Raw genomic sequence first — 115,343 nt, 5'->3', positions numbered from 1 at the left:
GAAGTGCATTCCCTTTTATCATTAAAGGGATATCTTCATTCACTTTTTCCCCAGGTTTATCTAAACGATTTTCGTTGGAAAAAACGAGGCCAGCCATAATCGCCCGCTTCGCTTTTTCCCTTGTTTCTATAAGGCCTCTTTCCACAAGAAGTATATCTAATCGCTGCTTTTTCATCTTCATCATTATGCCCTTTTTTGTTTTTTGGGAGAAATCGAGATAATTTTTTTAACGGCATTTTCTGCTGTAAACCCAATTTCCTCTAATAATTTATCTACATTTCCGTGCTCTATAAATTGATCTGGAATTCCCATTCTGTCAATAACATTGTGATAATACCCATTGTCATGTGCAAATTCTATTACAGAGCTTCCGAATCCGCCTTGAAGGACGGCTTCTTCAATTGTTAAAATCGGTATATTTTGATCTAAAATACTTCTTAGCATTTTTTCATCCAATGGTTTAATGAACCTGGCATTGACCACTTTAACAGAATATCCTTTCTTTAATAAATGATCCGCTGCCTCCATTGCCATTGGTATGGAAGTTCCAAATGTTAATATAGCTGCTTCAGTACCTTCTCGTAATATTTCCCAAGTGCCAATTGGAATTTGTCTAAGATCTTCATCCATCGGAACTCCAACCCCATTTCCGCGGGGATATCTCATGGCAATTGGTCCATTATCATATTTAATTGCGGTATTCACCATATGCTGGCCTTCGTTTTCATCTTTCGGCATCATAATCACCATATTCGGAATATGACGCAAAAAGGCAATATCGAAAACACCTTGATGTGTTTCCCCATCTGCTCCTACTAACCCTGCCCGGTCAATACCAATAAAAACATTTAAGTTCTGACGGCAAATATCATGAACAACCTGATCATATGCACGTTGCAGAAATGTTGAGTAAATGGCAAGGAAAGGCTTCATTTTTTGAGTAGCCAATCCTGCAGCTACTGTTGCAGCATGCTGCTCGGCAATTCCTACATCATACATCCGATCGGGAAGCTGTTCCGCAAATTTTTCGAGCTTGGAACCAACAGGCATTGCGGGAGTAATGGCCACAATACGTTTATCTTTTTTAGCAAGTTTTAATACAGTATCACTAACTAATTTGCTCCATGCTGGAGGCGCATTCACAGGCTTAATTAAATCGCCAGTTTCAATTTTATATTGACCTGTTCCGTGCCATGTTCCAATCGTATCATTCTCCGCAGGTTTATACCCTTTCCCCTTTTTGGTAATGACATGCAAAAGAACTGGACCTTTTGTTTTTTTGGCATATTGAAAATTCTCAAATAAAGCTTCAAAGTTATGACCATCGACAGGACCTAAATAAGTAAATCCTAATTCCTCAAAAAAGATGCCGGACACAACCAGATATTTTAGACTGTCTTTAATTCTTTCAGCGGTTGCTGCCAGTTTTCCGCCTACTGCAGGAATTTTTTTAAGGAGATTTTCTAGTTCATCCTTCGCCCAGCGGTATTTTCCTGCTGTCCGCAATCTTCCCAACACATTATGAAGAGCACCAACATTAGGTGCAATTGACATTTCATTATCATTTAATACCACAATTAAATCTTTTTGTTCATGGCCAATATGATTCAAAGCTTCAAGTGCCATTCCGCCTGTTAAAGCACCGTCACCGATAACAGGGACAATAAAAGATTTTTCCCCTTTGATATCCCTTGCTATTGCCATTCCCATTGCAGCAGATAAGGAAGTAGAACTATGTCCGGTTTCCCATACATCATGTTCACTTTCAGCCATTTTCGGAAATCCGCTGAGTCCTTTATATTGTCTTAATGTATCAAATTGATCTGCACGGCCCGTTAATATTTTATGAACATATGATTGATGCCCTACATCCCATAATATTTTGTCATTGGGACTATCAAAGCATTTATGCAAAGCAAGGGTTAATTCTACAACACCCAGGTTCGGGCCGATATGTCCGCCTGTTTTGGAAATTTTCTCAATTAAAAAATGACGGATTTCCTCACTAAGGTCTTTTAATTGCTCTATATTCATATTCTTTAAAAAGGATGGGTCCTTAATTGATAATAGATCCATGATGGATCACTCACTTTCATAATTAATTCCTTTATAAATGATTATATTATAGCTGTTTTCGTAAATTGTTTTAAATCCTAAACTAGTCTTAGTTTCGGGGGTATCTTTTCATAAAAACTACGGTTATAAGATCTTCTATTACATAAACAACAAAGTTTATGAAAAGAGCCATTAATAATTTCATTTTCTACAATAATAGCCTATATTATTTATTTTAATGGAAAAAGTGCCGCTAACACTAATGTGATAACGGCAACACATTCGACATAAATCATGATTCAGCATTAAAATATGTATAGAGCAATGTATGGATAGTATATCATAACATCCATTTTTACTCAATTGACCCAACAAGGAGTCTTAATGATCTCTAACAGCAATCAGATCTGTCATCTGGGAAAGAAGATCTGTTTGTAATCCTGTTTGTCTTAAAATTCCCTTCGCTTGCTCAATATGATATTGTAGACGTTCCTTAGCTCCTTCTAGCGAAAGAAGTGATGGGTATGTACTTTTATGGTTTGTAACATCACTTCCAATAGTTTTTCCGACAACATCTTGATTTCCTTCAATATCTAAAACATCATCTCTAATTTGAAAGGCTATCCCAATATGATTAGCATATTTTTCAAAGAGTTCCTGCTGTTTCTGGGTCGCACCACCGATCAATGCCCCTGCCATTACAGAAAAGCTAATTAGTTTTCCTGTTTTATTTGCGTGAATATATTCTAATTGATCGATGGACAATGTAGTATTTTCACCTTGCATATCTGCAACCTGTCCGCCCACCATTCCTTCCGCACCTGCGGCAATGGACAACAGTTTCATTAGTTCTAATTTAGCAGTTGGAGTAAGTTGTTGATCTTCTGCGATTAGTTGAAAGCTATACGTTAACAATCCGTCTCCGGCAAGAATTGCAATTGCCTCGCCGTAAACCTTATGATTGGTAGGCTTTCCTCTTCGCAAATCATCATTATCCATCGCAGGAAGATCATCGTGAATAAGCGAATAGGTATGGATCATCTCTACTGCACATGCGCACGCCAAGCCTTTATTAATATCTTGTTTTAAAGCATGCAAAGTGGATAAAAGTAATATGGGGCGGATTCTTTTTCCTCCTGCTTGTAAAGAATAATCCATAGCTTCTTTAATGATAGACGGAGCATTTAATACTGCAATATACTTTGATAGTTCCTTTTCAATTTGAACAATGTATTGCTTCATAAATACATTCAGCTCAGTTGCACTCAATTTACTCGTCCTCCTTGATGATAAACTCCTCTTCCCCATCATCTGTAATTACCTTTGCTAATTGCTCTTCAACATTTTTCAATTTATCGTGGCAAAGCTTGGACAGTTCCATCCCTTGCTTGTAAATATTTAATGCTTCTTCTAAAGGTACATCCCCTTCTTCTAATCGTTGTACAATGACTTCTAATTTTTCCATAGCTTCTTCAAATGTAATATTTTCACTCATCGTTTAAACTCCCTTCTATCTCCTTAACGGTACAATTTAACGTACCATCTGAAACTCTCACTAAAATGGAATCGCCTCTGTTCGCTTGAGAAATACTTTTAAGTAAAGTCTTATTCTCTGTATAGGTTACACTATACCCTCTATCCATTATTTTCAGAGGACTTAACGCTTGTAAAGTGCTTACCATTTGGGAAAAATCCTTCTGTTTATATTGTAAAATGAGATTTAAGTTTTTTTGAAGACCCTTTGTTAATCGTGTGCAGGAGTCCTTTTCCCGTTTTAATTGTTCAGAAGGCCGATTTCGATAAAGCCGTTGTTTCAAAAACTGCAGCTCCGATTTTGCCCGCTCATATAATAAATGATTTTCTCGCGTTAATTTTTCCGTTAAACGATCAATATGTTCCATTTTTTGTTGATATAGTAACTGAGGGTTTTTAAAAATATAAGAACGTTTAATAAAGTCAAGACGTTTCTTTTCATGACGATAAATATCTGATATTCCTCTTATCAAACGGGATTTTTTATTCAATAATCGTTCCATTAATTCTTCAATATGCGGAACAGCAAGTTCAGCAGCACCAGTTGGCGTCGGTGCCCTTAGATCAGCAACAAAATCAGCAATCGTAAAATCTGTCTCGTGTCCAACCGCTGAGATGACCGGAATATTCGATGAAAAAATAGCTCTGGCAACAATTTCTTCATTGAAAGCCCATAATTCTTCTATTGATCCGCCACCGCGTCCGATAATTAGCACATCTGCCTGCTTTAATTCGTTTGCTTTTTGAATTGCTTGAACAATCGATTTAGCGGCATTTTCCCCTTGAACAAGTGCAGGATGTAAATTAATGGCTCCAATCGGATACCTTCTTCTAATGGTCGTAATTATATCCCTGACAGCAGCTCCAGTCGGTGAAGTAATAACCCCGATTACTTTCGGGTATGGAGGAATTTTACGTTTTCTTTCCAAAGAAAAAAGTCCCTCATTTTCTAGTTTTTCCTTGAGCTGCTCATAAGCTAAAAAAAGCCCGCCAATTCCATCAGGCTGCATTTCTTTCACATAAATTTGATACTGACCACTTGCTTCATAAACGGAAATCGAGCCCCTGATTAATACATTCATCCCATTTTCCGGTTCAAATTTTAATTCTTTAGCTGCTGAAGAAAACATAACAGATAGAATACGTGCTTTTGCATCTTTCAATGTAAAATAGATGTGTCCGCTTGAATGCCGTTTAAGATTTGAAATTTCTCCCTTAACATAGATATCTGTTAAATAAGGGTCAGCATCAAATTTTCTTTTTATATACTTTGTTAATGCTTGAACGCTTAAATAATTTGGATTTGACATTATAACACCTTCAATTATGTAAAGCGCAGAGCTGCTTGCGCTAGACAAAGATTAACTCGTTAAATAATTTAAATTAAAAATAACAAACTTTCTTATTATTTGAAGAAAAGCTGCTTCCTGCATTTTTTTGGAAGACAGCTTTTTCTTATTATTATACACTTTTTTACCTTTGTTGGCGATGATGAAAATCGTTCTGTGCGGATTTCAATGTGTTAGAAAGCAGCATGGTTATAGTCATCGGTCCGACTCCACCTGGAACAGGTGTTATGTAAGAAGCTTTCGTTTTAACATGCTCAAAATCCACATCCCCGCATAACTTTCCATATTCATCCCTGTTCATCCCTACATCAATGACAACAGCGTCTTCTTTTACCATGTCTTCTGTCACAAATTTCGCTTTTCCAATAGCTGCAACAAGAATATCTGCCTGCTTGGTGTAGTAGGATAAGTTATTTGTTCTTGAATGACAATAGGTAACAGTTGCATTTTCATTCAAAAATAATTGACCTGCTGGTTTGCCAACGATATTACTTCTACCTATAACGACAACATGTTTTCCTTCAATAGAAATTCCTTCGTGTTTGATCATTTCCATAATGCCAAATGGTGTACATGGCAAGAATGTATCTTGCCCTGTCATCATTTTCCCAATATTAATTGGATGAAATCCATCGACATCTTTTTTCGGAATAATCGTTTCAATAACCCTCTTCTCATTAATCTGGGGCGGTAAGGGTAACTGCACTAAGATACCATGAATAGAACTGTCTGTATTTAGTTCTTTAATTTTTTCAAGTAATTCATTCTCTGTGACTTCTTCGCTTAGTTCTATTAACACCGATTTCATCCCTAATGCATGACAGCTTTTTTGCTTATTCGTTACGTACGTCCTGGAAGCAGGATTATTTCCGACTAAAATGACTGCAAGACCGGGAATAATTCCTCTTTTCGTTAATACTTCCACTTCACTCTTTATTTCCTGACGAATATCTTCAGCAATTTTTTTACCATCAATGATTTTCGCTGACAATCGATCCATCCCCTTATTTGAAATAATAATTCATTTTATGTTTTTTACCATATAAATTATTTCATGAGATTCTTTGTCTAGCGCAAGCAGCTAGGGACTTGTACGTCCTCTCCCTAGGATAAGCCAGCATCGAATCGTCCACGATCGTGTTTCCTACATCTTGCATCGAAGACGAAAATTTCCGTACGCCAGTGCTGCAGCGTTTGCATTTTTCTTCTGATGTCTTTCTTTAAGCGACTAAACAGAGAAGTAAAATACTACTTATTAATATTTTCTTTAATTTTTGATAGGACACCGTTAATAAATTTACTGGACCTTTCATCCCCAAATCGTTTAGAAATTTCCAAAGCTTCATTAATTACCACATTTGACGGGACATCTTCAACATAATTCAATTCATACACCGCTAACCGTAAAATATTTAATTCTACTTTTGCAAGACGATTAACAGACCAGTTTTCAAGATGATTGGAAATGATTTCATCAATTTCCTTTATTTTTTTTGAAGTTCCATGTACCAGCTCGGAAAGATAAGGATCTACAGGTGCACCCTGAAGGATATTTTCCATGGCTTCTTCTGGATTCGCTTCATTCATATCTATTTGAAACAATGCCTGAAGAGCTTTTTCACGAGCCGTTCTTCTTTTCATCATTATGTATTTCTCCTTTTAATTGAAATAATGTGAGGTATATCTTTTTATGCTTTAAATTTATTGTATTACATTCAAAGTGTTACCATAAAAGATAATATCATAAAAGGCTCTTTTCTTATACTGTTGCTTTTGTATTCGAAAAATTCTAGGTAACATCTTATTTAGTTAAACATGAAGAAACATGGTAAGAAAAGATACCCCAAAACAAGGACTAATTAGGATTTATAACAAATGAGGAAAAACCAAAATTAATACGAAAACTGCCTCATAAAAAGGAGAAACTCCGAATGGTTTATAAAAATCTATAAAGCAAATATAGTTTTCAGAAAAATAAAAGAGTGCCTGACACCATCATCAATAAATAGAATGTTTCATCCTACATATTGAAGTAACCATGGTGACAGACACTTAAATGATAACCTCATTTAATTATGAAAGTTCATCTATTTCACTTTCATGCTTTTGATTTTCAAATTGTATCCCTACAATATGAATATTAACTTCATCGGCAACTAAAGCTGTCATATTAATTAAAGCCTGACGAATATTATCTTGAATTTTCCCAGCAACAGTCGGAATCGATACTCCAAAATTCATAATACAGTACACGTCCACTTTAATACCATCATCAGCTAAATCGACTTTTACACCTTTGCCATGATTTTTCCGGCCTAAACGCTCTGCCACACCAGTTGCAAAATTTCCTCGCATTGAAGCAACACCTTCTACTTCAGATGCTGCAATGCCCGCAATAACCTCTATGACCTCAGGAGCAATTTCCACTTTTCCAAGATCATTATTTACTGTCTCCATCTCTAGCATTGGATTTGTTTCTACCATGATCAAACACCTCCATAGAGCATTATTTCATTACATCATATTTTTCTAAAAACTTCGTATTAAAGTCCCCGGATACGAATACCTCATTTTCCAACAATTTCAAATGAAACGGAATGGTTGTGTGAACGCCTTCAACAGCAAATTCACTCAAAGCACGTTTCATTCGGGCAATCGCTTCTTCTCTAGTAGCTCCATAAGAAATAACCTTTGCAATCATGGAATCGTAATAAGGTGGTATTGTATATCCAGGATATGCTGCGGAATCCACACGAATGCCTAAACCACCAGGCGGTAAGTACATATTAATTTTTCCTGCTGAAGGCATAAAGTTTTTCTCGGGATTTTCCGCATTAATACGGCATTCAATTGCCCATCCATTAAACGTCACATCTTCTTGTTTTAAAGATAGCGGTTTACCAGAGGCAACAAATATCATTTCTTTAATTAAATCCACTCCAGTTACAAGCTCTGTTACCGGATGTTCTACTTGAATACGAGTATTCATTTCCATAAAGTAAAACTTTTGATGATTGTAATCATATATAAATTCTACTGTACCTGCGCCGGAATAATCAACCGCTTTGGCAGCTTTAACAGCAGCTTCACCCATTTTCTCACGAATTTCACTTGTTAATGCAGGAGACGGTGTTTCTTCAAGCAATTTTTGTAATCGTCTTTGAATAGAGCAATCTCTCTCCCCTAAGTGAATAACATTCCCATGTTGGTCTGCCATAATTTGAATCTCAACATGGCGGAAATCCTCGATGTATTTTTCAATATAAACACCTGGATTACCAAATGCTGTTGCCGCTTCTTGCTGAGTAATATTGATTCCTTTAATAAGATCTTCTTCTGTTCTAGCAACACGAATTCCTTTTCCACCACCGCCTGCTGTGGCTTTGATAATAACTGGATATTCTATTTTGTTTGCTAATTCAATTGCTTCTTCAATACTCTCAATAATTCCTTGTGATCCAGGTACGATTGGTACTCCAGCAGCTTTCATTGTTTCTCTGGCAACATCCTTCGTACCCATTTTAGAGATTGCCTCTGGGCTTGGACCAATAAAGATAATGTTGCAAGCTCTGCACAGCTCTGCAAAATCTGCATTTTCAGCTAGGAACCCATAACCTGGATGTATTGCATCACAACCGGTTAATTTTGCTATGCTGATAATATTTGTAAAATTTAAATAACTATCCTTTGAAGCTTTTGGACCAATACAATAAGCTTCATCTGCCATCTGAACATGAAGAGCTTCTTTATCTGCTTCAGAATAAACAGATACTGCCTCTATTCCTAAATCACGGCATGCACGAATTATCCGGACAGCAATCTCTCCTCGATTAGCAATTAAGATTTTCTTTATCACTGATGATCGCTCCTTACTTCGTCTTTACCAAGAATAGTGGTTGTCCATATTCAACAAGTTGTCCATCTTTTACTAGGATTTCCACAATTTCTCCTTCAACCTCTGCTTCAATCTCATTGAAAAGCTTCATCGCTTCCACAATACATACAATAGAGTCGCTTTTTACTTGTGATCCTACTTTTACATAGGCATCTTTATCAGGTGATGGTGATTGATAGAAAGTACCTACCATTGGAGAAACAATTTTATGTAAGTTTGCATCTTGTGCAGGAGCTTGCTCTACCTTTCCATCAACACGATTTGTCATTGCATTTTCAACTGGTGCAGCTGCCTGAACCTGCGGTACACTTTGTACTACTTGTTGCTGAACTGGTTGAGCAACGACTTGCGTTTCAACTACAGCTACATCAGAACGTTTTTTCATTTTTATTGAAGCACCTTCGCCTTCAAATTCAAATTCATCAATGCTTGACTGATCAACAAGTTTAATAATTTCGCGTATTTCTTGAATTTTAAACATATTACACCTCTTCTAAAATTTATGGAACGATACGAATAGTATTTCCATGCTGATTTTAAGGTAGCTGTTACCCAGATTTATATAATAATAAACTTTCTTTAAAAAAAATAGGGTAACAAATATTAGGACTAACTATTAATATCATACGATAACATAGATTAAAAATTCAACCGTCTGGAAAAAGTGTAATATAAATTAATAAAAAAACAAAAAAAGGGAAATTTATTTTCCCTTATTTTTGAAACTCAACAGCTACTTGTGGAGAACTTCCAATTTGCTGTTCAACAAGTTTTATAATATCGTTTGCCGCAGCTGTGCTCTGTTCTTTGGATTTTACTGTAATATTAATATTTGTGCCGTCAGATTCAACCAAAGCATCTTTATAACCATGTGATTTTATTAATGTCTCTAATGCTTGTTCCTGCTGTGCTGTGTCTTTAAGTTTTTGCATTTCATCATATATTTTATTTTTATCATCTGCGGATAAATTTGTAGTGGCCAATTTATTTGTTAATTGTTCTTGTAATTTACTTCTTTCATCATCTCTTGAAATGCGCATTGCTTCAAATGCCTGATCCCCTGCAACTTGTGTTGAAATATTTACTTTTCCATCTTTTTTAGATGTTGTAGAATTGGCTTTATCACTAGTATTTTTTCCGTTTTTATCTACCATCGCCAAATCATTATTTGTTTTTGGATCAGAAGTAACATAGTAGACTGATAGAACTACGACTAGACTAAGCATTGTTAATAACCAAACTGTTTGTTTTTTAAGTAACATTTTAAATCCCCCTTAATTTTTTTTCGGTAAAACCGTTACCTTATAATCTGGAACATCAAATGTTCTAGCTACTGCTTCTTTCACCCATCTTTGAATAGTTATATTTTTTGCCCCTTCTGCTACGACAAGGACACCAGCGATATTTGGTTTCTTTGTTTCTGTAACAATAGGAGTCTCATTTTCTCCATTTCGGATGATTACTAGCTTTTCATCCTGAGAAAGATCTTCTACCTTTCGTTCACCGCCATTTCGGTCTGTTTCCGTTGTTGTTTGATTTTGAGTGGTGGTGTTTTTTTCATACACTTTGCTTTCCGTTGATCCAACATTCACAACTACTTTTACCTTGCCGACACCGTCTATTTGTTCCAAAGCATCTTTTAATTCACTTTCGTACTGTTCCTCGTAGTCTTTCATCGATTTAGCTTGTTTCTTCGATGAACCAGTTCCAAAAGTTGCAACATCTTTTTGATTACTTGGCTGGTTAAAGACAGGTGTGGAATTATCGTTTTGGCTTTTATTCCAGATGTTGCTGATTAGCATGATAGCAATCCCAAAGAGCAGAAGAATTAAGAAATATTGAAGCCTATTATTTTTTTTCCCGCTTCCTTGGTTCTCTTTTGATGAAAAAAGCTTTTCTTTTATCCAGTCGAAGGGCCCTTTATTTTCGCTCATGTAGCTACCTGTTCCCCCTTTCAAAATGTAGCTCTATCGATTGGTTCGTTAAGTTCCACTGTTTAGTTAAGAATGTACTAATACTTTGCGTTTCTGCGGAATTTTGATTATCAACTGGTTTTTGCGTATCAATTTTGATAGGTTCAATGGTTGCTATTGCCGTTTCATCCTTTACATCCTTCAAATAAAGGATAATTTTATCGATATTGTCTACAGATACTTTGCTATAATCTTTCATCGTAATGGAGATATCACCATCTATGCTTTTTCCAAAACGGTCTATCAACTCCTTATTTACATCTTTTTTCATTTGGACAGCCACTTGTTTTAATTTATATGCATCTTGGGAGGCTTGTATTTCTTTTTTTTTCATTTCTATTGAATTTTCTACTTGATTTTTGTTTACAAACGATTTGGCGGATACTTGTGCCATAAGACTATCAAAATCCTGCGAAAAAATTTTCAAAACTGGCGTCAGGATAATAGCGATTAATAATAATCCGGTGACTAGTTTTGTATATTTTTTCATCGAAGAGCTTGGGAGCAGCATGTCCACAATCATGGCTAAAAGGATAAACACAATAATGTTCATGATCCATTCCGTTAAAAAATGCATGGAGTTCCCTCCATTCTGTTAAATTTATTCATGTCTTATCGCATCATCATCGTTATATTTCCAGCCGTTATGATGATGGTAAGACTAAGAAAAAACATAATCGCTACAATGGCTAGTGCCGCAAATACATAGATCATATTTTTGCTGATTGTATCTAAGCATGCTATGACAGGACCATTTCCAACTGGCTGAAGGATTGCGGCTGTAAATTTAAACATAAAGGCTAACGTGAGAATTTTTATGGCAGGAAATGCCGCAATAATTAAGACAATTGCTACACCCGCTAGCCCCAATGTATTTTTCAATAGAACAGAGGCACTTATAACTGTATCCGCAGCATCGGTAAACATCCTTCCAATGACAGGGATGAAATTTCCGGTTACAAATTTTGCTGTTCGGATGGAAATACCATCCGTTACCGCCGTTGCAGTTCCTTGCACGGAAATTACCCCTAAAAAAATCGTCATAAATATTCCTAATAAACCGATAGAGCAATTTCTTAATAGTTGTGCTAATTGGGTTGCTTTATATTGTTCTGAAAGCGTGCTGACAATGCTTAACAAGGTTGATAATAAAAGAAGTGGCAGAACAACATATTGGACGAGAATGCCGCTTGTATTCATGAGGAAAATAATCACAGGATGGAAAAATGCAGCAGATGCTATCCCTCCAGAAGTAGAAATTAGAGCTAAAAGTAATGGTATTAGCGCCAGTATAAAATTTATCATCATACTAACCGCATCTTTTGTATAATTAATTGCAACATGAAAGCTATTGAGAGCAATAATTATCAATACCATAAAAACAATCGAATAAGCTACTTTGCTTATAGTCCCTTGTTCAAATGCATTGTGCAAGGATTGAAGAAATAAGCTAAATATGGTTAAAATAATCAAGGACCCCAGCAACTTCCCATTCATCACAATTTCCTGAAACATAAACTTAAGAATTCCATGAAACCATTGATTTAAGGAAAAGCTTTTGTCTCCTTTAATAAAATCAACTAGGCTGCCTTTTTGACTGTCTGGTAGAAAACCTCCGTACTCATCCACAATCTTTTGCCAATATCCTGTTAGATCGTTTATTCCTAAATCATCCATTTGTTTATTCACGAGCTCGTCTTGTAAAGCTTCTCCTTTATTTTCATCAGTAGCTGCCAATACCGTGTTTTGTCCAATAAAAAATAGGAATAATACTATTAATAACTGCATCCATTGCCGCAATTCGTTTCACCTCTTTATTGCTTGTCCGTCTTATCCGCTTGGAATAAGATTGATGACAGTCTCAATAAGTACACTTAATATTGGTATAGACATTGCTAAAATAATTATTTTTCCTGCTAATTCTACTTTCGCTGCCATTGCACCTTGACCAGCATCCTTAGAGATATGGGAGGCAAATTCTGCAATATAAGCTACTCCGATAATTTTTAAAATAGTTTCGACATAGATAGTATTTACATTTGCATTTGAAGCAATTTTTTGTACCATATGAATGATTTCTCTCAATTGGTCTACAAGGAATAGAAATATAGCACAACCTACAAATAATACTAATAGAAAAGCAAAATTAGGCTTTTGTTCCTTAATAATCAAGGCTAAAAAGGTTGTGATGAGAGATATTCCCACTATCTGTATAATTTCAATTCTTAAGCCCTCCCTTTTTCATATAAAATAAAAATCTTACGATGTTCTATTGAAATAGAAATACAGATTTTATCTTTCCGAATAAATCACCAACGATAGAGGCAACCATAAACAAGATATATATAAAGCCGAATAGCGTTACCCATTGGGCATACTCTTTTTTGCCAACTTGATCCAAAATGGTATGCAGAAATGCGACAACAATTCCGACTCCTGCGATTTTAAATATGATATCAACATCAATCCCCACTATTTCTCCTCCCTACTCACTACATCAATAAAATGACAATTAATAGACCTGATAAAAACCCCATACTCTTCACCATTTTTTCATAACGCTGCTGCCTTTCATGCGCATCCGCTTCTTCCCTTTCCAAATGCGTAATGGTAAGATTAATATTTTTTTGCTCAGTAAGGCGATCATGCTTTCCTAAGTTTTCTCCAAATTGAGTTAATATCTCGTACTCATTTTGTTTTAGGGATGTCATCTTCCAAATTTCTTGCAAGCTTGATTCCCATGCATTTTTTACAGTCGTTTCGACGGTAAGAAGTTTGGCAGAGAAGGATGAAAAAAAAATGGAAAGTGGCTTCGGAAATTGAGTTGAAAGCTTTCTTGCTGCTTCATGCAATGGAGTATGGCCGTACATAATTTCTGCTTCAAGTGATTGCAATGCTGATTTAAACCATCGTAATTGTTTAGGTCGCTCTGTTAAATGTTTAGATATTTCAAATCCTGCCCAAGTGGTTGAAAATATAATAAAAATGGCACCAATAATTTTTATCAAGTTGAAACACCTGCTTTAAATGTCAATTCTTTACCGCGGCCATCTCTAATTTTTTTTATCGTTCCAGGTCCGTTCATGCGTGATAACTCTATATACCTCTCAAAAACTTCTAACTGCAAAATTTCTTTTAAAATAGGTCTTTTTTGAATTTCTTCGAGGGAATTTCCGTGAGTGGTCATCACTAAAATGATTCCCGCATTAATAGCTTCCATAATTGCTGTGCTGTCTTCCTCTCGTCCAATTTCATCTACTATTAATACATCAGGGCTCATAGAGCGAATCATCATCATCATACCTTCAGCCTTCGGACAAGCATCCAGTATATCCACTCTAGGACCGAATTGTAATTGGGGAACACCTCGCACACAGCCCGCGATTTCCGATCTCTCATCGACAATTCCTACTTTCATTGGTGGAATGTGCTTGTCCTTTAAGCCAGTTGAAATGAGTCTGGCAATATCCCGTAAATAAGTGGTCTTCCCCGTTTGTGGAGGACCGATTATCATTGTATGATGCCATCTATTTTGATATAGGTACGGAATAAAGTTTTCCGCAACCCCTATCTTTTCCTTTGCAATCCTTATATTGAAGGAGGATAAATTTCTAATTGCTTTTACATAACCATTTTCTAGGATTACTTTACCCGCAAGGCCAACCCTGTGCCCTCCATCAACGGTAATATAGCCTTTTTTTAATTCTTCATCTAAAGTATAGAAGGAATGATTGGCAATTCGATTCATGAATTGCTCAGCATCCTCTTCCTTTACTATATAGGGGAGGAATAATGGTTCATTCCTCGCTATTACCTCTAAAGGTCGACTAATTCGGATGCGAATTTCTTCTAACGAATCTTGGATGGGAGTCGGTAATTCTTGTATTTTTCCGGAAATTGTTTTTGGCAATAAGGCTAATATGTTTTCCATCACTGATTCCTCCTTTTGTACAGCCCTCCCGATACTAAATGTATTCGATTCTATCAAAATTATGACTTGGAAAAATAGGCATAAAAAAAGAAATCGAAATTGCTTTCGATTTCTTCGACTTTCATTTTTCATTTATTTAGGCTCTTGAAACGTAAGAACCATCACTAGTATTGATAATTAGCCTGTCGCCTTCATTTACAAAGAAAGGAACTTGAACAACTAAACCAGTTTCCACTGTAGCTGGCTTAGAACCGCCAGAAGCAGTATCTCCTTTAATACCTGGTTCCGTTTCTGTAACAGTTAACTCAACTGTATTAGGAAGCTCTACTCCTAGTGTTTCTGTTTGGAACATCATAATGTTTACTTCCATATTTTCTTTTAAAAATTTTAATTCATATTCAATAGAAGATGTAGGCAATTCAATTTGTTCATAAGTTTCATTATCCATAAACACATGAGAATCACCGTTTGCATATAAGTATTGCATTCTGCGGTTATCAATTTGAGCCTTTTCTACCTTTTCGCCGGCGCGAAAAGTTTTCTCTTGAATTGCGCCAGTTCTTAGGTTACGTAGTTTTGAACGGACAAAAGCTGCACCTTTTCCTGGTTTTACGTGTTGGAAATCCATTACACGCCAAATTCCTCCGTCCACTTCGATTGTTAGACCTGTACGAAAATCATTTACAGAAATCATGCTTTTCTTTTCCTCCTCGTTTATATGACAATCCTATGGTGCTGAAATTTCACCCGTGCATCCATTCTACAGTATTATTAAATCCTTTGTGGAATGTGTGATGGTTTCGTTTGAGTTATCTGTGATTAATGTATCATCTTCTATTCTTACGCCGCCCAGTCCCGGAACATAAATTCCCGGCTCCACTGTAACAACCATTCCTGGTTTCAGAACGATATCCGAACGGACGGATAAGGATGGTCCTTCATGAACCTCAAGACCAATTCCATGCCCTAAGGAATGGCCGAAATATTCCCCATAACCATGGTTTGCTATATAATCACGAGCAATAGAATCGGCTTCAATTCCTGTCATTCCAGGTTTGATTTTTTCAATGGAAAGTAATTGAGATTCTAATACAATATTATAAATTTCTTTTAGCTTTGCAGGTGGTTCACCAACCGCTACTGTTCGCGTAATATCGGACACATAGCCTTTATAAAGAGCTCCGTAATCTAAAGTAACAAAGTCGCCTTTTTCGATAACTTTGTCACTTGCCACTCCATGTGGAAGAGCGGAACGAGTTCCAGATGCTACGATAGTGTTGAAAGAAGAAGAGGTCGCTCCACATTTTCTCATAAAAAACTCAAGCTCATTCGAAACTTCAAGCTCTGTCAATCCCGGTTTAATATAATCTATAATATGTTTGAATGCCGCATCCGCTATGTCGGCAGCTTCCTTTAATATCTTAATCTCTGATTCAGTCTTTATCAAGCGTAAATTTTCAATAAGGTTTGTGACTGGCACTAATTCTGCTTGGATTTCCTTTTGATATGTTTGGAAAGAAGAATATGTTACATAGTCTTGTTCAAATCCTAGTTTTTTTATGCCAAGCTGTTTAACCTGACTCGCTATTTCCTCATGGATAAGGCCTTTGTGTTGAACAATTGTAAAGCCTTCAGCCTGTTTAGAAGCTTGTTCTACATAACGGAAATCAGTAATAAACAATGCTTTATCTTCGCTTATAAGGACTACTCCCGCTGTTCCGGTAAAATTGGAAATATATCGGCGATTATAATCACTAGTAATTAAAATTCCATCTATTCCATTTCCCCGAAATGCCTCACGTAATTTATCCAGTTTTTTCATTTCATTCTCCCCTTTTTATGTATTCAAGCAATGCTTTTAAAGCTAATTCATAACCAAAAAAACCAAAACCAACAATTTGGCCAACTGTAACTGGCGCAGTGACAGATTCTCTTCTAAAAGATTCCCTTGCATGTACATTTGAAATATGCACTTCAACAACAGGAACATTGACTGAAGCTATCGCATCACGAATAGCATAACTATAATGTGTAAAAGCCCCTGGGTTTAAAATAATCCCTGTATAGTTTTCCTCTTCTGCATGATGTATTTGGTCAATTAAGTCGCCTTCGTGGTTGGACTGAAAGGCTTCCGTGACAGCACCATAGGAAGCAGCTGTTTTTTTTAGATCTTCAATTAAATAATCGAGTGTATTGTTGCCATAAATTGTAGGTTCTCTTTTCCCAAGCAAATTTAAATTTGGACCATTTAGAACTAAGATTTTTTTCATTTTTTTACACCTTTTTATGTAAGAATGTTCAACATATTCATTCTATCATAAAAAATGAAAACGAAACTAGCCATGCGATAAAAAGCAAATTAACTTTTCATATCCTTATTTTTTTCTTTATTTTTATCCTGATAATGTGTTCTTTCATTTTGTTCATAAGATATAGAGTACCCTATGAAAACTCCGTACAGAATATATAAACACGCACATGTGATAATCGTATTTAAATCCAGTTTTAGAAACGGCTTCATACCTGGAAAAATCGGATTTAATATGATAAACACTATTAAAAATAATACAATGCCGTAAATGGCCCCAACCCATATTGTTTTAAATTTTTTTAAAATTGCGTAATATATAAATGAAACGGGAATGGAAATAATGCCATATGCGATAATGGAACTGACTATCCCAATCCAGCTTTCTCTCCAAGAACCAACAGTAAACGGCTCTAAAATAATGTTAGGTTCCACTTTAATAAAGTTTAAATAATAAGTAAAATATCCTACTGCACTCCACAAAAGTCCTCCGAAGAATCCGGTGATAAAAACCATCTTAGCAAAAGAACCCGCTTCATTGAATCCAGCTTCTTCATGTTTCGAATCCATGTAATTCACCTCCAAAAATTAAGGAGCTTTTGACACAATTGTTTCAAAGTCCTTATTAGTAGAATAACCATATCTATTCCAGCTAGTCGTATAACGTTTTTTTTAGTAAAATGAATATAACTCTATACGAGAGGGAGATATCGAAAATTCGATTCTTTATTAGAAAATAGGCTGGTGACTTTCATGGATAATCAAAAAGCCCCTTCTTACGGTGGGCAAGCAGTTATAGAGGGAGTAATGTTTGGTGGAAAATATCAAACCGTTACGGCGGTACGACGAAAGGATTCTTCCATCGAATATTTTTATTTACCTCGTAAAACAAGGCCTGTGTTACAAATGCTAAAAAAGATACCATTTCTTAGAGGGATTATTGCGATAATAGAAGCAAGCGCGAACGGATCCCAGCATTTAAGCTTTTCAAGCGAGAAATTTGAAGTAGATCCTAATGACGATGAAAAAATAAAGGATGAAAAGGTTTCCAAAACAACCATGGTCATAGGTGTTGCAACCCTTGGCGTACTTTCTTTTTTATTTGGTAAGTTTGTTTTTACACTTGTCCCTATATTTCTTGCAGCTTTGTTTAAACCCATCCTATCAAATGATGTCGCACAAGTATTACTTGAGGGATTTTTTAAGCTTCTTCTATTGTTGGGATATATTTATTTTGTATCCTTAACACCTCTTATTAAGCGTGTTTTTCAATATCATGGGGCAGAACACAAGGTAATCAATACCTTTGAAAATAATTTAGAGCTTACAGTAGAAAATGTGCAATCACAGTCACGATTGCATTATCGTTGCGGAAGCAGTTTTATTCTATTTACAGTTTTCATCGGCGTCATCATATATTTATTCGTTCCGACAAGTCCATTATGGTTAAGGATTGTGGATCGAATTGCTCTTATTCCTGTTGTACTTGGAGTCTCATTTGAGGTTTTGCAATTTACAAATAAATTACGGGAAATCCCTGTTCTAAGATACCTTGGATATCCCGGATTATGGCTACAACTCCTAACAACAAAGGAACCAACAGATGATCAGGTAGAAGTTGCAATTGCATCATTTAAAGAATTGCTACGGGTGGAAAACGAGAAAAAAGACATTTCCGCGGAAACACCGAATATGTCCCTATAAAATAGATTGTTTACCAAACTGATAAATGGGTCTGCGGTCCGAATTGCTTTCTCTGAGAAAGTTATATTCCTTTTAAAAACTTATTATAGGCAATATCGGCCGCATACCGATTTGTTTTTTTCAGAACGAAAAAAGAATGGAGATTTATACTTGAAATGAAACTCATTCCAAATTGAATTGAAAATTGGTATAAAAGGTTGATTTTGAGGAAACAATGCTTATGATGCTCAAATGGAGGTGGCTTTTTTGCACATAAGAAATAGTCTAATTGGTGTTATCTTTCTCCTAGCAGTCATTGGCTTTGGTACAAAATTATTTATAAATCCAGCTTCCCTTTTTAGGCAAATATTGTTTTCTGTTCTTGTAATAGCGGCTATCTTTTTCATTTATCGAATATGGATTGGCAAAAAATCTAATGCAAAAGAACAAAGAAATTTTATCAAAGCAGCCCGAAAATCAAAAAGGCGTCTAAAAAAACGGCAATCATCCGGTAAGCAAACCTTACAAGCCCGTAAAAAACCGATTCGAAAAAAATCAGACGTTCAGCTTACCGTAATCGAAGGAAAAAAAGGAAAAAAGAAAAATCGTGCAATCTTCTAAATCTTAATATGACCATTTTTTTAAAAATTCTTTGGTTCGCAAACGTCCTAAATCAATGAGGGCGTCTTTTTTTTCCTTTATTAAATCAAATTCAATCGATGTAAAGTTATCTGTCGGAATAAAGATAATATCCTTTTCCATTTGCCGCGAAATATATTTCATATCATGAGCGTCCTTCATTGTGTCAAACAATGCTCCAAATAATTGAAAGCCATTTTTTATTACATGTTTTCGATGATCCTTTAGCTTGGTGCTTAAAGAAATACCAATTACTGGCCGTATTTTTTTTGTGCCTTCTTCTACAAATAGCCACATTGGGAAATTACTTAATACTGCACCATCTACGATAAAGTTTGTACCATCTAAGGATTTTAGTTTGACTGGTTCAAAAAAATAAGGGATGCTACAGCTCATTCTTATCGCTTTTGCAACCGGAAAACTGTCGATTGGAACGCCAAGGTCCACTAAATTATCAGGTAGAACTAATAATCTCCCATTTGTTAAATCAGAAGCTACAACTCTTAGTTTTTCTTTCGGCATATCTGCAAAGGTATATACTCCCTTTTCCGCTAATTTCATTGATAGCCATTCTTCGAAAGCCTTGCCTCGATATAAACCTAATCTCCAGTATAAAAATAGCCATTTTGTGAATGGCAAAGGAAGCAACGTCTTTCGTGTATCCAGAAATTGAGAAAGATCCACTTCCGCAGCTAACTGCCTTAATTCTTGACTAGTATATCCGGCTGCAACAAGTGCTGCAATAATGGATCCGGCACTTGTCCCGGCAATCCGTTTAAATGTATATCCTCTTGATTCAAGCTCCTCATATGCACCAATTAATGCTAATCCTTTTATCCCACCTCCAGAAAACACACCATCAATCTCCATAATCTCCATCCCCTTCAGGTAGTATTTATATATTTTTAAGAATGGGGAAAGGAAAATAGAACTTATTAGCTTAAACAAAAATTATGTTTTAAATAGAAAAGGAGCTAAGCCCAATGCTTAACTCCTCTTTTTTTTGCTTTACAATCCACATTTTAATTGGGCATTGCAATTGTCACAAGTATTGCATCCACCAATTTCTTTTACCGTTCCTTTACGACATACTGGACATGTATTACCTATTTCTGATCCAATTGTCACACTTGTGGAACGTAAATCCTGGATGGTATCCACTAATACGACCGCTGGTTTTTCCGGTTGATTTGCATTAACATCTTCATCAAATTGATTTTCTTCCGCCTTCAATGTTAAAACTTGCGAATCACGGCTGCCGTCAACATAAACTGTGCCGCCCTTTGCTCCGCCTTTATAAAGTCGCTCATAAACCTTTTGAACTTGTTCCACGGAATATCCGCGCGGTGCATTTACCGTTTTGGAAATAGAGCTATCAATCCATCTTTGAATGACACATTGTACATCTGCATGTGCTTCCGGCGCAAGCTCCATCGCTGTTGTGAACCAAAATGGAAGTTGATTTGGGTCTGCTTCTGGATGTTTGTCTAGATATTCTTGAACGATTTCCGCTTTTACTTCAATAAATTTACCTAAACGTCCGCTGCGGTAATAAGTAAAGGAGAAATATGGTTCTAAGCCTGTTGAACAGCCAATCATTGTTCCGGTTGATCCTGTCGGAGCAACTGTAAGAAGATGCGAATTGCGAATTCCATCCGCAAGAATGGATTGTCTTATGTCTTCAGGCATTTTGCTCATATATCCCGTTTCGATGAATGCTTTGTGTAATCTGTTAGTTTCCTCGTCTGTTTCTCCTACTAAGAATGGGAAGCTTCCTTTTTCTTTCGCAAGCTCAATAGAAGCACGATATGCTGTAGTTGCAATCGTTTCAAACACTTTATCTACAAGAATATTTCCTTCTTCAGAGCCATATTCTTTTTCACAGTAAATCAATAAATCGGCAAGTCCCATCACACCTAAACCTACACGACGTTCACCAAGTGCTTGCTTTTTGTTTTCTTCAAGGAAATATGGAGTAGCATCAATAACGTTATCTTGCATTCTAACGCCAATTTCAACCGTTTGTTTTAGCTTTTCGAAATTAACCGTTTTATTTTCTTTATCTGCCATTTGTGCTAAATTCACCGCTGCTAAGTTGCAGACACTGAATGGTGCGAGGGGTTGTTCACCACATGGGTTTGTCGCAACGACTTTTTGTCCATATGCCTTTGCATTAGTCATGTCGTTTGCATTATCAATAAAGAAAATACCAGGTTCTGCAGAATAAGTTGCACAAATATTAATTAAATTCCACAATTCTTTTGCTTTTATTTTGCGGTATGTTTTGACTTTATGTCCGAGCTTTTCCCATTCACGAACGTCTCCGACTTTATGCCATTCTTCATTATAAATCTTCATTTCTTCCTCGCTATAATTTTCAACATCTGGGAAACGAAGTTCATATACAGCATCTTGTTCAACTGCATCCATGAAATCTTTTGTTAAACATACAGAAATATTGGCACCTGTTAAGAATTCTGGATTATGAACGGTATAGGTACCACCAGCAGTCAACTTTTCCTGAGCATCATTTAAAATACCTTCGCTAAAACCACCTTGGCCAGGAATCGATTTATAATTTAATATTCCCTGATACATCGCTTTTTCTTGTTCAGTCAGCGGTGTAAATTTGAGCTTTTCTTTCGCGTGCTTTTTAATTGTCTCGTCTTCTGTCGTCTCAAGTAAAAATCTTAATATACGAGGATTTTGCATTTTTGAAATAATAAATTCCACTATATCCGGGTGCCATGAAGAAAGCATTATCATTTGTGCCCCACGTCTTGATCCACCTTGTTCTACAAGATGTGTGAGTTTCGCAATATCATCCAACCATGAAACTGATCCGGATGATTTTCCGTTTACCCCTTTTGCTAATGTATTTCTTGGACGAAGTGTTGAACCGTTAGTTCCGACTCCGCCGCCTCGGCTCATGATTTCCATTACTTGCTTCCTGTGTTCGGAAATACCTTCGCGGGAATCAGGAACAAACGGCATCACATAGCAATTAAAATACGTTACATCTGTATCAGCTCCAGCGCCGTATAATACCCTACCGGCTGGAACAAAATTTAGGTTTACTAATTCTTGATAGAATTTTTCAAACCATTCTTTACGTTTTTCCTCTGTTTTTTCAACTGCAGCAAGGCCTGTTGCGTTGCGTTTCGCAATTTGCTCATAATAAACTTCTAAAGGCTTTTCAATTATGTCAATAGATCGAACAATTAAGCCTGTTTCTATTTCGTTTTGATCATCAAGTGCACTTCTGTACTCCTCCTCAATCAAAACCTTTGCAACATTTCTTTCCCAATCTATCTCTTGTATAAATCCTAATCCGCGAGCAGGAAATTTAGGGTCTTCTTTGATGGTTAAAACGACAAAGTCACCAGCTGTAAGAGTAATCTTTTCTGTATCCTTGAATGCATAGCGGTCAATCATGACAAGACGGGATACCCCTTTATGCGTGATGTGCATGTCAGAAGAAATAGGGTGAACTTGAGGAAAAAGACTAATATCCTTGTTTAACCTCTCCTTATCAATATTCATTTTTGTGGTAAACGCAACAGACATTTTGACAACTCCTTTATATATCTATCAATTTCTAACTCTAGCAAGTTAAACTCTGAGATGTATTTACTTATAATAAATTATCATAAATCCCACCTCAATATCAACATATAGTATTTAAAAAACAGAATTATATACTATATATAGTTTTTAGGTGACTTTTGTCTGTTTTTGTCAAATGTTGAATAAAGCAAAATTAGGAGATTAGAAGAGATATTCTAAGATTCAATAGGAATTATCCTTAAAAACAGATGAATTCCCACGTTGCAATAGAAACAATTAAAAATTAAACCCCGCATTAAAAGGGAATTCTACGCAATAGCAATTTATAAAAAAAATAAATATTTTTGTTGAAATTTTTATTTTTTTATATTAGAAGGTGATTTTTTTAATCTTATACAGTTTTGTTAAAATGTTTTGATTCATGAAGCTTTGACGAATATAATAGATATAGTGTTACTCGCAGAAAGGAGCAAAAAAAATTGTCACAATGGTATTTTTTTATCATCGTAGTTGTAGCGATTCTTGCTTATACTCTTTATAATTATTTTGCGCAAAAAAGAATCGTTAAAACATTAACAGAAGAAGAATTCAAAGCCGGATATCGAAAGGCTCAGCTTATTGATGTTCGTGAGGTAAATGAATTTGAGAACGGTCACATCCTTGGAGCCCGGAATATTCCTCTATCTCAAATGAAAATGAGAATGAAAGAAATTCGCCCGGATAAACCTGTTTATCTATATTGCCAAAGCGGGATGAGAAGTGCACGTGTCGCTCAGATGTTATACCGAAAAGGCTATAAGGACTTATATCAGCTACAAGGCGGCTTTAAGAAGTGGACTGGCCGTATTAAAGCAAAATAATGAAAACCGCAGATTGACTGCGGTTTTTTATATAGGCTCTATTATTTTTCGTTCACGTATGAGAATTCATAGGCGGAGCATTTCCGGCTAATGTATATAATGGAGGCATAAGTAGTAGATATAAGCGGAGATATTCCGATTAACTGCTCTAAATAGGACAAAATCTAAGGATTTGGATAAGATAACCGGAAAACCTCCCCTTATTTTTAGGGAAATAGGAGTATTTCCAAATTTAAACGGAAATTTTCCGTTTATTTTTCAAACAGGTAAAATCAATATTCAGTTATTACAGGGCCTTTATATAAAAAAAGAAAGATAGGTGAAAAAGTTATGTTTTTACAGTCGATACAATGGAAGGATATAACCTCCAACCGTAATTATCCTTTTTCTTTGCCGATCTTTGAAGATTTTCAGTCCATTCACTTACTTCATCCAATTACTATTTTCATAGGGGAAAACGGGAGTGGAAAATCAACGTTTCTGGAAGGTTTAGCAGCAGCCTGTCAGCTTCCGACTGCGGGTGGTGCAGAAGTAAATGATGACCCTGATTTACGGCACGCAAAGGCGCTAGCTGATTCTTTCTTTATAAAATGGCGGGAAAAGACAAGAACAGGTTTCTTTCTTAGAGCGGAGGATTTTATATCATTCACAAAACGAGTCAAACAGATGAGATTAGAAGCGGAACATCAATTGAATTTAATAGAAGAAGAATACAGACATAAGTCAGCTCATGCAAAATCCCTAGCATCTTTGCCACACAAACGAACATTATATGAACTAAATCACCTCTATCAAAATGGTTTGGAAACTAGATCCCACGGTGAAAGCTTTTTAGATTTCTTTCAAGCAAGAATCAAGCCAAATGGGCTATATTTACTCGATGAGCCAGAAGCTCCTTTATCTCCTATGCGGCAACTTACATTAATCAGTATTATTCTCGAAGCAGTTCAAAGCGGATCCCAATTTATCATTGTCACTCATTCTCCAATATTAATGGGGATTCCTGATGCAGATTTATATACTTTTGATTCTCATCCTCCTGCAAAAATAGACTTTGAGGAGACGGAGCATGTTCAGATTACAAAACAATTTTTAGAAGCACCGCAGCGCTTTCTAAAATATCTATAGAAAAAGACCTCTTCCCAAAAAGAGGCCTTAATTATTATACTTGATATCTTAAAATCGGTTTTCGTGCCGCTTGTGTTTCATCAAGACGTTTAATGACAGTGTTATGCGGAGCTTCTTGCACAATCTCAGGATTCTCTTCCGTTTCTTTTGCAATTTGAATCATTGCATCGATAAAGGCATCAAGCGTTTCCTTTGATTCTGTTTCCGTAGGCTCAATCATCATACACTCTTCCACATTAAGCGGGAAGTAAATAGTAGGCGGATGGTATCCAAAGTCTAACAGTCGTTTTGCGATATCCAATGTACGTACACCAAGTTTCTTTTGACGTTTGCCGCTTAATACAAATTCATGCTTACAATGACGATCATACGGAAGATCATAATATTCTGCTAATCTTCTCATCATATAATTCGCATTTAATACTGCATTTTCTGTTACCGCTTGTAATCCGTCAGGACCCATTGTCCGGATATACGTATAGGCTCTGACATTAATACCAAAGTTTCCGTAATATGGTTTTACACGGCCAATGGATTGTGGACGATCATAATCAAAGGCAAATTCGTCCCCTTTTTTCACGATAACTGGTTTCGGTAAGAAAGGAATTAATTCTTTTTTCACTCCAACAGGTCCAGAGCCAGGTCCACCACCACCATGAGGTCCAGTAAATGTTTTATGAAGGTTTAAATGCACGACATCAAATCCCATATCTCCTGGGCGTGCTTTCGATAATACAGCATTAAGGTTTGCACCATCATAATACAATTTACCACCGGCGCTATGAACAATCTCCGCCATTTCAAGAATATTTTCTTCAAAAAGACCAAGAGTATTTGGGTTAGTCAGCATTAAAGCAGCCGTATCAGGTCCAACTAAGCTTCTTAAATCATCTAAATCTACCAAGCCATTTTCATTTGACTTAACCGTAATCGTTTCAAGACCAGCTACAGTAGCAGATGCAGGATTCGTACCGTGAGCAGAATCAGGAACAATTACTTTTGTTCTCTGTGTGTCCCCGTTTGCTTCATGATATGCACGAATCATCATTAATCCAGTCCACTCTCCATGGGCTCCAGCTGCAGGTTGAAGGGTTACTTCGTCCATTCCAGTAATTTCAATTAAATGCTCTTGTAAATCGTACAATAATCCTAAAGCACCTTGGACAGAGCTTTCATCTTGTAATGGATGAATATGGGCAAAACCAGGGTAACGAGCAACAACCTCATTAATTTTTGGATTATATTTCATCGTACAGGAACCTAGTGGATAAAATCCGGAATCAACACCGTGGTTGCGCTTTGACAACGCGGTATAGTGACGCATAATATCTAGCTCGGCTACCTCTGGAAGATTTGGTTCCTCTACTCGAAGATAATCTGTAGGAAGATATTCTCCAAGATTTGTTTCGGGTACATCTAATTCAGGTAAGCTATATCCAACACGACCTTGTTTCGTTATCTCAAAAATGAGTGGTTGATTTGCATTATTCATGGCTATCCCCCAATTCCTCTACGAAGTTATCAATTTCTTCTTTCGTGCGAAGTTCCGTTACAGCTATAAGCATATGATTCTCTAATCCTGGATAATCTCTGCCTAAATCATAGCCGCCAATGATGCCACTCTCTAATAATTTCTGATTAACTTCTTTAACAGGTTTAGCGAGCTTAACAACAAATTCATTAAAGCTTGGTCCTGTAAAAGCAATGTCAAACCCATTATCTTTGAAAACACGCTGAGCATATTGGGTCTTATGAATATTTTGTGAAGCCATTTCCTTTACGCCTTTTTTCCCTAAAGCTGTCATGGCTACAGATGCTGCAAGTGCATTTAATGCTTGGTTTGAACATATATTAGATGTAGCTTTGTCACGTCTAATATGTTGTTCACGTGCTTGTAGGGTTAATACAAATCCCCTTAGACCATTCTCATCTGTCGTTTGTCCCACTAATCGACCAGGAACTTTTCTCATTAATTTATTTGTTACAGCGAAATATCCGCAATGGGGGCCACCAAATGCAGATGGGATTCCAAAAGTTTGCGCATCCCCGACAACAATATCAGCTCCAAATGAACCAGGAGGGGTTAAAACTCCCAATGCTAGCGGATTACTTGAAACAACAAACAGCCCTTTAAATTGATGAGCAATAGGTTCAATCTCCTTTAGAGGTTCAATTTGTCCAAAAAAGTTTGGATATTGAACAATTACTGCGGCAACCTGATCATCTATTTCCGCTTTTAATGCGTCAAGGTTTGTAACACCATTTTCATGAGGAATTTCCACCACTTCAATGTATTGGCCTTTTGCATAAGTTTTTAATACTTCACGGGATTCAGGATGGACCGCTTCCGAAATAAGAACTTTTTTCCGTTTTGTTTGACCGCAAGAAAGCATTGCAGCTTCTGCAAGAGCAGTTCCCCCATCATACATAGATGAATTTGCTACATCCATACCTGTTAATTCACAAATCATCGTTTGAAATTCAAAGATTGCCTGTAATTCACCTTGAGAAATTTCAGGCTGATATGGTGTATATGCAGTATAGAATTCTGATCTTGAAATGACATGATCGACAATTGTCGGAATGTAATGGTCATATACTCCCGCTCCTAAGAAGGAAACATATTGTTTTAAGTCTGCATTCTTGGAAGCTAATCTTGATAATTCTTTTAATAAAGCTGTTTCCGATTTTGCTTTTTTAATATTATATTGACCTTTAAAACGAACTTTTTCCGGAATGTCTTGGAACAATTCATCAACTGAGTCTACCCCTATTGCTGCCAGCATCTCTTTTTGATCTTGTTCTGTCATCGGCAAATAACGATGCGTTGTCATGTTTCGGTTCTCTCCCATCCTATTTTTTTACCCTTTTATAAAATGGTGTTGGCACAACTTTAGCCTTTAATAATTTCCCACGTATTTCTACGTTTACTTCTTGGCCAATTTCACTATTTTCGATATTGACTAGTGCAAGTCCAATGTTCGTTTTGAATGTTGGAGATTGTGTACCTGAAGTTACTTCACCAATTTCAACATCACTTGCGAATACTTTGTAGCCATGTCTTGGAATGCCTCGATCAATCATTTCAATTCCAACTAACTTACGCTTTAAGCCATTTTCTTTTTGAGAGGCTAAAGCATTTTTACCGATAAAATCAGCTTCTTTCCCTACTTTCACGGCAAAGCCAATTCCCGCTTCCAATGGGGAAATATCTGCAGAAAGCTCTTGTCCGTATAAAGGAAGGGTAGCTTCAAAACGAAGTGTATCCCTTGCACCTAGTCCACAAGGTAATACTCCATCTTCTTTGCCGGTCTCTAATATAGCTTTCCATAAGCTTGCTGCATCTTCTTTTTTGCAATAAATTTCAAAACCATCTTCCCCAGTATATCCAGTTCTTGAAACCAGTGCAGAAGCTACAGATAAGTCAACGTTGGAAGAAAATTTAAAAAACTTAATCTCCGACAATTCCTTGTTTGTTGCTAGTTTTTGTAGAATTTCTTGCGCTTTCGGTCCTTGAATGGCAAGCTGTGCAATGCTATCAGAAATATTTTCAAGCTCCACATCACCGAATACATGCTTCTCTAACCATGCAAAATCCTTTTCAATATTTGCTGCGTTTACAACGAGTAAGAAATCTTCCTCTGAATTTCTATAGACCAATAAGTCATCAACGGTGCCGCCATTTTCATAACACATTGCAGTGTACTGGGCACCGTTATCTGCAATTTTCGCAATATCATTTGTCATCATTTTTTGTAAAAACGCTAAACTGTCTTTACCTTTTACCGTGAATTCTCCCATATGAGAAACATCAAATAATCCAGCTTTTGTTCTCACGGCCTCATGCTCTTCCTTAATGCTAGAGAATTGCACCGGAAGCTCCCATCCGCCAAAATCAATTGTTTTCCCACCATATTCTTTATAAACATCAAACAATGGTGTTCTTTTTAATGACATTCTTTTTCCCCCTCATTTGATAGTAGAATTCTTACTATGCTCTTTTTTAGGCAGAAAGGCATAAAAAAGGACAGAAAAACTCTGCATATTAAAGCCTGAGTTTCTCTGTCCTGTAACCTGAAAGTTTACCGTCATAATGGTTTTCCTCTTGGGTGGCTTATAATAAGCACTCTCCAGAGCTGCGTCAAACAAGAGTCTTTTTGCCTGAGAGATTCACAACTTTCGCTATTTGCTCCTTCGGCGCTGCCAACTACGCGGCAGTCTCTCCCCCTGTTCTCATTCGCCTATATTAAATTAAAAAGTGGGCATACTAAGAAATAACGAAAATGTCATGCTTTACTTTATGTTCAAGCTATTTTCATCCTAACATTAAACACATTTTTCAGCAATCATTTTTAGTACAGAATTAGGACATATTTTATTCTATTTTACAGTCCTTGGATCACAGAATAAGGAGTGGCATAAATGACGATCCATATTGAATTTGATCAAGTTTGGGGAGAGGAATTATCAGAGCGTTTCGGGAAGGATGGTCCATGGGGAAATTGGGAGCTTTATAAGCTAGCAATTGAAATGGAAAAACATTTCATTATCCCTGAATTTGAAGGATTACAAGCTCCAAAGCATTTAGCAAATCTTAAACCTTTGCCACATCAATTAGAGGTTGCGAGACAAGTAGTCGAAAAGATGAACGGAAAAGCGATTCTTGCAGATGAAGTAGGGCTCGGGAAAACAATTGAAGCCGGCTTAATCTTAAAAGAATATATGATTCGAAAACTGGTGAAAAAAGTTTTGATTTTAGTACCTGCCTCATTAGTTTCTCAATGGGCTTTCGAGTTAAATACGAAATTTCATATTCCTGCTGTTGCACAAAAGAAAAGCTATGTATGGGATCAATGCGATTGTGTTGTTTCATCTATCGATACAGCGAAAAGAAGTCCGCACAGAGAAAAAATATACGAACAAAATTATGATTTAGTGATAATCGATGAAGCGCACAAACTAAAAAATCATAAAACCAAAAACTATGAATTTGTTCAAAATCTTAAAAAGAAATTTTGTTTATTATTGACGGCGACCCCTATCCAAAACCGGATTGACGAAATCTTTCATCTCGTGTCTTTATTAAAGCCCGGACATCTAGGCAACCAAACAGGGTTTCTTGAGAAATATAAAAATGGGGATCGTAATATAAAAGATGATAAACATCTTAATGATTTAGTTAATAAGGTTATGATCCGCAATCGCCGTGTAGATACAGGAATTGAATGGACGAAACGCCATGTAAAAACTGTATTAATAGAATTTAATAACGAAGAAAGAGAACTTTATAATGCAATTGATGTTTTAAAAGGAAATCATGATTATGTCGCAAATGCCGGATTTACCATTATGACACTGCAAAGAGAAGCATGCAGCAGCAGAGAGGCTGTATATTATACATTAAAAAATATGCTTAAAAAAAGAGAAAATCCAACACCTGAATTTGAGGAAAAAATACACTTCCTCATAAAAAAAATTGAAGCGGTTAAACAAAATTCAAAAGCGGAAAAAACACTGGAGCTTATAAAGCAAATAAATGATAAAGTTATCATTTTTACAGAATACCGTGCAACCCAACTTTATTTGCAATGGTTTTTAAAACAGCATGGAATCACTTCTGTTCCGTTTCGCGGCGGATTTAAACGAGGAAAAAAAGACTGGATGAAAGAACTGTTCCAAAAACATATCCAAGTTCTGATTGCAACTGAAGCTGGCGGGGAGGGAATTAATCTACAATTTTGTCACCATATGATTAACTTTGATTTGCCATGGAATCCGATGAGATTGGAGCAAAGGATTGGACGTGTACATCGTCTTGGTCAGGAAGAGGATGTGCATATTTATAATTTTGCTACAAAAAACACAGTAGAAGATCATATTTTAAAGCTGCTGTACGAAAAAATTAATTTATTTGAGCGGGTTATTGGAGAGCTGGATGACATATTGACAAGACTGGAATTCGGTAAATTGGAGAACCATTTAAAAGATATCTTTCAGAATTCTAAATCTGAAGGGGAAATGAAAATAAAAATGGAGAACCTAACAGAAATGATTCAATTTGCAGAAACGATGAAAAATCGAGAGGAGGAAACGCTGCATGCAGCAGGAGGAAATTCATCAATATCTTGAACGTTACTTCTTGGCTAATGAATGCGAAATTTTGGAGAACCAAAATGGTTATTTAACCGTACAACTTACTATTGATATGGATAAAGAACTTATGAATCGCCCTTTTTATTGGCATTATTTAGAGAAAACAGGTGGTATTCCTAATCCTGCAAAGCTAACTATTATTACAGATAAAAGTAAAACTCCTGATGAAGTCAAAGGCGAAATGATTCATTTCGGAGCACCTCGGCTTCATCAAATATTTCAATCGACGAAAAAACTCGCTGGGTTTATTCGATTATTTGAAGAGACAAAGGTTTTACATAATCAACAACGACCTTTGTATCCTTGGTTAGGTGTAAATATAAAAATCTCCTATCAATGTGATCGCAAGCGGGATATTTTTCGATCTTTTGGTCTTAACATGATTAATGGCGGATTAGTGGAAAATTTTCAAGACTATTTACAAACAAAAAAGCTTACACCAAAGATACCCGATTTATGTTTTACGCTATCCCCTATCATTATGCCAAAAAGCGGAATAAATAGGATCGAAGCATTTTTAAAGCAAGAAATATTAATGGAAGATCATGAATGGGCCGTACAAGCTAGACAAAGATGGGATGAGGATTTAGCATTATTAGATCATTTTTATGAAGACATGGAGGAAAAACCGGAAAGCTATCAAATAGAAAAGGAAGCTTTACGTGAGCAATACGAACCGAGCATTAGAATAGAAATTATTAATGGGGGACTTTTCTATTTAACACAGCCAACGGTAAATTAAGAAAATCGCAAGCTCCTTGCACATTAGCAGGCCAATAGGCAATATAAGAATACAGCATATGATGATTCACATATTTTTTAACTTTAAAAAAAGAAAGAAAATAGAAGAGACTTTTTAAAATTGACTCTTCTATTTCCTTTTAAAAATCATCAAAATGGCAAATGGTATCATCCCAAACCATCTGTATAAAAATGGAGATTTTTCTAATTTTCTTTGCAGCCGAATTTCTTTTCTAGCTGTTTTCGGTGTATCGAAATGTTTAACAAAGGTTTGAGTTATATACTTAATATAATCATTTGTTGACACTACAGGCACTCCTCCTTTATTTATTGCAGTGTGCCCATTAAGTGTCTATTTTATTCTTTTTATTATTTCATATGATGTTTCATCGATACTTAAATGAGTTGAATCGATAATAAATTTTGCCGTATTTTCATAGAAACATAGTCTTGATTCATATAACGCTTGCACTTCGTCCAAGGTTTTATTTACGAAGAGAGGCCTGGAAGTATCATACTCGATTCTTTCCATAATTTTTTCTATTCTACATTTAAGAAAAACAGATGATCCAGTTGTTTGGATAAAATCTCTATTTTCTTTACGCAGAATAATCCCGCCGCCTGTCGTAATAATACCATTGATGTTTTTGGTACTTAGGAGTATTTCCGATTCTTTGTCCCGGAAATAAGGTTCTCCTTTTTCAGCAAATATTTGAGATATTTTTTTCCCTTCTGTTTGTTCTACTAAATGATCCGTATCAAACACAGGTATATGAAGATCCTGAGATAATTTTTGTCCAATTGTTGTTTTTCCTGCACCCATAAAGCCGATAATATAAAGTGGCAGCATTTGTTAGAGCTTCTCCTCTCAAATTTCGATCCATTTAGAAATTCGCTTATCTTCCTGATCATAAATTAGTTCATTTTTCGTTACCTGTCCATATGATAGATATGTTACAAGGATGATTCGATATCTACCATCATCCATTAATTCAATTTGATAACTTACCTTTCCTTCATCATATGATATCACTCCTTGCATCTTCATTTTTTGATTTTCGATACGTTCTATTAAGGTTTTCATTGTTAAGGAAATCATACTGTTCCTTATATAGTAACTTTTTGTTTCATGAAGATAGCGTGATTCCGATAAATAAATTTGGACGGAGGAAAGAATAACAAAGAAAACAACAAAGGTGACCATCAGAGTATATGGCAACATAAATCCTTTCTCACTTTTCAATTATCTCTCCCCCTACCTCGTGTTCTTCCTTCATAACCGGTTTAAAAATTGTAAATCCAGCAATTTCTTGACGATTGTTTGTAAATTGAATCACAAGATTAATATGATTTGCTTTCATCGTAAACTCCGCATTTCTTACTTTTTGCAATACTACCTCATGTCCAGTATCATGTACACGTCTGCGCAGCAATAAACCAAATGACTCATAGGTAACCTTCTCTCCATTTACTTGTAAAATTAGTTTGTTTCCCGTAATATCTACCGAACTGCTATTCCTTATTTCCCTTCTTAACTGTATCAGAAAGATGTTCCATTCATACGCGTCCTCTGTGGATAATGAATGATTGATATGATTAAATCCTTTTATTACTAAGGGAATAAGACTTAATATTGTCACTGCGATCATTAAAGAGATAATACTTTCTGCTAATGTAAAACCTTTTTCACTTTTCCAATTCTGTAACACATTTTTGCCCGTTTTCATAGAAAACACATGCTTTCCACATCCCGTTGTTAGACGTTAATTGAACCTCATACATCTTCCCTTCAATGGATTGGCTGCTTACCGGTACTGTATCGTTAATCGTAAAATGTTCTATTGATTCATATAAAACTCGATACGCCATTAATTGTTCCTTTTCATCATTTAATTTCATGATCATCTGAAACATAAGGGGAAATAGAACAGTTGCAACAAAAAGGATTGCACCAAATGAAACTAATCCTTCTGCTATGGTAAAACCTTTTTCATTCCTGCACACGGAATCTTCCCCTTCCAATATTAAAAATCAATTTAAACGTCTGTCCGTTTATTTCAAATGCAAGTGTTCCAAATCTGCTAATATTGCCATCCCGCAGAATATTGAAGGAGTTGAAAGAACCATTTAATAGTTTTACAGACGAAGTCATAGACCTATTCACAATTACTGTTCCTTTAGCAGTCTTCATCATATAGCGGTTATAAGCCGGGTAAAATTGAACTGTTACTAACTCTTGCCTGCTGATCGTATAGGTTTGGGCATAGTACAGGTCTGCTTCTAATTGCGAAATAACCATCTTCTTTTCTAGTGTGCTTTTTAGAGGCTTGAGACTTGCAATACTTAGAGAGAGGAAAATGGTGAGAATCAATAATACGATTAAGACTTCGATTAGTGTAAAGCCTTTGTTTCCAAGATAAGCTTTCAAGAGTTGCTCCCTTTTGACTCTGTAACTTTTCCATCCGAGTCAATGCGTACAGAATTTCCGTTAGGGCAAGTCTTCCTATCTTCCTTCAGGTACTTTTCTTTGATAAGTTCAGATACATCCGTAGGATATTTATTAAATTCCATTTCATAAGCTTCCACTTGTCCTTGCACCATATTGACAAAAGCTTCGCATCCTTTATTATTAATGTTTTTACTATGCTTTGTGATATTAGGAATAGCAACAAAAATTAAAATGGTTATGATCAATAAAACGACCAACATTTCAATCAATGTGAACCCTTTTTCACTTTTCACTAATTTCAAATGTAAAACCTCCTTAAATAGAATCCATCATGTCAAACATCGGCAGCATTATGGACAAATAGACGGCGAGTACTAATAATCCAATAATGAAAAACATGACAGGTTGAATTATTTTAAATACCTTTTCCATCTTTTCTTCGATTTGTCCAAGACAAAAACGGCTATAAAACTGTAACTCTTGATCCAATCTTCCATTTTTTTCACCATGTTGGATTACCATAATTAACTGAGGATCATAGAAGGAAAACTTAGAAAGGGAATTGGAAAAGGAATAACCTAATGTCAGATCTTTACGAATCAACTCTGCTGTGTTTTTAACTAATGGTCGGTAATGTTGTGATGCTATGCAGGCTAAAACCTCATTAATAGAAAAACCGCTCTGCAGTAAAAATGAGCATTCTCGAGCCAAAAATTGACTATTAAACAATCGAAAATAGAAACGGACTGCAGGAATCCGTGCTATCCATTCCGCGTTTTTAACTGGTGTATTTTTTGAAAAATACAAACAGGAGAAAAGGAATACCAAAAATACAATTACACAAAATATAGAAAGTAATAAGGGTCCTTTTTCCATTAGCTGGGTAAAAAATCGAATCAGTGGTGAAGGATGATAGTCCATTGAGGAATAGAGGTCTGTAAATTGTGAAAGTAATAGGTTTTTCAGCAGAAACAGAATAAGGATGAGAATCCCTATCAAAACCAGCGGATACTGTAATAATTTCATCATCATTTTTCGCTCATTATCTCTTTTAATTAAATACATTCCAGCCTCCTTTAATGCTATTGCTATGTTACCGTGTTTATCAGCAAAAAATATTTGTGCACAGGCTTTTTTATCAAATTGTTCTTCACTGAGAATCTCATGAATTGGTATTCCTTCTTGTAATTTCTTTAACATCGCCTGTGTAAAACTGCTGCCCCTTTGATCCATTCTTCCTAAAAAACCGATGGCATCTCCCATGGAAAAACCATTTTGCAGCATATCGCCGAGTCTATTTAAAAACATACCCTGCTCTTTCAAGGTTTGCTTCTTCCGTTTCAAAAACCCAGCGATCATATTCTTTTTTAGAAATATATCCAAGTGCAATCCCCTTTCGTAACGATTCTTTTAATGTGAAATATTGATATGGAACATTTTCACCACTAGCTTCATTTAATACATGCTGCAATGATTTCCCATACAAAAGCTCATAAACGGCCGCTCTTCTTTTTTCATGATAATGCGGACAATATTTGGAACATTGATCTCCGCAAAACGGACAAATGAGCGTAACAAGACGTTGAGCTGTAATCCCGATTATTGTTTGTTCAATTTCATTTAGTTTTATCCCAAATTCTAATAAGCGATAGATCGCTCCCTTTGCATCTCTTGTATGCAATGTGCTAAGTACTAAATGACCTGTTAAAGCTGCTCGAACAGCTATTTCTGCAGTTTCATGATCCCGAATCTCTCCCACGATAATAATATCGGGGTCATGACGTAAAATCGCCTTTAAGCCTGTGCTATATGTTATCCCCGCTTTTTCATTTACCTGTACCTGTAAAAAATGTTCATTTTTTATCTCGACAGGATCTTCTAAAGTAATAACATTTCGTATATCTTTATTTGCGCATTTCTCGACTAATGTGTACATGGTTGTAGATTTCCCACTGCCAGTCGGACCTGTAAACAGCAAAAGCCCATGTGAGTGCATTAATAAAGACATGAGTTTTTTAGCACTGTTAGGAAAAAGTGATATTTGATCAACGGAAAATGTTTTTTTATCTGAGAGGATTCGAATAACTAGGCTTTCTCTGGAATTTGCAGTTGGGAGAGTGGAAATTCTTAAAGACGTATTATGATGTGGAATACTCAGTTGAAAGGAACCACTTTGAGGTTTTCTTTTTTCACCAATGTCTAACGAGGCCATAAACTTGAAATGGGATACAAGTCTTTCCCCTATTGTAACGGGTAGGGGCCGATGCGGAGTTAATCTGCCGTAAAGTCGAAATTGTGTAAGATAATCATCTTGTCTAGGGATAATATGAATGTCAGTCGCATTCAATTTTATCGCCTGTTCTAATAGCAAATCTGCTACTTTTTCAATGGACATATAGAATAATACACCACCTTTTATTTTCGTAAAGACTTATTTCGACAAAAAGATGGATTTTCCTGCAAGATTTTAAAATTTTTCATAAAAAATTTCCATGTGGTACGATTAAAAAAATATATGCCTGAGCAGTTACTTACACTGTTTTTTTCTAATTTCTAGCTTAAATTAAATAAAAAAGAACCAAAGCAGGGAGTCAAATGGAAAACTCCATACTTTGGCTATTAACACCTTTTTAATAGGTACTTAACTATTTGATGATAAAAATTCATCTAAAGCTTTTTTGTTTTGAGCTAAATCGATACTTAATACCTCCCCTAAATGGTCATATCGTTCATTTGTAAAGGATCCATTAACAGGAATTCGCATGGTCTGTATTTTGCTGGACTTGCTTGTGAGCAAGTCTTTTCCCAATGACAAAAGGGTAGGTGTATCTATGTTCGTATCCACATATGGTTCAATTACCCCCATTATTTTAGGAAGTTTCAAAAGGCTTGTCATACTGTAAGCTTGATCCTTCAGTTTGCCAATCACTTCCTGCTGCCTTTGAACTCTACCGAAATCACTTAGATTATCATGTCTAAAACGGACATAACCTAATAATTTCTTTCCATGGAGCACTTGCTTCCCCGGTTGTAGCGTCATCCCGATTCCATAAGACATTTTAGACGGAACATCCACTTCAATCCCTTCAGGGGCAATGACATCCACTACTTTTTCAAATCCTTTGAAATCAACAACCGCGTAGTAATTAATATCGATTCCAAAGTTTTCTTGAATCGTTTGTCTTAAGAGCTCTGTTCCACCGATAGCATACGCTGCATTAATTTTTTGTCTTCCATGTCCAGGAATATCAACAAAACTATCCCTCATTATCGAAATTAATTTTGCTTGATGAGTATTCTGATCATAATGTGCAACCATTATAGAATCCGTTCGAGCAGGTCCTTCTCCACGTGAGTCACTACCTAATAAAAGAACATTTATTTTTCCAAATTTAACTTCTTGACCTTTAAATGATATTACATTTTTGTTATCGTCTTTAAAATTTCCTGCCTTTGCTATTTGGACACCTTGTATATATTCAATAATTGCATAAATACCTACACCAAAAGTAATAAAAACTAATAAAACGAATATTACACGTCCCCATCTTACACGACTTCTTCTCTTTTTTTTCTTCATTTTTCTCTCCTTGTAAAGTATGTACGCGAATCTTTTTTCATTTTTTGTCGAATAAACAAGCTATTAATAATATGACATAACTTTATTTCACTCAGATTACAATGCTTTAAAAATAATATGAACTTACATTTCACAAGACTTTTTACACATCATTTTTGAAAGAAGAAAATAAAAAAAACATTCCTAGTTCAAGGAATGTCGCTGCTTGGTTAATATTGATTTTAAAAAATAATTTTGATGTTGCATTTTCCCATTACATAATTATTTCATTGAATATGATTTGATAATTCAATCGGATTACTCTCCCTTTATAAAAAATTAAAAATTACTTCTTCAAAAGTTCCGACAATGCCTTTTTTGCAATCTCTTTATCATCAAATTGAATCGTTTTGTTTTCTAGAATTTGATACTTTTCATGTCCTTTTCCCGCAATTAATATAATGTCATCCTTAGTAGCAATATTAATCGCTTTTACGATAGCCTCATCACGGTTTACAATGGACAGACAATTATTTGGATTTACCATTCCGTTACGAATATCTTCTATAATGCTAACTGGATCTTCGGTTCGGGGATTATCCGAAGTGATGATAACAGTATCGCTATATTGGTTTGCTATTTTCCCCATAACTGGTCTTTTTGTTTTGTCTCTGTTTCCCCCACAACCAAATACCGTAATAATTTTTCCTTTTGCAAATTCTTTAATCGTAGATAAAGCATTTTCCAATGCATCTGGAGTATGGGCGTAATCTACTATCACGAGGAATTCCTGACCAACGTTTACAATTTCCATCCTGCCATCCACACTACTTAATTCACTTAAACTTTTTTTAATATCCGATAAGGAAACTCCTTCAAGTAAAGTAGCTGTGATTCCAGCCAAAGCATTATAAACATTAAACCTTCCTACTAAGTTAAGATCAATATCTATTTCTCCAGCAAAACATTTAAGAATAAACCTAGTCCCTTTAGAAGTTAGCAATATATTATGTGCTGTAACATCTGCTTTTTTGCTTATGCCATATGTAATTACTTCTGCTGGTGTTATTCTTCGAAAGAATTCATATGAGGGATCATCTGCATTCAAGACAGCATATTTATTATTTTTTGGTGTGAAAGCATTTCCTAACCTTGAAAAAAAGGAAGCTTTCGCATCCCTATACGCCTCAAAAGTACCATGATAATCTAAATGATCTTGGGTTAAATTTGTAAAGATAGCAGTCTGAAAATGACACCCGAGCACCCTTCGCATATCCAGCCCCTGAGATGACACTTCCATTACACAGTATTCGGTATTAACTTCTGCCATTTTCCGCAAGTGTCGCTGAAGGATTGGAGGTTCTTGCGTATTGATATCGGTAGGGTAAACATTGTGATTAATTTTAACCCCGTTATTCCCCATTAGGCCTGTTTTATATCCGTAGTCTGAAAGAATCTTATCGATTATGTATGAGGTTGTTGTTTTCCCGTTTGTTCCTGTAATTCCAATTAATTTCATGTCTAATGACGGATAACCATAAAAATGGGTTGAAATAATTGCCATTGCATATCTTGCATCATTCACAATGATTGTTGGAACGTCTATTCCTAAATCTTTTTCCGTAACTAATGCAATAGCTCCATTTTTTATTGCATCATTTGCATAATGATGTCTGTCCTCTAAAAATCCTGTGATCCCAGGAGTACAAATGAATAAATTGCCTTTTTCGATTTTACGTGAGTCCATTTGAATGCCTGTAATTTCAACATTCATGTTACCTATTGTTCGTTTTATCGTTAGGAGTTTTGAAATTTCTATCAATTTCATCTAAACGGCACCTTCTCTGAATGTATTTTCAACAATTATTTGATCCTAGCAGAACGTAAAGCCATAAATACAATGGTCCCAATCATTATGATTATAAAAATGAGCAATTCCCAAATGCCAAACCCTACCCTGGTACCTAAAATTGAATAAATCCAACTCCAACTATTATATGCAAGGAAAATAGTGATCTCAGCCTTAATAATATGAACCATTAGTCTTGCATTTTTATATTGGCCCTCTATATTTCTTTCCGTTAAGTTAGAATAATTATATAAATGAGGAAATTTCTCCAGAATAGTCATGCCACCCCATATAATAAGTGTAATTAATGGAAGGATCCAAACAAAAGCTTTATTTCCCCATCCATCTGCAACATCATTTCCATTAAAATGAATTGGGATCCTATTTGGTAAACTTGGGTACATTTTTATGATATATATCACGTTTCCAATTATTATTAGCAAACAAATGATATCTAGTAAGGTTTCCATCTTTGACCTAGGGATGTTTAACTTAGGACGCTTTTGCAATTGCATAAACCATCTCACCTCTCTTATTTATTTACGTACAGTTGAAGAGATGGTTTCATAAGCTAGAAAAGATTAAGTCTGGACATAGAAAAACTTATCATTCGATTCCAAAACACTTACCTTTTATAAACAACATCATGCCATCTCTTTATAATATGAGATATTTGCACCCTAGATTCTTGTCCTCTGTCCATAAATCCCAATCGAAATATAATGATTTTAGGAAATTCATTATATTCGTTCTTGTTCTATAAAAATGAAATGAATAACGTTCCACCTTAAATATTTCGTCCAAAGAACTACTGATTGTTTGGAGCCAATCTCCTAACAACTCATCGCTCAATCCTTTATCCAGAAGTGCATCGATTGCAAATAACAATCTTTCATCCTCATCATCTATATAACTCCCATTCTTAAATAAACAAGAACGAATAGTTTCTAATGCATCCGGTATTTGTGATGGATAAAAAACGGGATGGGAAATAGCTGTCGTTAACAGGTCTGCTCCATGCGCAATACTGTGTGCCCATCCTTTTTCCTCCACAAATCCGCGAACATCATTTTCTTTCTGTAAATAAAGAAAACTGCTTTGAATACTTTTTTCTACAAGCTCTTTGGAAAGAAATCTTTCTTCAATATCTTGATTTAAAATCAACTGAGCAGCAAGAGCAGAAAAAGTACGTTTAAATACCGAATCTGAATTTACTTCCCCGATCTGGAAGAATAAATAATTTGCTCCTATGCTGGTTTCCAATATTCTTTCCATTAGACTAAAACCAATTAAGCTATTTTCTACTAACCGGCAAAAAGTTAAATGAATCAGGTCATCCCTTAATACAGAATCCGTATCTCCAATATATTTCAACATCATATCGATTAGTTTGTCTTGATTTAATAAAGAAATCTCTTCATCTTTCATGTTTTTTATTATTAGTAGTTGTTCTTTTAAATTCATTCCATACCCTCATTACCATTTTTTATTTTTCCAGTATATTCTTTTCTTATCTTCACAACTGGAAATATCATGATGGATTATCGACACAATTTCTTGGAATATCTTTAGATACATACGAACCTTTGAATAATATCTATTACTTCTCTCGGTCTAATATCAATAAAAGCGCATTCCTCGATAAACACCCATACCGGCTCATATGTCCCTCTATTCCGTTTTAGATCAGTGAATTCTTCTCCTGCCCCTGTTCCAAATTCACCTTCTATCATCTCCGCAAGATAAAAATATTGTGTTCCATTGTACTCAAGTTTTCCGATTAACTCCCTGATAGCAACTTTAACTCCTAGCTCTTCATAAGCTTCTCTAATTGTGGCTTCTTCCGGTGTTTCCCCTTCCTTAATCCCTCCGCCAGGAAACACATAATATACAGTTCCTTCCCTTGTTCGTTTTATTAGTCCGATTTTCTGATTCTCCTTATCTACTAGCACAACAGATCCTCTATTTCTAATAAGAATACCCCCAAAAAAGTTTCTTCAAATCTAAATCTATTAAACTATTTTATTATTTTGCAAAAACAAATCTAGAATGTTTGTATAGACTTCCGGCTGTGCATCATGGACAAGATGAGATGCAAATGGAACAACGGCAATATGTATATCCGAAATCATTTTCTTGTAAGTTCCCACTCCACAGACTTCATGATCTTTTTCTTCTCCTACGATATACAAAACGGGAATCCTTAGATTCTCTACCTTCCCTGTTTCGTGAAACGGATACCAATCCTCTTTTTTGGCTAGTGAAAGAAATTTAGTCCAGTTATTATTCTCATGTAAAGCATCATAATATGCCCTTGCATTATTATCATTCAGAAGCTGATCCTGTTGCTCTATATCTGCCTTCTGTAATTCTTCCCAGTTGTCCGGTTTTAATGGGATAACTCCCGATATCGACAATGTGTAAACACGATTAGGATATTTTTTGGCAAACATTAATCCCACTATTGCCCCCAAGGAGCAACCAACTATATGGCACTTTTGAATATTTAAAAAATCTATGGTTTCATATAAATCCTCTACGGAATCATAAAAGAAGTTGTCTATTTTGGAACAGGTAGACTTTCCATGACCACGTAAATCAGGCAAAACAATTTTGTAATGTTTGCTAAAAAACTCCGCCTGATATTGAAAATCAGTTTCTCCTGTTTGCAATCCTGTATGAAGAAAAAGTATAGCTTCTCCTTCCCCCAAAATCTTTGTATGTAATATCAATCATTTCCCTCCTAAAGTTTACAGCTTTTATACAAATTCACTAATGTTAGCATCTTTTCCCAAAAATTCATTTTACTTTTATTGTAAACGGACATACTAATATTGCCAAGCTTTCAGACAAACGTTTTCTGATTTTTCCACTACTTGAAGTAAAGAAATATGGAGGAGAAGTAATAGTGAAAAAGGCAGTACTGATGAAGAAAGTAAAATTTGTTCTAAGTCCCATGAAGAAATATGTTCTCGACGGAGGTTTCAGGGGTAGAGTTTTATATACGAAGTATTTAGAGAAAAAGCCATTAAGGGAAAAAACTATTTTATATGAATCCTATCATGGGCAAAGTATGACTGGAAATCCATATGCAGTATTTAAATATTTGATACATCATCCAAATTATAAAGACTTCCAGCATGTTTGGGTTGTTCAAGATTATTCAGTCATCCATGACGAATATAAACAATTGCGTAATGTAAGGTTTGTTCAAAAGGAAAGCAGCAAATATATTAGTTACCTTGCTACTGCAAAATATTTAATAAACGATACTACTTTCCCTTACTACTTTCAAAAAAGAAAAGATCAAATTTATGCAAATATTTGGCATGGTACCCCTCTTAAAACAATGGGAATCGATATTAAAAATCGGGGGAAAACAGATCATAAAAATATTCAGCGAAATTTTCTTTTTACCGATTATATGGTGAGTCCAAATAAATTTACTGCCGAAAAGCTTCTGCATTCTCATGACGCATACAGTATATTTAACGGGAAAGTATTAGATTCCGGTTATCCCCGTGTTGATCTAATGTTTCAAGCGAATAAAGAAGATATAAAGAAAAAATTATCCGTTCCACCCGATAAGAAGGTAATTCTATATGCTCCAACATGGAGAGGAACGTTAGGCAACGAAAAAGATGAAAGTGAAAAGCTATTAAAGGATATACAATACCTAAAAGAACAAATCAGCAGTGAATACACTGTACTATTAAAGTCCCATTATTATGCTCATAAATTTTTCGAAGAACAAGGTTTAGCCCATTTATGTGTTCCAAACATGATAGACACGAATGAAGTGTTGTCGATTGTCGATATTTTAATTACGGACTACTCCAGTATTTTTTTTGATTTTTTACCCTCGAAAAATCCGGTTATCTTTTATGCACATGATGAAGAGGAATATCAAAAAGAACGAGGCACTTATATTCCAATGGACCAATTGCCTGGCCCATTATGTCACCTTTTAGACGAGGTGATAAGTGCAATCAACAATTCTATGACTATAATGGATAATTATCGAGACAGATATAAGAAATTTTTAGACGAGTTTTGCTACCATGACGATGGAAATGCAACCTCTCGCTTTGTCGAGACGGTTTTCGAAGGAAAAGTATCGGATAAACTCTTTCAAACACTCTCTAATAAAACAAAAATCCTTATTTATTGCGGAGGATTTTTAAATAATGGGATTACTACTTCTGTAACAAACTTACTTAACGCCATTGATTATGACAAATATGACGTAACTGTTCTCGATTATGGTGATAACGATAAACAAGAAAAATGGAATAACGTCGAAAAATTAAATAAAAATGTTCGATTTATCCATAGAGTTGGAACATGGAATGCCACTCTATCCGAATGGTACCGTCACGCCTTACTGTTACAAAGAGGTGCCTACTCTTCCTCTATGAAAAAACTACTTCCTAAAAAAATGTACAGAAGAGAGCTTGAGCGAATAATCGGTAATACTCCATACGATATTGGTATTGACTTTAGCGGGTACAGTCCGTTCTGGGCTTCTCTAATTGCTTTTGGGGATTTTAAAAAGAAAAGCATCTATTTACATAATGATATGGGCCAGGAAATGAATAAAAAAGTAAATAATAAATATCCTCATCGTCAAAACCTTAAAGTTATTTTTTCGTTATATAACTATTTTGATAATGTTGTGTCTGTATCCAAGCTGACAAATGAACAAAATAAAAAAAGCTTGAATAAAGTAGTAAAAAATATGGACAGGCGTATGAAATATGTCATCAATAATATTGATTATGAAAAAATCCTTGCAGGGCGAGAGGAATTTTCCGAAGAATTGGTTATAAACTTCAAGAACAAACATTATATGCTGTCAATATCTAATGATCATCACAATCATCTGGAATTAACAGGGTACCGGATACCTGATGAAAAGGATATTAATTTTATCAATATTGGCAGGCTCAGCCCGGAAAAAGATCATGAAAAATTAATTGCAGCCTTTTCCCATATTGCAGCAAGACATCCCAATACGAAGTTATTTATCGTAGGAGATGGAGATTTAAAAAAATCTTTACTGGAGTTGGTAAAAAAACTAAAGTTGGAGGAAAAAGTCATCTTTACAGGACAAATCAGCAATCCATATGCCCTATTAAACAAATGTGATTGCTTTATCCTTTCCTCTAATCATGAGGGGCAGCCCATGGTGCTCCTAGAAGCCCTAACCCTTGGAAAACCTGTAATTGTTACGGATATTCCTGGTTCGAGAAGTGTTGTTGAAGGCGGTCATGGTTTAATTGTTGAAAATTCCATTAAAGGATTAATAGATGGAATGGAACATTTTATAAACGGAGAAGAGCTTTTTGAGAAACAATTCGATTATGTAAACTATCGAGAAGAAGCGATGAAAATGTTCTATGAAACAATTTGCTTGATGGAAAACCAAATCGGTTAATCCATTTTAATAAATTTTGTGTATGAAACACCTCATTCATTATTCAGAGGTGTTTCGTTTTTTAATAGTTCTACAAACTGTTTAATAATACCCGCTGTTAATCCCCATATCACATAATCTTCGTAGTAGTAAAAATACTCATCCAAATGTCTTGTCTGCCATTTATATTTTTGCCCTCCGCGAATATGCTCGTAAGGAAACCCATCTTCAGGTGCTGCTTTGAAATGAACTTTAAAACAATCAGGTGGATTGGAAATAAAATGGGTCAAGGGAACCGTAAACACTTTATCTACTTCTGATGGATTAGGATTCAAGATCTCGTGTTTTGATATATATCCAACAAAAGGGTATATGATAGTGCCGAACGGTGAAATTGTATAATCCAATGGAGCAATAATAGAGATGCATTCATTTGGAATCCCTAGTTCCTCTGAGGTTTCTCGAATGGCTGTATATTGTTCATTTTTATCTCCCTTATCCATCTTTCCTCCAGGGAAACAAATTTCGCCAGGCTGTCTTCTAAGACTTAGTGCGCGTACTTCTAGCAATAAATGAATTTCATCATCCACTTTTAATAATGGCAGCAGAACAGCATATTTAGTAAAATGTTGTGCCCCCATAATAGACGGTATTCGATTTTCTAAGTTTGTCTTTATTTTTTCGATATCCATCTCAAAACACCTCCATTTTGAACACACTCTTATTTTAGCATGTTAATTTTACATATGTTATTCGCCTTAAAATGGGAAATTCCTTCGTAGGAAAGTTCTATTCCTTCACTAGGTACTGTCACAGCTTCTTCATGATTATCATCATTATGGAAAAATATATATGGTATAATTTTCATGCGGAAAATTCTAATAATTAACCAAAATTTTTCATATTGGAGATGGTGATGCGTATTGGTACAAACGGAAAAAAGCCTAATTGGGAGTTGGAAGCTTCCCATATTACTTTTGTTTGGGATAGGAATTTCAGGTTTAGGTGATTATGTTTATCTTATTGCCATTAATTTGCTTATTTTAAAGATGACCCATTCTGCTGCAGCTGTAGCCGGGCTATGGATTATCGGTCCAATCATTGCGATACTGACAAATTTTTGGTCAGGCGGCTTTATTGATCGAGGGAATAAACGAAAAATATTAATCATTACAGATTTTGTCCGGGCCATTTCAGTATCCATCATTCCATTACTATCTTCTATTTGGTCCATTTATCTCATGCTTATTATCATAAGTCTTGCAAAAGCATTCTTTACCCCAGCCTCAACTACCTATATTACGAAATTGATTCCTTCTCAGCAACGGAAACGGTTTAATTCCATTAATAGCCTTGTAAGATCTGGTGCATTTATTGTTGGTCCTTCAATCGCAGGTGCCTTATTTCTATTTAGCTCCGTTGACATTGCCATTTATATAAATGCATTTAGTTTTGCTTTTTCAGCATGTATTTTATTCTTAATGCCTAATCTGGATGAAAAGTTGAAAATTTCTGATTCCCAAAAAACTAGGACATATAAAATACTTCTGAATGATTGGAAGGATGTAATCGGGGCATATAAGAAACAAGCTTTTGTTTTTCTAGTCTACAGTTTATATCTTGGCACGATTATCTTTACTTTTGCTATGGACGCGCAAGAGGTTGTCTTCACCCAAAAGGTTATTGGACTTAGTGAAACGGAATTTAGCTTGCTTGTTAGTATTACAGGAATAGGATACTTACTCGGATCCATATTTGTTTCATTTATGTCACATCATCTTAGCATTAAACAATTAATTGGAATAGGAATAATGCTTATGTCCGCTGGATATATTATCTATTCTCTTTCCCACCATTTCACAACCGCAGTAATTGGTTTTACCATACTGGGGATATTTAACGCCTTTTCCAGCACAGGGTTTACTACGTTTTATCAAAATAATATCCCAATTGAAATGATGGGGAGGATTTCCAGTATTTTAGGTGTATTCCAGAATGCTGCTCAAGTTATTTTCCTATTATTTATCGGCTTTCTTGGAGACATATTTTCACTACGGAGCATCATTGTAATTTTATCTATTTTTAACTTTTTCATCGCATTAATAATAACCTTTCTTATTTTTAAACCGGAAAAAAATTTGTATTTTATGGAGCCCTCAGAAAAAAAGGAAAGTTTGTAAAAAATACACGTATAAAACGGTTGTATCAACACAAATTAATAATAAAATTGGACCCGCAAATAAATATTAAAAAATGAGTATTATCACGCAAATGTCACAAACTACAGTATTGGTGTATTTACAATATGCACATTTTTCCTTTATAATTATAAATTGATGGATACACATGGTACAAAGGAGGGATACATATGGATCGCATGTACAGAGTATTAGGATTTTGGACTGCTATGTTTACTGTAATGTTTTATCTATTGGGATTAGATAAAACGGCTTTATTATTCCTTGGACAAACAGGATTTTTTGTATTACTAAGTTATTTAAAATTATCAGAACGTATGTATATGTATATTTTTGGTGCATATTTAACCGTGTTTTTCGCAGGATTTACATACTATACAACTTTCTTAATGGTACCAGGTGCAGAATAATGAACAAATGCGAAAGCGCCGCAGCTCTGGCGTATGGATTTCGTAGTCTTCGACTGAGATAAAGGAAACACAGTGAGGTAGTTCACGAACTGATGTTGACTTATCGTAGGGAGGAGACGGAGAAATCCACTAGCCGATAGGCGCTGTAGCTAGACGTAGATAACTTTTATAAAGAGGTTTTCTACAGTGTGAATCGAGTAGGAGGAGGTGACTAACCCCCGACCTCTCACACCACCGTACGTACGGTTCCGTATACGGCGGTTCCATTTATGTCTGACGTAGTTGAGAATATCTCACATAAAGACTCTTCAGCCCTCGCATCTCCCAATAGGAGTTTGTGAGGGTTTTCTGTAGGATTGGGCTTCTGGCTATTCTCCAATATTTCTTTCTAGAGTTTCCCCATTCGTATGCCTTCTCTTTTGGAATCCCTAATCCAATGAGTTTTCTTACTTTGGTTTTTGGTTTCTTCCATTCTTTCCATTGGCACATTCTGAGACGCCTTCTAATCCATTCGTCTAATTCTTTGAAAATAGTGGGTGTATCTGCTAATGCATAATATCCGCACCAGCCAATCAAATATTGATTCAGCTTCTCTATTCTATAATCCATTGGAATTGGTTTTGACCTTGAAGTTAATTCTCGTATCCGTTTCTTGACACGTTGAATACTTTGGTTTGACATCCGCACCTTCGGTTTCTTATGAAATGTGAAGCTAAAACCTAAAAACTTTCTTTTCCAAGGTCTGTCTACAGCTGACTTTTCTCGATTCACCTTTAGTTTTAGAGTAAATTCAATGAAAGTAGTAATCGAGTCCATTACTCGCTCTCCGGCTCTTCTCGATTTTACGTAGATATTACAATCATCTGCGTATCGGACAAACTTGTGCCCTCTCTTTTCTAACTCTTTGTCTAGTTCATCTAGAACGATATTGGAGAGTAAAGGACTTAATGGTCCACCTTGGGGCGTACCCTCCTCGGATTTCGTTATGACTCCATTAATCATAATGCCAGACTGTAGATACTTCCGAATTAGTGATAGGAGCGTTCTGTCTTGAATCCTTTTGGATAGAGTCCGCATTAATCTATCATGATTGACTTTATCAAAGAATTTCTCCAAGTCCATGTCGACTACCCATCGGTATCCCTCTTCGATATATTTCTTCGCTTGTCTAACACCGTCATGACCTCGTTTGTTTGGTCGAAAACCATAGCTCTGTGTTGAAAAAGTCGGGTCGAAGATAGGGGTTAAAATCTGAGTAATCGCCTGTTGGATGAAACGGTCTGTCACGGTTGGGATACCTAATAACCTTACTCCACCGTTCGGTTTTGGGATTTCAACCCGACGGACAGGAGAAGGTTGATAAGTACCCTCCATTAAGGATGTTTTAAGTGTATCCCACGTTTCGAGAATATGTCTTCGTAGGTCTTTTACGGACATATTGTCTACTCCATGACTTCCTTTGTTCTTTTCTACTCGCTTTAATGCCAATAAAAGATTTTCCCGTGACAACATTCGTTCCATTAACATTGAGATTTATCCTTTCTACGTGAACAATACATTCTCATTAAGTGGGTTCTTTACTAAGCCCTCCCGAAGTCCCCCATGGAATTCACCATTTCTTCCTTTCAGGTAGGTTCCGTAAGAATTTTCTGCTTTCATACATAAAGAACCGTTTGCCGAGTGTTTGTTCTCCTAAAATGGTTCAGTCCTTCCTTGATTCTCTCGAGCAAACCAAGTACTACGACTTCGGCTGACTTCTGATTGTTCAGCTATCCATTACTAGATAGGTTACCAAGTGTACTTGGCGTATCAACCAGACCTCCCCGGGTAAGAGTGCAATCTTTCCTTCCATCTATCTGCTTCATTTACTTTGTATCACCTTCGGCAGAAAGGACTTTGTTTTGTATTGCAAACTCATCCAATGATACCTAGCCTTGTATGAAGTTCGTGTTCCTCAGACCGGAAGTTTGCCGCTCGCTTCCTTCAGATTCCGCGTCACCACGGACACCCTTGCGTTAAGCTAACTGCTACTTCTGCCTTCACAGTTCGGGACTTTCACCCTAGAGACTACACCCATGCCGGGCGCACAATTATAAAAAAAGACTCTTTTATGGAGTCTTTTTTTAATATCCGTTTAAAAACGGATTCAAGTTAATTTCTTTTTCAATGGTTGTAGTCGGGCCATGTCCTGGAAGAACCTTTGTTTCTGCCGGCAATATCAATAATTTTTCTTCGATGCTATTTAGTAATTGCTCATGACTTCCCCCAGGTAAATCAGTTCTGCCAATGCTTCCTTGAAATAAGGTATCACCCGCAAAAACAGTATTTATGTCTTTTACATAAAAAGACACGCTACCTGGTGAATGACCTGGTGTCTCAAATATTTCAAAAGTAAATTCGTCGATAGTCAATTTACCTTCCACTTTTAACAATTTATCTGCAGGTGAAGCAATAATGGATCTTCCATTTAAAAATAATTGGGACCCATTTAGAGAAGGATCAGTTAACCAACTTGCTTCTTTTTCATGGACATAAACAGGAATCTTGAAAGCCTTTCGAATCACCTCTACTGCCCCAATATGATCAAAATGAGCATGTGTTAATAATATCGCCTTTGGCTGTAGCTCTTCCTTTGCTAAGTATGTGATTAATTTGTCTCCTTCCGAACCTGGATCAATAATAATACAATCCTTTTGTTGATTGTAAAGCACATAACAATTTGTTTGTAAAAGACCAAGAGGAATTTGCTTCCATTCCATTTCAAATCAACCTCCACTTCTTCATCCATTCTATCATGAGAGGATGAGAAATAAAAAAGACTGAAAAATTTATTCATGAAATTTACATGTAAGGGTAAACTATGACAAACAACTTTCACTTTTTCAACTCGACAAAATTTATGAGAAAATGTAATATAATATAGAGTGCCATTATTTACATAAGATTCATACAAAGGAAAGGGGTTTGTGAGACATGGGTACTGTAATTATCTTTGCTCTTGTAACACTACTAGCTTTATTCGCAGTATTTAAAACGATCAAAAATAGAAATCCGCTTGGATTTATTTGGGCAATTCTTTCAGTGTTGGTTTTTGGATTCTTTACAGTCATGACCGTTATTAATTCTGGATATCCGGCAACTGTATAAAAAAAGGGCCAATTTTAAGGAGGGCACTGAAAAAGTCCCCCTAATTAATGGAGAAAGGTATAATACCTCATAATCTGAGGGAATTATACCTTTTTTTGCTGTATAATTATAAGTATCAATTTCAAGTGGGTGGGTACTATGATACAAAATCAACAATCCATGATTCTAAGTCCTTATATGGGTATTTATGATTTAGTTGTTCCAAAGGATAATATGTTACGTAGACTAAATGACTTGGTCGATTTTTCTTTTGTTTATGATGAACTTAAGGAAAAATATTGCCATAATAATGGTCGAAACGCTATCGACCCTATTCGTATGTTCAAATATTTATTATTAAAGACCATCTATGACTTATCTGATGTTGACGTTGTCGAACGTTCAAAATACGACATGTCCTTTAAATATTTTCTTCATATGGCCCCGGAAGAGCCAGTAATGGAGCCAAGTTCTTTAACGAAGTTTCGAAAACTTCGTTTAAAAGATATAAACCTATTAGACATGCTTATTAATAAATCTGTAGAAATTGCCATCGAGAAAGAAATCATCAAAAGTAAATCCATTATCGTGGATGCCACCCATACAAAAGCTCGCTACAATCAGAAATCACCTAGAGAAATCCTAATGGATCGCTCTAAAAAGCTAAGAAAAGCTATTTATTCCATCGACGAAACGATGAAAGATAAATTTCCCGTTAAAAATACAACGGACGTCTTAGAAAATGAAATCGACTATTGTCAAAAACTCATGGATGTAATTGAAAAAGAGGACACCCTAACCCAGTATCCAAAGGTGAAAGAGCAGTTAAACCTTTTAAAAGAAACCGTTACCGACGATATTGAACACTTACAGATTTCCGAAGATAAAGATGCAAAAGTAGGTCATAAAACCGCTGATTCATCCTTTTTTGGTTATAAAACACACATTGCCATGTGCGAAGAAAGAATTATAACCTCCGCAACCGTTACGACTGGAGAAAAGAATGATGGAAAGCAATTAGAAACACTGATTGAAAAAAGTATCAAAGCTGGAATGAAAGTTGAAACGGTTATTGGTGATACAGCCTATTCAGAAAAAGGTAATATCGAATACACAAAAGAAAAGGAAATAAAATTAGTAGCCAAGTTAAACCCTTCTGTAACACAAGGTTTTCGAAAAAAAGAAGATGAATTTGAATTCAATAAAGATGCAGGGATGTATGTTTGTAAAGCTGGACATATGGCTATAAGGAAAGCGCGAGGAGGAAAAAAAGGAGTCGCTACTAATCAAGTGGACACATACTTCTTTGACATTGAAAAGTGTAAACGATGCCCTTTCAAAGAAGGGTGTTATAAAGAAGGGGCGAAAAGTAAGACTTACTCTGTAAGTATCAAATCAAATGATCATACCGAACAAGCAAAATTCCAAGAAAGTGATTATTTTAAGGAAAAATCAAAAGAACGATATAAAATAGAAGCTAAAAATAGCGAATTAAAACACAGACACGGGTACGATGTTGCGGAATCCTCGGGTCTAATTGGCATGGAATTACAAGGTGCCGTGACTATATTTACTGTGAATCTAAAAAGAATACTAAAACTAATGGATGCAAAATAATGGGGCAAAGACCCCTAAAATAATCAAAAAAGACGACACAACATTCGCTTTTTGAATGTTCATGTCGTCTTTTTCTATATTACAATTTAATTCTTTTGAAAAAATGAAGGATTTTCAGTGCCCTCATTTTAAGGGCCCTTTTTTTCATATTCAACAATTGATTTTATTTTTCCATTATTCAAGTTGATAAGTTGATTCAATTGATTACCGTATAAACACATTGTTCCATCTGGAGAAAGGGAGATAGGTTGATTTTTCAGCTCATCCGTTATCATTTTTTTCTCCTTCCTCTGAATATCAAATTGGATCAACTGGAACTTCCCGCTATACTCATCGATAGAACCACCCTCACTAGGAACAAAGGTCAAAAATTGATTTCGAAGGAAATCATAATTTGGCACAAGCCAATTATCATACTGATTAAGATGTGGAACCTCAAAAGTAAACAATTCATTTAATTCCTGATTATAAAAATGATACACAGCCTGGTCCTTATGATTTTCTGGTATAGTGATCGTCATTAAGTACGGTGAATATGCTGCAAACTTATAAATTCTTGGAAATAATGTTTTTGCCAAATCGGAACCGGATAAGGAAACAGAACGTAATGGAGCAAAAAAATGCATCTCATTATCTTTCCAGTCTTGAAATAGAATTCCGTCTCCATTAAACCATTTCACAAATGGATCTGCTGCCGGATATTTTTTAAACGTGCGATTTTTAACATCCAATACATGTACTTGATAACTCCAATCTTCAAAAAAGACCGTTGTTAAGATCAAATCGGGATTATTATTATTCCAATCAAAGCTTAAATCATAGGAAGGTACTTTTCTTGTAAAAAGAACTTTTCCATTAAGATTTATCACATTAATCTCTGCCATGTAAGTTAATGATGCAGAATGGATTAACAGCTTCTTTTTATCTGGAGCAATTACTACATTTTTGACTGGGTTATCTGAAGTATATAAAATATGCTTTTGTCCATCCAACAAATTATAACGATAAATATTCGTATTGTTTTTATCTTCCGCTACATATACCACTGTATTATTATTCAACCATCCGACGATTTTTTGAAAGGAATCCTCTTCTATAATAAGTGGTTTTACTTTATCGTAGGGTGATTTCGTGGATTGTTTGTGTGTTGTTGTTATTTTATTTTCACGATGATGACATGCGGAAAGTGAAAACATGAACATAACAAGGAGGATGAATTGTAGAATCTTCCAATAAAGACTTTTATCTTTTCTCACTATTTCTCCATCCCCCTACGCTAACATGTTTTTCGAATTTCTATTTTCATTATATTATAAGCAAAGTAAAATATTAAAATTGTTTCATAAACATTATAATACTATGACAATTATTCAAACCCCCCTTATAAAAACGAGGACCCGCTTTATTTGCGGGCTTTGTAAAATCTCAGGAGATCGCCATATATAATTTTATCTGAATACATGAATACTCTTGATTCTTCTCCAATAAAAGGTTTGCATCGCCTTACGTCTACTTCTGTTCCAGTCTTCCGCAAATAACATCTATTTGCTGTCCAAAGATATTGATCCGTGACAAATCTGCCGTCTCTAAAAATGACGTGTTGTTTATATGACGGTGAAAGCAAGTCATGGCCAAATTGTACATCATTTCTTGTATTTATCCCCATTAGATGTAGTAAAGTAGGTCTTATATCAATCTGACCTCCGACTTTAGAAAAAGTTATACCTCTACCATGGTCTGTTATTCCTGGAATATGAATGATAAGCGGTATCTTTTGCAAATTAAACGTATCGTAAGGGGTGATTTCCTTTTCGAAATATTGACTCATAGCAGCTTGATGATTTTCTGATATTCCATGATGATCGCCATACAAAACAATAATGGATTTATCATAAAGTTTTTCATCCTTCAGCTTTTGAATAAATTTCTTTATCGCTTCATCTTCATATCTTACCGTCGTAAAATAGCGATTTACCACGGAGTCATTGGAATCATATTCTTCTATGAGCCTATCCTCTACGTTTAATCTAAAAGGATGGTGATTGGTAAGTGTAATCATTTTCACATAAAACGGCTTCGGAAGTTTCTTTATTATATCTATAGACTGTTCAAAAAATGGAATATCCTTCAATCCCCATCCGACCGAATTATCCGTTGTTATAGTATAAGAAGTGGAAGAAAAGAATTTCTGATATCCAATTGCCTTGTACATGATATTACGATTCCAAAAGCTTTTGTTATTAGCATGCATTGCAGCGGTATAATACCCATGATCTTGCAGGCTTTTAGCCAAGGAATGATACGTGTTGCTGCTATGTGTAAAAAATACTGCTCCTCGATTTAATGGATATAGGGAATTTTCCACTAAAAATTCAGCATCAGAGGTTTTTCCTTGTCCTGTTTGATGATACAGGTTAGAAAAATAATAACTTTCTTTCATAAATTGGTTTAAAAACGGTGTAATTTCCTTTCCATTCATTTTCGAATGAATGACAAAGTCTTGTGTAGATTCCAAGGAAACAAGGATTAAGTTCCGCCCTTTTGCTAATCCAAAAAATTCTTTATTCGGAGGTGCATAATTTGCTCGAATATAATTTTGCGTATCTATCAATTTCGTACCATCTGCAAATGCCTTCTGAGCAGATGATTTTGACTGGAGGATTAAATCATATAATTGATAGTTATAAGTACCTAGGTTTTTGACAAGCAGCTTTCGGTCAAAAGTTCTTGTTAAAAGCTGCGGTCTTACTAGTTCCGAAAAAATAAGGTTTAAAAACAATACAATACAGGCAATCGAAAAATATAAGCGTCGGTGTATTATTGTTCTTAAGGGAGAAATGCTTTCAAATAATAAGCTTTTTTTTGAAAATAGTAATAACATTAAAGTGTCTGCGAAAAAAAGAATATCCCACCATTTAATTTCTGCAAAAACACTATCCCCGAGTTCCCCAAAATTACTCGTTTGAAAAAGAATGGGAATCGTAATAAAGTCATTAAAAAAACGGTAAAAAACAATATTTGCATACAAAATAACAGACAAAAATAAACTCGATAAAATGATAAAACGAAACTGGCTTTTTACTGTTTTTAAAAAAAGACATGCTCCAAAAAGTAACATTAAAAAACCGATGGGATTAATAAGTAATATGATCCCCTGTATGATATTGGCAGGCTTGAAATGAAAGCATGTCAAGTAAACTATATATGTTTTTACCCAAAGCAAAAAGGTTGCAATGACCGGTAAGAAAATGCCTGCCCTGCTATTACGAAACATTAATATCGAAACCTCCATCTTACAATGGAATTTATTTCTGGTTGTAATATTAATATAGTGGGCATTTATATACATTTCATACCAGTCTTGCAACCATTTTATTTAAATGCTTAACTGCTTTAATGTTTATTTTTTGCTAACCATGCTGCTCCTAGAATGCCTGCATCATTTCCAAGTGTTGCAATCGCAAGTTCTGTTGACGCAGAAACAGCGGAATAAGCAAACTGATTGAAGTATTTTTGTAATGGATTTAATAATAAATCTCCCGCTTTTGATACTCCACCACCGATGACAATTTTTTCAGGATTGAGCACATTTCCGATGTTTGCGAGAACTAGTCCTAAGTGAAGCATAATCTGTTCAATGATGGATGCGGATAAGGTATCCCCTTGATTCATACAATCAAAAACATCTTTCGCTTCAATTGAACCCTTACTTATGTAAAGATCCTTCAAAGAAGATTCCCCTTCATATTGGATGATAGTATCTTTTGCAACCCTGACAATACCTGTAGCAGAAGCAACCGTTTCAAGACAACCCGTTTTTCCGCAGTTACAAGGAGCTCCGCCTTCTGGAATAATCGTAATATGGCCAATTTCACCCGCTGCCCCTTTTACTCCTTGGACAATGTCGCCATTAACGATTATTCCTCCCCCTACACCTGTTCCTAAAGTTACGCAGGCGATGTTTTTTGCTCCATTCCCTGCCCCTTTCCACATTTCCCCTAATGCTGCACAATTTGCATCATTATCAATTTCAACTGGCAAACCACTTAAATCACTAAGCAATTTTACAATTGGATAATTCTTCGGCCAACCGAGGTTTACCGCTTCATAAATAATTCCTTTTTCTTTATCCACGGCTCCCGGTGCTCCCATGCCAATCCCTATTAATCTTTCTTTCGTTCCTCCAAGCTCAACCATTTTTCTTTGAATGGACTCCGCAATATCAGGTAAAATATTTTTCCCTTGCTCCGACTTATCCGTTGGTATTTCCCATTTATGAAGAATCTCTCCATCCTCTTGAATAAATGCTAGCTTAACACTCGTTCCCCCTAAATCTACTCCTACAATCCATTTGCCTTCCAACCATCTCACCCTTTCCCATGATTTTTTTCTTTCTCTATTTCCATTCTTAATATCAATAGAGCATTTTGAAATTCATCCTTTTGAATAAGCCCCATTTTATATAATTCTTTTATCTCTGTTGCCATTAGTTCAAGGTCCAAAACCCTTTCCCCAACGTAGATAATAATTCCAAATCGTTTCAATAGTTGTTGAACATCGTATACTGTTTTCACCTAGAACACCGGCTTTCTTGCTTATCACTTAAACTCTTTACGGAATTTGGTTGATTCGATTAAGTAAATCCTTATATTTTTTATCATCTGTAAGTTTTACAGCTTTCTCTGCTTCTTTTTTTGCCGCCGATTTATTTCCTTCATATAAATAAACTAAAGCTAAATTAAAATGTGCGTTAGGTAAGTTCGGCTCCATTTTTATTGTTTGAATTAGATGCTCCTTCGCTTCGGAATATTTCTTTAATTGAATTTCCACATAGGAAAGCTGAAAATATGTATCAGCATTCCCTTTTCTTTTTGACACATATTCGTTAAGCAGCTCGTATGCTGCATCATAATTGCCTTCATTTATTTGTTTTTGTGCCACTGAATTCACTACATCCGGAGGTGAATAATTGCCGCCGTGATATCCAATGAATAATCCTCCAATAGAAATGGCTAATGTTAATATGAATGCCCCCACTTGAATAGTAAGTCTTTTTTTCTTAGGAAAGTGTACAATTGCAGCCGCCAAAAAGCCTCCTACCAATCCTCCGATATGGCCAAAATTATCGATACCGGAGACGGAGTATCCAAAAACTAAATTTATGATAATGACCACGATTACATTTGTACCCATTGTCCTGAAAAAAAGTTTCGGATAGATGGCTCCTAAATACAGCAATGCTCCAAAGCATCCAAAAATAGCTCCGCTTGCACCGGCAGAAACACTGCTACTAAAAAGAAAACTCGCAAGCGTTCCAGTAAACCCAGCAATTAAATATATAATCAAAAAACGTATTCGTCCATAAATCCGCTCTATAGTAGGGCCTAAATAATAGAGGGCTAATGAATTCATTAATAGATGGATAATGCCAATATGAAGAAAAATTGGGGTAATAAAACGCCACCACTGTCCTTCGATAATGAATGGATTATACTTGGCACCAAAGCGAATTAAGTTTTGTATATTGGAGCTTCCACCCGTTATTTCCAGCAATAAAAAGACAATTATTTGAATACCGAGGAGTATGTATGTAAAAAGCGGTTTCCCATTATCAAATAGCCGTTGTTCTTCCTGTGTTCGTGAAACTGCATTTGTTAAGACAGTATCCCTAAGATACTGCACATCCTCTTCTTCATAATGATCTTTAAGTGAAATAGAAATATGCTGTTGGACAAAGTTGCTGATTTGTTGAATCCCATTTTCCACATCAGTGCTTTCAATTAACCTATTATATACAATCGTCTTTCCTTTATTGATCGCCAATGGAGATTTCAGGACTGATTGATAGTCATCCACCGGTGGATATGTACTTACATAAATGTTTAAAACGTTCAGACTTCTTTTCATGAAGTGTTTACGTAGCTTTTCTGCTTGGATACATGTATGCTCAGCATCCCTTTTTAACCAATTTCCCCAATCAAGATCATACCTAAGCATTCTTATTATTTGGGCATTTTTATTGGATGTGTCCTCCAACCAAATTTCTCGGTAATCTTCACTAATTTGAATGAGACGATACTTTTTTTCTACAATAAAAAAATAAGCTAGCCTCCAAAACAAAAAGTCCTGCGTACCGCTCAATCTTTTCCCCGCCTTTAAGTATAGAAATTTATTTATATTATTTGATTAATATTTACTATAACGAAAAAATAGACCACCTGTAAAGCAATACATATGCGCTTCAACAGGTGATCTTATTTTTTCATATATTTTTACCGAAACGTATTTTCCATGAACTTGTTGCGAATTCCTGGAATGCTCATTACTGCTCGAATGGCTACTTTCCGAATCCAGTAGCTTCCAAATACAATATTTAATATTTTATATCTGTATTTTATAATACCAGCTATTAAGACAAAAGGAACAATCCATTTCATGATAGTACCCAATCATTTTCCCTCCATTGCTTTTTATTTTAGTATGTGGAGTGGATCTGGATTTATCCAATGATTTAATACTAGAAACTAAAATAATCCTTCTCTGTCATAATAGCTTTCACTGGGATATCATGTTTTTCCACCGGAAGCACTTGACATAATTGTAAAGAAAATGCTAAGGACATTGTTTCTCCATTAAAATGCTGTAAATAACGATCGTAGTAGCCGCCACCAAAACCTATTCTGTAACCATAAAAATTAAAAGCTACCCCCGGCACGATGATTAAGTCCAGTTCTTGTTGTCTTACTTCATCTGTTTCATCTTCTTTTGGTTCATATAACCCAAAATAGACGGATTCTAACTGTGTAAAGGAAGTAATTTGTCTGAACGCCATTTGTTTTGTTTCAGGATGGCATTTTGGAACAACCATTCTCTTTCCTTCCAGCCATCCACTTCGAATGATTTGCCATGTATCAACCTCAGGCGGACGTGATATCGTTAAGGCGACGGTATTTGCCTTTTTCCAAACAGGTAATTGATAAAGCTTTTTGGCAATTTCAAAAGAATGTTGTTCATATGTGCTTTTATCTAACTTTTTTAGCTCACTTACTATTTTCTTCCGAATCTCTTTCTTTTCCATCCCATCCCCCGCCTTTTTGCTTATATGAAAAAAGCAGCAGGAAATATCCTACTGCTTACTTTGTTTCACGGTGTGTTGTTGTACGTTTTTCTCTTGGACAGTATTTTTTAAGTTCAATACGGTCTGGATTATTACGTTTATTTTTTGTTGAAATATAGTTACGCTCACCGCACTCAGTGCAAGCTAATGTTATATTTACACGCATGTTTTTCCCTCCAAACTTCATTGCATTCTCAACTATTCATACGACTTTTCTATAATATCATTTTTTTTAAGGAAATGCTAGTCCGTTTTTCACCTTCATTATGCATATGTTCTACTAATTATGCTAGATATGAAAATTTGTTTATGATATAACTTTAAATAGTACATGAGGAGGAGTGGGATTTTGAACTCTTTAATCTTTTTATTATTAATACTGTCCATCCTTTTATTCATTATTTCCTTTTTTCAAAAAGACCGAACATCTAGCGTTGAAAAAGAGGTGGAAGAGCTTTCTTTGAATCTTTATCAGGAAACATATCAATTAAAAAAACGAATGAAGGTTTTGGAGGAAGAACTTTTAATGGACGGGAATGGATCTCAGAATCAATCTTTTTCACCGCCGCGAAATGAAATAAATGCGATTTTAAAAAATCAGGTTATTGCATTACATAAACAAGGTTTAAATGTAGAACAAATTTCCAAGCAGTCTGCTTTACCCATAACGGATGTGCAAAAAATTATTTTACAGCTAAGCTAATGCAAGGAATGTGAGAGGAGATAATAATGGATAGAAGAACTACGAGAGCATTTGCTTCTGGCCTTTTATTAACATCCTTATTATTAATGGGATATCAGCATTTTTACAGTAGTAAGGACTCAAATTCTATAAAAGAAGGGTATAAATCGGTTAAAATTAGCGAGCTCAACAGTCTCCAAAGTGAAGTAACTACTTGGAAACAAAAATATAACCAGCTCAAAAAAGAAGAGGCAAAGGAAGTACAGTCAAAGGAAAATCCAAAACAAACAATTGTTAAATATCATTTATCTATAACAAGCGGAATGACACCTGATAAGATTGGGGCAAGACTTAAAACAGGTGGAATTGTAAAGGATGGCAAGAAATTTGTACAGTATTTAATCGATCATCAATATCATAGTAAAATTCAAATTGGAGAATACGAACTGAATAATAATATGAGTTTTGCAGAAATTGCAAAAACCATTACAAAAGGAAGATAATCGGCAACAAAGCATGTTGCCGATTATCTTCCTTTTTATTCATTCTCATTAGTATCTGTATTAGCCTCTACCTTCTTGGCGTCCTCAATATTTTCAACCTTTTGGGTTGATTCTGCATTACTTAACCCTTCTTTTGCCCTTTTCTCCTTTAAATCGAAATATGCTTTAAACACTGCATCCGCAATTTCAAGGTTGACATGTGTTTTATCCGTAAGGGAATAAGGAACAACTACAGATAACGCAATTTCAGGGTTGTCATAAGGAGCGTATCCAGCAAATGTTACATTCCATGTCCAAATCAATTCATTTGGCTTTCGATTAGGGCCGTCATAAACGGCTTGGGCAGTACCAGTTTTCCCTGCAATTTTGTACTGTTTATTATAGATATAAGAATAACCCGTTCCTCCAGGTTCATTAACTACCATCTTTAACCCTTGTTGTACATGTTTCACCCAATCACTTTTCATATCGATTTTATTTAAGATTTTAGGTTGAACGTCTTGGACAATGGGTCCAAGCTCATCGGATTTAACATTTGGCTCACGTATTTCTTTTACAATATGGGGTTGTATTCGATAACCGCCATTTGCAATTGTAGAGATATATTGTACAAGCTGCAGTGGAGTATACGTATCGAATTGCCCTATTGCAAAGTCCAACACTTTACCACTTTCTTGCGGTACCCCTCCACCATACCCTGCTGATTCACCAGGCAAATCTATCCCTGTTTTCACCCCAAGACCAAATTGGGCAAAGTTATTGCGGAACTTTCTAATTGCCTCCATTTTATCAATGGTTAATGGACCATTAGGAATATATGTTTGTTGCCCACCAACTTTCATAGCTGTTTTGAACATATACACGTTGGAAGATATCTTTAAAGCGGTTAGATCATTAATATCCCCAAAACCCCTGCCATTCCAAGATTTCTTTACATTTGTTCCTTTTAAATAAATTGGCTCATCCCTAATAATATCATATGGTTTAATAGCTCCTGTTTGATACCCTGTCAATACTGTTGCCCCTTTTACAGCGGACCCCATCGAATAGGATGAATTTATATTTCCAAGTGCATAATCATTAATCTCTGTTTTTCCTGATTCTTTATCTTTCACATATTGTTTACCAGCCATCGCTAAAACCTCACCCGTTTTTGGGTTCATAATGGATACAAACGTTCGGTCCAAGTATGGCTGACCAATATGTGCTTTTCCAAGTTTATCCTGGATAATTTTCTCTACAGCTTTTTGAAGATCAATATCAATGGATAAAACGAGATCATCGCCTCTTTTTCCTTTTCGAATCATTTTTAATTCTAAAACATTTCCCTCTTTATCCGTTTTATTTTGGACTTTCTCTTTTTCCCCTTTAAGTACGTCCTCATACTGATATTCAAGATAGCTTTTTCCGACACGGTCATTCCGACTGTACCCGAGTGCTGTATAATACTGTGCTTTTTCTTTAGGCAATCCTTCTTTTGAAGAGGTAACTTTCCCAAGGACTGAACCAAGAACGGTATCTCCGGATTCATTTTTAAAGACAGTAAATCGGTCCCAATCAATCGTTGTGTCCACACCTGGAAGCTTATCTAAATTTTCACTTACTACGGCAAACTCTCTTGGTGTAACATCTCTTTTAATGATTTGGGTAGTTAAGGCGTATCCATTCATTTCACGATAAATGGCTAATACTTCTAATTCCTGTTTTGTAAAAGACTGAATATCTTTATTGGTAATTCGATTAAGTTGAATCTGGTAACTTTTTGCATTAATTTCTTTTTGATCAAGATTAGCCTTTTTAAATGCTGCTAAATCTTGATCGGTAATTAGAGCTTTTGCTTCATCAGGATGAGTAAGAATCCAGAAATCTTTCCGATCCCTTTCTGTTATCGCTTTAAAATCATCTTTAGAGTCTTTATTTATTAGTTTTGCCAGCTTGCGAGCCACTTCCAGCTTCAATTCAGGTTTTGCCGATTGAGGAATCGTATATGTAATGGCATTTAGCGGTTTATTTCCTACAATCAGCTTTCCATTGCGGTCAAAAATTAGCCCTCTTGGTACAGGATTATAGACTGCCACATCATTTGTTTTATTTATTTCCTTTTTGTAATCTTCACCATGAACGATTTGAACAATCCCTAATCGCAAAATAAGAACGGAAAACAGTAAAAAGACAATTAAAAATAACAGGTTCATTCTTAATAATACAAATTGATTTTTTTTCTTTTTCACCGTTTCCATTTCCCCACGTCCTTTGCATATTTTTTCCTTTCTATTATTGTATATGATAAATTATTAATATTATATAATAATATCCAAAATTATTAAAATTTTTATAAATCCATTTTCCGGGTAACTTCTTGTGTGCAATTTGTTATAATCTTCAGAATTCAATATAAACCGTGTCTTTAGTTTTATATCCAATTAACTATTTTATCTAAAATTTCATAAAAATTCACATTTTCCCATTGATATCCAACCACTAGTTTGTTATTGTTTATTTTGAAAATAAAAGAGAGGAGTTTAAAATATGAGGAAATCTATCAAGTTATTTTTCGGATTTTTATTAGTTATTTCAGGTGGATTAATTGCTTTTTCTAATGAAAAAGCCGAAGCCGCTACATCTGGATGGCAATCTGTATATGGGGTTTCAGGTTGCAAAGTAAGAGTATGGACAGATTATTCCGCATATACTTCAAGTGCTACAACAATTGATGCGTATGCGGAAACAAATGGTCAATGTGGCCGTTTAGAATATAAAGCATTTAGAGCTCAACAATCTGAATCTTTTTCTAGTTATAGTAGTGAGAGTTATAGTGGGTATTTTTCAGAGCGGACACCGATTAAATCATTTAATTTAAATAAGTGGAATACTCCTATAGATATGACTTTGGATTCAGTCTATGTATCTTTATTAGTTTATAAAGCCAGCGATCCATCAAAAACTACATTAATTTCTTCATTACCTGTTATTGTCTATAAAAGATAAATTTTGTTAGTACTAGTTGATTATTTTTATTCTTTAAATTAGAAATTAAAAATGGCTAACTCAAAGAAATCTTATAATTTACCTTTGAGGATTAGTCACTTTTTTTGATATTTTTGTAGAAATAAAGTTAACCTTACATCAATTCAATTAAATACATACCGATTATTTTCAATAGGCTAAACTCTTTTTATTTCAAAAAAAATTATTCCTTATCTGTAATTCACTAGCCATCTTTCAAAAATCATCAATTTTAAATCTATTATGTTTCGTTTATCTCTATTTTTTAGAATTAGTTATGGATAATGTGTCATATATTTTCTATAATTCGCAATAATATTATTAATTACTATAAAAAAAGATTCGGTTCATATTCTTAGGAGATATCTATTTACACCGGGAATACCGTCAATGGCTCGATGATCCTTTGTTTAAAGACAATATACCTTTATTTAATTTAACCTCAACTTTATAAGTAATAAAATAAGCACTAGCCATTGGTTATACTCAATTCATGTCATCTATCAATGGCTTGCCATTCTTAGTACTTACCGCATCCTGTCAGAATAGGAAATTATCCGAATTTGCGGATTGCGCTGTGATATTGAGGCCTTCTTCAAAACTACCAAATCCCTTATTTAACTCGAAAAAGTGTTTCAATGTCGTTCATATGATGCACTTATTATAAACACACGACAATTCTGTTTGCGAGCTTTATCGTTCTATCGTGGCAAAATAGTTGTAATACTAATTAGCGTACAATATGCGGTCTATTTTACGAATTATGTGATGAAGTAAAAAATATTTCTTTGAATTTCTAAAAAATCGTTTCCATGGTTTTGATATTTATATTTGATTCTAGATATTCAATTCTTTGTATTGAACAGTATAAACTTAAAAAATAAATATCTCATCCACTTTTAATACACCGTTTTCCATTTCATAGCAAAAAATTGTATGGAATTTCAAATAGGGAAAATTAAAAAAGCTTTAGTCCGATATAAATCAAACTAAAGCTAGAATAACAATTTCTTAAGGTTCTATATTATCTTTTATTAACAGTTAAAGGAAGTGATTGAACTGAAGTTGCGGTAGTTGATTTTTTACCATCCGCCCAAACAAGAGCATAAACATAGATATCTTTAACAGTTTCGTCGAATTTACCAGTAAATTGATCTAAATTAAAAGTTTTTACGGGAGTCTTATTTGAAAAATATCCTGAGTACATTGTTTTACTGTGAAAGTTTTCAGTTCCATTTTGTTGAGCTACCATACCTTCATAATCGAGTTTTCCACATTGACCATTGCTTTCAAGATATGAATCGATTGTAGTAGCATTTGAAGTATATGTAGTATAGTCAGTCCATACTCTAACTTGACATCCAGAAACACCTTTAATCGACTGCCATGAGGATGTTGCCGCCTCCGACTTGTTTTGCGGTGCGATAAGAAAAATGCTAGAAATAAAAACGGTGAAAATTGGAATCAATAGAAATATTTTTTTCATCTTCCATAATCTCCTTTAATAATATTTAACAATTAAATACTAACATAACAAAAAACCTTATTTCAATAAATTTTTCAATTAAAGAATTTTAATTTAATTCTCTTACCAGCTTCATTCAACTACTAATTGATACTTCTTTAAAAGTTTTCATTTTGTTATCTTGAAAGTATATGAAATTTAATATTATTTTTATATATCAAAAAAATATATAAACTTAGTGCTCAACATCAAAATCAATGGTTTACATTATGTGGATAAATATGGTTAACAATGCTAATTAATTGAAACCATCGCCGCTAACCTGTTATGCTATGACTTCCAACATAAAAAGCAAATGAGGTTAGACAGATGTCCTTTAAATATATTTCAGCGTTTGCATCTACTAAGAATTTTACTTTTGGTATGACACATTAGTTAACAATCGGTACTTAATTATGACTAAAGATAAAGCTACTGATACTGTTAACATGACACATTGAGGAGGAGATAACTTCCTTGCTATCCGTGTTTATGAACAAAATTTGTTTCCCTTACCTTATGTTGGTAGAATGGAATTTAGCAAATCCTCGGCAGGTTCACAATATAAAGATTTTATATTTTTAACTAAGGATCAATATAACTTTGAAATTTAAAAAAACAATAAGAATACGAGTTTCTGGATGTATAGAATATTAATATTTAATAATTGGAGATAAGTATGTTAAATAGGTTATTACCTAGTTTAATCATTATTTTATTTTTAATAATTTTATTTTTAATAATTTTATTTTGTTATAGATTCACTAACGTTTTCATAAATGTAGTTCAATTTTCTGTAATTATCTTTCTCCAATTGTGAGCCAAAAGTAAAAACCTAAAGAAAGATGGCACTGTTCATTTGGTGAAAATATAGAGTTAAACCTAAGTAACAAGGACAATAAGCTTATTTACTAACTTGAATGCCCATCAAGCTTTCTTATCCAAACATAGGGTTTATAAAAAGCTCCTTTTAACCAGCGGGTGATTCGCAGTTGTGATAATTTGCTTTTCATCTCTAATTGAACGAGTAGATTAAAGTGATAAGTGCTAGGAAAATTTGATTTTGTATAACTGTTTCGCTCATTCCATAATAATGCTTAATTTAAACGAGTTGTTTTGCCAATTGAAACATATTTTTATAGCCCAGTGAGATCGCAAAATTCCACTGATTTTTTCGGCTTCAAATCAAAACGATTCGTAATAAATCGAAGCAGATTTCCCTTTGTATCCATGACTTCTAGAAGACGAAAGACATTTTCAGTCCGATTTTGTGTGGTGCTAATGTAAACCATTTTGTCAGATTGAATGGTACTACCATAGTGAAGTGAAAAAGAATCACCTTCACGAATGAGTGCATATTTCTTCAATCTTGAAACGAAGAGGTAGCCACATCTGATATCTAATCAAAACGTTCGTAGTCTACATAAGAACGATCAAAAACATACGTGGCTATTTTATCATCCACTAGAAATTCTAGTTGGTTTCGGTCATGTTTTCTTTCGCAGTTGAAATGACAGCTTTTTTGGGAAAAACGGTATCATGCGATGCTAACATGCAGATGATTTTATTATATTCCTTTTGCAGCTTGATTTGATAATGCATTCCCTAGGTTATACCTTTCTTATTGATGTACCTCAATGGTATCACAATCGAAACAGAACTTCCTCTTTCTTCTAAATTACGGTGTACAGCAGTTAATTTATCTTATTAAGTAGATGTAACAAAAAAATGCCCCCTTATTGTGTATAACAATTTTCAGGAGGCGTTAATCATTTAACATTGCGGTTTAAAGTCTGTTAATATGCAGAACCTGAATTCTTTAACATATCTTTGTTTGTAATTTTTGCATCATTAGCATTTTCAACCTTTTGAGTTGAGTCAGATTGATCAAGTCCTTCTTTTGATCGTTTTTCTTTTAAGTCGAAATAGGCTTTAAATACTTGGTTTGCAATTTCTAAATTGATATGTGGATCCTTTTGTATTCCTTCATATGCCCAAGGTACAACAACAGAAATTGCAACTTCCGGGTGATCATATGGTGCATAACCGACAAAGGTTAGATTCCACGTCATCGGTGGTAATTCATTCTTTTTCCAATATTCATTAGCTTTTGGACCATCATATAACCCTTGAGCAGTTCCTGTTTTCGCTGCTACCTTATACTTACTATCGATATAACCATGAGCTGTACCGCCTTGCTCATTCACTACTTCCCATAATCCTTTTTTGACATGATCAATCCATGATGTTTTCATGGATAAAGTATTTAGTACATTGGGTTTAATCTCATCGATAATTGGGCCTAATTCATCTGATTTATCACTTGGTTCACGAATTTCCTTGACAATGTGAGGTTGAATTCGATACCCACCATTAGCAATAGTCGAAATATATTGTACAAGCTGTAATGGAGTATAAGTATCATATTGTCCGAACGCAAAGTCTAATACATTACCAGATTCTTTTGGAATTCCGCCTCCGAACCCAGATGATTCACCTGGTAAATCAATTCCAGTTTTGACTCCTAAACCAAATTGATTAAAATTATATCGAAGTTTTTTTATTGCATCTAATTTATCTATACTTAATGGGCCATTCGGTACATAATGATATTGTCCGCCAATTTTCATGGCGATTAACATCATGTAAACATTGGATGACCGTTTTAAAGCAGTTAAGTCACTTATTGGCCCCATCGGATATGGTGTCCAGGATTTCTTTACCTTTGTACCTGCAAATTGTAAAGGTTGATCAACTTGCACCTCACCAGGATGAATAACTCCCGTTTGATAGCCAGTTAATACGGTTGCTGCTTTTACAACAGATCCCGGTGAATAAGAAGTAGTCATATTTCCTAATGCATAATCAGCTAACACGGTCTTGCCTGTTTTTGGATCAGTGACATATTGTTTTCCCGCCATTGTTAAAAGGTCACCCGTATTTGGATCCATAACAGAGACAAAGGCCCTATCTGAAAATCGATGCCCTGGCCTATTTTTAGCCAACTCTTTTTCGATAATTTTCTCCACTTGCTGCTGAAGGTCAATATCAATAGATAAGACTAAATCGTCTCCTCTTTTTCCCTTGCTGACAACCTCAGATTCAAGAACATTCCCTGATTTATCCGTTTTATTTTTAACTTTTTCTTTTTGTCCCTGAAGAACATCTTCATATTGATACTCCAGATAACTTTTACCAACGCGGTCATTACGACTGTAGCCGCGTGATAGATAATAATCGACTAGCTCTTTTGGTAAACCTTCCTTGGACGAAGACACATTTCCAAGAACGGAACCAAGAACAGCATCACCCGTATCAGTTTTAAATACGTTGTAGCGTTCCCAATCGGTAGTAGTATCTACCCCTGGCAGTGAGCTCAAGTTTTCATTAACCACCGCAAATTCCTTTGGAGTAACACTCTTATTTTTAATAATTTGCGGAGAAAGTGCATAACCACTGGACATTTCCCGATAAATAGCTAGAACTGCAAGCTGTTGTTTAGAAAATGAATTGATTTCTTTATCTGTAATTCGATCTAATTGCATTTGATAAATATCGCTGTCACTTAATTTACCGTCTTTTAACTTCTTCCATTCTGCATCTGTAATTTTAGCTTTCGCTTTATCTGGATTAAGCATAATCCAATAATCTTTACGATCTCTTACCGTAATGGATTTTAAATCATCAGGTGAGTCTTTCTTTATTAATGTTGCTAATTTTCTTGCCTCATTGAGCATTTCTTCTTGTGATGTTGTTTTTGATCTAGTGTACGTTATTGCATTCAACGGTTTGTTTCCAACAATCAATTTATGATTTCGATCATAAATTTTCCCTCTCGGAACGGATGTATCTACTGTTACATCTTCCGTGCGTGCAATCTCTCGTTTATAATCTTGACCATGTACAATTTGAACAATTCCCAGCCGAAGAATTAAACAGGAAAATAGCACAAAAACAACAAAAAACAACATATTCAGCCTTAATGGAACATGTGTCCTTTTCTTTTTTTTCGTTTTCTTCAATGTTCTCGGGTCCTTCCTGCATTTAATTATTCATTCTTATATTGTAAAGGAACAAGCCTTATTATTCTACAGGTAGAATCAAGAAAAGTACGAATGGATTACCTATTGTCAAAAAATATTCAAAGACAATCGACTAAAGTCGACTGTCTTGTTATTAACCCGATGATTGAATTTTTACTCGTCTGATAAAAAGGGATATGCATAAATGACCAGCACCGATAATCATTAGTAAAATTGGAATGCTTTTTTGCTCATTAAAGAAGGAGATAGCAAAAATAAAACATAGGATGGAGACGACACGACCACAATTAAGAAAAAGCTCCCTGACAACAATATATTCTATCCTTGCTTCAGCTGCTTTCCAACCTTTACCGATTACATCATATGTCATCGAAATATATGGAACTAATATCATTGGGTACGCAAGAGCAATAATGGCTCCATAAATTAATAACCGCGGAAATGTGACTTCGAACACGATGACATAAATAGCTAAATATAGAAACAAGCCTCCTAATAATATCGACTTTTTGCGGTATTTGGTTTTAATCAACCTTGAAGCAAGAGAATAGCCAATAAAGGATATTCCAGAGTTAATAAGGCCAAACGTTCCAAGTGCAAATTCGCTTCCTGTTGATATAAAAACAAATACCGAAATAACAAATACAAAGGTTCCATCTCGTAATCCTTGAACAAAATGGGCATTTGTGATTAAACGCCAATTTTGATTATTTTTTCTTTCTTGCAAAATCCTTTTAAATAAATAACTGCCGTGGGCTGGTCTGCGCTTTAAAAAAAAGCTCGTTACTACTGCTACACCGAACAGTAATAAAGAAAGACCGAATACAATGGTATAACCAATGTTGGAGGTAAGTCTAGAAATGATGAATCCAGCTAATATTGGTCCAATCATCCCCCCCGCCGAATTTAATGTCCCTAAAAATCCATTAAAAAAATCTCTTGTTTCCGGTTCCGTTATCTCAAACGTTAAAACATTAAACGCCAACCAATAAAAGCCATAGCCTATTCCTAATAAACCGCCTAAAATGATAATAAAATGGGATGCGTTACTCCCAAAAAAGAGAACAGATAAATAAAAAAGTGCTAAAAAAGTAACACCAATCCTTAGCACAATCACCCTGTCAATTTTTTTCGCCCATCTGCCTGCCAATATAAATGTAAGCGGCTGTAAAACAACAACAGATAAATTATAAATTGCCAAATCCAAAAATTTTCCGGATTGCTTCCATAAATAAATATTGACGAACGTATTGGATAAAGAAATACTGATCGAATACAAGCCACCAATAAGCAGTAACAAGGTCAAATCCCTTGTTAATTCAACCTCACCTAACAGCTTTTGTAATTTACTCATTTAAAACTCCCCTTTTTCATCCTTTATATTTTTTAGAAAAAGGGGTGACATTATACATAAGAATGTTAGAAGTTATAAGTTGGCTATAAAAGAAGTAATGTATAAATACAAAAAAGCATCGAACCAATGGTCCGATGCTTTTTTTCATTATTTTCCTGCTTCGTAAAGCTTAGAAACTTCGTCCCAGTTCACTACATTCCAGAATGCTTTAATGTAGTCAGGACGACGGTTTTGATAATTCAAGTAATATGCATGTTCCCAAACATCTAATCCTAATAATGGAGTTTTTCCTTCCATTAACGGATTATCTTGATTTGGTGTACTAGTAACTTCTAATTCACCATTGTTTAGAACTAGCCAAGCCCAGCCTGAACCGAAACGTCCAGCTGCAGCAGCAGCAAAATCTTCTTTGAATTTATCAAAGCTGCCAAACTTGCTATTGATTGCGTCTGCTAATGCTCCTGTTGGCTCACCGCCTCCATTTGGAGAAAGAAGCTTCCAGAATAGAGAGTGGTTTGCATGTCCGCCACCATTATTGCGTACAGCAGTACGAGCTGCTTCTGGAACAGCGTCTAAATTAGAAATTAAATCCTCTACAGATTTGTTTAATAATTCATCTTGACCTTGAAGTGCATTGTTCAAGTTAGTTACATAAGTATTGTGATGCTTTGTGTGGTGAATATTCATTGTTTCCTTGTCAATATGAGGCTCAAGAGCATCATATGCGTATGGTAATTGCGGTAATTCAAATGCCATTTTAATACTCCTCCTTATGTATCAATTTTGAACCTAAATGATTCAAATTTTCTTCCACTTAAGATTAACAAATTTATGCAAAGCAATCAAATATGTTGCACTATATTTTTGATAAAAATTTTAGAATTTTTACAGCACAACAAATAGAAAATATCCAACCATTAAAATCTGAATAAAACCTTTTGTAATAACACTGCTTATAAATCCAAGAAGTGAACCAATCCCTATCTTAATGGCTGATTTAATCGGTTTACGGTTCACAAGTAACTCTCCTAAAACCGCTCCAAGAAACGGTCCAATAAGTATTCCGACAACCGGAATAATAAATGGGCCTGCAATTAATCCGATTGTACTTCCCCACACTCCCGCTTTGGAGCCGCCAAACTTTTTTACTCCAATTAAATTAGATACATAGTCGGCACTAAATAACAAAATAATGAATAATACCTCGATGCTCCAAAATAACCAATTTAATGGGCTGAATGTAAAGAATAAGCCATAAAGCAGGAATCCTCCAAGCATAAATATCGCACTAGGAATAATAGGATAAACCAAACCTATAAAAGCAATAACAAAAACTACGGTGATAATGATCCAGTATAGAACTTCCATTTTTCATCATCCTTTTTCACGGAAAGTAGAAAACAATACTTAACATAATGAACTTTTATTATTACAATGGAAAATAGCGGAGTTTAAAACTACTCTTGAATAATATTGCTGATGTTCTTACCGCTTTAAGCGTCCACATTTACGATAGTTTTCGTTCTAAAGTTACTAAACCCGTTAACGTGAACGCATAAGGCTATAAATCAACAATATACATAATCAGCTTAAAATATAAAGGAAGTGAAATGTGTGAACATATTTACCAGATTCGTTAAGAGTCTATATTCCCCAAAAGAAGTTGCAAAGTATCGATTTCTTGGTATCGGTAAAACGATTTTTTATGTATTTATAATCATGTTTATATCCATTTTACCAGGCATCTATCATTTTTCAAAAATGGCAGCAACTGCTTTAGAAGAAGGGAAACAAGTTTTCTTAGAGGACCTTCCGTCTTTTACCATATCAAACGGAGACCTAATTTCTAAACAAAGCAGTCCGATAATTATCCCCAAAAATAATGTTACTATCGTATTTGATCCGACTGGTGACTTAAGTACCAATGATGTCCAAGAAAAAGGTAATTCTGTTGGGCTATTAAAACACGAGTTTGTCATTGTAGCTAATGGACAAGTCCAAACCTTCCCTTATACTGCTCTCGAGAATATGAAGGTGACGAATAAAGATATTGACAGCTTTATCAATTCATTAAAGGGTGTTATGTGGATTGCCATACCAATCATTTTTCTTTTCTACTATTTGTTTGTCTCAGCATTAGGGTTTATCAAAATTTCTATATTTGCAGGCATTGGAGCATTATTCGCCCAGACACTCGGAAGAAAACTAAGTTATCGTCAAGGATGGCGGCTATCTGCACACAGTATTACATTATCAACCATCTTTTTTATGCTAATGGACTTATTAAATACTGGCGTACCAGGTGGCATGTTCATTGATTGGTTCGTTTCTCTTCTATTCCTTTATTTAACTATTCGTGAAATACCGAAACCAAAGATAGATGCATAAGAAAAGCGCAAGTGCCTTGCTCATCGGTGTACGGATTTCGTAGTCGCAGGCTCGAGATAAAGGAAACACAGTGAGGTAGTTCACGAACAAGTGAAAATAGCACTTCCATTTTCAATTGATGTTGACTTATCGTAGGGAGGAGACGGAGAAATCCGCTAGCCGATAGGCGCTGTAGCTAGACAAGATTAAACTTGTTAAATTATTTAGATGTTGAAAAATTTTATACTTTCTTATCCCTTAAAAAAACTGGCAGACGCCAGTTTTTTTCATTTTGAAAATGATTTTCGGTAATTTTTTTGTAAAATATTCTATTTTTAACGCTTATATGCTAGCGGATTTATTCATCATTAGAAAATTTTTTTCGTTTTACAGTCATATCTCCCCTTGGACAAGCATATATACATGATATATCCAATCCATAGGGGGCATTCACTTTGAAAAAATTCGTAGCCTTAATTGTAGCAATCATTGTCCTATATAGTGTCTATTATGATTTAAAAATTGGAACGATTCCCGCCGCAACACATGCTTCAGAGGTAAAAACTCCCCAAGAAACAACCGCTAAACCGACCGTTCCATTTCAACTAAAAGAAGTCGAGCCTGGTGAGACTGTTCTAACAATAGTCGAGCAATTAGAAAAAGGACCGCTTTCTGTACCAATTAATAAAGTTATCCATGATTTTCAAAAATTAAATAATGGTATTAAACCCGAGGAGATTCAGATTGGGCAGGAATATAAATTTCCCGTTTACAAAAAAAGGTGAGTGGGTATTTCTTGTCAATTTGAATAGAAGTGATAAAATACTTATGTGTATATTAATTTAATTATCATATGAGTTGTTAAATATAAAGGAGAGAAAACCCTTGGGTGAACTTATACATCGTTCAAAAACACGCCCCGTAAAAGTCGGAAATTTGACGATCGGCGGCAGTAATGAACTTTTTATTCAAAGTATGACAACAACCAAAACACATGATGTGGATGCAACTGTACGTCAAATTGAACGCTTAGAAGAAGCAGGATGTCAAATTGTTAGGGTTGCATGCCCGGATGAACGTGCAGCAAATGCAATTCCAGAAATAAAAAAACGAATCAATATTCCTTTAGTTGCGGATATTCATTTTGACTATCGTTTAGCTTTAAAAGCAATTGAAGGCGGAGTAGATAAAATCAGAATAAATCCTGGTAATATTGGAAAAAGGGAAAAAGTTGAAGAAGTTGTAAAAGCTGCGAAGGAACGCGGTATTCCGATTCGTATTGGAGTTAATGCAGGAAGCTTAGAGAGACATATCTTACAAAAATATGGATACCCTACTGCTGATGGCATGGTAGAGAGTGCCTTACATCATATTAAAATCCTGGAAGATCTCGACTTCCACGATATTATTGTATCTATGAAAGCTTCAGATGTTAATCTTGCAATTGAAGCATATGATAAAGCTGCAAGAGCATTTGACTACCCACTTCATCTTGGTATTACTGAATCAGGAACGTTATTCTCCGGAACAGTAAAAAGTGCAGCGGGACTTGGTGCAATCTTAAATAAAGGCATCGGTAATACACTGCGTATTTCCTTAAGTGCCGACCCTGTTGAAGAGGTAAAAGTTGCCAGAGAGTTATTAAAGGTATTTGGACTTTCCTCAAATGCGGCAACATTAATTTCCTGTCCAACATGCGGAAGAATTGAAATCGACCTAATAAGTATTGCAAATGAAGTAGAGGAATATATTTCAAAAATAAAAGCTCCAATTAAAGTATCCGTGCTTGGTTGTGCGGTAAACGGACCTGGTGAAGCAAGAGAAGCAGACATTGGAATTGCCGGGGCAAGAGGAGAAGGATTATTGTTCCGTAAAGGGCAAATTGTTCGAAAGGTTCCTGAAGAAACAATGGTAGAGGAATTGAAGAAAGAAATCGATATTGTAGCTGAAGAGTACTTTAAAAAACAAGCAGCAGAACTAAATCAGTAAGAAAAGAGCGTGGCCAATTGGCACGCTCTTTTTTTTAGCTCCTACGATACAAATGGAACTCCATTTAAAAAAATGGAAGAACAAATATCCCTATGATGATGGAAACGACCCCAATACCAATACTCCATGCCCCTAAGGTTCCAGCACCCTTATGACGGGCTACAAAACCAAGAACAACTGCTGCTGCACCTAATATTACCGGTAACACAAATAATGATATGATCGATAATGCTAAAGCGGCCCAGCCAATTGCCCGACCACCAGTATCCACATCATTCCTGTCATTATCTTCCCTATCCTCATATCGTTCATACCGATTCATTTGAACAGGTGTTGCAATTTCTGCAGCTGCTTCTTCATCAAAATCATGATGATTATCGTCGACTTTTCGAGCTCCATACATGTTATCTAAATCTTCTGCATCATGTATATCGTGATCATCTTCGACATCAAGTACTTCATTATCAAGCTTGTCATAACGTGTATCTTCTTTCAATGCTATCCCCTCACTTTCTAGAGTAAGAGCAGGAGCATTTATAATATGTGCTTTTCAAAGCCTATTTATACCGTTGAGTTATTACGCAACTATTTAAAGGAAAAATACAATATTTTTCGCAGGTTTATACATTATATGTTAAACTTTGTTAGTAGCATTTTTAGCTTATTTAAAAATTACGCTTAAGGAGTATCATCTTTATGAAAAAGAGATTTGGCATTGACATAGACGGCACGGTTACAAGTCCAGATGCACTATTGCCATTCATCAACAAAGAATATCAATTAAATTTAACGTTGGATGATATCACAGAGTATGAACTAACAAATGTTATTGATATCCCTGCTGATGAATTTTATGAATGGTTCATTAAAACAGAACCGGTCATTTACGCACAGTCACCGCTTGCAGTGGGAGCAAAAGAGGTTTTAAATAAATGGAAAGAAGAATTTGAATTATATTTTATCAGTGCAAGGAGTTCGAATCTTCTTGAAGTAACAAATACTTGGTTTAATCAAAATGATATTAAATATCACCATATTGAATTAATTGGATCCCATCATAAAGTGGAAACGGCAAAAAAATATAATGTAGATGTATTCTTCGAGGATAAACATGATAATGCTGTCATGATTCATGAAGAATTAGGCATTCCAGTTATTTTGTTTGATACCCCATATAACCGAGATCCCATTCCTGAAGGTGTTATTAGAGTAAAAAATTGGAGCGAGGCAGATGCTTGGATAAATAATTGGGTTAAAATAAAATCATAAGGAAACATACTCCTTATGATTTTTTACATTTGATGATGGGTTATACAATCAGGGCATTTGCCATAAATTTCAAATTTATGTCCTGATACTTCATATCCTTTCATATCTTCCTCAATATGATTCATCGGACAAATTTCAATTTCTTTCGTTTTTCCGCAATCCAAACAAATAAAATGATGATGGTGATTATTCGTCGAACAACTGAATCGAAAGTGCTTTTCCCCAGATAACTCCGTGGCTTCTAGGATTTCTAACTCAGCGAATAAGGACAGATTGCGATATATTGTATCAAAGCTTAAACCCGGATAATCCTCTTTCATATATTCTAGAACATCTTTTGCAGTTAAATACTTATTATTGGAAGCAAATAGCTCTAGCATTTGTTCTCGTTTCCCCGTATGCTTATACCCTTTTTCCTTAAGTGTTTGCATAGCTTCTGCTAAGTGCATGCCACATTACACCTCTTCTTCCCTTGTCGTTAATAAATGGTTTCCAGTGCGTTTTATGAGAAAAGAAATTAGTAATAATATAATGGAAATCATCACAATGGTTCCACTTGTGAGCCAAATTAAATAAAATCCGTTTATTAATCCATTGATAACAGATATCTCTCAAAGAATAATGGAATTTAAATCGTTTGTTTAAACCCCTTCACAAAAATCTCATACTTGCGGCTACTTAACAAAGTGGAATTACCTGATCCATTTGGACCAACAAGCGTTAAAAAAAGCTCCACATAGTACAGATAGGTTTATATTTTCAATAATATTTTCACGTTCGTATCGAAAGCTGATATTTTTTACATTAATAATCGGATTTTCCAAAGAATGTTCTCCCTTTCGATAATAATCATTCCGATTTAGAACATTTATGAGTATACCTCAAATCAAGCAGTCTGTAAAATTTTTTCCTTGCAAAATATTGTTTTCGTTTGGGAAATTGCCTATAAAAATAGGAACATTTTTTGTGTCCCCTTCATATGTTTCAAGGAGGGAGTGATGTGCGATGAAATTATTACAAAATGTGATTAATTACAAAATCAACATAATCACAGGTGATGAATTACTTAAGTATGCAAAACAATTTAATGTTAAATTAACGAAAGCGGATGCCAGTAAAATTGCAGCCTACTTACGAGGTAAAAATCTCAATATTTTTAGTGACAGTGACAGAGCAAAGGCTGTTAAAGATGTAGCAAAGCTTACGAGTCCTGAAATAGCTAAAGAAATAAATAAGGTTCTAGTGCAATTTACCAAGTAATAAAAATAAGAAGATCGGAGGCTAATCCGATCTTCTTATTAATCATTCATGATGGTTTCTAATAAATTTTCCTCAAATTTTTTATTCCTTAACATCGCAATTTCATGCTTATAAGGCGCTTTTTTATTGTTTTTGTCTTCCCCTACATATGGCGTTTCAAGTATTTTCGGAATGTCCTTCAACTGATCGTGGTGAACAATATAACTTAAAGCATCAAAGCCAATATGACCAAAACCAATATTTTCATGACGATCCTTACTTGCTCCGCATATGTTCTTGCTGTCATTGATGTGCAGTACTTTCATTTTATCAATCCCAAGAATTTTATCAAATTCATCTAATACGCCATCGAAATTATGGACAACATCATATCCAGCATCATGAGTATGACATGTATCAAAACAAACTGATAATCGATCATTATGTTTTACACCATCAAAAATCTGAGCAAGCTCTTCAAAGGAACGTCCGCATTCAGATCCTTTACCTGCCATAGTCTCTAAGGCGATTTGGACTTTTTCATTACCAGTTAAAACTTCATTTAAACCTTCAATAATTTTCTTAATTCCTATTTCTGTGCCTTCGCCTACATGTGCTCCAGGATGTAAAACGATTTGTTTTGCACCGATGGCTTCTGTCCGTTCGATTTCGGATCGAAGAAAATTTACTCCAAGTTCAAAAGTATTCGGATTTACTGCATTTCCAATATTAATAATATATGGTGCATGAACAATAATTTCATCAATACCATGCTCTTTCATGTGTGCCTGTCCAGCCTCAATATTCAAGTCTTCAATTTTTTTCCGTCTTGTATTTTGAGGTGCACCAGTATAGATCATGAATGTATTAGCACCATACGATACCGCTTCTTCACTAGCTGCAAGTAGCATCTTTTTTCCACTCATGGAAACATGTGATCCCAATTTAACCATTTCTCACAACTCCCTTTCAAAGGCTCTTTTCTTAAATTTTATTTCTTTTGTATATGAAATCTAGATAACAACCTTAAATGGTTAAAAAATGAATAAACTTGGCAAGAAAAGATTCCCCAAAGCCAAGCATACTTCGGATTTACTTCTAAAGACTGCAAGCGACAATAGCGAAAACACTCTCTTCAAATTTCTATTTGCGTTTTTGAAGTCTTCGTTCCCTTTTCTTGATTTGTTCTACTTGTCTATTTATTTTCTTCTTATAACCCGGTTTTACCTTTTTCGGCTTTTTCACCAAGTTTCTCGCTTTTTCTTCGATTTCATCTTGCGTTTTCTTTCTCTTACTTCGTTTGTTTCGATCTTCAAGCTGAATCCATTCTCCCTTGTTAATATCCTGATATAGAAAATGAATTCCCATTTTCTCCAAACGATTTAATGCATCTTCATCAGATGTCTCGTATATGGTTAAGGCGATTCCGGAAGCACCAGCCCGAGCTGTTCTTCCTGCGCGATGGATATAAAAGTCCAAATCTTGTGGAAGCTCATAATTAATTACATGACTGACGCCTTCTATATCAATTCCACGTGCAGCAAGATCAGTAGCAATAATATATTGAAAATCAAGGTTGCGAATTTGCTTCATTACCTTTGTACGCTCCCGTGGGGTTAAATCTCCATGGAGTTTCCCAACCTTTATCCCTTTATCAATAAGTTGATCCGCTACTTGATCTGCCATTGCTTTTGTATTCGTAAAGACAATGGCAAGATATGGATTAATCATCCCTAGAATTTCATATAGTAGTCCAATCTTTTCACGACTTTTTAACGGAACGAGAATATGTTCAATATTTTCGGCGGATATATGTTTTGGCTGTACATGCTCGTATGTTGGATTTTCCATATATTTCTTTAAGAAAGGCTTCATTTTTTCCGGAATCGTTGCTGAAAACACCAACATTTGCAATTCCTCTGGCATTCGTCCAGCAATTTGATCCACGTCAAATAAAAAGCCCATATCCAGCATTAAGTCAGCTTCATCCACCACAAGTGTTTTAGCTGTATAAACAAATAAAGCATGTTCCCTTATTAAATCATTAATTCTTCCCGGAGTTCCAACAACAATGTGCGGTTGTTTCTTCAGCTTTTCGATCGTTCGCTGTTTATCCGTGCCTCCAATAAATAAGCGCGAATGAATGATACTTTGGGAATCTTCATTTGCTTTCGTTATCTTTTGGATTTCCTGGTAAATTTGGCTGGCTAATTCCCGAGTCGGAGCTGTAATTACAGCTTGTACCTCATCTTTGCCTGGATCAATGGAGTGAATAATTGGTAATAAATAGGCATGAGTTTTTCCCGTACCAGTTTGGGATTGTCCAATTGCACTCTCTCCACGCATAATATTTGGAATCATTTTCTTTTGAATTTCTGTTGGTTCATAAAAACCAAGATCATTTATTGCTTTTTCAATGAATGGTTTAAAGTGGAAAATAGAAAAACGATTTTCACTCAAAATATCACTCTCCTTGTGAAGGAATTTCTTTTATTTACAATGAAAAATAGGCGTGTTAAATGAAAAGTCCATTTTGTTATTATAATCGACATTCAAGAAAACTTCCACCCTGACCGAGGTTTTATAGAAAAGAAGGAAGGTCATTTATATTGCGAATAATAATTCAATGGAAATACAAGACGTTTTTTTCTTTTATGCATATTGTAATATAGAGCATTTCGTTTTCTAGAAAGGAGGCGTGAGGTATGAATATGCCACCAGGAGGTTTTCCACCATTCCTTGGAAATATGGCGAGGGTCCATATGCAGATGGGTGGAATGACGAGAGCGCCATTTAACCTATTAGGCGGTCTTGGAAGATCACCGGGAAATATGTTAGGTGGAGGTATGGCCCAGAATCCAATGCAAATGATGGGCAGAATGGCTGGTCTCGGAGGTCGAATGCCAATGGGTGCCGGCGGAATGAATGCAGGAGGCGGAGGTGGAGGTCTTCTTTCCAGACTTTTTTCACGTGCAGGGGCCGGTTTAGGCGGTGCAGGCGGTGGAGGGGCTGGTAATGTTGCAAATGCAGCAGCGGGTTTCAGCAGGGCAGCAACCGGTGGTGGAGGAGGTCTTTTACGAAGTTTAGCAAATCCCGGTTCCATTAGTACATTCCTAAATAATACACAAGGAGTTTTACGAGCTGCTGGTCAAGTTGGACCAATGGTTAGGCAATATGGACCGTTAGTTAGAAATCTGCCTGGGATGATTAAAATGTATAGAAGCTTAAATAGTTCAAATACCGATGAATCGTCTGATGATAATAACGAAAATGAAAAAGAATCTTCAGCAATTGAAGAGAAAAGCACCTCGAGAAAGAAACAAGTAAAAAGAACCTCCTCTAGCAATAAAGGAAAAAAGAAGACAACTAGGAAAACGACAAAAAGATCTTCTACTGCTAAAAAGGAAGACAATGAGAAAATCACGGGAAAGGATTTCCGAAAAGGAGTTACCCTAAATTCAAATAAGAAGGGTGCATCCGTTCCAAAATTATATATTTAAAATGTATAGGCGTTATGTGTTTTTTTCGCATAGCGTTTTTTAAATGGAGGAGTTTTACAATATCTCACTTTTTTAGCATTACTATCGATAATCAGGCAATTACACATTTGATCTTTTCTTTGTAATATATGCACTTTTTTTATATAATATTTTTGATGTGTAATAGATTAAAGAGGATATTTTTATTCTCAAGGAGGATTTTTCATGGAGGTTATTAAAATATCCCCACGCGGTTATTGCTATGGCGTCGTTGATGCGATGGTCGTTGCACGTAATGCAGCTTTAGATAAATCATTACCTCGTCCAATCTATATATTGGGCATGATTGTTCATAATAAGCATGTTACAGATGCATTTGCTGAAGAAGGTATTATTACTCTTGACGGAAAAAACCGGAAAGAGATACTTGAAAAAGTACATGAGGGAACCGTTATCTTTACTGCACATGGTGTTTCACCGGAAGTGCGGGAACTAGCAAAGCAAAAAGGTCTTGTTACAATTGATGCAACCTGCCCTGATGTTACAAAAACACATAATCTTATTTTAGAAAAAAAAGATCAGGGATTTGATGTTATTTATATAGGAAAAAAAGGACATCCAGAGCCAGAGGGTGCTGTTGGAGTAGCACCTGACATTGTTCATTTAGTTGAAACATTGGAGGATGTTAATCAATTGAACATCCAAAATGAAAAGATTATCGTAACAAACCAAACGACGATGAGCCAATGGGATGTTCAACACATTATGGAAAAAGTAAAAGAAAAATACCCTAATGTGGAGATTCATAAAGAAATTTGTTTAGCTACGCAAGTAAGACAAGAAGCAGTAGCAAATCAGGCAGGTCAAGCTGACGTTCTAATAGTAGTTGGCGACCCGAAAAGCAACAACTCCAACAGACTTGCACAAGTGTCGGAGGAAATTGCAAGTACAAAGGCTTATAGAATAGCGGATATTTCAGAAATTCAACTTGATTGGATAAAAGATGCGAAGAAAGTAGCTGTTACAGCTGGTGCTTCTACCCCAACTCCAATTGTTCGGGAAGTCATTCAATTTCTAGAACAATATGATCCAATGGACGAGACGACTTGGGCGAGAAAGAAGGAAGTACCTTTAAATAAAATACTTCCGAAAGTTAAAAAACTGAGTGAACAAACTTTAAAATAAAAAATCGGCTTTGGCCGATTTTTTTTATAGGAAGGTAAATGGATCAGTATGAATGTCTGAAGCGATAAACGAGACTTCAAACCCTTTTTCTTCACACATTTTTGTTAACATTTGCGCTACTCCGTTTTTCATTACCTTTTCGACATTATGTCCTGGGTCTACTACATTTAAGCCGGCATTCATCATATCGTGAGCAGTATGGTAATATACATCACCTGTTACGTACACATCTGCCCCTTTAAATTTTGCATGTTGATAATATTTGTTTCCGTCTCCCCCTAGAACAGCTACTTTTTTGATTATATCGTTCAGGTTACCTACTACACGAACTGTTTTTACATCTAAGGTAGTTTTCACATGCTGCGCAAATTGTTCTAAGGTCATGGATTCTGGCAGCACTCCAATCCTGCCAAGCCCTAAACTAGGACCTTTGTTTTCAAGCGGATATATATCATATGCCACTTCTTCATATGGATGTGCTTTTATCATTGCGGATAAAACTTTTTTCTCTAAATAATCCGGAAAGATAGTTTCAATTTTCACTTCTTTTGTTGCCTCTAATTTTCCTACTTCCCCTATAAAAGGATTGGTATTTTCACCTGGTAGAAATCTTCCTGTTCCCTCAGAAGTAAAAGAACAATGGCTATATTGCCCAATTGCTCCGGCTCCGACCTTGCCTAATGCTGACCTTACATCGTTTTCACTCTCGATCGGCACATAGACAGCAAGTTTCTTTAGTTTTTGTTCGAATGTTGGAACAAGTATATCGACATTTTCTAATTGTAATGCGCTTGCTAGTAAATCGTTAACTCCACCAGTTGCCACATCTAAATTTGTATGGGCAGCATAAACAGCTATATCATGTTTTATTAGTTTTTCTATCAGTCTGCCAGAAGGGGTGTCCGTTGTTATTTTTTTTAAGGGGCGAAAAATTGGTGGATGATGGGCAATAATCAACTGAACATTATTTTCGATTGCTTCATCCACTACTTCTTCTAAAACATCAAGTGCAACCAGCACTTTTGTTACGGGCTGATTCAGCTTACCAACCTGTAATCCAATAGGGTCTCCATCCATAGCATATTGCTTTGGCGAAAAGCTTTCAAATAGCTGAATGATCTCATGTCCATTCGCTTTTTTCAAGAGATTACCTCCTCTACCATCCTAATATTTTTTTGAAGCTGATTTTTCTTTTCCGTTGTCTCCACTGTTTCTACTGCTTGGTCTAAGGATTTTATAATGCGTTTCCATTGTTCCACTTCTTGATGCCATTTTTTTTGGAAAACGTTATTTTTTTCTTTTATTAACATTGGCCCCATCAAAAGCTCTTCATCTGATAACGTATAAGGTCCATTATCATTTATAGGTTCTAATACGAGAATCTCGTAAATTTTTTGATCTTCTTCAAGTATCTGTTCTGCAATAATCTTCCAACCGTGTTCTATACACCAAGTACGTATCGAAATAGCTGCGATATTAGGTTGAAGGATCAATCTTTGAACACCGCTTAGTTTCTCTATTCCCTGATTTAAAATCGACGTAATCAGCGCTCCACCCATTCCTGCAATTGTTATACAATCGACTTCCCCTTTTTCAATTACTTCGAGACCGTCACCTTTTCTGACTGAAATAGCATGGCTTAAACTCGAATTATTTACTTGCTGTAACGCAGATTGATATGGTCCCTCTACAACTTCCCCAGCTATGGCAAATTCCGCTATACCATTTTTCACGGCATAACAAGGCAAATAGGCATGGTCTGAACCAATATCCGCGACTTTTGATCCTATAGGTATGTATTCACTAACTGCCTCTAATCTTTTTGATAATTTTTCTATGTTCATTTTTTCACCACTTTTTTAGTCTTCTTTTTTATTTTAGACGTTTTTAAAAGCAAAAAAAAGTTCTTCGCACATTTGCGAGAACTTTTTTGACCTAAATTTTACTTCAACTTCGAAAGCCAATCAGCCATTGCATCAATATTTTCGGCAGGAACTAAACCTGCAGGCATTCCGCCATTTTTACCATTTTTCAAGACATTTTTAATTTCATCTTTTGAAATCTTTTTACCAATTCCGTGTAAATTAGGCCCAACATTTCCCTCTAAATTGTTACCGTGACATGATATACATGTTGTTTTTGCAAAGCTTTCCGGATCAAATTTTCCTCCAGTTTGACCGGCTGGAGCTTCTGTTTTCGCATCTCCCTTTTTATTATCTTTGGCAATCTCTTTTGCATCGCCAAGCCCCTTAACAGAGAGAAAGAATACAAGTACAATTCCTAGCAACATAATAAAAATGTAAGGTATAGCAGGATTACGTTTCACAAAATAACCTCCCTTATGTAAGAAACAAAAAAATACCTATTGGTGCAAACAATTTTATTTTACTCGAAAAACAATGGAAGGAAAACCCCTAATTAGCAAGATTCATCATATTTTCGGAATTTAGACAAAAACTTCATCCATAAATAGATGAAGTTTTCGGCTTTCGATATTTAGTTTGTACCATTTTTATAAATTAATTACATCCAACTTCTCTGGAAATCACCATACGTTGAACTTCTGATGTGCCTTCACCAATTTCAAGCAATTTAGCATCTCGCATAAATCTTTCTACATGGTAATCCCTCATATAGCCATTTCCACCATGAATTTGAACGGCTTGATTCGTAATCTCCATACAAATTTCTGAAGCGTATAATTTACACATTGCCGCTTCCTTTGTAAATGGTCGACCTTGATCTTTTAACCATGCCGCTTTATACACCATATTTCTTGCCAACTCAATTTTCATCGCCATATCGGCAATTTTAAATTGGGTAACTTGAAATTCAGATAAAGAACGGCCAAATTGCTTTCTTTCTTTTGCATATTCTAAAGCTTTCTCAAATGCAGCCTGGGCAATCCCTACTGCCATCGCACCAATACCAATTCTTCCCCCATCTAACGTGACAAGAAACTGCTTAAACCCCTTGCCACGTTCACCCAGCAAATTCTCTTGTGGGACTCTTACGTCCTCTAACACTAATTCCGTAGTATTTGAGGAATGCAGACCTAGCTTTTCGTAATTATCAATGACACTAAAGCCCTTTGTATTCGTTGGGACAATGATTGCACTTATCTCCTTGTTGCCCTCTAATTCACCCGAAATCGCTGTCAGTGCTAAATGTTTTGCGTAACTAGCATTTGTTATGAAACATTTATTGCCGTTAATTACAAAGTCATTTCCGTCAACAACTGCGGTCGTTTTCGTCCCGCCTGCATCTGAGCCTGCATTAGGTTCAGTTAAGCCAAATGCCCCTAAAGATTCACCCGTACAAATCGGAGTCAGAAATTTTTCTTTTTGTTCCTTTGTTCCAAACATATTAATTGGTGCCCCGCCAAGGGAAATATGGGCAGAATATGTAATCCCAGTTGATCCGCAAGCGCGACTTAATTCTTCCACAACAATCGCAAAACTAATTGTATCGGCACCAGCCCCTCCATATTCCTCCGGAAATGGAAGCCCCATCATCCCTAGTTCACTTAATTTCTTGAAAATTTCTGTTGGAAACTGTTTATTCCGGTCACGTTCCAATGCACCAGGAGCCACCTCTGCATCAGAAAATTCACGTATAGTGCGCAAGATCATTTTTTGTTCTTCCGTAAGCTCAAAGTTCATTTCCATCCCCCTCACATCTTGTATCCGCTTACATTAAATATTATAATAGAGGTGGACTAATTTTCTCAACTTTTAAAAGTTTTTCATTATTTAATCATTATACTAAAATATAAATTAAAAGCACAGAAATCCCAATTATTCCGGAAATAATAAAATAATACAATTTTAATTTCCATCCCGTAAATATCCAGAGCAGGCAGTTCACAATGATAATAATACTTAATGATAAAGCTCCATTATGAAATAATTTATCATTCAATAAAACGGACAGAAAAAGTAAATGCAAGCTGGCACCAATATAAAAAAATGTATACCAATATTTTTTTTTAGAATAATAAATTCCGAATAATAGCAATAAAACGACAAAACTTGTCAAAATCATCGTTTGCAAAACAAAATTGAATTCAGTAAAATAAATGACAAATACTGATAAACCTAAAGTGGCTAATATAAGAAAAATAATAAAACTATTTTTCCAAAATGCTTTATCCCGACTTTTTTTAGCCGACGATGTTTCCCCTTCTGTATATAAAGCGAGTAAAAAATCACAATAATGTTCGGGTAACATTTGATGCTGTTTCCAATATGTAATTTCGTTAATAATTATTTCTTTTCTTGAAGAATTCATTTGCAACACATCCTGTCATTCAATGATTCGAGATTAAGTGGCAAAATTCCTTTTTTATATGTAAAATTAAACAAAAAAATTAGTTTACCCGGTAAAGGTAAACTAATAACTAAATATTATTCAAGAAAATCTTTTAGCCTTTTGCTTCGGCTTGGATGGCGCAGCTTTCTAAGTGCTTTCGCTTCTATTTGGCGAATACGTTCACGGGTAACGCCAAATACTTTTCCAACTTCTTCTAAGGTTCTTGTTCTGCCATCGTCCAAGCCGAAACGTAATCTTAGAACATTTTCTTCACGATCTGTTAATGTATCCAATACGTCTTCTAATTGTTCTTTCAACAATTCATAGGCGGCATGTTCAGATGGTGATGTAGCATCCTGGTCTTCAATGAAATCACCTAAATGGGAATCATCTTCTTCCCCAATTGGTGTTTCTAATGAAACTGGTTCTTGAGCAATTTTTAAAATTTCCCGAACCTTTTCAGGTGTTAAGTCCATTTCCTCTGCAATTTCTTCAGGTGAAGGTTCACGGCCTAAATCTTGCAGTAATTGACGTTGCACTCGAATCAGTTTATTTATTGTCTCTACCATATGGACAGGAATTCGAATGGTTCTGGCCTGATCGGCAATTGCACGTGTGATGGCTTGTCGAATCCACCATGTAGCATAGGTACTGAATTTAAAGCCTTTGTCATAGTCAAACTTTTCTACCGCTTTAATAAGTCCCATATTGCCTTCTTGAATTAAATCCAAGAAAAGCATGCCACGGCCAACGTAACGCTTTGCAATACTTACAACCAAACGTAAATTTGCTTCTGCCAATCTTCTTTTCGCTTCTTCGTCGCCTTGCTCAATTCGTTTTGCAAGTTCAATTTCTTCATCAGCGGAAAGGAGATCAACACGCCCAATCTCTTTTAAATACATTCTAACTGGGTCATTGATTTTTACACCTGGAGGGACACTTAGATCATTTAAATCAAATTCATCCTCTTCATCTTTTTCTAACTCATGGATATCTGGAGATTCTTCGTCATCATCTTCATTATCTTCCAGAATCTCGATTCCTTGTTCACCTAAAGTTTCATAAAATTCATCCATTTGTTCGGAATCTAATTCAAAATGGCTAAGCTTTCCTGAAATCATTTCATATGTTAAAAATCTGCGTTTTTTACCGCGTTCAATTAATTGTTCTTTTGCTTGATCAAGAGTCAATTCAGGTTCTAATTCTTTGGAACGAGCTGATTTTTCAGCCATTTGTTCCCCTCCTTCCAACTATTTAAACAAAACGAATATAATGGTTATGTTATTCATTTTGATATTATCCATTAAATTATCATAATGACTTGCGAAGCTGTATAATTTCATTTGCAATGGATAAAGCCTTTTGCAGATCATTTTCTAATTCAGCTTTTTTTTGTTCTTTTACTTTTTCATTTATTTTTAACATCTTTTGATGTTTCAACACTTGAATTATATAATCTTCAATTTCCTGATTAGATACTTCACTATTCAATGGCATCATTTCGATATCCGCAACAACCCTGCGGAGCTGTTGATCCGGTAAATAAAGCAAAAACGAACTTGTATCCGGTTCATTCCCTTCTTCATAAAAGCCAAGAAGATAGGTGAGAATAGCCTGATGCTCATCTATATTAAAGGTATGATTAGCTAATAAATCTCTGACTTTATATGCTATTTCCACATCCCTTAACATATGACTAAGAAGTCGTCTTTCTGCTGTTTGATGTGCGGGTAATATTTTTTTTTCTTGCTTTACTAATACTTTATGATTAGTGCTTTGCCCCATGAATGAATTTTTTTTCTTATTTGCATAAAATGCATGAAGTTGTTGCTGCTTTAACGCATCCATTGAAATCGAAAATTCTTCCGCTAATTGGCGTAAATAATGATCTCTTTCAACCGCGTTTTCAAGCTTTGAAATCTCATTTATTATTATTTCTATATACTTGAGCTTTTCTCCTTCATTTTGAAGCTTTTTTCCGATGCGATGATATTGCATTTTGAACGCCATAAACGTCATGCTTGCCCCTATTACATCTTGACGAAATTTTTCCGCACTGTTTTTTTGGATGTAGTCATCAGGGTCTAAACCGTCTGGCATTCTTGCAATACGAATATTAAAATGATGTTCAACGAGCATTTGCCCTGCTTTGTATGCAGCCTCCGTTCCAGCGGAATCGGAATCGTAGCAAATAATAATATTATCTGTTAATCTCCGTATTTGCTGAACATGCTGCTCTGTTAAAGCAGTTCCCATTGTGGCTATCCCATTATAAATAGATGCCCTATCCGCTGAAATGCAATCGGCAAATCCCTCAAATAAAATAGCTTGTTGCTGCTTCTTTATAAAGCTTCTCGCTTGATGAAGATTATATAAAACAGAGCTTTTATTAAAGAGTTCCGTTTCAGGGCTGTTTAAATACTTCGGCTGCTCTTCTTTATCTAAAACCCTGCCTGAAAATGCGATCGTTTGACCTTTAGAATTCATTATCGGAAACATAATTCTGTTTCGAAATCGGTCAAAATAAGTATCGTCACTTTCTTTTTTTATGATCAAACCAGCTTTTTCCATAAGGGGTAATGGGAAACCCCTTTTTTGAAATAGTTTTACGGTGAAATCCCAGCTTGGCAAAGCATAGCCTATTTGAAATTTCTCCATACTTTCCCTTGTAAAGCCTCTTTGAATAAGATATTCAAATGCTTCTTGACCCTCTTTTGTATTTACCAATAAATGATGATAAAATTTTTGTAACAAAGCATGAGCTTCCAGCATTTTCTGATGGTCGCTAGTGTGGTTCCCTTCAGAACGCTGATCAATTTTCGGGTCAATACTTAATTCAATGTTCGCTTTTTGAGCTAATTTAATAACTGCCTCTTGGAAACCTATCCCATCAATATCCATGATAAAAGTGAAAACATTACCACCAGCCCCACACCCAAAACAATGAAATATTTGTTTGTCAGATGAGACAGAGAAAGATGGAGTATTCTCGCCATGAAAAGGACATAAACCGAAGTAGTTTCTCCCTTGCTTTTTCAAATGAACATATTCACCAATCACATCTACTATGTCTATGGACCCGCGAATTTCATTAATTTTTTCCTCAGGAATTATTCCCGTCACGAAAACATCCCCAATTGCCTTTATTTTTTTATCTCTTCATTTACATTTTTCGACAAAATTCGCACAAATGTAGAAGTAAAGAGCAGTCAGTTTAGAGACTTAAACACTTAGGAGTAGACTTTGAACGCTTAAATACCAAATCATCGGATTACTTTCTTCGTTATTAGTATCTATTCTACATCGCTCCACAGAATCCTTCTTTCTTTAACTAATCATTTTTAAGAATTTTACGGACCTTGTCGAATAACTTTAAGAAAATAATCTTGACATATCTCAATAGTTAGTTTATTCCTTATTTCGTGACTCTAAACCTATTTTAAATACATTTTTATCACAATTTTTTATTATAGTATATTTTTATGCATTTGACCATATATTTTTATTTTCATGGTGGTAAAAAAATAAAAAAAATGAAAAACACATCATCCTTAAGATCATGTGTTATTCCGTACCTCGAATGTAATTCATGATGATATTGGCGGTTTCTTCGACCGCTTTATTTGTAACATCAATAACTTTACAACCGATTTTTGAAGCTATTTGATCAAAATAATCAATTTCTGATTTAATTCGATCAATATTTGCATAGCTTGCTTGATCATTGAGACCAAGGGATATTAACCGTTCTTTTCGAATATGATTTAATTTATCCGGACTAATTTTTAAACCGATACATTTTTCCGGTGGCACTTGAAATAATTCCTCAGGCGGATCCACTTCTGGTACCAAAGGAACGTTTGCTACTTTAAACCTTTTATGTGCCAAATACTGAGATAGTGGTGTTTTAGAGGTGCGGGAAACACCAATAAGTACGATGTCAGCGCGAAGAATTCCCCTAGGATCACGGCCATCATCATATTTTACTGCGAACTCGATTGCTTCCACTTTTTTGAAATACTGTTCATCTAATTTTCGTACCAGCCCTGGTTCGCATAATGGTTTTTTTCCGTAAAGGTCTTCTAGTTTATCAAGTAATGGACCAATGATATCTATGGTATAAATCCGATCCTGTTCGGATTTTTCTTTTATATATTGTCGCATTTCCGGTTTAACTAATGTATATACAATAATGCCATGATTCATTTTTGCAAGTGAAAGTACTTCCTCTATATGCTGAAAATCTTCCACGTAAGGAAACCTTTTTATTTCTGCATCATTTCCATTAAATTGACTTATAGCTGCTTTCGTTACTAATTCTGCCGTTTCTCCCACCGAATCAGATATAATATAAATGGTTGGTTTTATCATTTATTTCACCAAACTCCTTTTTAATAATAAAGCTTTTTCCGAATTAATTGTTGTTTTTCGTACAAAAAAACTTCTTTTCGTACTTACAATTGATAATTATAAATTTTACTTATAGTAAATAACAACAAATTTACGAAAATGCCTTACTTATAAATCTCCATCTACGAGAGCTACAAATGCTTTCGTTATATTGGTTTTGGTTATACGGCCAGTAACTTCTAAGCCTTGGTCGGTTACTTTTACAACCGGCAAAGAATCAATTTGCTTATCTATCAACTTTTTTGCTACATCGATCAGCATATCATCTTTTTCACAGTATGTTATATTTGGCATTCGGGTCATTATAATATTCACTGGCAATGCGGAAAGTTCTTGTTTTCCTATACTCGCTCTAAGCAAATCTTTCCTGGAAAGGACCCCAACTAAATGAGAATTTTCATCTACCACATATAAAGTACCTACATCCTCCAAAAATACGGAAACGATAGCATCGTAAACAGAAATATTTTCATTTACCACTACAGGCAAGGATTGATAATCTCGGACAAAAATTTTATTTAAATTTTCAGTCAAAAGCTGCGCCCCTGTTTTTCCTGTATAAAAATATCCCACTCTGGGACGAGCATCCAAATAGCCAGCCATGGTCAAAATAGCTAAATCAGGTCTTAATGTCGCTCTTGTTAACTTTAGCCGATCTGCTATATGCTCCCCTGTTATCGGGCCATTGTCCTTTACAATTTGTAATATTTGTTGTTGCCTTTTATTAAGTTCTATTGTTTACACCCCCAATTCAAAAAAGCATTTAGATGTGTTATACTTTTATAACAATTATTATATACTAATTTTAAAATATGAAAAGAAAATTGCAAGGGCAAATACGTAAGCAGAAAGACGAACATTTTTTTTAAAATTTATTTATACTGTTAAATGCGCCAGACAAAAATAAAGGCTCTCTATTTCAAAACGAAATAAAGAACCATTATTTTTGCTTGCATCATTAAAGAATGTCTTTAAATTTATCGATTTGATCTAAAAATTTTTTTGATTTTAACTGCAAACCGGAGTATTCATCGTAATACATCGTTATCGTTCTCCGAAGCTCCTTTTTTGTTTCTGGCTTCACAGAAATGGAACCTAATCTGTTAATATCAATATAATAAAAAAGTCTTAAAAGTCTAATACTGCTTTGTGAAACAGGCAAGAGATATGGATCCTTTTCAAAACATCGATGACAAATGAGACCGTTTTCCCGAATAGAAAAAGCAAAATTACCATTTTTACTGCCGCAAATCGCACACTGATTCATCACAGGATATAATCCTAAGACATTTAGCATTTTCATTTCGAATATATTTGTAATAATATCTATGTCCACATCTTCGTTTATGTAATTTAATGTTTGATATAAAAGCTCAAACAAAAATGGATTTTTCTGTCTTTCTTCAACACTTTTGTCTAAAAGATCGACAATATACGAAGCATATGCGGTTTGAAAAATATCTTCTCGTATTGACCTCATCGAAGAAATCATTTCTCCTTGTTGAAGCGTCCCAAGTCCATTACCTGTTTGAACGAGAAAATATCCATAAGTAAAAAGTTGGGAAACAGCAGAGAGGCGACTGTTCGGCTTTTTTGCACCTCTTGCCATCATCCCAAGTTTCCCAAATTCACGTGTATATACATTTATAATTTTATTCGATTCACCATAATCATGTGTTCTTATTACTATACCTTCACATTTTTGAAGCATTATATCCACCTTCCAAAGCAATCTTTTTGCTTCATTCAGGTGATAACAGAAAAGAAATATTTTCAGGAGATTGGATTATAATCAATTCCTGAGATTTCATGATCTGTTTTCATAGGTTCATCTTGTCCTTCTTTTTCCAGTTCCTTAAAAAGCAAATAGGTATCAATACTACCAGTTTCGGTAAAAAATTTCCATGTAAACTCTAGCATATAACCCCCGCCTTTCATGTTGTGAAAACTCATGAAATCATTTTTGTAAAGCATATATTTAGCTTCACCGAGATTTCCTGAAATCATGTGACGTAAAAATTGCTAACAAATTTGGATGCATAATTCATCACTCTAACACAACTTAAGGCTAACCTTAATATTCATCTTCCCTAAAGCCAAAATCCCGCAGTTGATTAATTTTATTTCTCCAATCTTTTTGAACCTTTACCCATAGTTCGAGAAAAACCTTCGATCCAAGTAAATGTTCAATATCAACTCGAGCTCGTTTTCCCACTTCTTTCAGCATACTGCCCTGTTTCCCTATAATAATCCCTTTTTGAGAAGATCGTTCTACTACAATGGTAGCCATAATATGAACAACATCGGAATCTGATTTTTTTTCCATTTTATCCATAACAACTGCAATGGAATGCGGAACCTCTTCTCTAGTTAAATGCAATACCTTTTCCCGTATTAACTCAGAAACAATAAATCTTTCTGGGTGGTCTGTAATCTGGTCTGCTGGATAATATTGCGGGCCTGCAGGTAAGTACTTTTTTATTTCCGCCAGTAATTTTTCCGTATTATTACCTTGCAATGCAGAAATCGGTATTACTTCCTTAAAATCAAAAAGGTCCTTATACTGTTCAATAATTGATAATAATTCTTCAGGATGAATCTGGTCAATTTTATTAATGACAAGGAATACCGGTGTCTTAACTTCTTTTAATTTTTCTATGATAAATTCATCACCACGTCCTAAGCCTTCGACTGCATTTATCATAAATAATATAAGGTCGACTTCTCTTAATGTATTGGTCGCAACCTTCATCATAAAATCGCCAAGTTTATGTTTCGGTTTATGAATGCCTGGAGTATCTATAAAGATCATTTGAGAATCATCTGTAGTATAAACACCTTGGACTTTATTTCTAGTTGTTTGAGGCTTATCACTCATAATGGCAATTTTCTGCCCAATTACCCTATTTAAAAACGTAGACTTTCCAACATTAGGGCGTCCAATTATGGAGATAAAGCCTGATTTGAATTCGTTTTCTGCAATTTGTTTATTACTCATTTAAATCCTCCGGAGAAAATGCACCAGGCAATAATTCTTCTACTGTCAACTCTTTCCTATCACCTTTTAAATTGGTAAGGATAACCTTCATGTCTTTAGGACAAAGCTCTGAGATAACTTGGCGACAAGCTCCACATGGTGGTACTGGCCGGTTAGTATCTGCTGTTACAACTAATGCAGCAAAGGATGTATCGCCTTCTGAATAGGCTTTAAACAGGGCTGTTCTTTCAGCACAATTGGCAACACTATACGCTGCATTCTCAATATTGCATCCTTGATAAACCTTTCCGTCGTTCGTGAGCAACGCTGCACCCACAGCAAACTTTGAATATGGCACATATGCTTTATCCCTTGCTTGCTTTGCTTCCTCAATTAAATGCTCTAAATTCATATTACTTCCCCTTCAAATCTTATTTTACCACAAAAATGTCATGAATTATAGAATATTTTTGATTTGATTGAAAATATCAAAAAATCTGACTAAAATAAGTTTACCCACCAAAATGTTGGATAAACTTATTTTAACTCAAATAAAAATCGGATTCAAATTCTGCTATGGTAAAAACTGTTACATTCACCTGTTATTATTACTGTATGAGCATTTTATATAAATGTGCAAGTTTCGGTATGAAAATGATGCACGCAATAATAACAGACATAATGGAATAGACTAAAACTGCTCCTGCCGCTAAATCCTTTGCCTGTTTTGCCAAAGGGTGATATTCCGATGTTGTTAAATCCACTACCCTTTCTATTGCCGAATTAATTAACTCTAATGTAAAAACACCGAAAATAGAAAGAATAACAAATAGCCATTCCACCGAGGAAATTCGCATTAGGATACTTAATACTGTTACTAAAATCGCCGCTACCGTATGTATCCTAAAGTTTCTTTCTTGTCCCAAACCATGGACAATTCCACTGAAAGCATAGGAAAATGTTTTTGACAAAGGAGACTTATTTTTATCGTTTAAGTCCATATTCATCTAATATGTCCTTTTGAAGTCCAAACATTTCTTTCTCATCTTCTGGTGTCATATGATCATATCCAAGCAGATGCAAAAATCCATGAAGGGCCAAAAATCCTAATTCACGCGTAAAAGCATGACCATAGTCATTTGCTTGTTCATGTGCTTTAGAAACAGAAATAATAATATCCCCAAGTACCCTAGGCATTTCGACACCACTAATTTCTATTTCCCCTTCTCCCAACTCTTCCATCGCAAAAGAAATAACATCAGTGGGCAGATCCTTTTCCCGATACTCCCTATTTATTTCTTGGATTCTCTCGTTCGATACAAAGGTAATCGAAACTTCACTTTCATTTTCAATTTCTAATTTATTTGCTGCAAAGTTTAAAAGGCTTTCTACTAAATCAAAATCTTCTTTTTTTAATTCATTTGTTTCATCCATAAAGTCAATGGATAAAGACATAATATCCACCTCTAAATATTCAATTTTATTAATTAAAAATACCACCCAAAAAGGGCTCCCTTTTATTTATTATGTAAAAAAATTAACAAATAAGTTATTTTACAAGTTTAAACTTTATATAGTACAAGGCACTTTCAGCTAATGGATTTCTACCGCTGCTCCTTGCGAAAGTATCGACTCGTCTCTCGCCGTGTTTCATTTATCTCGCCTGTGAATTCTCTATATCCTACACTGCCTAAGCAAGAGTTTTCAGCTTTTCTTATTCGGGATACTCAATTCGGGAGTGAAATATACCATTTAATGTTTCACAAAATGTTTTCTTTATTACTTCAAGCTCTTTTAAGGTAATATCACATTCATTAAGCTGACCATCTTGTAAGCGGTCCTGAACAATGTTATGAATTAACTCTTTTATTTGTTCTGGTGATGGGTGTGCCATGGAACGAACGGCAGCTTCTACACTATCCGCTATGCTGATGATAGCAATTTCTTTCGTCTGAGGCTTCGGCCCAGGATATCGAAACGATTCTTTATCCACATTTTGATTTTCTTCTTTTGCCTTTACATAAAAATATTTCAGCAAAGTTGTACCATGATGTTGTTCCGCAATATCAATAATTTCCTTAGGAAATTTATGCTTTCTTAGCATTTTTCCTCCGTCAATTGCGTGCGCAATAATGATATCCCTGCTCACTTCCGGAGACAAGTGATTGTGGGGATTTTCCATGTTAATTTGATTTTCAATAAAAAATTGCGGGCGTTTGGTTTTGCCAATATCATGATAATAGCATCCGACTCTTGCCAGCAAGCCATTTGCCCCGACAGCTTCACATGCTGCTTCCGCTAAATTCGCCACCATCACACTATGATGATATGTACCAGGTGCCTCCGTTAAAATTTTCTTTAATAAAGGGTGGTTCGGATTTGATAGTTCAATTAATTTAATCGTCGACAGTATGCCAAAACCTGCCTCGAAAAATGGCACGAGCCCAATGGTAAATACTGCAGACAGTAATCCTGAAGCAATAGAAAACACCACAAAATAAATGTATTCCATTTTTGAATACTGTCCATTTCCTAATAGGATTAATGCAAATATCATCATCAGGTTGATAACGGAAACAAATAATCCAGCTTGTAAAATATTGGAGCGGCGGTTTCGATTGGATAAAAATAAAATACCTGCAGTACCACTAAACAAAATATAAACAGCTATTTCAATATTAATCGTCCCTGCCAGTTCGTCTCTAAATATAATACTTCCACATGCAGCTAACAAAATCGTTACAATAAATGCAAACCGTTCATTTAACATGATTCGAATTAACATTGGTGCCAAGGCTGCCGGATAAATATAACCTAAATTAGGTAAATCTGTACTATCAATAAACCCCACAATTCTCATTAATAATAGGGATATAAAAAAAACGAAACTTACAAGGATTAAATATATCTGTTTCTTATCTTCAGGATACGAAGTATTGTGTATATAAAGATAAATTGGCGCAATCATTAATAAGACAAACAGTGCTAATCCGTAAAAGGGCTTAACTGTTGGATTACTTTTCAATAAACCAAGTATTTGTAGCTGATGGTAGATATCCCTGTCGATAAGATGTCCTTCTTGAACAATAATTTGCCCCTGTAAAATTTTTACTGGCTCAACATTTTCCATCGCCTGTTTTTGTCTTGCCTCGGTTAACTGAGGATCATAAATATCATTCGGAACAATAGCATATTTGCCAAGCTCCACAGCTGCTTCACGCAAATCTCTGTTTAAATTGGATTGGTTAATTTTATCTGCTATTTTTAACCTTACTTGGGATACCTGATCATCTCTTATTTTTTCATCCATCATTGTTTCTACTTGTTGGATAACAATATCTCTAGCCTGCTCCAAATCAAAGTGATTTGTTTTAAGTAAAGTGTAAAAAATATCATCTGGAATTCTCTTTGTTACGTCTTCATTCACATTTTTCGATAAATCCGATTTTAATATTTGTAATTTTTCTGCATCGGATTTTTTTGCGGGTTTATCCTTTGATTTGTCTTGAAGTTCCGGTTGATAATTTACATCATTAACAAAGTCAAAAATGGAGTTTATCAGTGATACCCTGTTTTGTAAAGTTTCTTTTTTAAATGTATAAACCCTTCCAACCTCGTCTGCAGCCTTTTGCCGTTCTTCATTGGTTTTCGCTTCATCTTCTATCGTTTTAGGAGAACGAACTGTTTTATCGGCAATGGAAAATAACTCCATATTATACGTTTGAGGCTTCACATTGTAGTAAAGGACTCCATAAATCAATATAGATAAAATCAGTAAAGTAATGATTGTAAATACTTTATAACTTAGTAGAGTACGAATTTTTCCAATGTAGTCTTGAATATTCACCTAGTTCTCCCACCACCTTCAAATAGCATAAAACATGACAATAACGACAGATTAAAGTCTTCCTAAAGAAATATCTTTTTTAAAGAGATAACTTCCCTAATTATGTAAAATGATATCAGTTTTTGTACGGAAATGCACTTTATTTTATAAAAAAACCTGAACAGATTGTTCAGGTTAAGAAGAATGTTGATCGTATGCTTCAATGATCTTTGCCACAAGCGGGTGGCGAACAATATCACTTTGTTCAAGATAAACAAACGAGATTTTTGGAATGCTTTTTAAAATTTTTTCCGCCTCCACTAATCCTGATTGTGCACCTTTCGGTAAATCAACTTGAGTTCTATCGCCGGTTATGACCATTTTAGAATTAAATCCGAGTCTGGTTAGGAACATTTTCATTTGAGCGTGTGTCGTATTTTGCGCTTCGTCTAATATAACAAATGCATCATCTAAGGTTCTGCCTCTCATGTACGCAAGAGGGGCAATTTCAATTGTCTCCCTTTCTATTAGACGTCCCGTATGCTCACTCCCTAAAACGTCGTGTAAAGCATCGTATAAGGGGCGTAAATAAGGGTCTACTTTTTCTTTTAAATCACCTGGTAAAAAACCTAGGCTTTCCCCAGCTTCAACTGCAGGTCTAGTTAAAATAATTTTTTTCACCATTCCATTCTTCAATGCATGAACAGCCATTACAACTGCTAAGTATGTTTTTCCTGTTCCTGCTGGTCCAATCCCGAAAACTAAATCATGTTTTTTAATTGCAGTAATATATTGTTTTTGTCCTAAGGTTTTAATACGGATTGATTTACCCCTAGCATTTTTCGTTATTTCTTCATCATATATTTCTTCAAAAAATTCTAATGTTCCCTGGTTTTCCATTTGAATAGCATATAAAACATCTCTGGAACTAATATTTATCCCTTTTCTAATGATATATAGTAAACGTTCTAATATTTTATTTACCCGTTCAACATCCTCTGTATTACCAGAGATATGGACAGATTCACCTCTTGTAATAATAGATACCTTATAGGAATCCTCCAATAATTTTAAATGTTTATCAGATATTCCAAATAAAGAAATGGCTTCATTTGGGTTTTGTAATTGTATCTTCGCTGTAATGATTTCTATTGACATTCTCAGTCTCCTTGAACGATTGGTTTTGCCTCCGCTATGTCTTCAATAACTTGGAAATAGATTGATAATTTTACTTTACCATTCTCCACTTGTTCATGCAAAACATATTCATCCACGATTTTTGCATCATTTGGAATTTTTGTTTTTAAATCATTTACCGCAAGTTCCTTTGCTGCACTTATTGCTTGCGCTTTTGTATAATCTCTTTGTGCCAATTCCTTTTCACGTACTGTTTTTTGTACATAATCAATAGGAAGCCGCCATTTCAAAAACTTAATAGGATGTACATTCTTTTCTGTTTCATATGCTTTATATTTTATCTTGCCAAATCCCCAAAAAGGAATACTAAAAGAGCCAATTTTTAAAGAATATTTTTTTTGCTCAAGACCTGTAAATACTTGAAATTCCGATTGTAACGGAAGCTCGACATCCGTTTTGTACCATGTTTTTCCATAAACCTTGCCTATAGCTGCTACAGGTTTCTGATCTTCCTCTCTCCCGATTAAACCAGATACAAGCAATTGCCCTTTATTGACAAACTGATTTACTTTCACAACGGGAATACCTGCTTCAACAAACATATCCACAATAACAGCTTTTTGATTAGCTACCAAATGTCTTGGACTCAAAGGTTTTTTTGTCTTAGGTGTGTTTTTTTCCACTACTTGCAGATGGAAGGTTGTCCCATGTAAATCCACGCCAACCCATGTAATGTTTGGAACTTTATTCGTCAACTCATGTTGGATGGATTCAAGGCTATCCATATTAAATTGTAATTTCCCAACCTGAATTCCCATTTTATTTAACTCTTTTTTGATTTGGTGCTCGGTTTGCGGGCTAGCGCCTTTTATTTGTATTCCCCAGACAACATTCGAAAGCAGCGTGATAACGATAAAAAACAAAATAAGTCCTATTAAGAAACCAGCATTTTTTAATGTTCGTTTCCAGAGAAAAGGCATACCTTGTCCACTTAAAAAAGATATACGGCAATCATTTTTTCTTGCCTGATGTCTGAGCTTATGAAGATCCTGCAGCCGAATATAAAAAGTAATCGCATTTGTTCCTTGTCGCTTTACATTCCATATCATTAGACGGGCGCGGGTGAGCTGATTAATAAACCGCTCTACCCCTTTCCCCTCCACCTTTACATGAATTGTCCCACCTAGAAATGTAACCCAATGATTTTTCAACTTTGTCACTCCTATTCTTTCAAATAACTGACAGCATCTATTTTTCCTTCCAGCAAAATTTCTTCCGGTAAAATGGTCTTAATAACAAACGATTTTCCCTTAATAAGCAATTGACCTTGTTTGAGAAGCAGCCTTACTTCCTGATCAGAGAAGGTAAGAAGTCCGCGGTGATTTTCTATGTAAATATGAATTTGGCCAATCATGGTAATTCGCGGCAGGTCCATCATGACATCTTGCGGAAGCTGCATGGTGTTAGTCATCAGATTTTGCAGAAGTCGGCTCCATTTTTTTGCCATAGAAAAGAACCCCCTTTCATATCATATTTATGAAAATAAATAAGGATTCAGCACCTTTTTTCGTATTTATTTAGAAAAGCGGAGGCACCGCAGTACTTGGATACAGATTTAGTAGTCAGAGGTGAGAAAAAGGGAATACAGCGAGGTAATTTACGAGCTATTGCACTTATCCGCAATGTACTTTCTTTGCAAAAAAATCCGTACCATCATACAATGGCACGGATTTTTTTCAGTTTCTTTTATATGGTTTTTTTGCACGCGGTGGACCGAGTATCTCTGCTAAAATGATTCCTTTTACTAAATCATCACCGTCACTTATCAATGACAGGTGCTCCCTTTTTTTAATATTGTCGACTTGATGATTTATTTGTTCAAGCTTTTTTTCATAATACTCTTCCTGAATCTTCAAACGGTCGGCTTGAATTTCAGCATCCAGTTCTTCATCCCGATATACGAAATCATCGTTATTCATTTTTGGAGCAGGATCAGAAACCATTTCGGGTGAAAGTTTTTTTATATTTTCTTCAATTGTTTTTTGCATCTCTCCAAAAAGAGATCTTGGGTTCGGAATTGGTTTATTGCTTTTAGATTTTTCAAGCTTCTTTTTATTGGCCATTGCTCCAATAATACCAACGATTATGGCTATAATAATCGCTTCCAAAGGAAATACCACCTTCCTGCGATCCTTTATTCAGGCTTATTTGGATCTTTCTTTTCACCAGTCATTTTTCCAATGGATCCTCTCATATCTGTATCTGACTCGATATTTTTAAAGTTCATATAGTCCATTACACCAATATTCCCTGATCTTAATGCCTCGGCCATCGCTAATGGAACCTCGGCTTCCGCTTCTACCACTTTAGCCCGCATTTCTTGCACTTTAGCTTTCATTTCTTGTTCGGATGCGACAGCCATTGCACGGCGTTCTTCCGCTTTTGCTTGTGCGATCTTTTTATCAGCCTCTGCTTGTTCTGTTTGAAGCTCAGCACCGATGTTTTTACCGATATCCACATCCGCTATATCAATGGAAAGAATTTCAAATGCTGTCCCAGCATCAAGCCCCTTAGTTAAGACAGTTTGTGAAATTAAGTCCGGATTTTCGAGTACCTTTTTATGATCTTCAGAAGAACCAATTGTACTTACAATACCTTCTCCAACACGGGCGATAACCGTTTCTTCTCCCGCTCCCCCGACTAGCCTTTCAATATTTGCACGAACCGTTATTCTGGCTTTCGCTTTCACTTCAATACCATTCATAGCAACACCAGCAATAAATGGAGTTTCAATAACTTTGGGATTAACACTCATTTGTACTGCTTCTAATACATTACGTCCAGCTAAATCAATAGCGGCACAACGTTCAAAAGATAATTCTATATTTGCCCTATGAGCTGCAATTAATGCGTTTACGACCCTATCAACATTACCTCCAGCAAGATAATGGCTTTCTAATTGATTTATGCCAACTTCAATACCTGCTTTTCTTGCTTTGATAAGCGGATTAATAACCCTGCTGGGAATAACTCTTCGCAGCCTCATTCCAACTAAGGTGAAGATACCAATTCGAACTCCTGCTGCAAGTGCCGAAATCCAAAGCATTACAGGCACAAATGTTAATAAAATTCCGATAATAATTACCGCTGCAATAATTCCAACTATTAATAAAACTGTTCCAGCTTCTAATACCAATCTAATTCCTCCTCTTCTATTCTATCATTTCATTCTGATTTAATCTGACAATAATTCTAACACCCTCAACCTTTATTACCTTGACATCAGTGCCTGAGGAAATAAAGCCTCCTTCTGTCACCACATCTAATCGCTCTCCATTAATTTCAATAGTCCCAGCAGGTCTTAGTGGAGTGATCGTTTTACCAATTTTACCGAGTAAATCGGTTCTATTAATATTGGATACATATCCTTTCTCTGTGCTGACAGCATCTGACAAAACAATTTTTTTAAATAATTTCATTCTTCGTCCAAACACCTTTATCATAATTATCATGGCAATAATGGTGATAAGCAGTGCAATCATAATCGAAATCCCTGTATAAAGAAGATTTCCACCTGCCATTAACAAGGAACCTATAATTGCTAAAACTCCTAAAAATCCCGCAATTGCCCCTGGTAAAAATAGTTCTGCAATAATTAATACAACTCCCAAGACAAATAAAATGAGAGAATTAAAACTAGCATCACCTGTTACAATATGGCTAAAATAAAATAGAACAAGTGCTATAATTCCAACAATTCCATACAATCCAAATTTAGGTGTATACAATTCCATTACGAATCCTAAACTTGCCAAGCATAATAAAATAGTTACCACAATTGGATTGGTTAAGAAGTTGGCGAAATTTTCTATTGGACTATTTGGAGCAGCAATTATTCCTTGATTCATTGCAGCATGAACAGGAAAATTCAAAATCAACATTATGCTCCAAAAACCGATAAACACCAAAAATTTTTTTCCCAAGTAATCACCCCCCCATTTTATTTAATTTACGAATAAATGACTAAGAAGGTTTCAAGAAAAATTAAATTTTTGTTACTGCAGAACTATGAAGAAAAGCGCAAGCAGCTTATCCGCTAGCCGGTAATCCGCATGCGCTTTCTAGAGACTACATTAGTTAAATCCATTATTTAAAAACATTTTTATACCTTCTTTTTATCCCTAAATAAAAAAGGCCGAAAAGTATCCTTCTCGACCTTTTTTATCATTTAAGATAATTGCTGCTGTACTTTTTTGTTTACGGCTGATCCATCTGCCTTACCTTTTACTTTAGGCATAATGGCACTCATGACTTTACCAATGTCAGCTTTTGAAGTTGCATTTACTTCTCGAATTGTTTCTTCCACAATGGAAGTTAATTCCTCATCCGTTAGCTGTTTTGGCATATATATATTCACAAAAGTCAATTCCGTTTGAATTTTTTCAACTAGATCTTCACGACCTGCATCTTTAAATTCCTGGAGGGAGTCTTTACGTTGTTTTACTTCGCGAGAAAGGATTGTCAACTCTTCTTCTTCGGTTAAATTTTCCTTTTTAAGCTTAATTGCTTCGTTTTGTAATGAAGCTTTAAGCATACGAATGACAGAGAGTTTTTCTTTTTCTTTGTTTTTCATAGCTTGTTTCATATCTTCATTTAAACGCTCGAGAAGACCCATATTTTCACCCTCTATTAGAACTTACGTTTTCTAGCAGCTTCAGACTTTTTCTTACGTCTTACGCTTGGTTTTTCATAAAATTCGCGCTTTCTATATTCTTGCAAAGTTCCCGTTTTAGAAACTGAGCGTTTGAAGCGGCGAAGAGCATCTTCAAGCGATTCGTTTTTACGAACAACTGTTTTTGACATCTCTCTTTCCCTCCCTCCGAACACACTACGGTTACATGTTAACGCATGTAAAAAACCATGTACCTTGCAATTATAATATAACCTTCCTATTAGGTCAACATTCTTCATGCAAACTATAAGAGATACCATGGAAAAATTAAAAAGTTTTTCTATTCTTTTCAACTTGTAATCATCTCTTTTTTTTGCCTGCATATCATTATTTAGAGGTGAGTGGACATGTTATATCTTATCTTATTTATATGTCTGGTTGGTGTCTTCATCCTTGGCATTACTTGGCTACGGATAGGGTTATTTAACTTATCAGGCAAAGCGATGGAGCAATGGCTGAAAAAAGTAACAAATACTCCTTTTAAAGGTATGCTTGTTGGAATCATTATGACACCAATTCTTCAAAGCAGCGGGGCTGTGATGGTTATTACAGTAGGATTAGTTTCTGCCCGAGTACTGGCATTTCCACAAACGATTGGAATTATTTTAGGGACAAACATTGGTACCACCTTTACATTAGAATTTCTATCATTTAATCTATCCGTTCTAGTTATTCCATTTTTCATTCTTGGAATTATGTGTTTGTTTTTCAGGAGAACAAAATGGAAAAGCTTAAGTTATGTATTCATTGGTTTCGCGTTCATATTTTCCGCAATGAGGGCTTTTGAACGATTGGCTATCCCATTTACTCAATTACCTTCTACACAAAAATTATTGATGTTATTAAGCGATCATTTCCTTTATGCCTTTATAGTAGGAATAATCCTGACAGCATGTATCCAATCCAGCACTGTTATGACGGGGATTGCGATGAGCTTTTTAAGTGCCCATATTTTCACACTCGAAACGGGAATTGCGATTATGCTTGGAGCAAATATTGGCACGTGTATTACCGGTCTTCTAGCAAGTGTCGGAGCTGGTGAAGAAGCTAGATTGACGGCTTACGCACATATTTGGCTTAATGTTGGCGGTGCATTTCTCTGCTTGCCATTTTTAAGTCAACTATCGTTTATTTGTAAAGAACTTTCTTCCAATCCGGAAACACAGCTTGCCCATGCGAGTGTTATTTTTAATTTATTTTCATCGATTCTTGTATTGCCGATTGCTACTAAATTCGGACAGTTTATCGTGAAAGTACACGGAAAAAAAACGATATGGAATTAAAAATCGAGGCGAAAAGCCTCGTTTTTTAATTAATAGTCAGATTCACTCGATAAACCTTTTACAATTTTCACTCCCGAACTAGCACCTATTCTAGTCGCTCCCGCTTTAATCAATGCTTCCGCATCTTGTGCACTTCTTACGCCGCCTGAAGCCTTTACTCCGATATCTGGTCCAACTGTTTTTCTCATTAATGCAATATCTTCCGGAGTCGCTCCTCCCGTAGAAAATCCGGTTGAGGTTTTTACAAAATCTGCTCCCGCTTTAACGGCAATTTCGCAAGCATGAACTTTTTCATCATTTGTTAATAAGCATGTTTCGATAATTACCTTTGTTAAGGCTTTTCCTTTTGCAGCATCTGTCACCGCTTTAATATCCTTTTCTACTAACTCATAATCACCGCTTTTTAACGCACTAATATTAATGACCATGTCTACTTCACCTGCGCCATTTTCAATGGCATTCTTTGTTTCAAATGCTTTAGTCTCAGGTGTATTGGAACCCAGCGGAAAGCCAATTACGGTACAAACCAACACATTCGAGTCTTTCAGTATTTCCGCACAATACTTTACCCATGTCGGGTTAACACAAACGGAAGCAAAGGAATATTCTTTTGCTTCAAGACATAGAGTATGTATTTGTTCTTTTGTTGCATCTGCCTTTAATAATGTATGATCAATCATTTTTGCAATATTATTCATTAAAGTTTCCTCCAAACCGTTTTGTTCATTACAAATTTTACTATACCATTATCTTTTCATGTATTCGAGCACTATAAGTTTTGCCCAAAAAGCAAATAAATTCATATCTAAAAAATTTCCAAAAAAAAAAAACCGCAGAAATCTGCAGTTTATATTGCTTTGAGTTCTTCCTTTTCAACTGTATCCTCTAATACACGAACAAATTGTCCTTCATTATATGGATATCCTGCTTTCGTTATTTTTACTCTTACAAGCTTTCCAACCATATCTTCTGTTGCAGGAAATACTACTTTCAAATAATTGTCCGTATATCCTTCATACAATCCGCTATCTGGGTCTTCCTTATATTTTTCTTCAGGAATTACTTCTAATACTTCGTTTTCAAATTTTGATGAATATTCTTTTGCAAGTTGGTCAGAAAGTGCGATTAATCGATGTACGCGTTCATTTTTTATCTCTTCATCAATTTGATCCGTCATCCTAGCCGCAGGTGTACCAGTGCGTTTGGAATATGGGAATACATGAAGTTCTGAAAACTGATGATCTTTTATGAAGTTGTATGTTTCCATGAATTCTTCTTCCGTTTCGCCTGGAAAACCAACAATAACATCAGATGTAACTGCAAGACCTGGTAAAGCTTTCTTTAATTTTACAAGTCTTTCGGCATACTCAGCCATCGTATATTTACGTCTCATTCTCTTTAATACTGTATCCGATCCGGACTGCAAAGGAATATGCATATGTCGAACGATAATTTTAGACTTCTCAATTACTTCAATAACCTCATCTGTTAATTGGCTAGCCTCGATAGATGAGATTCGAATTCGTTTTAAACCATTTACTTCCGCTTCTAAATCACGAAGAAGCATTGCTAAGTTATAATCTTTCAAATCTTGACCGTATCCGCCAGTATGAATACCTGTTAAAACGATTTCTTTATATCCGGCATCGACTAATTGCTGAGCTTGGCGAATAACTTCTTTTGGATCTCTTGACCGCATTAAGCCTCTTGCCCAAGGAATAATACAGAAAGTACAGAAGTTATTACATCCTTCTTGAATTTTTAAAGACGCACGTGTACGGTCAGTAAAGGCAGGTACGTCTAATTCTTCATAAACACGATTTTTCATGATATTTTTAACACCATTAATCGGTTGGCGTTCATTTTTAAATTGTTCAATATACTCAAGCATTTTCGTACGATCTTGTGTACCTACAACAATATCCACACCAGGGATTGCCATGATTTCCGCTGGGGATGTTTGCGCATAACATCCAGTTACACAGATAACTGCGTCGGGATTTTTGCGCACAGCTCGTCTAATCACTTGACGGCTTTTTTTATCACCAGTATTAGTTACTGTACAAGTATTAATGACATATACATCGGATGTTGATTCAAAATCAACTCGTTCATAGCCTTCGCTTTTAAATAATTGCCATATCGCTTCTGTTTCATAGTGGTTTACTTTACAACCTAATGTATGAAATGCTACAGAGGACATGTTGATCACCTCATTAATTCTAAATGATAGGAAATTGCTGATAATGCGTATAATGGAGCAGTTTCTGTCCGAAGAATTCTCGGTCCGAAACCACATGGTACAAACCCATTATTCTCTAGCTGTTCAATTTCCGTATTGGATATTCCGCCTTCAGGTCCAAATACAATTAATACCGTATCATCCTGCTTAAAGTTTTTCAACATTTTAGGAAAATTCGTGCTCTCACCTTGTTTGGCGTTTTCTTCATAAGCGACAATTTTATGTGTATAATTGGAGCTTATATGAAGTAATTCTTTAAAAGTAATTGGAGGTAAAATGTTCGGTTTATGTTGACGATGTGATTGCTCTGCAGCCTCCTCTGCAATTTTCAACCACCTTGTATGCTTTTTCTGTTCCTTTTTTACATCCCATTTCACAATCGAGCGATCCGCAATAAAAGGGATAAATTCATATGCACCTAATTCTGTTCCCTTTTGGATAATCCATTCCAACTTATCCCCTTTAGGCAGTCCGCTCGCAATGGTAATAGGAACAGGCATTTCTTTATTCATTTCTTCCCATTTTACAATAGAAGCCATAACTGCTTCATTGGTAATATCCGTTATTTTGGCAATACATGCCTTTTTATCTTGAAAAACAACATAAAACTCATCTTCCGGAGACATTCTCATCACTCGCGCAATATGATGAAAATGATCATCTTTTAATATTACCTCTTTTTCTCCGGAAAAAGGCTTATCTAGAAAATAACGTTGCAATTCCTTCACCTGCGCTTCGCAATAAATGCTATCCAATCTTCCATTACTATGGTTTCTTCAATGATAAATCCTGATTGAATAATCGCTTCTTTTACCTCATTCTTCTTTGGTTGAATAATACCAGAAGCAATAAAGTATCCGTCTTTTTTAACAGCTGTTGCTACATCATCCGTAAAACGCATGATTACTTCTGCTAAAATGTTAGCAACCACTACATCAGCCTGACTGTCAACACCATTTAAAAGATCATTCTTTGAAACAGAAACAATATCCTGAACTTTGTTTAATTTTATATTTAGCTTGGCAGATTGAACGGCAACTTCATCAAGATCTAATGCCGTCACTTTACCGGCACCGAGTAATGCAGCAGCAATACTCAAAACTCCAGAACCCGTACCTACATCGATGACATGATCATTTTGTTGTACTGTACGTTCCAATGCTTGAATACACATTACAGTTGTTGGATGTGTACCTGTTCCAAATGCCATACCTGGGTCTAATTCAATAATTAACTCATCACTATTAACAGGTTCATATTGTTCCCACGTAGGTACTATCGTAAACTTTGATGATATTTTAACTGGATTATAATATTTCTTCCAAGCAGTTGCCCATTCTTCTTCGTTGACTTCACTAATGGAGACATCATTCTTACCAATATCGATATTAAATAAGGTTAAGTTTGTTATGGATTGCTTTATTTCTTCCACCGTTTCTCCTAAAAAACTATTAACAGGCAAATATGCCTTTACAATAACACCTTCTTCAGGATAATCCTCTGGATCTAGCTGATAGATCTCTCCAAATTGATCTTCCCGATCTTTAATAAGCTCAAAAGGATCCTCGATGACAACACCACTCGCACCCGCTTCATGCAAAATATTGGAGATTGGTTCAACAGCTTCGTTTGTTGTGTGAATCATAATCTCAGACCATTTCAATACCTGACAACTCCATTCATCCATTATTCCCCTTTAAAAGCTTTCTTCATCTTATCGAAAAAAGACTCGTTGTGCTCGTCAGGAATACTTCCGCTAATTTCACCGAATTCCCGAAGTAATTGCTTTTGTTTATCCGTTAATTTTGTTGGAGTAACTACTTTCACGTGAATATTTTGATCGCCGACCCCATAGCCTCTAACATTTGGCACACCTTTTCCTCGTAAGCGGAATTTCGTACCTGTTTGAGTTCCAGCCGGTACTTTTAGTTTCACTTTTCCATGTAAAGTTGGAACTTCTATTTCATCTCCAAGAGCTGCCTGTGTAAACGTAATCGGAACTTCACAGTAAATATCATCTCCGTCACGTTCGAAAAACTCATGATCTCTTACATGGAAAACTACGTATAGATCCCCTGAAGGACCTCCATTTATACCTGGTTCTCCTTGACCAGATACACGTAATTGCTGTCCATCATCAATCCCTGCAGGTATTTTAACATTGATTTTTCTGCGTTTTTTAACCTTTCCGCTTCCTCCACAGGTTCTACATTTATCCTTTATCAATTGCCCAGTACCATTACAATAATTACATACACGTCTATTCACTATTTTACCAAATGGTGTATTTTGTTCTGTATTTAATTGACCGCTTCCATGGCAATGCGGACAAGTTTCCGGTATTGTTCCGGGTTTGGCTCCAGATCCATGACAAGTATCACATTCTTCTTCTCTTGGTATTTCAATTTCTGTTTCTTTTCCAAAAACGGCATCTTCAAAAGATAATGTCATTGTATATTGAAGATCTGCCCCTTGTCTTGGCGCATTAGGGTCACGTCGTCTGCCTCCGCCGCCAAAAAAGGTACTAAAAATATCCTCAAAACCACCAAAGCCACCAAAATCACTTGCACCACCGAAGCCACCAAAACCTTGATTCGGATCCGTATGTCCAAATTGGTCATAATGTGCACGTTTATTATCATCACTTAAAACTTCATATGCTTCTTTAACTTCTTTGAATTTATCAGCTGCATCTGGGGCTTTATTTATATCAGGATGATATTGCTTTGATAGTTTTCTATAGGCCTTCTTAATTTCATCTTTAGAAGCATTTTTCTCTAGTCCTAAAACTTCATAATAATCCCTTTTACTCATAACAAACACACTCCCGAAACAATCAGCATAAAGGTAATTTTAACATTGACAGTTATAACAATCAATAAAAGAATAAGTTGGTGGTTATATCATAAGAAAAGTCAAAGCCAAGATGGACCTGACTTTGACTTTTATTCTTTCTAACCGTGATATACTTCCATTTTATTGTCTAGCTACGGCTCCTATCGACTAGCAAACTTTCGGCCTCCTCCTACGATAAGATAACATCAGGTGGAAATGGTAGTTCAATTTTCAATAGCTCCTGAAAAACCTCACTGTGTTTCCTTTATCTCAGTCGAAGCCCGAAAGGAGTACGTCGATGAACAGTCGCCTTCGCTTTTCTATTTATCGTCTTTTACTTCTTCAAATTCAGCATCTACAACATTATCGTCTTTTTTAGCCCCATCTTGGCCGCCGGCATCTTGAGAAGCCTGTGCTTGTTTAGCTGCTTCTTCATATAGCTTCACAGATAGGTTTTGAACAATTTCTTGAAGAGCATCTTTAGCAGAACGAATTTCATCTAAATCATTTTTCTCAATTGCTGCTTTTAAAGCATCTTTTGCTTCTTCCGCTTTTTTCACTTCTGCTTGATCTACTTTGCCTTCCAGCTCTTTTAATGTTTTTTCAGTTGTAAAGACGAGCTGGTCAGCCTCATTACGTAATTCAACTTCCTCTTTACGTTTTTTATCTGCTTCAGCATTTTCTTCTGCTTCCTTAACCATACGTTCAATTTCATCATCAGAAAGTCCTGTAGATGATTTAATCGTGATGTTTTGTTGTTTACCAGTTCCTAAATCTTTCGCACTTACATTTACTATACCGTTTTTATCGATATCAAATGTAACTTCGATTTGCGGGATACCTCTTGGTGCTGGCGGAATATCAGATAATTGGAAGCGACCAAGTGTTTTGTTATCAGCTGCCATCGGACGCTCACCTTGCAATACGTGAATGTCCACAGCTGTTTGGTTATCCGCAGCTGTTGAGAATACTTGTGATTTAGAAGTTGGGATTGTAGTATTTCGATCAATTAGTTTCGTAAATACTCCACCCATTGTTTCAATTCCTAAAGAAAGTGGTGTTACATCTAGTAGAACAACATCCTTAACATCACCTGTTAAGACACCACCTTGAATCGCAGCACCCATTGCCACAACTTCATCTGGATTTACCCCTTTATGAGGATCTTTTCCAATTTCTTTACGGATTGCTTCTTGTACCGCTGGAATACGTGTAGATCCACCTACAAGAATAACTTTATCAATATCAGATGGTGTTAAGCCAGCATCCTTAAGTGCTTGACGAGTTGGTCCCATTGTGCGCTCTACTAATCCAGCAGATATTTCATCGAATTTTGCACGAGTTAATGTAAGCTCTAAATGCAATGGACCAGCTTCCCCAGCTGTAATGAACGGTAATGAGATTTGTGTTGATGCAACTCCGGATAAGTCTTTTTTCGCTTTTTCAGCCGCATCTTTTAAACGTTGTAATGCCATTTTATCTTTAGAAAGATCAATTCCATTCTCTTTCTTAAATTCAGCTACTAAATAATCGATAATTACTTGGTCAAAATCGTCTCCACCAAGTCTATTATCACCAGCTGTAGCACGAACCTCGAAAACGCCATCTCCTAATTCAAGGATGGAAACGTCAAATGTACCACCGCCTAGGTCATAGACTAAAATAGTTTGGTCTTCATCCATTTTGTCCAATCCATATGCTAATGCCGCTGCAGTAGGCTCGTTTATAATACGCTCTACTTCTAAGCCGGCAATTTTTCCAGCATCTTTAGTTGCTTGACGTTCTGCATCATTGAAATATGCAGGAACTGTAATAACCGCCTTGTCTACTTTTTCACCTAAATACTCTTCAGCATAGGATTTCAAATATTGTAAAATCATTGCTGAGATTTCTTGCGGAGAGTATTCTTTTCCTTCGATTGTTTCTTTATGGCTTGTTCCCATGTGTCGTTTAATCGAAATAATCGTATTAGGATTCGTTATAGCTTGACGTTTAGCTACCTCACCTACTTGACGTTCACCATTTTTGAATGCAACAACTGAAGGTGTTGTACGATTGCCTTCTGGATTTGGAATTACTTTTGGTTCCCCGCCCTCAAGGACTGAAACACATGAGTTTGTAGTTCCTAAGTCAATACCAATAATTTTGCTCATGTTAATTCCTCCTACTCTTTTTATATGTATCGATTACTGATTTACTTTCACCATAGATGGGCGAATGACGCGATCATTTAAGATATAGCCTTTTTGAAATTCTTCGACTACGATATTTGATCCGTAGTTTTCATCTTCTGCTTGCATAATTGCTTGATGATATTGCGGATCAAATTCCTTTCCTACGGATTCGATTGGCACCGCACCCTCTTGTTTTAATGCTTCTAAAATGCTTCTATATACCATTTCCATGCCTTGCATAAGCTGAGCAGCTTGCTCATTATCAGGCGTCATTTGCATTGCACGTTCGAAATTATCGATTGCTGGCAATAAATTAGTGATAATGTTTTGCGCTCTATATTTTTCACTTGACTCACGGTCAAGTTGAACACGTCTGCGAAAATTATCAAAATCTGCACGCAACCTCAGGTAACGGTTTTCTGATTCCGCTAATTTTTCTTCCAGTTCTTGAATTTTATCCTGAAGCAATGCTGCTTCATCATTCACATTATTATTATCAGAAGAAGGATCTGCTGCTGACTCTTCATCAAAAACAGCTTCAACATTTTCATTTTGTTCTACTTCTGATTGTTCGATTTCTTCTGCAATCTTTTTTTCATCTGCCACCTGCATTCACCTCCCTCAAAAAATAAACAGAAATATGTCTTTTAGGTTCAATAAACAATGAAAATAACTAGAAATTAGCGTAATATGCTAATCTCCAGCTATACTCAATATATCCAGCTACATTATGATTGATACAATTTTGTAAGTGCCCTAGACATATCGTTGCTTAAAAAATCTAACAAACTAATGACTCTTGAATATTCCATTCTTGTCGGACCTAAAATAGCAATGGTTCCAACTGGTTCATTTCCAACAGAATAGGTTGCAGTTATCAGGCTGCAATTCTCCATTTCCGTTAACTTATTTTCTTTCCCGATTTTCACATGAATACCCTCTGGAATATGCCTAAATAAATCATAAAATCCTTGCTCACGTTCAATCATATCCATTAAAGAACGGATCTTTTGAATATCATGAAACTCAGGCTGGTTAAGCATATTTGCTTTCCCGCCAAAGAAGATTTTCTCGTGATCAGGTATTTTCAATGTTTCGGAAATGGTATATAACATGGAATCATAATTATGAATATGCTGCTTTAAAATATTGGCAACTTCCTTGTAAATCTTATCTGTTAGATGATGTATAGGAACATTAACCAATCGCTCATTAAGTATATTCACCATTCGTTCCAGTTCACCGACATTAAATCCTTTCGGAAACGTAAACAATCTGTTTTCTACATGACCTGTATCCTTAATAATAATCGCAACTGCAGTATCATTATTTAAAGGAACAATTTGCAGATGTTTCAATTTTGTTTCCTTTACAGCCGGTCCCAAGAGGATGGCCGTATAGTTCGTTAATTCAGATAGGATTTTCGCCGATTTTTGTACAATATTTTCAAGCTCGTAGATTCTTTCGGCAAATATTGAATGTATCAATGAAATATCCTTTGAATTAAGCTTTTGCGGTGACAGAATATGATCTACATAATAGCGATACCCTTTTTCGGAAGGAATTCTCCCTGAAGAGGTATGGGTTTTTTCAATAAAACCCAATTCTTCCAGATCAGCCATCTCATTACGAATCGTCGCCGAACTAAATGAAATCTCTTCTTTTTTTGAAAGAGTTCTTGAGCCAACTGGTTGTGCAGACCGAATAAAATCATCAATAATAACTTGTAATATAAGGAGTTGACGATCTGTTAACAACTTCTATCACCTCTGTTAGCACTCTTAAAGGATGAGTGCTAATTCTAATAATAAATTATCAAAACAGGTGGATAATGTCAACATATTTGCGTACCGAGAACCCTTCTTACATAAGAAAAGCCTGAAATACTTCATTCCCGATGAATCTACCTTCCTTGGTCAATTGAATCCTATTATCAGTAACCTCCAGAAGCTTTCTCTCCACCATTTCAGAAATAGCATTTCCAAAAACATTTAAAACATTTTCATTATATTTTTCCTTAAAATGCACTAAACTTACCCCTTCATTTTTTCGTAACCCTAAAAACATTTCCTCTTCCATCATTTCTTGCTTGGTTAGTTTATGCTGGTCGAAAATAGGCAACTCACCTTTTTCTAATCGTGTAAGATATTTTTTCACGGGTCCACTGTTGGATCTTCTAACTTGTTCGACATAGCTATGCGCCCCTGCGCCGAAGCCAAAATATTCTTCATTATTCCAATAAACAAGATTGTGCTTACTTTCAAAGCCTGGTTTGGCAAAATTACTAATTTCGTACTGATGTAATCCATGCTTTTCCATTTCCGTCATGAGGATTTCATACATCCTTGCTTCAGCATCTTCTGATGGAAGATGCAACTTGCCTTTTCTCATTAAGTTATAAAAAACGGTCTTTGGTTCAACAATTAAGGAATAGCTTGAATAATGTGGAAGATTAAGTTCCAATGCCGTCCTTAAACTCGAACGAAAGTCATCCTCTGTTTGCCCAGGAAGTGCATACATTAAATCAATGCTGATATTTTCAAATCCTGCTTTTTTCGCTTTCGTTAATGTTTCAAATACATCATCAGAAGTATGAGTTCTGCCTATCTTTTTTAATAATTCATTATTAAAGGATTGAACCCCGAAGCTTAACCGATTTACTCCATATTCATGCAGAATTCTTAATTTTTCTTCCGATAAGTCTCCCGGATTTGCTTCAAATGTAAACTCCCCATTATGAAACGGAAGAATAGCGCGTACTCCATTACAAAGCCTATCTAATTGGGTTTCATTTAAGACTGTTGGAGTTCCTCCGCCGACAAAGATAGTTTCCAATTGGTTAACAGGAGTCATTTCCAATTGCAGTCTCATTTCTTTTAATAATGCATCAATATATTCGTCCACTGGCTGACCCTTTAAAAACACTTTATTAAAGTCACAGTAATAACATATATGCTCACAAAAAGGAATATGAATATATGCTGCTTTCATTTCATCACAACCTAATTAGTAAAATAGAAAAGAGGGAGCACTAGTTGCTGCTAGATTTCTCCCCCATAAATTTTTATTTCGGATTATTATCATCCATCTTAAGAATAGCCATAAATGCTTCTTGAGGTACCTCAACAGAACCTACTTGCTTCATGCGCTTTTTCCCTTCTTTTTGTTTTTCAAGAAGTTTTCTTTTACGTGAAATGTCCCCACCGTAGCATTTTGCAAGTACGTTTTTACGCATTGCTT

General features: G+C 35.4%; 119 protein-coding genes, 2 pseudogenes and 1 riboswitch (2 of these 122 running past the window's edge). Of the genes and pseudogenes, 23 read left to right on the top strand and 98 right to left on the bottom strand.

The window, feature by feature from the left end; all coding sequences use genetic code 11:
• The 22 genes from NSQ59_RS10620 to NSQ59_RS10515 form a co-directional block, all read right to left on the bottom strand.
• On the bottom strand, positions 1–181 hold the start of the coding sequence (locus tag NSQ59_RS10620) for a TlyA family RNA methyltransferase (RefSeq protein WP_055739324.1). 659 nt of this gene lie to the left of the window's left edge; 181 of the gene's 840 nt are visible here — the first part of the coding sequence; the start codon lies at positions 179–181; its stop codon lies off the left edge, out of view.
• Positions 182–183: 2 nt separating this feature from the next.
• On the bottom strand, positions 184–2,076 hold the full coding sequence (dxs, locus tag NSQ59_RS10615; protein WP_055739323.1) for a 1-deoxy-D-xylulose-5-phosphate synthase: 1,893 nt from the start codon (positions 2,074–2,076) through the stop codon (positions 184–186).
• Positions 2,077–2,436: 360 nt separating this feature from the next.
• Positions 2,437–3,297 carry a polyprenyl synthetase family protein gene (locus NSQ59_RS10610; RefSeq protein ID WP_055741190.1) on the bottom strand — a complete coding sequence of 287 codons (861 nt, stop codon included), beginning with the start codon at positions 3,295–3,297 and terminating at the stop codon, positions 2,437–2,439.
• A gap of 28 nt (positions 3,298–3,325) precedes the next feature.
• A complete protein-coding gene (gene xseB / locus NSQ59_RS10605) occupies positions 3,326–3,550 on the bottom strand; it encodes an exodeoxyribonuclease VII small subunit (protein WP_055739322.1) in 225 nt (74 codons plus the stop codon).
• Complete coding sequence (gene xseA, locus NSQ59_RS10600; RefSeq protein WP_055739321.1) at positions 3,543–4,898, bottom strand: exodeoxyribonuclease VII large subunit; 1,356 nt, start codon at positions 4,896–4,898, stop codon at positions 3,543–3,545. The genes xseB and xseA overlap by 8 nt, the downstream gene beginning before the upstream one ends.
• 163 nt (positions 4,899–5,061) lie before the next feature.
• On the bottom strand, positions 5,062–5,928 hold the full coding sequence (folD, locus tag NSQ59_RS10595) for a bifunctional methylenetetrahydrofolate dehydrogenase/methenyltetrahydrofolate cyclohydrolase FolD (protein ID WP_055739320.1): 867 nt from the start codon (positions 5,926–5,928) through the stop codon (positions 5,062–5,064).
• 257 nt (positions 5,929–6,185) lie between these two features.
• Positions 6,186–6,578 carry a transcription antitermination factor NusB gene (nusB, locus tag NSQ59_RS10590; RefSeq protein ID WP_055741189.1) on the bottom strand — a complete coding sequence of 131 codons (393 nt, stop codon included), beginning with the start codon at positions 6,576–6,578 and terminating at the stop codon, positions 6,186–6,188.
• A gap of 432 nt (positions 6,579–7,010) precedes the next feature.
• The gene (locus tag NSQ59_RS10585) at positions 7,011–7,421 is read right to left on the bottom strand and encodes an Asp23/Gls24 family envelope stress response protein (RefSeq protein ID WP_055739319.1); all 411 of its coding nucleotides are present in this window, start codon (positions 7,419–7,421) and stop codon (positions 7,011–7,013) included.
• Between the two features lie 22 nt (positions 7,422–7,443).
• Positions 7,444–8,793, bottom strand: a complete 1,350-nt coding sequence (gene accC / locus NSQ59_RS10580) for an acetyl-CoA carboxylase biotin carboxylase subunit (protein ID WP_055739318.1) — start codon at positions 8,791–8,793, stop codon at positions 7,444–7,446.
• A gap of 13 nt (positions 8,794–8,806) precedes the next feature.
• Complete coding sequence (accB, locus tag NSQ59_RS10575) at positions 8,807–9,313, bottom strand: acetyl-CoA carboxylase biotin carboxyl carrier protein (protein WP_055739317.1); 507 nt, start codon at positions 9,311–9,313, stop codon at positions 8,807–8,809.
• Positions 9,314–9,545: 232 nt separating this feature from the next.
• On the bottom strand, positions 9,546–10,094 hold the full coding sequence (locus NSQ59_RS10570) for a SpoIIIAH-like family protein (protein ID WP_055739316.1): 549 nt from the start codon (positions 10,092–10,094) through the stop codon (positions 9,546–9,548).
• A gap of 12 nt (positions 10,095–10,106) precedes the next feature.
• Positions 10,107–10,766 carry a stage III sporulation protein AG gene (gene spoIIIAG / locus NSQ59_RS10565; RefSeq protein WP_055739315.1) on the bottom strand — a complete coding sequence of 220 codons (660 nt, stop codon included), beginning with the start codon at positions 10,764–10,766 and terminating at the stop codon, positions 10,107–10,109.
• A 4-nt stretch (positions 10,767–10,770) separates the two neighbouring features.
• Positions 10,771–11,382, bottom strand: a complete 612-nt coding sequence (gene spoIIIAF / locus NSQ59_RS10560) for a stage III sporulation protein AF (RefSeq protein ID WP_055739314.1) — start codon at positions 11,380–11,382, stop codon at positions 10,771–10,773.
• Positions 11,383–11,417: 35 nt separating this feature from the next.
• On the bottom strand, positions 11,418–12,605 hold the full coding sequence (spoIIIAE, locus tag NSQ59_RS10555) for a stage III sporulation protein AE (RefSeq protein WP_235950591.1): 1,188 nt from the start codon (positions 12,603–12,605) through the stop codon (positions 11,418–11,420).
• Between the two features lie 30 nt (positions 12,606–12,635).
• On the bottom strand, positions 12,636–13,019 hold the full coding sequence (gene spoIIIAD / locus NSQ59_RS10550) for a stage III sporulation protein AD (protein ID WP_055739313.1): 384 nt from the start codon (positions 13,017–13,019) through the stop codon (positions 12,636–12,638).
• Between the two features lie 55 nt (positions 13,020–13,074).
• Complete coding sequence (spoIIIAC, locus tag NSQ59_RS10545) at positions 13,075–13,278, bottom strand: stage III sporulation protein AC (protein ID WP_055739312.1); 204 nt, start codon at positions 13,276–13,278, stop codon at positions 13,075–13,077.
• A gap of 19 nt (positions 13,279–13,297) precedes the next feature.
• Entirely contained in the window at positions 13,298–13,813 is a 516-nt protein-coding gene (gene spoIIIAB / locus NSQ59_RS10540; protein WP_055739311.1) for a stage III sporulation protein SpoIIIAB, read from the bottom strand.
• Positions 13,810–14,736, bottom strand: coding sequence for a stage III sporulation protein AA (gene spoIIIAA, locus NSQ59_RS10535; protein ID WP_055739310.1), 927 nt, complete (start codon positions 14,734–14,736; stop codon positions 13,810–13,812). Before spoIIIAA ends, spoIIIAB begins: the two co-directional genes overlap by 4 nt.
• A gap of 136 nt (positions 14,737–14,872) precedes the next feature.
• Positions 14,873–15,430, bottom strand: a complete 558-nt coding sequence (efp, locus tag NSQ59_RS10530; protein WP_055739309.1) for an elongation factor P — start codon at positions 15,428–15,430, stop codon at positions 14,873–14,875.
• Between the two features lie 66 nt (positions 15,431–15,496).
• Entirely contained in the window at positions 15,497–16,558 is a 1,062-nt protein-coding gene (locus tag NSQ59_RS10525) for a M24 family metallopeptidase (RefSeq protein WP_340831104.1), read from the bottom strand.
• A 1-nt stretch (position 16,559) separates the two neighbouring features.
• Positions 16,560–17,006 (bottom strand): type II 3-dehydroquinate dehydratase, encoded by a 447-nt coding sequence (aroQ, locus tag NSQ59_RS10520; RefSeq protein WP_055739307.1) that lies wholly within the window; start codon positions 17,004–17,006, stop codon positions 16,560–16,562.
• Positions 17,007–17,095: 89 nt separating this feature from the next.
• Entirely contained in the window at positions 17,096–17,614 is a 519-nt protein-coding gene (locus NSQ59_RS10515) for a YqhR family membrane protein (RefSeq protein WP_055739306.1), read from the bottom strand.
• A gap of 183 nt (positions 17,615–17,797) precedes the next feature.
• Here NSQ59_RS10515 and NSQ59_RS10510 point away from each other — a divergent pair, with 183 nt between their 5' ends.
• Both NSQ59_RS10510 and NSQ59_RS10505 read left to right on the top strand, forming a co-directional pair.
• On the top strand, positions 17,798–18,748 hold the full coding sequence (locus NSQ59_RS10510) for a DUF1385 domain-containing protein (RefSeq protein WP_055739305.1): 951 nt from the start codon (positions 17,798–17,800) through the stop codon (positions 18,746–18,748).
• 246 nt (positions 18,749–18,994) lie between these two features.
• A complete protein-coding gene (locus NSQ59_RS10505; RefSeq protein ID WP_055739304.1) occupies positions 18,995–19,348 on the top strand; it encodes an SA1362 family protein in 354 nt (117 codons plus the stop codon).
• 3 nt (positions 19,349–19,351) lie between these two features.
• Here the strand turns inward: NSQ59_RS10505 and NSQ59_RS10500 are convergent, their stop codons facing one another.
• Together NSQ59_RS10500 and NSQ59_RS10495 are read right to left on the bottom strand one after the other, a co-directional pair.
• Entirely contained in the window at positions 19,352–20,236 is an 885-nt protein-coding gene (locus NSQ59_RS10500) for a patatin-like phospholipase family protein (RefSeq protein ID WP_055739303.1), read from the bottom strand.
• 138 nt (positions 20,237–20,374) lie between these two features.
• A complete protein-coding gene (locus NSQ59_RS10495) occupies positions 20,375–22,933 on the bottom strand; it encodes a vitamin B12-dependent ribonucleotide reductase (protein WP_340831099.1) in 2,559 nt (852 codons plus the stop codon).
• A gap of 479 nt (positions 22,934–23,412) precedes the next feature.
• Between NSQ59_RS10495 and NSQ59_RS10490 the strand changes: the two genes are divergently transcribed.
• Complete coding sequence (locus NSQ59_RS10490; protein ID WP_055739301.1) at positions 23,413–23,793, top strand: rhodanese-like domain-containing protein; 381 nt, start codon at positions 23,413–23,415, stop codon at positions 23,791–23,793.
• A gap of 330 nt (positions 23,794–24,123) precedes the next feature.
• Positions 24,124–24,921, top strand: a complete 798-nt coding sequence (locus NSQ59_RS10485) for an AAA family ATPase (protein ID WP_340831096.1) — start codon at positions 24,124–24,126, stop codon at positions 24,919–24,921.
• Between the two features lie 34 nt (positions 24,922–24,955).
• On the opposite strand, the gene gcvPB is transcribed toward NSQ59_RS10485, so the two are convergent.
• The 3 genes from gcvPB to gcvT are packed head-to-tail and all read right to left on the bottom strand — an operon-like array spanning position 24,956 to position 28,878.
• Complete coding sequence (gene gcvPB / locus NSQ59_RS10480) at positions 24,956–26,413, bottom strand: aminomethyl-transferring glycine dehydrogenase subunit GcvPB (RefSeq protein ID WP_055739299.1); 1,458 nt, start codon at positions 26,411–26,413, stop codon at positions 24,956–24,958.
• On the bottom strand, positions 26,406–27,755 hold the full coding sequence (gcvPA, locus tag NSQ59_RS10475) for an aminomethyl-transferring glycine dehydrogenase subunit GcvPA (protein ID WP_055739298.1): 1,350 nt from the start codon (positions 27,753–27,755) through the stop codon (positions 26,406–26,408). The genes gcvPB and gcvPA overlap by 8 nt, the downstream gene beginning before the upstream one ends.
• Before the next feature lie 19 nt (positions 27,756–27,774).
• Complete coding sequence (gcvT, locus tag NSQ59_RS10470; protein ID WP_340831093.1) at positions 27,775–28,878, bottom strand: glycine cleavage system aminomethyltransferase GcvT; 1,104 nt, start codon at positions 28,876–28,878, stop codon at positions 27,775–27,777.
• Positions 28,879–29,060: 182 nt separating this feature from the next.
• Positions 29,061–29,158: riboswitch (glycine riboswitch) on the bottom strand.
• Between the two features lie 185 nt (positions 29,159–29,343).
• Here gcvT and NSQ59_RS10465 point away from each other — a divergent pair.
• Positions 29,344–31,050, top strand: a complete 1,707-nt coding sequence (locus NSQ59_RS10465; RefSeq protein WP_340831092.1) for a DEAD/DEAH box helicase — start codon at positions 29,344–29,346, stop codon at positions 31,048–31,050.
• Positions 31,019–31,816 carry a YqhG family protein gene (locus NSQ59_RS10460; protein WP_055739295.1) on the top strand — a complete coding sequence of 266 codons (798 nt, stop codon included), beginning with the start codon at positions 31,019–31,021 and terminating at the stop codon, positions 31,814–31,816. The genes NSQ59_RS10465 and NSQ59_RS10460 overlap by 32 nt, the downstream gene beginning before the upstream one ends.
• Before the next feature lie 129 nt (positions 31,817–31,945).
• Here the strand turns inward: NSQ59_RS10460 and NSQ59_RS10455 are convergent, their stop codons facing one another.
• From NSQ59_RS10455 to NSQ59_RS10385, 15 genes are all read right to left on the bottom strand, one after another.
• Positions 31,946–32,122, bottom strand: coding sequence for a YqzE family protein (locus tag NSQ59_RS10455; protein WP_083489266.1), 177 nt, complete (start codon positions 32,120–32,122; stop codon positions 31,946–31,948).
• 45 nt (positions 32,123–32,167) lie between these two features.
• Positions 32,168–32,665, bottom strand: coding sequence for a shikimate kinase (locus NSQ59_RS10450; protein WP_340831089.1), 498 nt, complete (start codon positions 32,663–32,665; stop codon positions 32,168–32,170).
• Positions 32,666–32,683: 18 nt separating this feature from the next.
• A complete protein-coding gene (gene comGG, locus NSQ59_RS10445; RefSeq protein ID WP_055739293.1) occupies positions 32,684–33,058 on the bottom strand; it encodes a competence type IV pilus minor pilin ComGG in 375 nt (124 codons plus the stop codon).
• Positions 33,048–33,542, bottom strand: coding sequence for a competence type IV pilus minor pilin ComGF (comGF, locus tag NSQ59_RS10440; protein ID WP_340831086.1), 495 nt, complete (start codon positions 33,540–33,542; stop codon positions 33,048–33,050). Before comGF ends, comGG begins: the two co-directional genes overlap by 11 nt.
• Complete coding sequence (locus tag NSQ59_RS10435) at positions 33,502–33,819, bottom strand: type II secretion system protein (RefSeq protein WP_055739291.1); 318 nt, start codon at positions 33,817–33,819, stop codon at positions 33,502–33,504. The genes comGF and NSQ59_RS10435 overlap by 41 nt, the downstream gene beginning before the upstream one ends.
• Positions 33,806–34,243, bottom strand: a complete 438-nt coding sequence (gene comGD / locus NSQ59_RS10430) for a competence type IV pilus minor pilin ComGD (RefSeq protein ID WP_055739290.1) — start codon at positions 34,241–34,243, stop codon at positions 33,806–33,808. The genes NSQ59_RS10435 and comGD overlap by 14 nt, the downstream gene beginning before the upstream one ends.
• Positions 34,240–34,566, bottom strand: coding sequence for a competence type IV pilus major pilin ComGC (comGC, locus tag NSQ59_RS10425; RefSeq protein ID WP_083489265.1), 327 nt, complete (start codon positions 34,564–34,566; stop codon positions 34,240–34,242). The genes comGD and comGC overlap by 4 nt, the downstream gene beginning before the upstream one ends.
• Before the next feature lie 13 nt (positions 34,567–34,579).
• Positions 34,580–35,587, bottom strand: coding sequence for a competence type IV pilus assembly protein ComGB (comGB, locus tag NSQ59_RS10420; protein ID WP_340831081.1), 1,008 nt, complete (start codon positions 35,585–35,587; stop codon positions 34,580–34,582).
• Positions 35,559–36,659 (bottom strand): competence type IV pilus ATPase ComGA, encoded by a 1,101-nt coding sequence (comGA, locus tag NSQ59_RS10415; RefSeq protein ID WP_055739288.1) that lies wholly within the window; start codon positions 36,657–36,659, stop codon positions 35,559–35,561. Before comGA ends, comGB begins: the two co-directional genes overlap by 29 nt.
• Positions 36,660–36,905: 246 nt before the next feature.
• Positions 36,906–37,844 (bottom strand): LCP family protein, encoded by a 939-nt coding sequence (locus NSQ59_RS10410; protein ID WP_340831079.1) that lies wholly within the window; start codon positions 37,842–37,844, stop codon positions 36,906–36,908.
• 325 nt (positions 37,845–38,169) lie between these two features.
• Positions 38,170–39,651 carry a UDP-N-acetylmuramoyl-L-alanyl-D-glutamate--2,6-diaminopimelate ligase gene (locus tag NSQ59_RS10405; protein WP_340831077.1) on the bottom strand — a complete coding sequence of 494 codons (1,482 nt, stop codon included), beginning with the start codon at positions 39,649–39,651 and terminating at the stop codon, positions 38,170–38,172.
• Between the two features lie 35 nt (positions 39,652–39,686).
• Positions 39,687–40,187, bottom strand: coding sequence for an SdpI family protein (locus tag NSQ59_RS10400; RefSeq protein ID WP_340831075.1), 501 nt, complete (start codon positions 40,185–40,187; stop codon positions 39,687–39,689).
• 142 nt (positions 40,188–40,329) lie between these two features.
• Positions 40,330–41,136 (bottom strand): DUF2785 domain-containing protein, encoded by an 807-nt coding sequence (locus NSQ59_RS10395; RefSeq protein WP_340831074.1) that lies wholly within the window; start codon positions 41,134–41,136, stop codon positions 40,330–40,332.
• Between the two features lie 104 nt (positions 41,137–41,240).
• Entirely contained in the window at positions 41,241–41,624 is a 384-nt protein-coding gene (locus tag NSQ59_RS10390; RefSeq protein ID WP_340831072.1) for an NUDIX hydrolase, read from the bottom strand.
• Between the two features lie 60 nt (positions 41,625–41,684).
• Entirely contained in the window at positions 41,685–42,404 is a 720-nt protein-coding gene (locus NSQ59_RS10385) for an alpha/beta fold hydrolase (RefSeq protein WP_340831070.1), read from the bottom strand.
• Positions 42,405–42,580: 176 nt separating this feature from the next.
• On the opposite strand from NSQ59_RS10385, the gene NSQ59_RS10380 reads away from it, so the two are divergent.
• A complete protein-coding gene (locus tag NSQ59_RS10380; protein ID WP_055739280.1) occupies positions 42,581–45,109 on the top strand; it encodes a glycosyltransferase in 2,529 nt (842 codons plus the stop codon).
• 32 nt (positions 45,110–45,141) lie between these two features.
• Here the strand turns inward: NSQ59_RS10380 and NSQ59_RS10375 are convergent, their stop codons facing one another.
• Positions 45,142–45,780 carry an NUDIX hydrolase gene (locus NSQ59_RS10375; protein WP_055739279.1) on the bottom strand — a complete coding sequence of 213 codons (639 nt, stop codon included), beginning with the start codon at positions 45,778–45,780 and terminating at the stop codon, positions 45,142–45,144.
• 231 nt (positions 45,781–46,011) lie between these two features.
• Between NSQ59_RS10375 and NSQ59_RS10370 the strand changes: the two genes are divergently transcribed.
• Both NSQ59_RS10370 and NSQ59_RS10365 read left to right on the top strand, forming a co-directional pair.
• The gene (locus NSQ59_RS10370; RefSeq protein WP_340831068.1) at positions 46,012–47,268 is read left to right on the top strand and encodes an MFS transporter; all 1,257 of its coding nucleotides are present in this window, start codon (positions 46,012–46,014) and stop codon (positions 47,266–47,268) included.
• 188 nt (positions 47,269–47,456) lie between these two features.
• Entirely contained in the window at positions 47,457–47,696 is a 240-nt protein-coding gene (locus NSQ59_RS10365) for a DUF2626 domain-containing protein (RefSeq protein WP_055739278.1), read from the top strand.
• A gap of 267 nt (positions 47,697–47,963) precedes the next feature.
• On the opposite strand, the gene ltrA is transcribed toward NSQ59_RS10365, so the two are convergent.
• Entirely contained in the window at positions 47,964–49,223 is a 1,260-nt protein-coding gene (ltrA, locus tag NSQ59_RS10360; protein ID WP_055737770.1) for a group II intron reverse transcriptase/maturase, read from the bottom strand.
• Positions 49,224–49,819: 596 nt separating this feature from the next.
• Positions 49,820–50,455 carry an MBL fold metallo-hydrolase gene (locus tag NSQ59_RS10355; protein ID WP_055739277.1) on the bottom strand — a complete coding sequence of 212 codons (636 nt, stop codon included), beginning with the start codon at positions 50,453–50,455 and terminating at the stop codon, positions 49,820–49,822.
• Between the two features lie 214 nt (positions 50,456–50,669).
• Here NSQ59_RS10355 and NSQ59_RS10350 point away from each other — a divergent pair, with 214 nt between their 5' ends.
• Together NSQ59_RS10350 and NSQ59_RS10345 are read left to right on the top strand one after the other, a co-directional pair.
• Positions 50,670–50,843, top strand: a complete 174-nt coding sequence (locus NSQ59_RS10350; RefSeq protein ID WP_083489263.1) for a DUF2759 domain-containing protein — start codon at positions 50,670–50,672, stop codon at positions 50,841–50,843.
• A 138-nt stretch (positions 50,844–50,981) separates the two neighbouring features.
• Positions 50,982–52,439, top strand: a complete 1,458-nt coding sequence (locus NSQ59_RS10345) for an IS1182 family transposase (RefSeq protein ID WP_340830316.1) — start codon at positions 50,982–50,984, stop codon at positions 52,437–52,439.
• Positions 52,440–52,567: 128 nt separating this feature from the next.
• Here the strand turns inward: NSQ59_RS10345 and NSQ59_RS10340 are convergent, their stop codons facing one another.
• The 8 genes from NSQ59_RS10340 to rpmG form a co-directional block, all read right to left on the bottom strand.
• Positions 52,568–53,695 carry a YqgU-like beta propeller domain-containing protein gene (locus NSQ59_RS10340; protein WP_055739276.1) on the bottom strand — a complete coding sequence of 376 codons (1,128 nt, stop codon included), beginning with the start codon at positions 53,693–53,695 and terminating at the stop codon, positions 52,568–52,570.
• 146 nt (positions 53,696–53,841) lie between these two features.
• Complete coding sequence (locus NSQ59_RS10335; RefSeq protein ID WP_340831063.1) at positions 53,842–55,713, bottom strand: LTA synthase family protein; 1,872 nt, start codon at positions 55,711–55,713, stop codon at positions 53,842–53,844.
• 119 nt (positions 55,714–55,832) lie between these two features.
• Entirely contained in the window at positions 55,833–56,801 is a 969-nt protein-coding gene (locus NSQ59_RS10330; RefSeq protein ID WP_340831061.1) for an ROK family glucokinase, read from the bottom strand.
• Positions 56,802–56,806: 5 nt separating this feature from the next.
• On the bottom strand, positions 56,807–57,013 hold the full coding sequence (locus NSQ59_RS10325; RefSeq protein ID WP_055739273.1) for a YqgQ family protein: 207 nt from the start codon (positions 57,011–57,013) through the stop codon (positions 56,807–56,809).
• Between the two features lie 37 nt (positions 57,014–57,050).
• On the bottom strand, positions 57,051–58,580 hold the full coding sequence (locus tag NSQ59_RS10320) for a rhomboid family intramembrane serine protease (RefSeq protein WP_340831059.1): 1,530 nt from the start codon (positions 58,578–58,580) through the stop codon (positions 57,051–57,053).
• A gap of 131 nt (positions 58,581–58,711) precedes the next feature.
• On the bottom strand, positions 58,712–58,888 hold the full coding sequence (locus tag NSQ59_RS10315) for a hypothetical protein (RefSeq protein WP_161809224.1): 177 nt from the start codon (positions 58,886–58,888) through the stop codon (positions 58,712–58,714).
• Between the two features lie 68 nt (positions 58,889–58,956).
• A complete protein-coding gene (locus NSQ59_RS10310) occupies positions 58,957–59,517 on the bottom strand; it encodes a 5-formyltetrahydrofolate cyclo-ligase (protein WP_340831056.1) in 561 nt (186 codons plus the stop codon).
• A gap of 55 nt (positions 59,518–59,572) precedes the next feature.
• Positions 59,573–59,722, bottom strand: coding sequence for a 50S ribosomal protein L33 (rpmG, locus tag NSQ59_RS10305; RefSeq protein WP_055739270.1), 150 nt, complete (start codon positions 59,720–59,722; stop codon positions 59,573–59,575).
• Positions 59,723–59,905: 183 nt separating this feature from the next.
• Here rpmG and NSQ59_RS10300 point away from each other — a divergent pair, with 183 nt between their 5' ends.
• Together NSQ59_RS10300 and NSQ59_RS10295 are read left to right on the top strand one after the other, a co-directional pair.
• On the top strand, positions 59,906–60,259 hold the full coding sequence (locus NSQ59_RS10300; protein ID WP_126647720.1) for a hypothetical protein: 354 nt from the start codon (positions 59,906–59,908) through the stop codon (positions 60,257–60,259).
• Positions 60,260–60,285: 26 nt separating this feature from the next.
• Positions 60,286–60,741, top strand: a complete 456-nt coding sequence (locus NSQ59_RS10295) for an endolytic transglycosylase MltG (protein WP_340831052.1) — start codon at positions 60,286–60,288, stop codon at positions 60,739–60,741.
• 35 nt (positions 60,742–60,776) lie between these two features.
• Here NSQ59_RS10295 and NSQ59_RS10290 read toward each other — a convergent pair whose 3' ends face one another.
• Positions 60,777–62,981, bottom strand: coding sequence for a peptidoglycan D,D-transpeptidase FtsI family protein (locus tag NSQ59_RS10290; protein ID WP_340831051.1), 2,205 nt, complete (start codon positions 62,979–62,981; stop codon positions 60,777–60,779).
• 289 nt (positions 62,982–63,270) lie between these two features.
• On the opposite strand from NSQ59_RS10290, the gene NSQ59_RS10285 reads away from it, so the two are divergent.
• Together NSQ59_RS10285 and NSQ59_RS27910 are read left to right on the top strand one after the other, a co-directional pair.
• The gene (locus NSQ59_RS10285) at positions 63,271–63,729 is read left to right on the top strand and encodes a cell wall-binding protein (protein WP_340831049.1); all 459 of its coding nucleotides are present in this window, start codon (positions 63,271–63,273) and stop codon (positions 63,727–63,729) included.
• 522 nt (positions 63,730–64,251) lie between these two features.
• Positions 64,252–64,478 (top strand): annotated as a pseudogene (locus tag NSQ59_RS27910) (IS4 family transposase); the annotation flags it as partial.
• Between the two features lie 293 nt (positions 64,479–64,771).
• Here the strand turns inward: NSQ59_RS27910 and NSQ59_RS10280 are convergent.
• From NSQ59_RS10280 to NSQ59_RS10260, 5 genes are all read right to left on the bottom strand, one after another.
• Positions 64,772–65,233 carry a hypothetical protein gene (locus NSQ59_RS10280; RefSeq protein WP_340831048.1) on the bottom strand — a complete coding sequence of 154 codons (462 nt, stop codon included), beginning with the start codon at positions 65,231–65,233 and terminating at the stop codon, positions 64,772–64,774.
• A 1,814-nt stretch (positions 65,234–67,047) separates the two neighbouring features.
• Positions 67,048–69,273 (bottom strand): peptidoglycan D,D-transpeptidase FtsI family protein, encoded by a 2,226-nt coding sequence (locus NSQ59_RS10275; RefSeq protein WP_340831047.1) that lies wholly within the window; start codon positions 69,271–69,273, stop codon positions 67,048–67,050.
• A gap of 154 nt (positions 69,274–69,427) precedes the next feature.
• Positions 69,428–70,648, bottom strand: a complete 1,221-nt coding sequence (locus tag NSQ59_RS10270; protein WP_340831045.1) for an MFS transporter — start codon at positions 70,646–70,648, stop codon at positions 69,428–69,430.
• Between the two features lie 147 nt (positions 70,649–70,795).
• Positions 70,796–71,404 (bottom strand): superoxide dismutase SodA, encoded by a 609-nt coding sequence (gene sodA / locus NSQ59_RS10265; protein WP_055739264.1) that lies wholly within the window; start codon positions 71,402–71,404, stop codon positions 70,796–70,798.
• A gap of 129 nt (positions 71,405–71,533) precedes the next feature.
• Positions 71,534–72,016 carry a DUF456 domain-containing protein gene (locus NSQ59_RS10260; protein WP_340831044.1) on the bottom strand — a complete coding sequence of 161 codons (483 nt, stop codon included), beginning with the start codon at positions 72,014–72,016 and terminating at the stop codon, positions 71,534–71,536.
• A 246-nt stretch (positions 72,017–72,262) separates the two neighbouring features.
• On the opposite strand from NSQ59_RS10260, the gene NSQ59_RS10255 reads away from it, so the two are divergent.
• From NSQ59_RS10255 to ispG, 3 genes are all read left to right on the top strand, one after another.
• Complete coding sequence (locus NSQ59_RS10255) at positions 72,263–73,036, top strand: DUF1189 domain-containing protein (RefSeq protein ID WP_055739262.1); 774 nt, start codon at positions 72,263–72,265, stop codon at positions 73,034–73,036.
• A gap of 434 nt (positions 73,037–73,470) precedes the next feature.
• Positions 73,471–73,800 carry a hypothetical protein gene (locus tag NSQ59_RS10250; protein WP_055739261.1) on the top strand — a complete coding sequence of 110 codons (330 nt, stop codon included), beginning with the start codon at positions 73,471–73,473 and terminating at the stop codon, positions 73,798–73,800.
• 100 nt (positions 73,801–73,900) lie between these two features.
• The gene (gene ispG, locus NSQ59_RS10245; RefSeq protein WP_055739260.1) at positions 73,901–75,004 is read left to right on the top strand and encodes a flavodoxin-dependent (E)-4-hydroxy-3-methylbut-2-enyl-diphosphate synthase; all 1,104 of its coding nucleotides are present in this window, start codon (positions 73,901–73,903) and stop codon (positions 75,002–75,004) included.
• 64 nt (positions 75,005–75,068) lie between these two features.
• Here the strand turns inward: ispG and NSQ59_RS10240 are convergent, their stop codons facing one another.
• The gene (locus NSQ59_RS10240; RefSeq protein WP_340831041.1) at positions 75,069–75,500 is read right to left on the bottom strand and encodes a DUF4190 domain-containing protein; all 432 of its coding nucleotides are present in this window, start codon (positions 75,498–75,500) and stop codon (positions 75,069–75,071) included.
• 200 nt (positions 75,501–75,700) lie between these two features.
• Between NSQ59_RS10240 and NSQ59_RS10235 the strand changes: the two genes are divergently transcribed.
• A complete protein-coding gene (locus tag NSQ59_RS10235; RefSeq protein WP_055739259.1) occupies positions 75,701–76,273 on the top strand; it encodes a hypothetical protein in 573 nt (190 codons plus the stop codon).
• A gap of 23 nt (positions 76,274–76,296) precedes the next feature.
• Here the strand turns inward: NSQ59_RS10235 and NSQ59_RS10230 are convergent, their stop codons facing one another.
• Together NSQ59_RS10230 and NSQ59_RS27905 are read right to left on the bottom strand one after the other, a co-directional pair.
• Positions 76,297–76,722 (bottom strand): Fur family transcriptional regulator, encoded by a 426-nt coding sequence (locus tag NSQ59_RS10230; protein ID WP_055739258.1) that lies wholly within the window; start codon positions 76,720–76,722, stop codon positions 76,297–76,299.
• A gap of 230 nt (positions 76,723–76,952) precedes the next feature.
• Positions 76,953–77,097: pseudogene (locus NSQ59_RS27905) on the bottom strand (zinc ABC transporter ATP-binding protein); the annotation flags it as partial.
• A gap of 181 nt (positions 77,098–77,278) precedes the next feature.
• Between NSQ59_RS27905 and NSQ59_RS10225 the strand changes: the two are divergent.
• Positions 77,279–77,533 carry a DUF2624 domain-containing protein gene (locus tag NSQ59_RS10225; protein WP_055739257.1) on the top strand — a complete coding sequence of 85 codons (255 nt, stop codon included), beginning with the start codon at positions 77,279–77,281 and terminating at the stop codon, positions 77,531–77,533.
• 38 nt (positions 77,534–77,571) lie between these two features.
• On the opposite strand, the gene NSQ59_RS10220 is transcribed toward NSQ59_RS10225, so the two are convergent.
• Both NSQ59_RS10220 and NSQ59_RS10215 read right to left on the bottom strand, forming a co-directional pair.
• On the bottom strand, positions 77,572–78,465 hold the full coding sequence (locus NSQ59_RS10220) for a deoxyribonuclease IV (protein ID WP_340831037.1): 894 nt from the start codon (positions 78,463–78,465) through the stop codon (positions 77,572–77,574).
• A gap of 190 nt (positions 78,466–78,655) precedes the next feature.
• Positions 78,656–79,972: a DEAD/DEAH box helicase gene (locus NSQ59_RS10215; protein WP_055739255.1), complete on the bottom strand. Its 1,317-nt coding sequence runs from the start codon at positions 79,970–79,972 to the stop codon at positions 78,656–78,658.
• Positions 79,973–80,217: 245 nt separating this feature from the next.
• Between NSQ59_RS10215 and vrrA the strand changes: the two genes are divergently transcribed.
• Both vrrA and NSQ59_RS10205 read left to right on the top strand, forming a co-directional pair.
• Positions 80,218–81,012, top strand: coding sequence for a VrrA/YqfQ family protein (vrrA, locus tag NSQ59_RS10210; RefSeq protein ID WP_340831034.1), 795 nt, complete (start codon positions 80,218–80,220; stop codon positions 81,010–81,012).
• A gap of 204 nt (positions 81,013–81,216) precedes the next feature.
• The gene (locus NSQ59_RS10205) at positions 81,217–82,176 is read left to right on the top strand and encodes a 4-hydroxy-3-methylbut-2-enyl diphosphate reductase (RefSeq protein WP_055739253.1); all 960 of its coding nucleotides are present in this window, start codon (positions 81,217–81,219) and stop codon (positions 82,174–82,176) included.
• 24 nt (positions 82,177–82,200) lie between these two features.
• Here the strand turns inward: NSQ59_RS10205 and NSQ59_RS10200 are convergent, their stop codons facing one another.
• From NSQ59_RS10200 to rpsU, 24 genes are all read right to left on the bottom strand, one after another.
• Positions 82,201–83,319, bottom strand: coding sequence for a Nif3-like dinuclear metal center hexameric protein (locus NSQ59_RS10200; RefSeq protein WP_340831031.1), 1,119 nt, complete (start codon positions 83,317–83,319; stop codon positions 82,201–82,203).
• On the bottom strand, positions 83,316–84,020 hold the full coding sequence (locus tag NSQ59_RS10195) for a tRNA (adenine(22)-N(1))-methyltransferase (RefSeq protein ID WP_055739251.1): 705 nt from the start codon (positions 84,018–84,020) through the stop codon (positions 83,316–83,318). The genes NSQ59_RS10200 and NSQ59_RS10195 overlap by 4 nt, the downstream gene beginning before the upstream one ends.
• A 98-nt stretch (positions 84,021–84,118) precedes the next feature.
• Entirely contained in the window at positions 84,119–84,502 is a 384-nt protein-coding gene (gene cccA / locus NSQ59_RS10190) for a cytochrome c550 (RefSeq protein ID WP_055739250.1), read from the bottom strand.
• 193 nt (positions 84,503–84,695) lie between these two features.
• Positions 84,696–85,838 carry an acyl-CoA dehydrogenase gene (locus NSQ59_RS10185; protein ID WP_340831028.1) on the bottom strand — a complete coding sequence of 381 codons (1,143 nt, stop codon included), beginning with the start codon at positions 85,836–85,838 and terminating at the stop codon, positions 84,696–84,698.
• Positions 85,839–85,935: 97 nt separating this feature from the next.
• Positions 85,936–86,466, bottom strand: coding sequence for a hypothetical protein (locus tag NSQ59_RS10180; RefSeq protein WP_055739248.1), 531 nt, complete (start codon positions 86,464–86,466; stop codon positions 85,936–85,938).
• Between the two features lie 116 nt (positions 86,467–86,582).
• Positions 86,583–87,719, bottom strand: coding sequence for an RNA polymerase sigma factor RpoD (rpoD, locus tag NSQ59_RS10175; RefSeq protein WP_340831024.1), 1,137 nt, complete (start codon positions 87,717–87,719; stop codon positions 86,583–86,585).
• A gap of 79 nt (positions 87,720–87,798) precedes the next feature.
• On the bottom strand, positions 87,799–89,610 hold the full coding sequence (gene dnaG / locus NSQ59_RS10170) for a DNA primase (protein WP_340831021.1): 1,812 nt from the start codon (positions 89,608–89,610) through the stop codon (positions 87,799–87,801).
• A gap of 441 nt (positions 89,611–90,051) precedes the next feature.
• A complete protein-coding gene (locus NSQ59_RS10165) occupies positions 90,052–90,858 on the bottom strand; it encodes a pyruvate, water dikinase regulatory protein (RefSeq protein ID WP_055739245.1) in 807 nt (268 codons plus the stop codon).
• Positions 90,859–91,005: 147 nt separating this feature from the next.
• Positions 91,006–91,632 carry a helix-turn-helix transcriptional regulator gene (locus NSQ59_RS10160; RefSeq protein ID WP_055739244.1) on the bottom strand — a complete coding sequence of 209 codons (627 nt, stop codon included), beginning with the start codon at positions 91,630–91,632 and terminating at the stop codon, positions 91,006–91,008.
• Positions 91,633–91,855: 223 nt separating this feature from the next.
• Positions 91,856–92,608 (bottom strand): DNA repair protein RecO, encoded by a 753-nt coding sequence (gene recO, locus NSQ59_RS10155; protein WP_055739243.1) that lies wholly within the window; start codon positions 92,606–92,608, stop codon positions 91,856–91,858.
• A 62-nt stretch (positions 92,609–92,670) separates the two neighbouring features.
• Positions 92,671–92,817: a YqzL family protein gene (locus NSQ59_RS10150; RefSeq protein WP_083489429.1), complete on the bottom strand. Its 147-nt coding sequence runs from the start codon at positions 92,815–92,817 to the stop codon at positions 92,671–92,673.
• A gap of 154 nt (positions 92,818–92,971) precedes the next feature.
• A complete protein-coding gene (gene era / locus NSQ59_RS10145) occupies positions 92,972–93,895 on the bottom strand; it encodes a GTPase Era (RefSeq protein ID WP_055739242.1) in 924 nt (307 codons plus the stop codon).
• Positions 93,888–94,286 (bottom strand): cytidine deaminase, encoded by a 399-nt coding sequence (locus NSQ59_RS10140; RefSeq protein WP_055739241.1) that lies wholly within the window; start codon positions 94,284–94,286, stop codon positions 93,888–93,890. Before NSQ59_RS10140 ends, era begins: the two co-directional genes overlap by 8 nt.
• Before the next feature lie 196 nt (positions 94,287–94,482).
• Positions 94,483–94,881 (bottom strand): diacylglycerol kinase family protein, encoded by a 399-nt coding sequence (locus NSQ59_RS10135; protein WP_055739240.1) that lies wholly within the window; start codon positions 94,879–94,881, stop codon positions 94,483–94,485.
• Positions 94,859–95,329: an rRNA maturation RNase YbeY gene (gene ybeY, locus NSQ59_RS10130; protein ID WP_055741184.1), complete on the bottom strand. Its 471-nt coding sequence runs from the start codon at positions 95,327–95,329 to the stop codon at positions 94,859–94,861. Before ybeY ends, NSQ59_RS10135 begins: the two co-directional genes overlap by 23 nt.
• 259 nt (positions 95,330–95,588) lie before the next feature.
• A complete protein-coding gene (locus NSQ59_RS10125; protein ID WP_055739239.1) occupies positions 95,589–97,721 on the bottom strand; it encodes an HD family phosphohydrolase in 2,133 nt (710 codons plus the stop codon).
• Positions 97,722–97,895: 174 nt separating this feature from the next.
• On the bottom strand, positions 97,896–98,858 hold the full coding sequence (locus NSQ59_RS10120) for a PhoH family protein (RefSeq protein ID WP_055739238.1): 963 nt from the start codon (positions 98,856–98,858) through the stop codon (positions 97,896–97,898).
• Between the two features lie 2 nt (positions 98,859–98,860).
• Positions 98,861–100,048 (bottom strand): sporulation protein YqfD, encoded by a 1,188-nt coding sequence (yqfD, locus tag NSQ59_RS10115; RefSeq protein WP_126647708.1) that lies wholly within the window; start codon positions 100,046–100,048, stop codon positions 98,861–98,863.
• Between the two features lie 11 nt (positions 100,049–100,059).
• Positions 100,060–100,344: a sporulation protein YqfC gene (gene yqfC, locus NSQ59_RS10110; RefSeq protein WP_055739236.1), complete on the bottom strand. Its 285-nt coding sequence runs from the start codon at positions 100,342–100,344 to the stop codon at positions 100,060–100,062.
• Between the two features lie 229 nt (positions 100,345–100,573).
• Positions 100,574–101,005, bottom strand: coding sequence for a hypothetical protein (locus tag NSQ59_RS10105; protein ID WP_055739235.1), 432 nt, complete (start codon positions 101,003–101,005; stop codon positions 100,574–100,576).
• Positions 101,006–101,031: 26 nt separating this feature from the next.
• A complete protein-coding gene (floA, locus tag NSQ59_RS10100) occupies positions 101,032–102,003 on the bottom strand; it encodes a flotillin-like protein FloA (protein WP_437177114.1) in 972 nt (323 codons plus the stop codon).
• A gap of 46 nt (positions 102,004–102,049) precedes the next feature.
• Positions 102,050–102,820: an NfeD family protein gene (locus NSQ59_RS10095; protein WP_083489261.1), complete on the bottom strand. Its 771-nt coding sequence runs from the start codon at positions 102,818–102,820 to the stop codon at positions 102,050–102,052.
• A gap of 245 nt (positions 102,821–103,065) precedes the next feature.
• Complete coding sequence (locus NSQ59_RS10090; RefSeq protein ID WP_055739233.1) at positions 103,066–103,512, bottom strand: GatB/YqeY domain-containing protein; 447 nt, start codon at positions 103,510–103,512, stop codon at positions 103,066–103,068.
• 14 nt (positions 103,513–103,526) lie between these two features.
• Positions 103,527–103,700, bottom strand: a complete 174-nt coding sequence (rpsU, locus tag NSQ59_RS10085) for a 30S ribosomal protein S21 (protein ID WP_055739232.1) — start codon at positions 103,698–103,700, stop codon at positions 103,527–103,529.
• Between the two features lie 216 nt (positions 103,701–103,916).
• Here rpsU and NSQ59_RS10080 point away from each other — a divergent pair, with 216 nt between their 5' ends.
• Positions 103,917–104,852 (top strand): Na/Pi symporter, encoded by a 936-nt coding sequence (locus NSQ59_RS10080; RefSeq protein WP_055739231.1) that lies wholly within the window; start codon positions 103,917–103,919, stop codon positions 104,850–104,852.
• A 29-nt stretch (positions 104,853–104,881) separates the two neighbouring features.
• Here the strand turns inward: NSQ59_RS10080 and deoC are convergent, their stop codons facing one another.
• From deoC to lepA, 10 genes are all read right to left on the bottom strand, one after another.
• Positions 104,882–105,550 carry a deoxyribose-phosphate aldolase gene (gene deoC, locus NSQ59_RS10075; RefSeq protein WP_055739230.1) on the bottom strand — a complete coding sequence of 223 codons (669 nt, stop codon included), beginning with the start codon at positions 105,548–105,550 and terminating at the stop codon, positions 104,882–104,884.
• A gap of 149 nt (positions 105,551–105,699) precedes the next feature.
• Positions 105,700–107,055 (bottom strand): tRNA (N(6)-L-threonylcarbamoyladenosine(37)-C(2))-methylthiotransferase MtaB, encoded by a 1,356-nt coding sequence (gene mtaB / locus NSQ59_RS10070; RefSeq protein ID WP_055739229.1) that lies wholly within the window; start codon positions 107,053–107,055, stop codon positions 105,700–105,702.
• A gap of 5 nt (positions 107,056–107,060) precedes the next feature.
• Complete coding sequence (locus tag NSQ59_RS10065; RefSeq protein WP_055739228.1) at positions 107,061–107,813, bottom strand: 16S rRNA (uracil(1498)-N(3))-methyltransferase; 753 nt, start codon at positions 107,811–107,813, stop codon at positions 107,061–107,063.
• A gap of 5 nt (positions 107,814–107,818) precedes the next feature.
• Positions 107,819–108,757: a 50S ribosomal protein L11 methyltransferase gene (prmA, locus tag NSQ59_RS10060; protein WP_055741182.1), complete on the bottom strand. Its 939-nt coding sequence runs from the start codon at positions 108,755–108,757 to the stop codon at positions 107,819–107,821.
• Positions 108,758–108,780: 23 nt separating this feature from the next.
• Positions 108,781–109,908 carry a molecular chaperone DnaJ gene (dnaJ, locus tag NSQ59_RS10055; RefSeq protein WP_340831005.1) on the bottom strand — a complete coding sequence of 376 codons (1,128 nt, stop codon included), beginning with the start codon at positions 109,906–109,908 and terminating at the stop codon, positions 108,781–108,783.
• Between the two features lie 341 nt (positions 109,909–110,249).
• On the bottom strand, positions 110,250–112,082 hold the full coding sequence (gene dnaK / locus NSQ59_RS10050; RefSeq protein WP_055739226.1) for a molecular chaperone DnaK: 1,833 nt from the start codon (positions 112,080–112,082) through the stop codon (positions 110,250–110,252).
• 33 nt (positions 112,083–112,115) lie between these two features.
• A complete protein-coding gene (gene grpE, locus NSQ59_RS10045; protein WP_280513050.1) occupies positions 112,116–112,709 on the bottom strand; it encodes a nucleotide exchange factor GrpE in 594 nt (197 codons plus the stop codon).
• Positions 112,710–112,831: 122 nt separating this feature from the next.
• Positions 112,832–113,860, bottom strand: coding sequence for a heat-inducible transcriptional repressor HrcA (gene hrcA / locus NSQ59_RS10040; RefSeq protein ID WP_340831002.1), 1,029 nt, complete (start codon positions 113,858–113,860; stop codon positions 112,832–112,834).
• Positions 113,861–113,966: 106 nt separating this feature from the next.
• A complete protein-coding gene (hemW, locus tag NSQ59_RS10035; protein WP_340831000.1) occupies positions 113,967–115,094 on the bottom strand; it encodes a radical SAM family heme chaperone HemW in 1,128 nt (375 codons plus the stop codon).
• Positions 115,095–115,167: 73 nt separating this feature from the next.
• Positions 115,168–115,343, bottom strand: the 3' portion of a protein-coding gene (gene lepA, locus NSQ59_RS10030; RefSeq protein ID WP_055739222.1) for a translation elongation factor 4. The gene runs 1,657 nt beyond the window's last position; 176 of the gene's 1,833 nt are visible here — the last part of the coding sequence; the start codon falls outside the window, past its right edge; the stop codon is at positions 115,168–115,170.

Origin of the sequence: Margalitia sp. FSL K6-0131 (assembly GCF_038008735.1) — a bacterium.
In the GTDB taxonomy this organism is placed as follows: Bacteria; Bacillota; Bacilli; order Bacillales; family Bacillaceae_C; genus Margalitia; species Margalitia shackletonii.
Note: the sequence above shows the minus strand (reverse complement) of the source record. Positions and strands in the feature narration are given on the sequence as shown.

Bases quoted from the DNA above. Each gene is read 5' to 3' on its own strand.
- dxs (WP_055739323.1), bottom strand. From the start codon at position 2,076: ATGGATCTATTATCAATTAAGGACCCATCCTTTTTAAAGAATATGAAT.
- NSQ59_RS10610 (WP_055741190.1), bottom strand. From the start codon at position 3,297: ATGAAGCAATACATTGTTCAAATTGAAAAGGAACTATCAAAGTATATT.
- xseB (WP_055739322.1), bottom strand. From the start codon at position 3,550: ATGAGTGAAAATATTACATTTGAAGAAGCTATGGAAAAATTAGAAGTC.
- xseA (WP_055739321.1), bottom strand. From the start codon at position 4,898: ATGTCAAATCCAAATTATTTAAGCGTTCAAGCATTAACAAAGTATATA.
- nusB (WP_055741189.1), bottom strand. From the start codon at position 6,578: ATGAAAAGAAGAACGGCTCGTGAAAAAGCTCTTCAGGCATTGTTTCAA.
- NSQ59_RS10585 (WP_055739319.1), bottom strand. From the start codon at position 7,421: ATGGTAGAAACAAATCCAATGCTAGAGATGGAGACAGTAAATAATGAT.
- accB (WP_055739317.1), bottom strand. From the start codon at position 9,313: ATGTTTAAAATTCAAGAAATACGCGAAATTATTAAACTTGTTGATCAG.
- NSQ59_RS10570 (WP_055739316.1), bottom strand. From the start codon at position 10,094: ATGTTACTTAAAAAACAAACAGTTTGGTTATTAACAATGCTTAGTCTA.
- spoIIIAG (WP_055739315.1), bottom strand. From the start codon at position 10,766: ATGAGCGAAAATAAAGGGCCCTTCGACTGGATAAAAGAAAAGCTTTTT.
- spoIIIAF (WP_055739314.1), bottom strand. From the start codon at position 11,382: ATGCATTTTTTAACGGAATGGATCATGAACATTATTGTGTTTATCCTT.
- spoIIIAA (WP_055739310.1), bottom strand. From the start codon at position 14,736: ATGGAAAACATATTAGCCTTATTGCCAAAAACAATTTCCGGAAAAATA.
- efp (WP_055739309.1), bottom strand. From the start codon at position 15,430: ATGATTTCTGTAAATGATTTTCGTACAGGTCTAACAATCGAAGTGGAC.
- NSQ59_RS10525 (WP_340831104.1), bottom strand. From the start codon at position 16,558: ATGAAAAAACTGGATAAATTACGTGAGGCATTTCGGGGAAATGGAATA.
- aroQ (WP_055739307.1), bottom strand. From the start codon at position 17,006: ATGAAAAAAATCTTAGTTCTAAATGGTCCAAATTTAAATTTGCTTGGG.
- NSQ59_RS10515 (WP_055739306.1), bottom strand. From the start codon at position 17,614: ATGGATTCGAAACATGAAGAAGCTGGATTCAATGAAGCGGGTTCTTTT.
- NSQ59_RS10510 (WP_055739305.1), top strand. From the start codon at position 17,798: ATGGATAATCAAAAAGCCCCTTCTTACGGTGGGCAAGCAGTTATAGAG.
- NSQ59_RS10500 (WP_055739303.1), bottom strand. From the start codon at position 20,236: ATGGAGATTGATGGTGTGTTTTCTGGAGGTGGGATAAAAGGATTAGCA.
- NSQ59_RS10495 (WP_340831099.1), bottom strand. From the start codon at position 22,933: ATGTCTGTTGCGTTTACCACAAAAATGAATATTGATAAGGAGAGGTTA.
- NSQ59_RS10485 (WP_340831096.1), top strand. From the start codon at position 24,124: ATGTTTTTACAGTCGATACAATGGAAGGATATAACCTCCAACCGTAAT.
- gcvPB (WP_055739299.1), bottom strand. From the start codon at position 26,413: ATGAATAATGCAAATCAACCACTCATTTTTGAGATAACGAAACAAGGT.
- gcvPA (WP_055739298.1), bottom strand. From the start codon at position 27,755: ATGACAACGCATCGTTATTTGCCGATGACAGAACAAGATCAAAAAGAG.
- gcvT (WP_340831093.1), bottom strand. From the start codon at position 28,878: ATGTCATTAAAAAGAACACCATTGTTTGATGTTTATAAAGAATATGGT.
- NSQ59_RS10465 (WP_340831092.1), top strand. From the start codon at position 29,344: ATGACGATCCATATTGAATTTGATCAAGTTTGGGGAGAGGAATTATCA.
- NSQ59_RS10460 (WP_055739295.1), top strand. From the start codon at position 31,019: ATGCAGCAGGAGGAAATTCATCAATATCTTGAACGTTACTTCTTGGCT.
- NSQ59_RS10450 (WP_340831089.1), bottom strand. From the start codon at position 32,665: ATGCTGCCACTTTATATTATCGGCTTTATGGGTGCAGGAAAAACAACA.
- comGF (WP_340831086.1), bottom strand. From the start codon at position 33,542: ATGAAAACGGGCAAAAATGTGTTACAGAATTGGAAAAGTGAAAAAGGT.
- comGA (WP_055739288.1), bottom strand. From the start codon at position 36,659: ATGTCCATTGAAAAAGTAGCAGATTTGCTATTAGAACAGGCGATAAAA.
- NSQ59_RS10410 (WP_340831079.1), bottom strand. From the start codon at position 37,844: ATGAAGAAAAAAAAGAGAAGAAGTCGTGTAAGATGGGGACGTGTAATA.
- NSQ59_RS10405 (WP_340831077.1), bottom strand. From the start codon at position 39,651: ATGAAATTGATAGAAATTTCAAAACTCCTAACGATAAAACGAACAATA.
- NSQ59_RS10400 (WP_340831075.1), bottom strand. From the start codon at position 40,187: ATGCAATTGCAAAAGCGTCCTAAGTTAAACATCCCTAGGTCAAAGATG.
- NSQ59_RS10395 (WP_340831074.1), bottom strand. From the start codon at position 41,136: ATGAATTTAAAAGAACAACTACTAATAATAAAAAACATGAAAGATGAA.
- NSQ59_RS10375 (WP_055739279.1), bottom strand. From the start codon at position 45,780: ATGGATATCGAAAAAATAAAGACAAACTTAGAAAATCGAATACCGTCT.
- NSQ59_RS10365 (WP_055739278.1), top strand. From the start codon at position 47,457: ATGGATCGCATGTACAGAGTATTAGGATTTTGGACTGCTATGTTTACT.
- ltrA (WP_055737770.1), bottom strand. From the start codon at position 49,223: ATGTTAATGGAACGAATGTTGTCACGGGAAAATCTTTTATTGGCATTA.
- NSQ59_RS10355 (WP_055739277.1), bottom strand. From the start codon at position 50,455: ATGGAATGGAAGCAAATTCCTCTTGGTCTTTTACAAACAAATTGTTAT.
- NSQ59_RS10350 (WP_083489263.1), top strand. From the start codon at position 50,670: ATGGGTACTGTAATTATCTTTGCTCTTGTAACACTACTAGCTTTATTC.
- NSQ59_RS10345 (WP_340830316.1), top strand. From the start codon at position 50,982: ATGATACAAAATCAACAATCCATGATTCTAAGTCCTTATATGGGTATT.
- NSQ59_RS10335 (WP_340831063.1), bottom strand. From the start codon at position 55,713: ATGTTTCGTAATAGCAGGGCAGGCATTTTCTTACCGGTCATTGCAACC.
- NSQ59_RS10310 (WP_340831056.1), bottom strand. From the start codon at position 59,517: ATGGAAAAGAAAGAGATTCGGAAGAAAATAGTAAGTGAGCTAAAAAAG.
- rpmG (WP_055739270.1), bottom strand. From the start codon at position 59,722: ATGCGTGTAAATATAACATTAGCTTGCACTGAGTGCGGTGAGCGTAAC.
- NSQ59_RS10295 (WP_340831052.1), top strand. From the start codon at position 60,286: ATGGATAGAAGAACTACGAGAGCATTTGCTTCTGGCCTTTTATTAACA.
- NSQ59_RS10290 (WP_340831051.1), bottom strand. From the start codon at position 62,981: ATGGAAACGGTGAAAAAGAAAAAAAATCAATTTGTATTATTAAGAATG.
- NSQ59_RS10285 (WP_340831049.1), top strand. From the start codon at position 63,271: ATGAGGAAATCTATCAAGTTATTTTTCGGATTTTTATTAGTTATTTCA.
- NSQ59_RS10280 (WP_340831048.1), bottom strand. From the start codon at position 65,233: ATGAAAAAAATATTTCTATTGATTCCAATTTTCACCGTTTTTATTTCT.
- NSQ59_RS10270 (WP_340831045.1), bottom strand. From the start codon at position 70,648: ATGAGTAAATTACAAAAGCTGTTAGGTGAGGTTGAATTAACAAGGGAT.
- sodA (WP_055739264.1), bottom strand. From the start codon at position 71,404: ATGGCATTTGAATTACCGCAATTACCATACGCATATGATGCTCTTGAG.
- NSQ59_RS10260 (WP_340831044.1), bottom strand. From the start codon at position 72,016: ATGGAAGTTCTATACTGGATCATTATCACCGTAGTTTTTGTTATTGCT.
- NSQ59_RS10235 (WP_055739259.1), top strand. From the start codon at position 75,701: ATGAAAAAGAGATTTGGCATTGACATAGACGGCACGGTTACAAGTCCA.
- NSQ59_RS10230 (WP_055739258.1), bottom strand. From the start codon at position 76,722: ATGCACTTAGCAGAAGCTATGCAAACACTTAAGGAAAAAGGGTATAAG.
- NSQ59_RS10225 (WP_055739257.1), top strand. From the start codon at position 77,279: ATGAAATTATTACAAAATGTGATTAATTACAAAATCAACATAATCACA.
- NSQ59_RS10220 (WP_340831037.1), bottom strand. From the start codon at position 78,465: ATGGTTAAATTGGGATCACATGTTTCCATGAGTGGAAAAAAGATGCTA.
- vrrA (WP_340831034.1), top strand. From the start codon at position 80,218: ATGAATATGCCACCAGGAGGTTTTCCACCATTCCTTGGAAATATGGCG.
- NSQ59_RS10205 (WP_055739253.1), top strand. From the start codon at position 81,217: ATGGAGGTTATTAAAATATCCCCACGCGGTTATTGCTATGGCGTCGTT.
- NSQ59_RS10195 (WP_055739251.1), bottom strand. From the start codon at position 84,020: ATGAACATAGAAAAATTATCAAAAAGATTAGAGGCAGTTAGTGAATAC.
- NSQ59_RS10185 (WP_340831028.1), bottom strand. From the start codon at position 85,838: ATGAACTTTGAGCTTACGGAAGAACAAAAAATGATCTTGCGCACTATA.
- NSQ59_RS10180 (WP_055739248.1), bottom strand. From the start codon at position 86,466: ATGAATTCTTCAAGAAAAGAAATAATTATTAACGAAATTACATATTGG.
- rpoD (WP_340831024.1), bottom strand. From the start codon at position 87,719: ATGGCTGAAAAATCAGCTCGTTCCAAAGAATTAGAACCTGAATTGACT.
- NSQ59_RS10165 (WP_055739245.1), bottom strand. From the start codon at position 90,858: ATGATAAAACCAACCATTTATATTATATCTGATTCGGTGGGAGAAACG.
- recO (WP_055739243.1), bottom strand. From the start codon at position 92,608: ATGCTTCAAAAATGTGAAGGTATAGTAATAAGAACACATGATTATGGT.
- NSQ59_RS10150 (WP_083489429.1), bottom strand. From the start codon at position 92,817: ATGCTAGAGTTTACATGGAAATTTTTTACCGAAACTGGTAGTATTGAT.
- era (WP_055739242.1), bottom strand. From the start codon at position 93,895: ATGAGTAATAAACAAATTGCAGAAAACGAATTCAAATCAGGCTTTATC.
- NSQ59_RS10140 (WP_055739241.1), bottom strand. From the start codon at position 94,286: ATGAATTTAGAGCATTTAATTGAGGAAGCAAAGCAAGCAAGGGATAAA.
- NSQ59_RS10135 (WP_055739240.1), bottom strand. From the start codon at position 94,881: ATGAATATGGACTTAAACGATAAAAATAAGTCTCCTTTGTCAAAAACA.
- ybeY (WP_055741184.1), bottom strand. From the start codon at position 95,329: ATGTCTTTATCCATTGACTTTATGGATGAAACAAATGAATTAAAAAAA.
- NSQ59_RS10120 (WP_055739238.1), bottom strand. From the start codon at position 98,858: ATGTCAATAGAAATCATTACAGCGAAGATACAATTACAAAACCCAAAT.
- yqfC (WP_055739236.1), bottom strand. From the start codon at position 100,344: ATGGCAAAAAAATGGAGCCGACTTCTGCAAAATCTGATGACTAACACC.
- NSQ59_RS10090 (WP_055739233.1), bottom strand. From the start codon at position 103,512: ATGGGTCTTCTCGAGCGTTTAAATGAAGATATGAAACAAGCTATGAAA.
- rpsU (WP_055739232.1), bottom strand. From the start codon at position 103,700: ATGTCAAAAACAGTTGTTCGTAAAAACGAATCGCTTGAAGATGCTCTT.
- NSQ59_RS10080 (WP_055739231.1), top strand. From the start codon at position 103,917: ATGTTATATCTTATCTTATTTATATGTCTGGTTGGTGTCTTCATCCTT.
- deoC (WP_055739230.1), bottom strand. From the start codon at position 105,550: ATGAATAATATTGCAAAAATGATTGATCATACATTATTAAAGGCAGAT.
- mtaB (WP_055739229.1), bottom strand. From the start codon at position 107,055: ATGTCCTCTGTAGCATTTCATACATTAGGTTGTAAAGTAAACCACTAT.
- dnaJ (WP_340831005.1), bottom strand. From the start codon at position 109,908: ATGAGTAAAAGGGATTATTATGAAGTTTTAGGACTAGAGAAAAATGCT.
- dnaK (WP_055739226.1), bottom strand. From the start codon at position 112,082: ATGAGCAAAATTATTGGTATTGACTTAGGAACTACAAACTCATGTGTT.
- hemW (WP_340831000.1), bottom strand. From the start codon at position 115,094: ATGAAAGCAGCATATATTCATATTCCTTTTTGTGAGCATATATGTTAT.